The 96,214-nt window shown below is 71.4% G+C and carries 77 protein-coding genes and 8 pseudogenes; 45 read left to right on the top strand and 40 right to left on the bottom strand.

Features of this window, described 5'->3' with window-relative positions; translation table 11 throughout:
- The 3 genes from AB0N81_RS30480 to glgB form a co-directional block, all read left to right on the top strand.
- Window positions 1-402: alpha-glucosidase C-terminal domain-containing protein (locus tag AB0N81_RS30480; protein ID WP_365363923.1), on the top strand; the 402-nt coding region annotated here is incomplete at its 5' end.
- A gap of 13 nt (window positions 403-415) precedes the next feature.
- A complete protein-coding gene (locus tag AB0N81_RS30475) occupies window positions 416-1,759 on the top strand; it encodes a maltokinase (RefSeq protein ID WP_365363921.1) in 1,344 nt (447 codons plus the stop codon).
- A gap of 183 nt (window positions 1,760-1,942) precedes the next feature.
- Entirely contained in the window at window positions 1,943-4,117 is a 2,175-nt protein-coding gene (gene glgB, locus AB0N81_RS30470) for a 1,4-alpha-glucan branching enzyme (RefSeq protein ID WP_365363934.1), read from the top strand.
- 3 nt (window positions 4,118-4,120) lie between these two features.
- On the opposite strand, the gene AB0N81_RS30465 is transcribed toward glgB, so the two are convergent.
- The 3 genes from AB0N81_RS30465 to AB0N81_RS30455 all read right to left on the bottom strand — a co-directional run bounded on the left by AB0N81_RS30465 (window position 4,121) and on the right by AB0N81_RS30455 (window position 6,505).
- Window positions 4,121-4,846: a nucleotidyltransferase domain-containing protein gene (locus tag AB0N81_RS30465; RefSeq protein WP_365363920.1), complete on the bottom strand. Its 726-nt coding sequence runs from the start codon at window positions 4,844-4,846 to the stop codon at window positions 4,121-4,123.
- 250 nt (window positions 4,847-5,096) lie between these two features.
- Window positions 5,097-6,194: an ACR3 family arsenite efflux transporter gene (arsB, locus tag AB0N81_RS30460; protein ID WP_365363918.1), complete on the bottom strand. Its 1,098-nt coding sequence runs from the start codon at window positions 6,192-6,194 to the stop codon at window positions 5,097-5,099.
- Entirely contained in the window at window positions 6,194-6,505 is a 312-nt protein-coding gene (locus AB0N81_RS30455) for a metalloregulator ArsR/SmtB family transcription factor (protein WP_365363917.1), read from the bottom strand. The genes arsB and AB0N81_RS30455 overlap by 1 nt, the downstream gene beginning before the upstream one ends.
- Before the next feature lie 50 nt (window positions 6,506-6,555).
- Between AB0N81_RS30455 and AB0N81_RS30450 the strand changes: the two genes are divergently transcribed.
- Window positions 6,556-6,969: an arsenate reductase ArsC gene (locus tag AB0N81_RS30450; protein WP_365363915.1), complete on the top strand. Its 414-nt coding sequence runs from the start codon at window positions 6,556-6,558 to the stop codon at window positions 6,967-6,969.
- An 80-nt stretch (window positions 6,970-7,049) separates the two neighbouring features.
- On the opposite strand, the gene AB0N81_RS30445 is transcribed toward AB0N81_RS30450, so the two are convergent.
- The 3 genes from AB0N81_RS30445 to AB0N81_RS30435 all read right to left on the bottom strand — a co-directional run bounded on the left by AB0N81_RS30445 (window position 7,050) and on the right by AB0N81_RS30435 (window position 9,667).
- Window positions 7,050-8,087, bottom strand: coding sequence for an NAD(P)-dependent alcohol dehydrogenase (locus AB0N81_RS30445; RefSeq protein ID WP_365363933.1), 1,038 nt, complete (start codon window positions 8,085-8,087; stop codon window positions 7,050-7,052).
- Between the two features lie 99 nt (window positions 8,088-8,186).
- Window positions 8,187-9,014, bottom strand: coding sequence for an SDR family NAD(P)-dependent oxidoreductase (locus AB0N81_RS30440; protein ID WP_365363913.1), 828 nt, complete (start codon window positions 9,012-9,014; stop codon window positions 8,187-8,189).
- 32 nt (window positions 9,015-9,046) lie between these two features.
- A complete protein-coding gene (locus AB0N81_RS30435) occupies window positions 9,047-9,667 on the bottom strand; it encodes a TetR family transcriptional regulator (protein WP_365363911.1) in 621 nt (206 codons plus the stop codon).
- Between the two features lie 222 nt (window positions 9,668-9,889).
- Here AB0N81_RS30435 and AB0N81_RS30430 point away from each other — a divergent pair, with 222 nt between their 5' ends.
- The 3 genes and pseudogenes from AB0N81_RS30430 (at window position 9,890) to AB0N81_RS30420 (ending at window position 13,208) form a co-directional block, all read left to right on the top strand.
- The gene (locus AB0N81_RS30430; RefSeq protein ID WP_365363909.1) at window positions 9,890-10,867 is read left to right on the top strand and encodes an AraC family transcriptional regulator; all 978 of its coding nucleotides are present in this window, start codon (window positions 9,890-9,892) and stop codon (window positions 10,865-10,867) included.
- Window positions 10,868-11,041: 174 nt separating this feature from the next.
- A pseudogene (locus AB0N81_RS30425) lies at window positions 11,042-11,614 on the top strand (dioxygenase); the annotation flags it as partial.
- A gap of 79 nt (window positions 11,615-11,693) precedes the next feature.
- On the top strand, window positions 11,694-13,208 hold the full coding sequence (locus AB0N81_RS30420; protein WP_365363907.1) for a hypothetical protein: 1,515 nt from the start codon (window positions 11,694-11,696) through the stop codon (window positions 13,206-13,208).
- Between the two features lie 45 nt (window positions 13,209-13,253).
- On the opposite strand, the gene AB0N81_RS30415 is transcribed toward AB0N81_RS30420, so the two are convergent.
- Both AB0N81_RS30415 and AB0N81_RS30410 read right to left on the bottom strand, forming a co-directional pair.
- Window positions 13,254-14,207: a GNAT family N-acetyltransferase gene (locus AB0N81_RS30415; protein ID WP_365363906.1), complete on the bottom strand. Its 954-nt coding sequence runs from the start codon at window positions 14,205-14,207 to the stop codon at window positions 13,254-13,256.
- A 138-nt stretch (window positions 14,208-14,345) separates the two neighbouring features.
- A pseudogene (locus AB0N81_RS30410) lies at window positions 14,346-14,582 on the bottom strand (alcohol dehydrogenase catalytic domain-containing protein); the annotation flags it as partial.
- Here AB0N81_RS30410 and AB0N81_RS30405 point away from each other — a divergent pair.
- Window positions 14,554-15,156, top strand: a complete 603-nt coding sequence (locus AB0N81_RS30405; RefSeq protein WP_365363904.1) for a helix-turn-helix domain-containing protein — start codon at window positions 14,554-14,556, stop codon at window positions 15,154-15,156. The pseudogene AB0N81_RS30410 and the gene AB0N81_RS30405 overlap by 29 nt on opposite strands.
- 48 nt (window positions 15,157-15,204) lie before the next feature.
- Here the strand turns inward: AB0N81_RS30405 and AB0N81_RS30400 are convergent, their stop codons facing one another.
- Complete coding sequence (locus AB0N81_RS30400) at window positions 15,205-15,621, bottom strand: ATP-binding protein (protein WP_365363902.1); 417 nt, start codon at window positions 15,619-15,621, stop codon at window positions 15,205-15,207.
- A gap of 220 nt (window positions 15,622-15,841) precedes the next feature.
- On the opposite strand from AB0N81_RS30400, the gene AB0N81_RS30395 reads away from it, so the two are divergent.
- The 5 genes from AB0N81_RS30395 (at window position 15,842) to AB0N81_RS30375 (ending at window position 21,318) form a co-directional block, all read left to right on the top strand.
- Window positions 15,842-17,017 carry an alpha-hydroxy-acid oxidizing protein gene (locus AB0N81_RS30395; protein WP_365363900.1) on the top strand — a complete coding sequence of 392 codons (1,176 nt, stop codon included), beginning with the start codon at window positions 15,842-15,844 and terminating at the stop codon, window positions 17,015-17,017.
- Window positions 17,018-17,105: 88 nt separating this feature from the next.
- On the top strand, window positions 17,106-18,626 hold the full coding sequence (locus tag AB0N81_RS30390) for an MFS transporter (RefSeq protein ID WP_365363898.1): 1,521 nt from the start codon (window positions 17,106-17,108) through the stop codon (window positions 18,624-18,626).
- Window positions 18,627-18,734: 108 nt separating this feature from the next.
- Window positions 18,735-20,030 (top strand): ricin-type beta-trefoil lectin domain protein, encoded by a 1,296-nt coding sequence (locus tag AB0N81_RS30385; RefSeq protein ID WP_365363897.1) that lies wholly within the window; start codon window positions 18,735-18,737, stop codon window positions 20,028-20,030.
- A gap of 92 nt (window positions 20,031-20,122) precedes the next feature.
- Window positions 20,123-20,605, top strand: a complete 483-nt coding sequence (locus tag AB0N81_RS30380) for an Lrp/AsnC family transcriptional regulator (RefSeq protein ID WP_365363895.1) — start codon at window positions 20,123-20,125, stop codon at window positions 20,603-20,605.
- 26 nt (window positions 20,606-20,631) lie between these two features.
- On the top strand, window positions 20,632-21,318 hold the full coding sequence (locus tag AB0N81_RS30375; protein WP_365363893.1) for an HAD family phosphatase: 687 nt from the start codon (window positions 20,632-20,634) through the stop codon (window positions 21,316-21,318).
- Between the two features lie 106 nt (window positions 21,319-21,424).
- Here AB0N81_RS30375 and aspA read toward each other — a convergent pair whose 3' ends face one another.
- Complete coding sequence (gene aspA / locus AB0N81_RS30370) at window positions 21,425-22,828, bottom strand: aspartate ammonia-lyase (RefSeq protein WP_365363890.1); 1,404 nt, start codon at window positions 22,826-22,828, stop codon at window positions 21,425-21,427.
- Between the two features lie 106 nt (window positions 22,829-22,934).
- Entirely contained in the window at window positions 22,935-23,957 is a 1,023-nt protein-coding gene (locus AB0N81_RS30365; RefSeq protein WP_365363887.1) for an asparaginase, read from the bottom strand.
- 141 nt (window positions 23,958-24,098) lie between these two features.
- Between AB0N81_RS30365 and AB0N81_RS30360 the strand changes: the two genes are divergently transcribed.
- Together AB0N81_RS30360 and AB0N81_RS30355 are read left to right on the top strand one after the other, a co-directional pair.
- The gene (locus AB0N81_RS30360) at window positions 24,099-24,554 is read left to right on the top strand and encodes an Lrp/AsnC family transcriptional regulator (RefSeq protein ID WP_365363884.1); all 456 of its coding nucleotides are present in this window, start codon (window positions 24,099-24,101) and stop codon (window positions 24,552-24,554) included.
- Window positions 24,555-24,742: 188 nt separating this feature from the next.
- Window positions 24,743-25,744: a chitinase gene (locus AB0N81_RS30355; protein WP_365363931.1), complete on the top strand. Its 1,002-nt coding sequence runs from the start codon at window positions 24,743-24,745 to the stop codon at window positions 25,742-25,744.
- Here AB0N81_RS30355 and pulA read toward each other — a convergent pair.
- From pulA to AB0N81_RS30320, 7 genes and pseudogenes are all read right to left on the bottom strand, one after another.
- Window positions 25,731-28,460 (bottom strand): pullulanase-type alpha-1,6-glucosidase, encoded by a 2,730-nt coding sequence (gene pulA, locus AB0N81_RS30350; protein ID WP_365363881.1) that lies wholly within the window; start codon window positions 28,458-28,460, stop codon window positions 25,731-25,733. The two genes, AB0N81_RS30355 and pulA, sit on opposite strands and share 14 nt — an antisense overlap.
- Window positions 28,461-28,551: 91 nt before the next feature.
- A pseudogene (locus AB0N81_RS30345) lies at window positions 28,552-29,949 on the bottom strand (alpha-amylase family protein); the annotation flags it as partial.
- A gap of 99 nt (window positions 29,950-30,048) precedes the next feature.
- Entirely contained in the window at window positions 30,049-31,113 is a 1,065-nt protein-coding gene (locus AB0N81_RS30340; RefSeq protein ID WP_365363880.1) for a LacI family DNA-binding transcriptional regulator, read from the bottom strand.
- Window positions 31,101-32,750 (bottom strand): glycoside hydrolase family 13 protein, encoded by a 1,650-nt coding sequence (locus AB0N81_RS30335; RefSeq protein WP_365363878.1) that lies wholly within the window; start codon window positions 32,748-32,750, stop codon window positions 31,101-31,103. Before AB0N81_RS30335 ends, AB0N81_RS30340 begins: the two co-directional genes overlap by 13 nt.
- 55 nt (window positions 32,751-32,805) lie before the next feature.
- Window positions 32,806-33,681, bottom strand: a complete 876-nt coding sequence (locus tag AB0N81_RS30330; protein ID WP_365363876.1) for a carbohydrate ABC transporter permease — start codon at window positions 33,679-33,681, stop codon at window positions 32,806-32,808.
- On the bottom strand, window positions 33,678-34,688 hold the full coding sequence (locus AB0N81_RS30325) for a sugar ABC transporter permease (protein WP_365363874.1): 1,011 nt from the start codon (window positions 34,686-34,688) through the stop codon (window positions 33,678-33,680). The genes AB0N81_RS30330 and AB0N81_RS30325 overlap by 4 nt, the downstream gene beginning before the upstream one ends.
- Before the next feature lie 20 nt (window positions 34,689-34,708).
- Window positions 34,709-35,983 carry an extracellular solute-binding protein gene (locus tag AB0N81_RS30320; RefSeq protein ID WP_365363872.1) on the bottom strand — a complete coding sequence of 425 codons (1,275 nt, stop codon included), beginning with the start codon at window positions 35,981-35,983 and terminating at the stop codon, window positions 34,709-34,711.
- 305 nt (window positions 35,984-36,288) lie between these two features.
- Here AB0N81_RS30320 and AB0N81_RS30315 point away from each other — a divergent pair, with 305 nt between their 5' ends.
- Window positions 36,289-37,314 carry a LacI family DNA-binding transcriptional regulator gene (locus AB0N81_RS30315; protein WP_365363870.1) on the top strand — a complete coding sequence of 342 codons (1,026 nt, stop codon included), beginning with the start codon at window positions 36,289-36,291 and terminating at the stop codon, window positions 37,312-37,314.
- 12 nt (window positions 37,315-37,326) lie between these two features.
- Here AB0N81_RS30315 and rfbB read toward each other — a convergent pair whose 3' ends face one another.
- Both rfbB and AB0N81_RS30305 read right to left on the bottom strand, forming a co-directional pair.
- Entirely contained in the window at window positions 37,327-38,328 is a 1,002-nt protein-coding gene (rfbB, locus tag AB0N81_RS30310; RefSeq protein WP_365363868.1) for a dTDP-glucose 4,6-dehydratase, read from the bottom strand.
- Window positions 38,325-39,392 carry a glucose-1-phosphate thymidylyltransferase gene (locus AB0N81_RS30305; RefSeq protein WP_365363866.1) on the bottom strand — a complete coding sequence of 356 codons (1,068 nt, stop codon included), beginning with the start codon at window positions 39,390-39,392 and terminating at the stop codon, window positions 38,325-38,327. Before AB0N81_RS30305 ends, rfbB begins: the two co-directional genes overlap by 4 nt.
- Before the next feature lie 321 nt (window positions 39,393-39,713).
- Between AB0N81_RS30305 and AB0N81_RS30300 the strand changes: the two genes are divergently transcribed.
- From AB0N81_RS30300 to AB0N81_RS30235, 14 genes are read left to right on the top strand one after another with little or no spacing between them, the layout of a single operon-like run.
- Window positions 39,714-41,018 carry an aminotransferase class III-fold pyridoxal phosphate-dependent enzyme gene (locus AB0N81_RS30300; protein WP_365363864.1) on the top strand — a complete coding sequence of 435 codons (1,305 nt, stop codon included), beginning with the start codon at window positions 39,714-39,716 and terminating at the stop codon, window positions 41,016-41,018.
- The gene (locus tag AB0N81_RS30295; RefSeq protein WP_365363862.1) at window positions 41,015-42,046 is read left to right on the top strand and encodes an ATP-binding cassette domain-containing protein; all 1,032 of its coding nucleotides are present in this window, start codon (window positions 41,015-41,017) and stop codon (window positions 42,044-42,046) included. The genes AB0N81_RS30300 and AB0N81_RS30295 overlap by 4 nt, the downstream gene beginning before the upstream one ends.
- Window positions 42,043-42,879, top strand: coding sequence for an ABC-2 family transporter protein (locus AB0N81_RS30290; protein WP_365363861.1), 837 nt, complete (start codon window positions 42,043-42,045; stop codon window positions 42,877-42,879). Before AB0N81_RS30295 ends, AB0N81_RS30290 begins: the two co-directional genes overlap by 4 nt.
- Window positions 42,876-43,688: an ABC-2 family transporter protein gene (locus tag AB0N81_RS30285; RefSeq protein WP_365363860.1), complete on the top strand. Its 813-nt coding sequence runs from the start codon at window positions 42,876-42,878 to the stop codon at window positions 43,686-43,688. Before AB0N81_RS30290 ends, AB0N81_RS30285 begins: the two co-directional genes overlap by 4 nt.
- A gap of 1 nt (window position 43,689) precedes the next feature.
- Window positions 43,690-45,168, top strand: coding sequence for a phosphotransferase (locus AB0N81_RS30280; RefSeq protein WP_365363858.1), 1,479 nt, complete (start codon window positions 43,690-43,692; stop codon window positions 45,166-45,168).
- Window positions 45,165-47,315: a glycosyltransferase gene (locus AB0N81_RS30275; RefSeq protein ID WP_365363856.1), complete on the top strand. Its 2,151-nt coding sequence runs from the start codon at window positions 45,165-45,167 to the stop codon at window positions 47,313-47,315. The genes AB0N81_RS30280 and AB0N81_RS30275 overlap by 4 nt, the downstream gene beginning before the upstream one ends.
- A complete protein-coding gene (locus AB0N81_RS30270; RefSeq protein ID WP_365363854.1) occupies window positions 47,308-48,465 on the top strand; it encodes a sugar phosphate nucleotidyltransferase in 1,158 nt (385 codons plus the stop codon). The genes AB0N81_RS30275 and AB0N81_RS30270 overlap by 8 nt, the downstream gene beginning before the upstream one ends.
- Window positions 48,462-49,388, top strand: coding sequence for a PfkB family carbohydrate kinase (locus AB0N81_RS30265; RefSeq protein ID WP_365363852.1), 927 nt, complete (start codon window positions 48,462-48,464; stop codon window positions 49,386-49,388). The genes AB0N81_RS30270 and AB0N81_RS30265 overlap by 4 nt, the downstream gene beginning before the upstream one ends.
- Window positions 49,389-49,402: 14 nt before the next feature.
- A complete protein-coding gene (locus AB0N81_RS30260) occupies window positions 49,403-52,684 on the top strand; it encodes a Cof-type HAD-IIB family hydrolase (protein WP_365363850.1) in 3,282 nt (1,093 codons plus the stop codon).
- Complete coding sequence (gene malQ, locus AB0N81_RS30255) at window positions 52,681-54,939, top strand: 4-alpha-glucanotransferase (RefSeq protein WP_365363848.1); 2,259 nt, start codon at window positions 52,681-52,683, stop codon at window positions 54,937-54,939. The genes AB0N81_RS30260 and malQ overlap by 4 nt, the downstream gene beginning before the upstream one ends.
- Window positions 54,917-56,104 (top strand): sedoheptulose 7-phosphate cyclase, encoded by a 1,188-nt coding sequence (locus AB0N81_RS30250; RefSeq protein WP_365363846.1) that lies wholly within the window; start codon window positions 54,917-54,919, stop codon window positions 56,102-56,104. Before malQ ends, AB0N81_RS30250 begins: the two co-directional genes overlap by 23 nt.
- Window positions 56,097-56,573: a cupin domain-containing protein gene (locus tag AB0N81_RS30245; RefSeq protein ID WP_365363844.1), complete on the top strand. Its 477-nt coding sequence runs from the start codon at window positions 56,097-56,099 to the stop codon at window positions 56,571-56,573. Before AB0N81_RS30250 ends, AB0N81_RS30245 begins: the two co-directional genes overlap by 8 nt.
- The gene (locus AB0N81_RS30240; RefSeq protein WP_365363842.1) at window positions 56,554-57,621 is read left to right on the top strand and encodes an ROK family protein; all 1,068 of its coding nucleotides are present in this window, start codon (window positions 56,554-56,556) and stop codon (window positions 57,619-57,621) included. Before AB0N81_RS30245 ends, AB0N81_RS30240 begins: the two co-directional genes overlap by 20 nt.
- Window positions 57,618-58,580 carry a sugar nucleotide-binding protein gene (locus AB0N81_RS30235; RefSeq protein WP_365363841.1) on the top strand — a complete coding sequence of 321 codons (963 nt, stop codon included), beginning with the start codon at window positions 57,618-57,620 and terminating at the stop codon, window positions 58,578-58,580. Before AB0N81_RS30240 ends, AB0N81_RS30235 begins: the two co-directional genes overlap by 4 nt.
- A gap of 57 nt (window positions 58,581-58,637) precedes the next feature.
- On the opposite strand, the pseudogene AB0N81_RS30230 reads toward AB0N81_RS30235, so the two are convergent.
- The 4 genes and pseudogenes from AB0N81_RS30230 to AB0N81_RS30215 form a co-directional block, all read right to left on the bottom strand.
- Window positions 58,638-61,703 (bottom strand): annotated as a pseudogene (locus AB0N81_RS30230) (alpha-amylase family glycosyl hydrolase); the annotation flags it as partial.
- 205 nt (window positions 61,704-61,908) lie between these two features.
- Window positions 61,909-63,294: pseudogene (locus AB0N81_RS30225) on the bottom strand (alpha-amylase family protein); the annotation flags it as partial.
- Between the two features lie 137 nt (window positions 63,295-63,431).
- On the bottom strand, window positions 63,432-64,313 hold the full coding sequence (locus tag AB0N81_RS30220; RefSeq protein ID WP_365363840.1) for a lysophospholipid acyltransferase family protein: 882 nt from the start codon (window positions 64,311-64,313) through the stop codon (window positions 63,432-63,434).
- Window positions 64,310-65,083, bottom strand: coding sequence for a GNAT family N-acyltransferase (locus AB0N81_RS30215; RefSeq protein ID WP_365363838.1), 774 nt, complete (start codon window positions 65,081-65,083; stop codon window positions 64,310-64,312). Before AB0N81_RS30215 ends, AB0N81_RS30220 begins: the two co-directional genes overlap by 4 nt.
- Before the next feature lie 398 nt (window positions 65,084-65,481).
- On the opposite strand from AB0N81_RS30215, the gene AB0N81_RS30210 reads away from it, so the two are divergent.
- The gene (locus AB0N81_RS30210; RefSeq protein WP_365363836.1) at window positions 65,482-66,657 is read left to right on the top strand and encodes a CaiB/BaiF CoA-transferase family protein; all 1,176 of its coding nucleotides are present in this window, start codon (window positions 65,482-65,484) and stop codon (window positions 66,655-66,657) included.
- Window positions 66,641-67,171, top strand: a pseudogene (locus AB0N81_RS30205) (GntR family transcriptional regulator); the annotation flags it as partial. The gene AB0N81_RS30210 and the pseudogene AB0N81_RS30205, both read left to right, overlap by 17 nt.
- 14 nt (window positions 67,172-67,185) lie before the next feature.
- On the opposite strand, the gene AB0N81_RS30200 reads toward AB0N81_RS30205, so the two are convergent.
- The 3 genes from AB0N81_RS30200 to AB0N81_RS30190 all read right to left on the bottom strand — a co-directional run bounded on the left by AB0N81_RS30200 (window position 67,186) and on the right by AB0N81_RS30190 (window position 69,190).
- Entirely contained in the window at window positions 67,186-67,752 is a 567-nt protein-coding gene (locus AB0N81_RS30200; protein WP_365363834.1) for a YbaK/EbsC family protein, read from the bottom strand.
- A gap of 43 nt (window positions 67,753-67,795) precedes the next feature.
- Window positions 67,796-68,380 carry an XRE family transcriptional regulator gene (locus AB0N81_RS30195; protein WP_365363832.1) on the bottom strand — a complete coding sequence of 195 codons (585 nt, stop codon included), beginning with the start codon at window positions 68,378-68,380 and terminating at the stop codon, window positions 67,796-67,798.
- A 72-nt stretch (window positions 68,381-68,452) separates the two neighbouring features.
- Window positions 68,453-69,190 (bottom strand): acyltransferase, encoded by a 738-nt coding sequence (locus tag AB0N81_RS30190; protein ID WP_365363830.1) that lies wholly within the window; start codon window positions 69,188-69,190, stop codon window positions 68,453-68,455.
- A 143-nt stretch (window positions 69,191-69,333) separates the two neighbouring features.
- On the opposite strand from AB0N81_RS30190, the gene AB0N81_RS30185 reads away from it, so the two are divergent.
- A complete protein-coding gene (locus AB0N81_RS30185; RefSeq protein WP_365363829.1) occupies window positions 69,334-69,867 on the top strand; it encodes a gamma carbonic anhydrase family protein in 534 nt (177 codons plus the stop codon).
- A 1-nt stretch (window position 69,868) separates the two neighbouring features.
- Here the strand turns inward: AB0N81_RS30185 and AB0N81_RS30180 are convergent, their stop codons facing one another.
- The 5 genes from AB0N81_RS30180 to AB0N81_RS30160 all read right to left on the bottom strand — a co-directional run bounded on the left by AB0N81_RS30180 (window position 69,869) and on the right by AB0N81_RS30160 (window position 76,000).
- Window positions 69,869-70,540, bottom strand: coding sequence for a DedA family protein (locus AB0N81_RS30180; RefSeq protein WP_365363826.1), 672 nt, complete (start codon window positions 70,538-70,540; stop codon window positions 69,869-69,871).
- Between the two features lie 84 nt (window positions 70,541-70,624).
- On the bottom strand, window positions 70,625-72,244 hold the full coding sequence (locus tag AB0N81_RS30175; protein WP_365363823.1) for a carboxylesterase family protein: 1,620 nt from the start codon (window positions 72,242-72,244) through the stop codon (window positions 70,625-70,627).
- Window positions 72,241-74,727, bottom strand: a complete 2,487-nt coding sequence (locus AB0N81_RS30170; RefSeq protein WP_365363821.1) for a glycoside hydrolase family 3 N-terminal domain-containing protein — start codon at window positions 74,725-74,727, stop codon at window positions 72,241-72,243. Before AB0N81_RS30170 ends, AB0N81_RS30175 begins: the two co-directional genes overlap by 4 nt.
- A 243-nt stretch (window positions 74,728-74,970) precedes the next feature.
- A complete protein-coding gene (locus AB0N81_RS30165; protein WP_365363819.1) occupies window positions 74,971-75,471 on the bottom strand; it encodes a DinB family protein in 501 nt (166 codons plus the stop codon).
- A gap of 76 nt (window positions 75,472-75,547) precedes the next feature.
- Entirely contained in the window at window positions 75,548-76,000 is a 453-nt protein-coding gene (locus tag AB0N81_RS30160; protein WP_365363817.1) for a DUF4442 domain-containing protein, read from the bottom strand.
- An 82-nt stretch (window positions 76,001-76,082) separates the two neighbouring features.
- Here AB0N81_RS30160 and AB0N81_RS30155 point away from each other — a divergent pair, with 82 nt between their 5' ends.
- Window positions 76,083-77,126, top strand: coding sequence for a hypothetical protein (locus AB0N81_RS30155; protein WP_365363816.1), 1,044 nt, complete (start codon window positions 76,083-76,085; stop codon window positions 77,124-77,126).
- An 82-nt stretch (window positions 77,127-77,208) separates the two neighbouring features.
- Window positions 77,209-78,255, top strand: coding sequence for a hypothetical protein (locus tag AB0N81_RS30150; protein WP_365363814.1), 1,047 nt, complete (start codon window positions 77,209-77,211; stop codon window positions 78,253-78,255).
- Between the two features lie 119 nt (window positions 78,256-78,374).
- Here the strand turns inward: AB0N81_RS30150 and AB0N81_RS30145 are convergent, their stop codons facing one another.
- Window positions 78,375-78,611 carry a hypothetical protein gene (locus tag AB0N81_RS30145; protein ID WP_365363812.1) on the bottom strand — a complete coding sequence of 79 codons (237 nt, stop codon included), beginning with the start codon at window positions 78,609-78,611 and terminating at the stop codon, window positions 78,375-78,377.
- Window positions 78,612-78,802: 191 nt separating this feature from the next.
- On the opposite strand from AB0N81_RS30145, the gene AB0N81_RS30140 reads away from it, so the two are divergent.
- A complete protein-coding gene (locus AB0N81_RS30140; RefSeq protein WP_365363810.1) occupies window positions 78,803-79,915 on the top strand; it encodes a hypothetical protein in 1,113 nt (370 codons plus the stop codon).
- Window positions 79,916-80,030: 115 nt separating this feature from the next.
- Window positions 80,031-81,347 (top strand): MFS transporter, encoded by a 1,317-nt coding sequence (locus AB0N81_RS30135; protein WP_365363808.1) that lies wholly within the window; start codon window positions 80,031-80,033, stop codon window positions 81,345-81,347.
- Here AB0N81_RS30135 and AB0N81_RS30130 read toward each other — a convergent pair.
- The 3 genes from AB0N81_RS30130 to AB0N81_RS30120 all read right to left on the bottom strand — a co-directional run bounded on the left by AB0N81_RS30130 (window position 81,309) and on the right by AB0N81_RS30120 (window position 84,424).
- Complete coding sequence (locus AB0N81_RS30130) at window positions 81,309-82,154, bottom strand: fused MFS/spermidine synthase (RefSeq protein ID WP_365363930.1); 846 nt, start codon at window positions 82,152-82,154, stop codon at window positions 81,309-81,311. The genes AB0N81_RS30135 and AB0N81_RS30130 overlap by 39 nt on opposite strands.
- A 98-nt stretch (window positions 82,155-82,252) precedes the next feature.
- The gene (gene tuf, locus AB0N81_RS30125; RefSeq protein ID WP_365363806.1) at window positions 82,253-83,431 is read right to left on the bottom strand and encodes an elongation factor Tu; all 1,179 of its coding nucleotides are present in this window, start codon (window positions 83,429-83,431) and stop codon (window positions 82,253-82,255) included.
- 321 nt (window positions 83,432-83,752) lie between these two features.
- Window positions 83,753-84,424, bottom strand: coding sequence for a DNA alkylation repair protein (locus tag AB0N81_RS30120; RefSeq protein WP_365363805.1), 672 nt, complete (start codon window positions 84,422-84,424; stop codon window positions 83,753-83,755).
- A gap of 160 nt (window positions 84,425-84,584) precedes the next feature.
- Between AB0N81_RS30120 and AB0N81_RS30115 the strand changes: the two genes are divergently transcribed.
- Window positions 84,585-85,289 (top strand): TVP38/TMEM64 family protein, encoded by a 705-nt coding sequence (locus AB0N81_RS30115; RefSeq protein ID WP_365363803.1) that lies wholly within the window; start codon window positions 84,585-84,587, stop codon window positions 85,287-85,289.
- A 34-nt stretch (window positions 85,290-85,323) separates the two neighbouring features.
- Here the strand turns inward: AB0N81_RS30115 and AB0N81_RS30110 are convergent, their stop codons facing one another.
- Entirely contained in the window at window positions 85,324-86,493 is a 1,170-nt protein-coding gene (locus tag AB0N81_RS30110; RefSeq protein WP_365363801.1) for a thiolase family protein, read from the bottom strand.
- Window positions 86,494-86,643: 150 nt separating this feature from the next.
- On the opposite strand from AB0N81_RS30110, the gene AB0N81_RS30105 reads away from it, so the two are divergent.
- Both AB0N81_RS30105 and AB0N81_RS30100 read left to right on the top strand, forming a co-directional pair.
- A complete protein-coding gene (locus AB0N81_RS30105) occupies window positions 86,644-87,132 on the top strand; it encodes a helix-turn-helix domain-containing protein (protein ID WP_365363799.1) in 489 nt (162 codons plus the stop codon).
- A 167-nt stretch (window positions 87,133-87,299) separates the two neighbouring features.
- Window positions 87,300-88,172, top strand: a complete 873-nt coding sequence (locus AB0N81_RS30100; RefSeq protein ID WP_365363797.1) for an undecaprenyl-diphosphate phosphatase — start codon at window positions 87,300-87,302, stop codon at window positions 88,170-88,172.
- Window positions 88,173-88,318: 146 nt separating this feature from the next.
- Here the strand turns inward: AB0N81_RS30100 and AB0N81_RS30095 are convergent, their stop codons facing one another.
- Window positions 88,319-88,711, bottom strand: a complete 393-nt coding sequence (locus AB0N81_RS30095; RefSeq protein ID WP_365363795.1) for a hypothetical protein — start codon at window positions 88,709-88,711, stop codon at window positions 88,319-88,321.
- Between the two features lie 145 nt (window positions 88,712-88,856).
- Here AB0N81_RS30095 and AB0N81_RS30090 point away from each other — a divergent pair, with 145 nt between their 5' ends.
- The 3 genes and pseudogenes from AB0N81_RS30090 to AB0N81_RS30080 all read left to right on the top strand — a co-directional run bounded on the left by AB0N81_RS30090 (window position 88,857) and on the right by AB0N81_RS30080 (window position 91,072).
- Window positions 88,857-89,312: a hypothetical protein gene (locus tag AB0N81_RS30090; protein ID WP_365363793.1), complete on the top strand. Its 456-nt coding sequence runs from the start codon at window positions 88,857-88,859 to the stop codon at window positions 89,310-89,312.
- A gap of 114 nt (window positions 89,313-89,426) precedes the next feature.
- Window positions 89,427-89,999: a hypothetical protein gene (locus AB0N81_RS30085; protein WP_365363791.1), complete on the top strand. Its 573-nt coding sequence runs from the start codon at window positions 89,427-89,429 to the stop codon at window positions 89,997-89,999.
- An 89-nt stretch (window positions 90,000-90,088) separates the two neighbouring features.
- Window positions 90,089-91,072: pseudogene (locus AB0N81_RS30080) on the top strand (IS30 family transposase).
- A 558-nt stretch (window positions 91,073-91,630) separates the two neighbouring features.
- Here AB0N81_RS30080 and AB0N81_RS30075 read toward each other — a convergent pair.
- Both AB0N81_RS30075 and AB0N81_RS30070 read right to left on the bottom strand, forming a co-directional pair.
- Window positions 91,631-91,918 carry a hypothetical protein gene (locus tag AB0N81_RS30075; RefSeq protein WP_365363789.1) on the bottom strand — a complete coding sequence of 96 codons (288 nt, stop codon included), beginning with the start codon at window positions 91,916-91,918 and terminating at the stop codon, window positions 91,631-91,633.
- A 208-nt stretch (window positions 91,919-92,126) separates the two neighbouring features.
- Window positions 92,127-93,269, bottom strand: a complete 1,143-nt coding sequence (locus AB0N81_RS30070) for an FAD-dependent monooxygenase (protein ID WP_365363787.1) — start codon at window positions 93,267-93,269, stop codon at window positions 92,127-92,129.
- A 169-nt stretch (window positions 93,270-93,438) separates the two neighbouring features.
- Between AB0N81_RS30070 and AB0N81_RS30065 the strand changes: the two genes are divergently transcribed.
- Window positions 93,439-93,774 (top strand): winged helix-turn-helix domain-containing protein, encoded by a 336-nt coding sequence (locus AB0N81_RS30065; RefSeq protein WP_365363785.1) that lies wholly within the window; start codon window positions 93,439-93,441, stop codon window positions 93,772-93,774.
- Between the two features lie 316 nt (window positions 93,775-94,090).
- A pseudogene (locus AB0N81_RS30060) lies at window positions 94,091-94,678 on the top strand (transposase family protein); the annotation flags it as partial.
- Window positions 94,679-96,214: the final 1,536 nt, after the last annotated feature.

Below are 96,214 nucleotides of genomic sequence, written 5' to 3'. Positions count from 1 at the left end.
GGCTACCAGGTCACCAACGTCGAGGCCTCCATGTCCTCCCCGTCCTCCCTGCTCCACTGGACGCGGCGCATGATCGAGATCCGCAAGCAGAACCCCGCCCTGGGCATCGGCTCGTACGCCGAACTGCCGTCGTCCAACCCGGCGGTGCTCGCCTATCTGCGCGAGTACCAGGACGACCTCGTGCTGTGCGTCCACAACTTCTCCCGCTTCGCGCAGCCCACCGAACTCGACCTGCGCGCCTACGACGGACGCCATCCCGTGGAGCTGATCGGCGGGGTCCGCTTCCCCGCCATCGGTGAGCTGCCCTACCTGCTGACACTGGCGGGACACGGCTTCTACTGGTTCCGGCTGTGCAACGACCTCCACCCGCGCCGCCCGGCGGAACCCGCCGTGCGCCTTTGAAGGGACGTGTCGCATGCTCGAGACCGCAACGCAGTCGCGTGGCAGCAGCCTCAGCCCTCCGCTGCTGCTCACGTCGTTGGCAGGAGTACTTCAGGAGTGGCTGCCGCAACAGCGCTGGTTCGCGGGCAAGGGGCTGCCCGTCACGGACCTCGCCGTGGTGTCGATGACCGAGCTGCATCCGGGCTGCCTGCACCTGCTGATCCGTTCGAGGCACGCCGGGTCGCGCGACGACTGCTACCAACTGCTGCTCGGCGTGCGCGAGGACCTGCCGACCCGCCTCCACCACGCCGTCGTCGGGCGCCCCGACGAGGGCCCTCTCGCGGGGCTCACCGTGTACGACGCCCTCCACGACCCCCGCTCGGCCGCGCTCCTCCTGGAACGCCTGCGCACGCCGGGCACGGCAGGCCCCCTGCGCTTCGAACGTGACGCGCAGGCCGTGGTGCCCTCCGGGCTCACGCCGCGCGTCCTGGACGGGGAGCAGTCCAATACCTCACTCGTGTACGGCGATTCCTTCATCCTGAAGCTGTTCCGGCGCATCCAGTACGGCGTCAACCCCGACCTTGAGGTTCCGTGGGCGCTGGCCCGTGCCGGGTGCGCCCGTGTGCCCGCTCCCGTGGCCTGGTTCTGGACCGGCGAGCCGCGCAGGACGACACTCGGGGTGCTGCAGCCGTTCCTGCCCGAGGCGACGGACGGCTGGACTCTGGCGCTCCAGTCCCTCACGGCGGGCCGGGACTTCACCGACGAGTCGTACGAACTGGGGCGGGCCACCGCCGAGGTGCACCTGGCGCTCGCCCAGGTCTTCGCGCCCGGCCCCGCGGACCTGCACGGGGGCCGCCGCCTCGCCTCCGCGATGACGGAGCGCCTGGACACCACCGCGCGTCAGGTGCCCGCGCTCGTTCCGTACGTGTCCCGGCTGCGGGCCGCGTACGGCGCCGTCGCGGCGCGCGGCCCGGGCCGGCCGCCCCAGCGGATCCACGGGGATCTGCACCTCGGCCAGGTCCTGCGGGCGGGGCAGCGGTGGTTCGTCATCGACTTCGAGGGCGAGCCGGCCCGCCCGATCGCCGAACGCAGGCGCGCCCAGGCGCCCGTGCGCGACATCGCGGGCATGCTCCGCTCCTTCGATTACGCGGCCCACGCCAGGCACCCCTGGCAGCCCCGGTGGGCCCAGCGCTGCCGCGACGCGTACTGCGCGGGCTACGCCGCACAGGCGGCGTGGGACCCGCGGGGTCAGGCCGAACTCCTGCGGGCCTACGAGACGGACCGGGCGGTGTACGAGGCGCTGTACGAGGCCAGGCACCGGCCGGACTGGCTGCCCGTGCCCATGGCGGCGATCGCCCGTCTGGCCGAGGGCCGTTGACTTCCACGGCGGCGACGCCGCCCCCGCCGCTCTTCACCCGCCCAGAGGAGATCTGAACCCGTGGTCATCGCCGATACGTCCGTAACCGACCCCGCGGTCACCCTCCGCACTCCTCCGCTCGATGTCCGGCCCGTCCCCGATGAGGGCCCCGGGCAGGACTGGCGCGTGTCCGAGGCGCCGCCGATGGACGACGAGACCCGGGGCCGCCTGCTGGCGGGCGCCCACCACGATCCGCACGCCGTGCTCGGCGCGCACCAGGTGCCCGGTGGTGTGGCCTTCACCGTTCTGCGCCCGTACGCCCAGGCGGTGGCCCTCGTCGTCGAGGGGCGGGCCGTGCGGCTGAACGACGTGGGGGACGGTCTGTTCTCGGGTGTGCTGCCGCTCGCGTCGGTGCCCGCGTACGAGCTGCGGGTGACGTACGACGGCCGGGACACCGAGATGCAGGACCCCTACCGCTTCCTGCCCGCGCTGGGCGAGCTCGATCTGCACCTGATCGGCGAGGGGCGTCACGAGGAGCTGTGGAAGGCGCTGGGCGCGCATCCGATGACCCACCAGGGCGTCGTCGGCACACGGTTCACGGTGTGGGCGCCCAATGCCAGGGGGGTGCGGGTGTGCGGGGACTTCTGTCACTGGGACGGCGCCGCGCAGCCCATGCGTTCGCTGGGTTCGTCCGGTGTGTGGGAGCTGTTCCTCCCCGGTATCGGTGAGGGAGACCGCTACAAGTTCGACATCACGCGCCCCGACGGCACGCACACCCTGCGCGCGGACCCGATGGCCCGCCGCGCGGAGACGCCGCCGGCGACCGCCTCCGTGGTTACCCGGTCGACCCATGTGTGGGCGGACGAGGAGTGGATGGCGCACCGCGGTGACCGCCCGGTGCACCAGGCGCCCCTCTCGGTGTACGAGGTCCATCTGCCGTCCTGGCGGGCGGGACTGACTTACCGTCAGTTGGCGGTGGAGCTGACGGAGTACGTGGCCGACGCGGGCTTCACTCATGTGGAGTTCATGCCGGTGGCCGAGCATCCGTTCGGCGGCTCGTGGGGCTATCAGGTCACCGGGTTCTACGCGCCGACCGCCCGCCTCGGCACGCCCGACGACTTCAAGTTTCTCGTCGACGCGCTGCACAGGGCGGGCATCGGCGTGATCATGGACTGGGTGCCGGCGCACTTCCCCAAGGACGACTGGGCGCTCGCGGCGTTCGACGGGGAGCCGCTGTACGAGCCGAGTGACCCCCGGCGGGCCGAACACCCCGACTGGGGCACCCTCACCTTCGACTACGGCCGCCGCGAAGTGCGGAACTTCCTCGTGGCCAACGCGGTCTACTGGTGCGAGGAGTTCCACATCGACGGGCTGCGGGTGGACGCCGTGGCCTCGATGCTCTACCTCGACTACTCCCGCGAGGACGGCCAGTGGTCCGCCAACGAGCACGGCGGCCGGGAGAACCTGGACGCGGTGTCGTTCCTCCAGGAGATGAACGCGACGGTCTACCGCCGCTGTCCCGGCGTGGTCACCATCGCCGAGGAGTCGACGGCGTGGGACGGCGTCACGCGCGCCACCCACGACATGGGCCACGGCGGCTTCGGCGGGCTCGGCTTCGGCCTGAAGTGGAACATGGGGTGGATGCACGACTCGCTGGAGTACATCCAGCACGAACCCGTCCACCGCCAGTACCACCACAACGAGTTGACCTTCGCCATGGTCTACGCGTACAGCGAGAACTACCTCCTGCCCATCTCGCACGACGAGGTCGTCCACGGCAAGCAGGCGCTGGTGTCGAAGATGCCGGGCGACTGGTGGCAGCAGCGCGCGAACCACCGCGCCTACCTGGCCTACATGTGGGCCCACCCCGGCAAGCAACTCCTGTACATGGGACAGGAGTTCGCGCAGGGAGCCGAGTGGACGCCGGAGCACGGGCCGGACTGGGGGCTGCTGGACCCCGCGTACCCCGCCGAGCCGGACCACAACGGGGTGCGGCGGCTGGTGCGGGACCTCAACCATCAGTACCGGGCGGCCCCCGCGCTGTGGGAGCAGGACACGGTGCCCGCCGGATTCGCCTGGGTCGACGCGGACGCCGCCCAGGACAACGTGGTGGCGTTCCTGCGCTTCGCCGCCGACGGGACACCGCTCCTGGCCGTCAGCAACTTCTCCCCCGTGATCCGCCACGACTACGCGCTCGGCGTGCCGCAGTCGCCCGGCACCTGGCGGGAGGCGCTCAACACGGACGCGGCCGATTACGGCGGCGGCGACGTGCGCAACGCGGACCCGCTGCGGACGGAGCCGGAGCCCGCGGGTGCCTTCCCCGCCCGCCTGCGCGTCACCCTTCCCCCGCTGGCCACGCTGTGGCTGCGGCCCGAGTGAGGTTCAGGGACGCCAGCGTTGCGCGTACCCCTCCCGCAGCGGCCCGCCGAACAGGTCGAGCACCTCTTCGGCGGCGGCCGTCAGCGGTGCGGGGTCGGCGTGCTCGGCCACGGTCCGGTGGCCGTCCAGCAGGGCCTTGCCGCGCGCCGGGTCCGCGCTCAGCAGCCTGCGCGGCAGCCATTTGCCGATGCCCGTCCAGGCGTTGTGGTGCGCGGTGAGGAGGTGCGCCGCCTTGCCCAGGGTGAGGTCGGCGAGGGCGAGCTGTTCGTAGCGCTGGTCCGGTGCGGTGTCGGCGAGGTCGTCCATGAAGCAGGTGAGGCCGTAGCGGTCCCTTTCGCGCTCCTCGGGGGTGAGGGGTGGCGGCCCGTCGGCGAGCACGGCGCGGGCCTGTGCGCACGTGCGGGCGAGATGGCCGTGGGGGTCGAGCAGGGGCAGGCCTTCGGCGTGGACGAACAGGAGAGTGGCGCGGCGGCGGGCCCTGTCCCACGCGAAGTACTCCGGCACGTCCGCGAGCGTGGTGAGGAACAGCTCGGCGGGACGCCCTTCGTGGCGTATCACTTCGCGGCGGCTGGTGTCGGAGTCCGGGAGGAGGATGGCGACGTCGAGGTCGCTCGTCGCCGCGGCGCGCCCCTGGGCGGCCGAGCCTCCCAGCACGGCGCCGAGAGCGTCGGGAAAGAGCTCCGCGACGAGGCGTGAGGCCTGGGCGGTGGGGCTGTCGTGACTGTTCATGGGCGACCATGGTGCCGGTTCGGATGCGTGCTCCCGGTAAAGGGACTGTGCCGGTCCGGCCTTGCCCGGCACTGGTTGCGCCACCCTGCCCGGCCCCGGCCCGGCGACCCGGGAGGCGGCGCTCCGGCCGGCCCGCACCGGCCCGCCCGCCGAGACGGTCGGCCTCCTGCCTTTCCCCAGGTCCTCCAGGTCCCTCAGGTCCCCCGGCTCCGAGAGGAGACTTTCCGCTCCCGGGGCGTCCCGGCCCACGTCAGGCCGGAGCGGAGAACCTCCTCCGCCAGGCCAGTGCGACGTGCACGAGTCCGATCAGGACCGGGACCTCGATGAGCGGGCCCACGACGCCCGACAGGGCCTGGCCGCTGGTCACCCCGAAGGTGGCGATGGCGACGGCGATGGCGAGCTCGAAGTTGTTGCCGGCCGCGGTGAAGGCGAGCGTGGCCGTGCGGTCGTACGCGAGACCGAGGGCCTTGCCCAGCAGGAACGTGCCGAAGAACATCACGGCGAAGTAGACGAGCAGCGGCAGCGCGATCCGGGCCACGTCGAGCGGCTGCGAGGTGATCGTCCTGCCCTGCAACGCGAAGAGGACGACGATCGTGAAGAGCAGTCCGTAGAGCGCCCACGGGCCGATCCTGGGCAGGAAGCCCGACTCGTACCTCTCGCGCCCCAGCCTCTTCTCGCCCACACGGCGCGTGAGGAACCCGGCGAGCAGCGGGACGCCGAGGAAGACGACGACGTTCAGGGCGATCTTGCCCATGGAGATGTCGAGCTGCTCGCCGTCGCCGAGACCCAGCCAGTCCGGCAGCAGGTCGAGGTAGAACCAGCCCAGGAGGCCGAACGCGACGACCTGGAAGACCGAGTTGAGCGCGACGAGGACGGCGGCCGCCTCGCGGTCGCCGCAGGCCAGGTCGTTCCAGATGATGACCATGGCGATGCAGCGGGCCAGGCCGACAATGATCAGCCCGGTGCGGTACTCGGGCAGGTCGGGCAGGAAGATCCACGCGAGCGCGAACATGACGGCAGGACCGACGATCCAGTTGACGACCAGCGAGGAGACCATCAGCCGGCGGTCGCCGGTGACGGCGTCGAGCCTGTCGTAGCGGACCTTCGCCAGGACCGGGTACATCATGACCAGCAGGCCGAGGGCGATCGGCAGGGAGATGCCGCCGGTCTCGACCTCGGCGAGGGCGTCACCCAGGCCGGGGACGAGACGGCCGAGACCGATTCCCGCGGCCATCGCCGCCAGGATCCACACGGCGAGGTACCGGTCGAGCGTGGAGAGCTTCGCGACGACCGAGTCGTCCGCGCCGTCCCGGGGCGGGGCGGCCGTGCCGGGGTCCGCCGCGCTCATCAGCAGGCCCGCTTGCGGTCGGTCGCGATCGTCGTACGCGCGGTCTCGGCGAGCTCGCCGAACAGTTCGGCCAGCGACTCCAGGGCCTCCGGGCGGAGCCTGTAGTACGTGAAGCGGCCGCACGGCTCGGTCTCCACGACGCCCGCCTCCCGCAGGACGCGCAGATGGTTGGAGAGGTTCGTCTGCCGGGCGCCCGTCTCCGCCACGAGGTGGGTGGTGCAGAGCGTCTCGTGGGCGAGCAGGGTCACGATCCGCAACCGGAGCGGGTCGGCGACGATCCGGATCAGATCAGTCTTGGCTGACGTCATCATGGGCTGATACTTTCACATCCACCCCCTCGTACGACAGGAGAGACCTTCCGATGCCTGACAAGCCCTCTGTCCTGTTCGTGTGCGTCCACAACGCCGGGCGCTCCCAGATGGCCGCCGCCTGGCTGTCCCACCTGGCGGGCGACCGCGTCGAGGTCCGCTCGGCGGGCTCCGCCCCGGGCAACGAGGTGAACCCGGCCGCGGTCGAGGCGATGCGCGAGGTGGGCATCGACATCTCCGCCGAGACCCCGAAGATCCTGACCGTGGCCGCGGTCGAGGAGTCGGACGTCTGCGTCACGATGGGCTGCGGCGACACCTGCCCGGTCTTCCCCGGGAAGCGCTACCTCGACTGGCGGTTGGCGGACCCCGCGGGCCGGGGCGTCGCGGCGGTCCGTCCCATCCGCGACGAGATCAGGGTCCTGGTCGAGGGCCTGATCGCCGAGATCGCACCGGAGCCGGCCGCCTGAGCGACGGCGCCGTCAGCCTCGCCCGCGCGCGTTGAGCCGGGCGGCGCGGCGCGTCAGGTGGTCGCGCTCGGCGAGGTCGGTCAGCCGTTGGGGAGGATGACCGCCCGGCCGTTGACGCGGCCCTCGTGCAGGTTCTCGTACGCCTTCGGGGCGTCGTCCAGCGCGTACGTTTTCACGTGGACGTCGATCGCTCCGGACCTGGCCAGGTCGAGGACCTCGATCAGCTCGGCCCTGCTGCCCCAGTACGGGGCGCGGAACGCGGCGTCGAAGGGGGTCGTGCCGAAGCCGACGGACGCGGCCCCGCCACCGATGCCGACGATCGTGACGTCGGCCTCCACCGCCGCGCAGGCGGCCGCCGTCGCCGCGGTGGGCGGCGCGCCGACGAAGTCGAACACCGCCTGGGCGCCCAGGCCGCCGGTCAGCTCGCGGACCCGGCCCGCCGCCCCGTCCGACAGGACGGCCTCGTGGGCGCCGACCTTCCTGGCCAGGGCCAGCTTCTCCTCGGTGACGTCGAGGGCGATCACCCGTGCCGGGGTCAGTGCGCGCAGCAGCTGGATGGCGACGTGCCCCAGACCGCCGGTGCCGATGACCACGGCCGTGCTGCCGGGGGTCAGCTTGGGCAGCGAGGTCTTGATGGCGTGGTACGGGGTCAGGCCCGCGTCGGTGAGCGGCACGGCGGTCACCGGGTCGAGGCCGCCGAGCGGGACCAGGTGGCGGGGGTCGTCGACGATCATGTACTCGGCGATGGCGCCGGGCGCCCCGAGTCCCGGCGGGCGGATGCCGAGCTCGGCGGCGCGCGTGCAGAGGTTCTCCTTGCCCTGTGCGCACATCAGACAGCTGCCGCAGCCCCACGGGCCGTACACGGCGACGGACTCACCGAGCGCGAGCCCGGTGACACCGTCGCCCAGCGCGGCCACGGTCCCGGCGCCCTCGTGGCCGAGGGTGAGCGGCAGCGGGAAGCCCAGGGACTCCGCCGGCCGGCTCATCACGGCGATGTCGGAGTGGCAGACGCCCGCGGCGGTGACCTTCAGGAGCACCTGGCCAGGGCCGGGTTCGGGGCGCGGGACGGTGACGACCTCGGGGGCGGTGCCGACGCTGCGGTACTGGACGGCCTTCATCTCGGCGGGCAGGTCCGGGCCCGGCAGTTCTCGGTCTGACATCTCGGGTACCTCTTCTTTCTCTCTTTTCTTTCCCCGGTGCGGCTCCGGCGCGGCCGGTCAGCGGGCCGCGTAGCCGCCGTCGACCAAGTGGTAGCTGCCGTTGATGAACGAGGCGCGGTCCGAGAGCAGGAACAGCGTGAGGTCCGCGACCTCGTCGGCGGTGCCGAGGCGGCCCTGCGGGTGGAGCGCGATCAGCTGCCGGCGCTGCGCCTCGTCGCCCTTGAGCAGCGGGGTGTCGATGAAGCCGGGGGCGACGGCGTTCACGCGGACGCCCGAAGCCGCGTACTCCACGGCCGCGCTCTTGGTCAGGCCGACGACCGCGTGCTTGGCGGCGGCGTACGCGGGAGAGCCCGCGAAGCCGTTCGTGCCGAGGATCGAGGACATGTTGACGACCGCGCCGCCGCCCGCGGCGATGAGCTGCGGCAGCTCGTGACGGAGGGAGTAGAAGACTCCGTTGAGGTTGGTGTCGATGACGCGCCGCCAGTCCTCGACCGTGTACTCGCCGGTCGGGGCGGAGGCGCCGGCGATCCCGGCGTTGTTGACGGCGAGCCGCAGGCCGCCGAAGGTCTCGACGGTGAACTCGACGGCGCGGCGCACCGATTCGGGGTCGGTGACGTCGACGCGGACGGCGGCGGCGCGGCCGCCGGCCTCGGTGAGCGACCGGGCGACGTCGTGCGCGCCCTGTTCGTTGTGGTCCGCGACAACGACGGCGGCTCCCGCCGCGGCGAGCCGGCGGGCGACCTCGAGTCCGATGCCGGAGGCGGCGCCGGTGACGAGGGCGGGCTTCCCGGCGAACTCTCCCGCAACGGCGGCGGTCGCGTCAGTGGGGCGGGTGGGGCGGGTGGCGCTGGTGGCGCTGGTGGCGCTGGTGGCGCTAGTGCTCATGGGGGCGCTGGTGCTCATGGTGGTGCCTGGTTTCACGTGGTGGTGGTTCGGGGTGCGGGCTCGTCGGCCAGGGCCGCGAACGCCGCTTCGATGAGCTGCGGCAGGGGGGTCTTCGCGCCGGGCGCGATCCAGAACCGCACGGCGGTGCCGAACGCGCCGACCGCCAGCGAGACGGCCAGTGCCGGGCGCAGGTCGCGCTCGGCGTCCAGGCCGAGCCTGCGCGCGACGATCGCCACCGACTCGGTCTCGGCCTCGTCCCGCACCCGCAGATAGGCGGAGAGCAGCGACGGCTCCTCGTGGAGCAGCCGGAGCAGGTCGCCCGAGCGGGGCAGCCGGTGCCAGGCCGTCGGTTCGTCGTCGAGCCAGCCGCGCAGGGCCCTGTAGTAGGCCGTGAGCGGGCTCTCCTTCGGGGGGCGGGCGGCGAGCGCGGCGTTGATCCGCGCGTAGTCGGCGCGCAGGGCGTCGACCACGGCGTCCTCCTTCCCGGCGAAGTACCGGGAGAAGGTGCGGCGGGAGACGTCGGCGCGTTCGCTGATCGTCTCGACGGTGACCTGGTCGAGGCCTTGGGCGAGGACGAGGTCCACGGCGGCGTTCGCCATGGTCGCCCGGCTCTCCCGGACCTTGCGGGTCCTGCGGCCCTGTGTGCTGCTCATGCTTCGACTGTACTCCTCAAAGTGTCCCAGTGAGACAGTTGCCCCTTCGGGGCAGTTGCCTCTACGGGACACTTGTCCCGCTGGGACAGCACGCCGTTTCGGCGGATTCACCCCTGCCGGGCCCCGGCCCGGCGTGCCATCGTGGGGAGGCCGCTGGTCCGGACCAGCGGGCGGGGGCCGAGAAGATCCATGCCGAGCCGGATGCCGATGAGGAGCGTGCGCATGCGCGGCACCACCGTCCTGCCGGGTGAGGGGAACAACGGAGAACCGGGCGAGGAGGGCATGCCGACCCATCGGCTGCAGGTGCCGAAGCCCAACGCCCTGCCCTTCGCCATCGGCACGTTCGACACCATCGGACCCATGTCGCGCGCGCCCTTCCCGCACCGGCACACCTTCTACGAGATCGTCCACGTCACCGGCGGCACCGGCGGGCACGTCGTCGACCTGAGCCGCTTCCCGCTGCGGCCGCCGAACCTGTGCGTCATCGCGCCCGGGCAGGTCCACCAGTGGGACGGCGTCACCGGCCTGGAGGGCCAGGTCATCCTCTTCACCGACGACTTCCTCGTGGACCACCCGGCCGACCGGTACGTCCTGCGCACGCTCGCCCGGCGCTCCTGGCTCGACCTGCCCGAGGGGGCGGCGGAGGCGACCGCGCGCCTGGTCGCCGATCTGGACTGCGAGTACCGGTCGGGGGCCCACGGATTCGAGAGCGTCCTGCGGGCCCTGCTGCACGTCCTGGTGGTGCGGGCGGCGCGGCTGCCCGCACCCCGGCCGCCGGTGACGGCGTCCGCACCGCCGCCGCACGAGGGCGCGCCGCACTCACGGCCGGGCTCGGTGGCCGCGGAGTTCGTGACGCTCCTGGGCACACCCGAGGGCGCCCTTCAGTCGGTGCGGTCGTGCGCGGACCGGCTGGGCGTCTCGGTGAGCTACCTCAGCGAGGTGGTGAAGGCGTCCACCGGCCGCACGCCCGGCGAACTGATCCGGCAGACCCGGGTGCACGAGGCCAAACGCCTGCTGCTGCGCACCGAGTTGTCGGTCCGTCAGGTGGCGGGCCGGGTCGGGTTCGGCGACCCGGCGTACTTCTGCCGCTTCTTCCGCCGCGAGACCGGCGCGAGTCCCGGGGACTTCCGGCGCGGCGGTGGCGATATTCACCACGACCACCGGCTCGAGTCCATCGCCGGGCCCTCCTCCCCCGCATAGCTTCATAGCCGATCCGGAACCCACCCATCCCGTACGGCTCAGGAGGAGCGAGCGATGGACAACGAGATCGGCACCCCCACCGGCGACGGCACCCCCGAACCCGGCGAAGCCTCCACCGACGTGAACGGCAGCAAGGGCCCGAGCCGCAAGACCGTCCTGCGGGCCGCCGCGGCGATGGGCATATCCGTGCCCATGGCCCTCTGGGGAGCACCCGCGCTGGCGCGGACCGCCGGCGAGCGCGGCGAGGCCGTCGAGCCGACACCGACCTGCGACGACGGTGACGACCCGACCGTTCCGCAGATGGAGGGGCCGTACTTCAAGCGCAACTCGCCGCAGCGCACCTCGCTCGTCCAGCCCGGCACACCGGGCGTGCGCCTCACCGTCACCGGCTACGTCTTCGGGCTGGCCTGCAAGCCGATCCCCCGGGCGCTGCTGGACTTCTGGCAGGCCGACACGTACGGAGCGTACGACAACGTCGGATACCGCTTCCGGGGGCACCAGTTCACCGACGCCAACGGCGCGTTCAAGCTCTCCACGATCGTGCCGGGCCTCTACCCGGGACGCACTCGCCACCTGCACGTCAAGGTGCAGGCCCCCGGGCGCCCGATCCTCACGACGCAGCTGTACTTCCCGGGCGAGCCGCGCAACAACACGGACTCGCTCTTCGACCCCCGGCTGCTCATGAACGTCCGCACCGTCGGCAACGCGAAGGAGGCGGATTTCGACTTCGTCCTCAACGTGCCGCAGTAGCGGCGCCGTACAACCTTTGGTGGGCACGGCAGGTCAACCGACCGGCCAAGAACACCTGAGGAACAGAGGAAGACGTATGCCGCTCGCCGACCGCAGAGTCCGTCGCACCATGCCCCTGATCGCCGCGTCCCTGCTGGTCGGCAGCGGCCTCACAGCCTGGACGCTGGGGCAGGGCACCGCCCACGCGGCCGCGCGGGACGCCGGGGCCGGCCGCGCGGGCGTCGCCGCGAAGCCGACGGACGACTTCAACGGCGACGGCTACGCCGACCTGGTCGTCGGCGCCCCGGGCGGCACGGTCTCCGGCAAGGCCAAGGCCGGGTACGTGGTGGTGACGTACGGCTCCAAGGACGGGCTCGACCCCGCCCGCAAGAAGATCGTCAGCCGTTCCACCAGCGGCGTCCCGGGTGCGGCCACCGCCAAGCAGGCGTTCGGCAGCGGCTTCACCAAGGGCGACCTGGACCACGACGGCTTCGCCGATCTCATCATCGGCAACGACAGCCGGAGCTCCGCCGCGGGCGCTGTGGTCCTGTGGGGCTCCGCGTCCGGCCTCACCGGCGGCACGAAGATCGCCGCGTACGGGTTCGCGCCCCAGGCCGGGGACTTCGACGGTGACGGCACCACGGACCTCGCGCTGTTCGCCCAGGCCGGTTTGCACGGCGACGATCCGGTCGGCCAGGGCGCCCGCCTCTGGAAGGGGCCCCTCAAGCGCACCGGGACCCCGGCCGCGACCCTCGACTTCATGGACAAGTCCGAGTGGTGGAGCTACGACGACGAGCGCCCCGACTCCGCGTGCGGTGAGAGGCCCGAGACCTGCATCGACGGACCGCAGTCCGTGAAGGGCCCGGTGATCCCCCAGGCCGTCGGCGACATCAACGGCGACGGCCGCGCCGACATCGCGATGAACGACTACTCCGGTGACGGCGAGTGGGGCAACAGCGTCTTGTACGGCAGCGCCACCGGCTTCGTGCGGAGTGACGCGCCGGGCGCCGGCGGTGTCATGGGAGTCGGCGACATCAACGGCGACCAGTACGACGACCTGGTCGTGGGCAACAGCGACTACGAGAGCAGGGCCATGGTCGCCTACGGCTCGGCGGAAGGACTGAAGGACGACGTACAGAAGTTCGATCAGAATCTGCCGGGCGTTCCGGGTGCCGAGGAGAGCGGTGACGGCTTCGGCAGTTCGGTCGCGGTCGGCGATGTGACCGGCGACGGCTACGCCGACGTCGCGCTCGGCGTGGTCGGCGAGGACGTGCGGGACATCGCCGACGCGGGCGCGGTCGTCCTCGTGCGCGGCAGCGCCGCCGGCGTGACCGGCACCGGCGCCCAGGCCTTCCACCAGGACACGGCGGGCGTCCCCGGAGTCGCGGAGAAGAACGACGTGTTCGGGGCGGCCGTGTCGCTGCTCGATGTCACGGGCGACGGGCACGGCGACCTCACCGCGTCCTCCACGGCGGAGAACGCCCAGGCCGGCGCGGTGTGGTCGCTGCGCGGCACGAGTACGGGACTGACGGCGACGAAGTCCGTGGCCTTCGGCCCCAAGGACGTCGGCGCCCCCGCCACCGCGGCGCTCTTCGGCAGCAGGCTCCGCTAGGGCAGGACCTGTGGCCCGGTCTGAGGCCTCCCCCCGTCGGAGGCCTCAGACCGGGCGGATCATTTCCCAGGTGTCGACCGCGTAGTCGAGCGTCATGCCGTGCCGTTCGTACAGGGCGAGCGCGCCGCTGCTGTTGTCGGTGTCCACGCCGAGGCCGATGCGGTCGCGGCCCAGCGCCGCGTAGTGCCCGAAGGCGTGGCGCAGGAGGTGGCTGCCGAGACCGCGCCCGCGGGCCTCGGCCAGGACGCCGAGGTTGCCTATCCAGCCCATCGACACCCGGTCGTTGTGGGTACGCAGCACGGCGGCGTCGCCGACGCCTTCGACGTGGGCGACCCAGATCAGTGACCAGTCGGCTCGCCCGGCGTCGATGTCGTCCAGCCACTGCGCGTAGGTGCGCGGCTGGTGGTCGAAGTGCTCCGTGAAGCACTTCTGGAGCAGGTCGTGCGCGCGCCTGCGGTCCTCTTCGGCCAGGCAGGGGCGCAGCGTCACGCCGGGCGGCGCGGCGGTCAACAGATCGGCGGCGGGGTCCAGTTGACGCTCCATCACGTTGTAGCGGCGCACGGTGCGCCAGCCCCGTGCGCGCAGCGCGTCCGGGTCCGTGGTGGGTGCGGTGTTGAGGTGCAGATGCACCACCGCACGGGCCGCGCCGTTGGCCGCGGCCCGTTCCACGGCGCGGCGCTCCATCAGGTCGAACAGGTGCAGGGAGCCTTCGGGGCGGCCGGGCAGGACGTAGTGGTCGACGTCGATCCGCTCACCGCCGGAGTCGTCCCACAGCAGCGCGTACCCCACGAGCAGGTCGCCGTCGAACAGCAGCCAGGAGTCCCGCTCCAGGTCCACCTCGGGGTGCTTCAAGTCGGCCTGGATCTCGTCCTGTTCGGTGTCGGCTCGGCCGATCTCCAACAGGTCGACCGCATTGAGCAGCTCGCACACGGCCGCCGCGTCATTCAGCGTCGCCGGGCGCACGGTCAGGCCGGGAGGCGGCTCGAGGGACGTCGTCATGCGTCCACTGTCCGGGGGCGGGTGCCCGGACCACAACGGATTTTTTACCCGGGGGGGCGGGCGCCATCCATCTCGTACGAGTACCTGACGCCGCGTGTGCACCCCGGCGTTGCTCGGCACGGGGTCTGCCATTACTCACACCCGCCGCCCGGCCCACGAGGCGTCCACCCCCTCTCCCACCGCGGTGACCGTCCCCGCGACCTCGCTGCCGAGGAGATGGCCCTCCCGAAAGCCGTGGCCGGCAAGCGCTCCCCGGCGGATCACGGCGTCCACGCCGCCCACCCCGACCGCCTCCGTGGCGATCCGCACCTGCCCCGGGGCGGGAACGGGCGGGGGAACATCGACCGTGCGCTCCGACGCCCGCGACAACCGGATCCGCGTCCTGGACGCCGCCCGCGCGGTCTTCGGCGAGAAGGGTCTGAGCGCGCCCGTGCGCGAGGTCGCCCGGCACGCGGGCGTCGGCCCCGCCACGCTGTACCGGCACTTCCCCACCAAGCAGGCACTGATCGTGGAGACCTTCGCCGAGCAGCGGCGGGAGTGCCATGCCGCCGTCCGCGACGCCCTCGCGGACTCGGACGCGTGGCACGGCTTCCAGCGCCTGGTCGAGCAGATCTGCGAACTCCACGCGCACAGCAGGGGGTTCGCCGACGCCTTCATGACGGCCTTCCCCGAGGCCATGGACTTCACCGCCGACCGGGAGCAGACGCTGCGCGCGGTCGGTGAACTGGCGCGCCGCGCCCAGCAGACCGGCCGGCTCCGCCCCGGCTTCGTCGTCGACGACCTGATCCTCATGCTCACGGCCCATCGGGGCCTCCAGGACGCCCCGCGCGCCGCCCGGCTCACGGCCTCCCGACGCTTCGCCGCCTACATGATCGAGGCATTCCGCGCCACCCCGGAGACGAAAGCCCCCGCCCCACTGCCCCCGGCACCACACCCCGGCACGCCGTAGGCCCCGCAACTGAAGGTTCGTAAGCCTGGGATTGCGGCGGTGCGAGGTTCAGGCCAGTACTGCTCGTACCGTCTTGCCGCCGCGGTGGGTGCCCACGACCTCCAGGCGGTGGGCGAGCAGCCGGACCATCGCGAGGCCGCGTCCGCTCTCCCTGTCGGTGCTGTGCCCGCGGACCCGTGGCCGCTCGGGGCTGGCGTCGGTGACCTCGACGGTCACCCGGCCGCCGGACACCTGCACCCGCAGACGGCAGCCGCCGTCCGTGTGCCGCAGCGCGTTGGACACGAGCTCGGAGACGACCAGCGTCGCGTCGTCCACCCGCTCGGCGTCCACCTCGCTCTTGCGGCGCCGGGACCCGGCGAGGAACCCGGAGGTCAGTCTCCGTGCCCGGCCCGCCGACGCGGGCTCCTGCGGCAGCGCGTACTCCACCCGTTCCGTGGACCGCTGGGCGCGCTGGTGCGCACGCATGACAGCTCACTCCCCTCCCTGTAACAAACCGGCGTCCACCCGCGATCGACGTCGCCACCGGGGTCGCGACGCGTGGTGCGCGACCGGTCCTGCCCCTCGGTGATGCCCCCGCCCGCTGATCCCCAATCCGCCCGTGACCGCTTCCCTCGTCACACATTGACGTTGACATCAGCTTCGAACCAGACTGAACGGCCGTCCTCCGTACCGGGAAAGGCCGCCCATGAACCCGACTCCCCGCCCCTACAAGGACTACCAGGACGAGATCTACCTCGACGGTCTGCGCGGGATCGTGCCCAAGTACCCGATGACATACGCGGAGTTGGAGGCACGCGCCCATGCCGCGATGCCGCCTTCGGTCGTGTCGTACGTCGCAGGGGGCGCGGGTGACGAGCACACGCAGAACGCCAACGTCACCGCCTTCGAGTGCTTGGGGCTGATACCGCGCATGTTCGTCGGCGCCGCACAGCGCGACCTGTCCGTCGACCTGTTCGGCATGCGGCTGCCCTCGCCCCTGTTCATGGCGCCCGTCGGGGTCCTCGGCATCTGCACGCAGGACGGGCACGGGGATCTCGCGACGGCGCGGGCGGCCGCGCGGACCGGTGTCCCGATGATCGCCTCCACGCTGTCCGAGGACCCGATGGAGGCGGTGGCGGCCGAGCTCGGCGAGACGCCCGGCTTCTTCCAGCTGTACACGCCGACCGACCGCGCACTCGCCGAGAGCCTGGTGCACCGGGCGGAGAAGGCCGGCTTCAAGGGGATCGTCGTGACCATGGACACCTGGATCAGCGGATGGCGCCCGCGCGACCTGAGCACCTCCAACTTCCCCCAGCTGCGCGGCCACTGTCTGGCCAACTACACGAGCGACCCGGTCTTCCGCGCCCAGCTGCCCGCCGATCCCGAGCAGGACATGCAGTCGGCGGTGTTCCAGTGGGTGCGGGTCTTCGGTAATCCGCTGACCTGGGACGACCTGCCGTGGCTGCGCTCCCTGACCTCCCTGCCGCTGATCGTGAAGGGCCTGTGCCACCCCGAGGACGTGCGCCGCGCCAGGGACGGCGGGGTGGACGGCGTCTACTGCTCCAACCACGGCGGCCGCCAGGCCAACGGCGGGCTTCCCGCCCTCGACGTGCTGCCCGGGGTCGTCGAGGCGGCCGACGGGCTGCCCGTTCTCTTCGACTCGGGGGTGCGCAGCGGCGCGGACATCGTCAAGGCCGTCGCGCTCGGCGCCACCGCCGTCGGCGTGGGCCGCCCCTACGCGTACGGCCTCGGCATCGGCGGGGCCGACGGTGTCACGCACGTGCTGCGCTCGCTCCTCGCGGAGGCCGATCTGCTCATGGCCGTGGACGGCTACCCGACCCTGGCCGATCTCACGCCGGAGGCGCTCCAGCACGTGAGGTGACCGTCGGGGTCACAGGGTGACTCAATGGACACTTGTACGTTCCGTGTGAGACATTGATGTCTCATTCGGAACTGAGGTGTTACCCCACATGACCCCGCAACGTGATCCACGGCGCTGGGCCGTCCTCGCGATCCTCTCCGGCAGCCTCCTGCTGATCGCCATGGACACCACGATCCTGAACGTCGCCTTCCCGTCCCTGGTCGCCGATCTGCGGCCCAGCTCCGTGCAGCAGCTGTGGATCATCGACATCTACGCCCTCGTGCTCTCCGGGCTCCTCGTGACCGCGGGCGCCCTCGGTGACCGCTGGGGCCGCAAGCGGCTGCTCCTGATCGGCTTCGGCGTCTTCGCGCTCGCCTCGCTGCTCGCCGTCTTCGCGACCGCCGCCTGGCAAGTCATCGCGGCCCGCGCGCTGCTCGGCGCGGGCGGCGCGGCGATCATGCCGGCCACCCTGTCGATCCTGCGGAAGGTCTTCACCGACGCCCGCGAACGCGCTCTCGCCTACGCGGTCTGGTCGGCCGTCTTCGGTGGCGGCATGGCGCTCGGCCCGGTCATCGGCGGCCTGCTGGTCGAGCACGACGGCTGGCAGTCCGCGTTCCTGGTCAACATCCCCGTCGCACTGGTCGTCATCGCGCTCGGCCTGTGGATCCTGCCCGAGTCGCGTCAGCCCAGGGACGGCCGCTGGGACTGGTGGGGCGTCGGCCAGTCCGTCGTCGGCATGCTCGCCCTCGCGGGCGGCGTCAAGCAGCTCGGCAAGGGCGGCCCGGCCGATCCGATGGCCTGGGCACTGCTCGCCCTGGCCGCGGTGACGCTCACCGTCTTCGTCCGCCGCCAGCTGCGCCTGGACCACCCGCTGCTGCGGGTACGCCTCTTCACCTCCCGGCCCTTCGCCATCGCCGCGGCCGCGATCTTCCTCGGCATGATCGCGCTGGGCTCGGCGCTCTTCCTCATCACCCAGTGGTTCCAGTACGGGCAGGGGTACACGCCCCCGGAGGCGGGCGTCCGGCTGCTGCCGGCCCCGCTGGGCCTGGTCCTGACGTCGCTGGTCACCCCGGCACTGATGCACCGGCTGCCGATCCGGCACGTCATGGGCGGCGGTCTGCTGGTGATGACGGCCGGGCTCGCCCTGCCGTGGCTGCTCCAGCTGTCGGGGCCGCTCGGCTACGGCGAGATCGCCGTCGCGCTCGCGGTGCTCGGCTGCGGCGTCGGCATCGCGACGACCGCCGCCTCCGTGACGCTGATGGCCGCCACCCCGGCCAAGGACGTCAGTGGCGCCGCGGCCGTCGAGGAGACCTGCTACGAACTCGGTGCCGCGATGGGCGTGGCCGTCCTCGGCAGTGTCGCCACCGCCCTGTACCGCGTGAACCTGCCCGAACTGGGCCTGCCCGCCGACACCTCGGCGGCCGTGAGCGACTCGATCGGCGAGGCGGCGCGAGTGGCCTCCGACCTCACGGGTCCGGCCGGCGCCACCCTGCTGACGCGGGCCGCCGACGCGTTCACCTCCGGAATGACGCCGACGTTCCTGATGGCGGCCGCGCTGCCGCTCGCCGCCGCGGCGCTCACCTGGGCGAAGATCCCCAAGGGCCTGCGTCCGACGGAGGACGCGCACTGACGCCCAACTGGCCACTCGCGTCCCTCACTTCACCCCTATCATCTCTTCAGCCCGGTGGGCCAGGTCCGGCTCACCGGGCCGGTGAGTCACTGAGAGGACAACGGGGACTTGAGTTCCGTACGGAAGCGCGGCGCGCGCAGGCGCCGCATGACGATGGCCGTCGTGGGTGCCGCGGCGGCCGTCGTGGCGGGCGTCCAGCTGTCGCCCGCGGCGTTCGGCACGGGCGGCGACGAGAAGCCTGCGGCCGGGCGCCCGGCCGCCGCGACGAACGACTTCGGCGTGTCCCGCACGGACGGGACGTCCTTCGAGGACGGCGTCATGTCACTGGGCCCGGCGCCACGGGCGGCCGCGGCGCCCTCGAAGCGCGCGGCGGCCCCGCACGGCGTCGGCTGGAAGTCGGGCGGCGCGTCCAAGTACCTCGGCACCGGCTACACCATCAAGTTCTACGACAAGAGGGCCGCGGACTGGCTCGCCCCTTATGTGAAGAAGTCCGCCGCGGACCTCCAGCGGGTCACCACGCTGCCCGTGTCCGTCGACACGCGGCCGGTCGGCTGGGACTACGTCCGGCCGAGGGGCGAGATCGTCGTCGGCCTCCTGCGGCGTCCCTGCGTCCCGCCGGCCGACGGCGGCCCGTCGGGCTGGAAGGTGGTCCGTGACGGCTCGGGCAGCAAGAACCTGAGCTGCGGCTTCTACGTCTCGTCCGTCGCCGACACGGTGACCAGCGGGCACGCGTACATCGACGACGAGTTCTTCACCGCCGACGGGAAGCCCGCCCCGTCCATGGGCGCGACCTATCTGCGCAACCACATCAGCCACGAGCTCGGGCACACCATGGGCCTCGCGCACGCCAACCGCAGCGCGGCGCGCGGCGACTGCGTCAAGGGCACCGACTCCGGCCAGTTCCCGGTGATGTGCACGCCCACCAACGCCTACCAGGACAAGCGCGCGGGCACCTACGTCCAGCAGTTCGACATGCAGGGCCTGCGCCACCTGGCGCGCGGCGGCGGCGCGGCGCCGCCCCCGCAGGGCAAGGTGACCGGCATCGGCCGCAAGTGCCTCGACGTCAAGGGCGGCAAGGCCGCCAACGGCACACAGATCCAGATCTACACCTGCAACAACGGCGTGGCGCAGTCGTGGATACTCCAGAAGGACGGCACGTTCCGCGCGCTGGGCAAGTGCCTGGACAACCACCGCAACGCGAGCACCAACGGCAACAAGATCACCCTCTCCGACTGTCACGGCGGCGCTTCGCAGCGGTGGTCGGTGAATGCCAAGGGCCAGATCGTGCACGTCGCGTCCGGCAAGGTCCTCGACGTGAAGGGCGGCTCCACCGCCAACGGCACGAAGGTGCAGCTGTACGCGGCGAACACGTACAAGCGGCAGATCTGGGTCACGCCCAAGTAGCACGCCGGGGCGGGCGGGCGCGTCCGCGGGGGCGGCCGAAGCGGCTACAGTCACCAGCGATCAGCCCCGCCCACCTGGGAGAACCTCGCACCATGGCCGTCGACGAACTCGACACCCGCATCCTGCGGCTGCTCCTCGAACAGCCCCGCACCAGCCTGCGCGAGTACGCGCGCGTCCTCGGGATCGCCCGCGGCACCCTGCAAGCCAGGCTCGACCGCATGGAGCGGGACGGCGTGATCACCGGCACCGGCCCGTTCCTCTCCCCCGCGGCGCTCGGCCACCCCGTCCTCGCCTTCGTCCACATCGAGGTCACCCAGGGGCATCTGGACGAGGTGGGGGACGCGCTCGCCGCCGTGCCCGAGATCATCGAGGCGCACTCGATCACGGGCGGCGGCGACCTGCTGACGCGGGTCGCGGCGCGGGACAACGGGCACCTGGAGGACGTCATCCAGCAGCTGATCAACCTGCCTGGCGTGGTGCGCACGCGTACGGAGATGGCGCTGCGGGAGCGGGTGCCGCACCGCCTGCTCCCGCTCGTCGAGTCGGTCGGCAGATCGACCACCGGACAGGGGTGACCTGGCCGTTTGGCATGCTGGAGGTCATGAGTACCTTCGGCAGGACCTCGGTCGTCTTCGACCTCGACGGCACCCTCGTGGACAGCGAGCCCAACTACTACGAAGCCTCGCGGGCGCTGCTCGCCGACTTCACGGGCCGGGAGTACACCTGGGCCGACAACGAGCAGTACGTCGGCATCAGCTCCGTCGAGACGCTCGCGCTGTGGCGTACGGAGTACGGGATCGACGCGTCGGTGGCGGAACTGCTCGCCGACCTCGACCGCCGCTATCTGGCGCTGGCCCGCGCCAGTACGCCCGTGTACCCGGAGATGCGCAAGCTCGTCGAACGGCTCCACGAGGCGGGCGTGCCGATGGCGGTGGCGTCCGGGTCCTCCCGCGCGGCCATCGAGGCCATCCTGGCGGGCACGGGCCTGGACGCCTGGCTGACGACGCTCGTCTCCGCCGAGGAGGTCCCGCGCGGCAAGCCCGCGCCGGACGTGTTCCTCGCGGCGGCCGAGCTGCTGGGCGCGGACCCCTCGGACTGTGTGGTCTTCGAGGACGCGGCGCCGGGCGCGCTGGCGGCGCGGGCGGCCGGGATGCGGTGTGTGGCGATCCCGTACGTCGCCGCGCACGCCACCGGTGACGCCTTCACCGAGGCGGACTTCTTGTTCCCCGGCGGCCACGCAGAGTTCACCGCTCAGGCGGCCCTGGACGTTCTGACATCTGGTCGCTGAGCCGTCTCTCTGCGGCTCGACGTGGCCTGGTCGCGCAGTTCCCCGCGCCCCTTAGGGGCGCGCCCAGCCGCACGCGGCCCCGCAGCAGAGAACCGGCCCCCTTCGTTCAGGCCGCGCCGGCCACCCGCTCGGGGGTGAGCAGTTCCGCCAGCCGCTCCGGCGGCAACAGGCCCTTCTCCAGGACCAGTTCGGCGACGCCCCGCCCCGTGGCGAGGGCCTCCCGCGCGATCTCCGTGGCGGCGGTGTAGCCGATGTGGGGATTGAGCGCGGTGACCAGCCCGATGGACGTCTCCACGGAGTGCCGCAGCACGTCCGTGTTGGCGGTGATGCCTTCCACGCACCGCTCGGCGAGCGTCAGGCAGGCCTGGCGCAGCGAGGTGATGCTCTTCGCGAGCGAGTGCAGGATGACCGGCTCGAAGGCGTTGAGCTGGAGCTGGCCCGCCTCGGCCGCCATGGTGATGGTGACGTCGTTGCCGATCACCTCGAAGGCGACCTGGTTGACGACCTCGGGAATGACGGGGTTGACCTTGCCCGGCATGATGCTCGAACCGGCCTGTACCGGCGGCAGGTTGATCTCGTTGAGGCCCGCGCGCGGGCCCGACGAGAGGAGCCGCAGGTCGTTGCAGCTCTTGGAGAGCTTCACCGCGATCCGCTTCAGGACGCCGGACAGATGCACGAAGGCACCGCAGTCCTGCGTGGCCTCGACCAGGTTGGCGGCCGTCACCAGCGGCATGCCGGTGATCTCGGCGAGGTGGCGGCGGGCCGTCTCGGCGTAACCGGCGGGGGCGTTGAGGCCCGTGCCGATGGCGGTGGCGCCGAGGTTGATCTCGTGGATCAGCTCGACCGCCTCGGCGAGCCGCATGCGGTCCTCGTCGATCATCACGGCGTACGCGGAGAACTCCTGGCCGAGCGTCATCGGCACGGCGTCCTGGAGCTGCGTGCGCCCCATCTTCAGGACGTCCCGGAACTCCAGGGCCTTCGCCGCGAACGCGTCCTGCGCCACCGACATCGCGCGCAGCAGTCCGTGGACCGCGCTGACCGTCGCGACCTTCACGGCGGTCGGGTAGACGTCGTTGGTGGACTGGCTGAGGTTGACGTCCTCGTTGGGGTGCAGGTGCTCGTACGCGCCCTTGGGGTGCCCGAGGAGTTCAAGCGCGCGGTTGGCGACGACCTCGTTGGCGTTCATGTTGGTGGAGGTGCCCGCGCCGCCCTGGATGACGTCGACGACGAACTGGTCGTGCAGACGCCCCGCCCGGATCTCCCGGCAGGCGGCGGCGATCGCGTCGGCCTTGGCCTTCGGGAGCAGCCCCAGCTCTTCGTTGGCGCGCGCGGCGGCCTCCTTGACTGCGGCGAGGGCGTCGATCAGCTGCGGGTACACGGAGATCGGGATGCCCGTGATGGGGAAGTTCTCCGTGGCGCGCAGGGAGTGGATGCCCCAGTAGGCGTCGGCGGGCACGTCCCGGTCACCGAGCAGATCGTGCTCGCGGCGGAGGGCGGGGGCGGGGGTCATGATGGTTCTCTTCCGGGGCGAGGCGGCCCCGTAAGGGGCGCGGGGAACTGCGCGACCAGCCACATGCGGCCCGCAGAATTGTCATCGGTCTGCCGAGGCGGACGCCTCAGGCGGCCTGGTCGGCGACGGTCGCCGGCTCACCGACGATGCGGCGCAGCTGAGCCGTCCGCTCGGCCGGGCCGGAGGCCGAGAGCAGCGCGGCGAGGAGCGCGGTACGGGCCTGACCCGCACGCAACGTGCCGGTCAGCACCGCACCGGCGGCCGAGAGGTCGACCGCGCCGCCGTGCGTGTAGATCTCGGTGACGGGACCGGCGGGGACGCGGGTGGTGAGGGCGATGACGACGCCCCGCTCGATGGCGGCGGTGACAGCGGCGACGAACTCGGGTGTCGCGTTGCCCGCCCCGGTGGCGACGAGCACGATGCCCTCGGCGCCCGCCTCGACAGCCGTCTCCAGGAACAGCGGGTCGGCGTCGACGTGGTGCATGACCATGTCGATGCGCGGCAGGGACCCGGTGGGCAGCTCCGCCGGCATCGGCAGCGGCTCGGGGCGCGCCGGGCGGTTGAGGACCGAGACCTTGCCGAAGCCCACCTTGCCGACGGGCGGCCGGGACGGGTCGGCGAAGGCGTCGGCGGCGAGGGTCTGCGTCTTCACCGTGCCGCGTGCGGCGTGCACCTTGCCGTCGAAGACGACCAGCACGCCGAGGTCGCGCACGGTCGCGGCGGTGAGCAGCGCGTCGTACAGATTGCCGGGTCCGTCGCCGTCCTCGGCGCCGAGGGGCTTCTGCGCGCCGGTGAAGACCACCGGGCGGGGGTCGTCGTGGTGCAGGTCGAGGAGGTAGGCGGACTCCTCCAGGGTGTCCGTGCCGTGGGTGACGACGATGCCGTCGACGCCGGGATCGGCGAACACCTCGCGCACGGTGCGCAGCAGGGTGAGCTGCTGGGCGGAGGTCAGGCGGGGGCTGTTCACGTTGAACAGGTCGATGACCTCGGAGCGTATGCCGTGGGGTATCGCGGCCGTGGCGAGCACCTCCCGGCCGGGGGCGTCGGCGGCGAAGCCGGTGCCCTGCCAGCGGCTCGCGATGGTCCCGCCGGTGCTGATGACGACGATCCGTCGCGCCTGTGCTTCCACGTCTGCTTACCTCCCAGGGATGCTGAGGACCGTCAGCCCCCTGAGTGGTGGGCAGCCTCGGCGCAAGGATAGTTCGAACATCACGCAATGTGTTTGCCGACATCCGGGCTGTTTGCAATATGAGTGGTGGATAATTGCGCCATGGATGACATCGACCGCAATATCTTGCGCGAGCTGCAGAGCGACGGGCGGCTAACCAATCAGGAGCTGGCCGCGCGGGTCGGCCTCAGCGCGTCACCGTGCATGCGGCGGGTGCGCCAGCTGGAGCTGGACGGCGTGATCCAGGGGTACCGCGCCGTGGTCGACCCGGAGGCGGTCGGGCGGGGGTTCGAGGTGCTCGTCTCCATCGAGGTGCGGCGCGACCGCGAGACGGTCGAGGCGTTCGAGGCGGCACTCCGGGACATCCCGGACGTGATCGAGGCGTACCGCCTGTTCGGGAGCCCCGGCTGCCTGCTGCGCATCGCCGTCGCGGACCTGGCCGCGTACGAGCGCCTCTGGATCGAGCGGCTGACGGCACTGGCGGGAGTCACCGAGGTCAACTCCCAGATCATCATGAAGCGAATCAAGGAACCGCAGGGCCTGCCGGTGAACGCCTGAGCGCAGCCGGTCCCGCTCCGCACCCCCGCTTTGGTACAGACCTATTGACGACTGGTCTGGTCCAGCCTAGGTTGACGCACCGCACGAGGCACGTCTCCCAGCCCCCCACCGCACCCAGGGAGCACAGCGTGATCGGTCGGACGTTACGCCTGCTGGGGTCCGCCCTGGCACTGGTCTGTGTCGCACAGCTGCCGGCCGCCGCGGCCGCCCCGGACCCGGCCTCCCCCCGGGCCGACACCTGCGCCGTCAAGCCGAAGCCCACGGGCAAGGTCCTCCAGGGGTACTGGGAGAACTGGGACGGCGCGGCCAACGGCGTGCACCCGCCCTTCGGCTGGACCCCGATCACCGACTCCCGCATCCGCGAGCACGGCTACAACGTGATCAACGCGGCCTTCCCTGTGATCCGCTCCGACGGCACCGTCCTGTGGGAGGACGGCATGGACTCGACGGTGAAGGTCGCGACGCCGGCGGAGATGTGCCGGGCGAAGGCGGAAGGCGCCACGATCCTGATGTCCATCGGCGGTGCGACGGCCGGAATCGACCTGAACTCCAGCAACGTCGCCGACCGCTTCGTCGAGACGATCGTGCCGATCCTGAAGAAGTACAACTTCGACGGCATCGACATCGACATCGAGACCGGCCTGGTGGGCAGCGGCAACATCAACCAGCTCTCCGCCTCGCAGTCCAACCTCGTCCGCATCATCGACGGCGTGCTCGCCAGGATGCCCGCGGGCTTCGGCCTGACGATGGCCCCGGAGACGGCGTACGTCACCGGGGGCAGCGTCGTCTACGGCTCGATCTGGGGCGCGTACCTGCCGATCATCAAGAAGTACGCGGACAACGGCCGCCTGTGGTGGCTGAACATGCAGTACTACAACGGCAGCATGTACGGGTGCTCCGGCGACTCCTACTCCGCGGGCACCGTCCAGGGCTTCACCGCCCAGACCGACTGTCTCAACAAGGGCCTGACCATCCAGGGCACGACCATCAAGGTCCCCTACGACAAGCAGGTCCCGGGCCTCCCCGCTCAGCCGGGCGCCGGCGGCGGCTACATGTCCCCGAGCCTCGTCGCCCAGGCCTGGAACCACTACAACGGCGCCCTGAAGGGCCTGATGACCTGGTCGATCAACTGGGACGGGTCGAAGGGCTGGACCTTCGGGGACAACTTCAAGCGGCTCACCCGCGCTTGAAGACCGCGACCGACCGCGCCGGGACGGTGAAGGCCCCCGAACTCCTCTCGTGCGTCGACGACTTGACGGTCCGGTCGGCACCGGTGGCCTGTATCGGGTGCAGGGAGTACCGGATACCCTCGGTCGCCTTCACGCGCTGCCGCTGCGTCTCGGGGCTCGCGTTGAACACGAGCACGAGGTCGCCGAGCTTCATGGTGATGACGCCCGGTGTCTCGGCCGGGGTGCCTGAGAGCGGGAAGGACAGCGCCGACTGGACCTGGCCGGCCGTGGCGAGGGAGAAGGCGGGTTCGGTGGTGCGGATCCTCAGGAGGTCGCGGTACGCGGCCGACGTGTCGTTGATCTCCGAGCAGCCGGGGGTCAGCGTGGCCGCGGACGACAACAAGGGCTTCGCGTAGGGCCACTTCGCCTTGTTGTCGGCGGCCGGGGGAAGACCGCGGCCGAAGCCGTTGCCCGCGCGGCAGTTCCAGTGGATCGCGTTGAACCAGTCGCCGCTGTCGAAGGAGTTGCGGTCCAGGGACTTCGAGCGCAGCAAGTCCGTGCCTGCCTGGGAGAGCGCCGGGCCCTGGGAGAGCGAGGCCGTGGCCATCGCGAGAAGCTGCATGCGGGCGCGCGCGGCCGTCGGCGTGTTCTTGGGCAGCTTGAAGGCGAGCGTGTCGTAGAGCGATTCGTTGTCGTGCGCGTCGGCGTAGGAGAGGGCGTCGCCGGGGGCCGCCGCGTATCCGGCCGGGGCGCCGTTGTAGTCGACGTCCGCACCCTTGACCGTGCGGCCCGCCGAGTCGGTGAAGGTGAAGTCGGCGAGGTTTCCGGAGAGGCCGACCTTGATGAGGTCCTGGTAGTGCAGGAGGCGGGCCTTCTGCTCGGCCGGAGTGCCGTTCGCCTTAGAGGAGTTGGGGTCGGTGTACAGGCCGCTGGCGAAGCCCTGCACTCCCGGGTCCTCGTCGAAGGGGCCGCCGCCGCGCAGCGCGTCGCGTGAGCGGTCGGAGAAGGTGGCGACGCCGGTTCCCGCCATGTTCTCCTGGGTGGCCTGGACGAAGCGGGCGTCGCCTGCGACCTCGCCGAAGTTCCAGCCCTCGCCGTACAGCACTATGCCCTTCCCGTCGACGCCGTCCTCCGCCACGGTCAGCGCGTCGAGGGCCTTGCGGACGGCCAGGATGTTCGCCTTCGGATGGTGCCCCATCAGGTCGAAGCGGAAGCCGTCGACCTTGTACTCCCTGGCCCAGGTGACCATCGAGTCGACGACCAGCTTGCCCATCATGGCGTTCTCGGGCGCCGTGTTGGCGCAGCAGGTGGAGGTGGCGACCGTGCCGTCGGCCTCCAGACGCTGGTAGTAGCCGGGCACGATCTTGTCGAGGACGGACTTGTCGGCCTGGCCGCTCGCGACGGTGTGGTTGTAGACGACGTCCATGACCGTGCGCAGGCCGGAGCCGTTCAGTGCCTGCACCATCCTGCGGAACTCGACCGTGCGCCGGGTGCCGTCGGGGTCGCTCGCGTACGAGCCCTCCGGGACGGTGTAGTGCAGCGGGTCGTAGCCCCAGTTGTACGCGTCCTTGGCGGCGCTCTTGGTGACGCACGCCTGCTGCTCGTCGGAGTCGGGGGCGAGGGCCGGGAGGTCGCAGTCGGGAGTGGTCCGTCCGGCCTCGCGCTCGGGGACGGTGCCGAAGTCGAAGGCGGGCAGCAGATGCACGTACGACGTTCCGGAGCGGGCGAGGCGGCGCAGGTGCCGCATGCCGTCGGACTTCTCGTCGGTGAACGCGAGGTACTCGCCGGGGTGGTTCGATGTGCGGTCCTCGACGGAGAAGTCCCGGATGTGCAGCTCCTGGATCTGCGCGTCGCGCAGCGGCGTCGCCTTCGGTTTGCGGAGCGTGGCCCAGCCCTTGGGGGCGAGCTCCGGGGCGCGGAGGTCGACGGCGAGGCTCCGCTCGGAGTCGGCCGTGAGGGCGGTCGAGTAGGGGTCGGTGACCTTGTTGGTGACGATCTTCCGGACGCTCGGCGCCCACACCTTGACGACGTACCGGTAGGACTTGCCCGACCAGCTCCCGGGACCGGTCGCCGACCAGACCCCGGAGGCGCGGTCGCGGTGCATGCGTACGGTGCGGCCGCCGATGTCGAGGGAGACACTCCGCGCGGTGGGGGCCCAGGCGGCGAGGGTGACGCGGCCGTGCGCGAACCGGGGGCCGAGGGTGGCCCTGGTGGCGGCCTCGCTGTACAGGTCGTCGAGGACGCCCTGGGTCTGGACTCCGGTGGCGGTGCGCAGGGTGCCGTCGGCGGCCCGTCCTGTGGCGACGAGCTGGCCGGTGAGGGCCGCGCGGATCCGGTCGCGGTCGCGCGGGTCGACGGTGAAGGCGGCGTAGCCCTTGAGGTGCGGGTACTTGGCCTTCTGAGCCGCGGTGAGGCCGCCCTCGACCGGGGCGAGGCGCAGTCGGTGGGCCGCGCCACCAGTGTCACCGGCGATGTCGCCGTCCTCGACCGTGAGGCCGCCGTGGGGCGCGTACAGAAGTTCGTGCACGGTGCCCGTTCCGGTGTCCCAGGCGAGGGTCGACCGGTCGATCCACTGGGCCCGCGACTTCGACAAGTCGATGGCGTCGGCCCGCGCGTCCGCGGCGGCCGGCGCCGAGGGGGCGAGCGGCACAGCCGTGGCCGTCGCGGTCAGGGGCACGGCGGCGGCGAGCAGGGCGAGGGCCACGGTGACGGCGGTGCGGCACGGGGAGCCGGTCACGAAAGTCTCTCCTTGAGGCAGGGGAAGAAGGTGCGGCCGCCCGGCAGCGGGGACAAGGATGGGCCGGGCGGCCGGTCTGAGGGGCTGCTCAGCAGCTCTTGGACCCGGTGTGCAGCGCGAGCGCGGTGTTCGGCGCCACGGACGCGGTGAACCGGCCCGAGCTGTTCACGCCGACCTTCCTGCCGCTCTGCACGTCGCAGTACGTGCCGGCCGCCAGGGAGGTCTGGAAGGTGCGGTTGACGGTCGTGCCCTCGTGGTTGATGACCACGTACGCCTTGTCGCCGCGGCCGAAGGCGATGGCGTCGTTGCCGTTGTCCCACCAGTTGGTGACGGACGTGCCGCGGGCGGTGTTGCGGAACGTGACCATGCCGCGGATCTCCGGCCAGGCGTGCTGGCACTTCCAGCCGTCGCTGTAACAGGCCTTCACCTGTCCGCCGTTGGGCGATCCGGCGTCGTTGTTGCTGAACTCGTAGCCGGAGTGGACGTCGGGCGAGCCGTAGGGCCAGGCCAGCATGAAGGCGTGCGCGAGGGTGTAGTTGGCGCCGTCCTTGTAGTTGAGGGTCTGGCCGTGGCGCTCGGTGTCGTGGTTGGCGACGAAGACCGCGGAGGAGCCGCTCGGCATGTAGCCCCAGCCCTCGCCGTAGTTCTTGAGGTAGGCGAGCTTCTCGTCGTTGAAGACCCGCTTCAGGTCCTTGGCGTAGCGGAACTCCTGGGCGTCGCCGGTGGCGGCGTACTCGCCGGGGTCGACCGCCTCGCCCGCGCCGTGCAGCGTCTCCTGCTTCCAGTAGACACCCGGGTTGCTCAGCCGCGACTTGATGTTCTTCAGGTCGCCGACGGGGATGTGCTTGGCCGCGTCGATGCGGAAGCCGTCGACGCCGAGCGAGAGGAGGTCGTTCAGGTAGGCGGCGATGCGGCCGCGCACGTACTCCTCGCCCGTGTCCAGGTCGGCCAGGCCGCCCAGTTCGCAGTGCTGGACGTTCCAGCGGTCCTGGTAGTTGCTGATGTCGGCCTTGCAGTCGTCCAGGTCGTAGGCCGAGTACGTGCCGGGGTAGTCGTACTTGGTGAAGCGCGATCCCGCCGAGCCGGTGCCGGAGGCGTTGGTCATGTGGTTGATCACCGCGTCGGCGACGACCTTGACCCCGGCGGAGTGGCAGGTGTCGACCATGTTCTTGAAGTCGGCGCGGTCGCCGAGGCGAGTGCCGATCTTGTAGCTGACCGGCTGGTACGCGGCCCACCACGCCTCGCCCTGGAGACGCTCCTGCGGCGGCGACACCTGCACGTAGCCGTAGCCGTCCGGCCCGAGGCGGTCCGTACACGCCTTGGCGACCGACTTGAAGTTCCACTCGAAGAGGACGGCGGTGACGTCCTTGCCGCCGGGCGGGGCGGCCTGGGCCGAGGGAGCTCCGGCGACGACGCTGCCCGCGAGGCCCGCCGCCAGGGCGAACGCGGTCGCGACGGGTCTGCGGCTCTTCAGAGTGCGGCCGGACATGGGGAACCTCCTGCGCGTTGGGGGAACCGTCAGCAAGTGTTTGCAGCAAGTCGTCACAACTTGTTGCGGGTTGGAACGTATGGCGCCCCCACCACTTGGTCAACCCTCTGGACACACTCCGGTTGATCCCCGTACCACCAGCTCGGGCTGGAACACGAACTCCGTGCGCTGCACGGGGTTTCCGTCGATCTCCTCCAGGAGGGCGCCCACCGCGGCGCTCGCCATCGCCTGCACCGGCTGGCGCACCGTGGTCAGCGGCGGGTCCGTGAAGGCGATGAGCTGGGAGTCGTCGAAGCCGACCACGGAGACGTCGCCGGGCACGGTCAGGCCGCGCTCGCGCACGGTTCTGACCGCGCCGAGCGCCATCAGGTCACTGCCGCAGACCATCGCCGTGCAGCCCAGGTCGAGGAGGGCGCCGGCCGCCGCCTGGCCGCCCTCGACGGTGAACAGGGTGCGCTGTACGAGGCGTTCGGCCTCCCCCTGTGCCAGGCCGAGCATGTCGTGCAGCGCCGCCGTGAACCCCTCCGCCTTGCGGCGTGAGGGGACGTACCGCGTCGGGCCGATGGCCAGGCCGATCCGTTCGTGACCGAGGTCGACGAGGTGGCGTACGGCCATGCGCACCGCCGAGCGGTCGTCCGGCGAGACGAAGGAGACCGGGATGTCCTCGTTGTAGCCGTTGACGAGCACGAACGGCACTTTGCGGTGGGCCAGTTCGCGGTAGCGCGCGGTGTCGGCCGTCATGTCGGCGTGCAGGCCCGACAGGAAGATGATGCCGCTGACCCCGCGGTCCTCCAGCTGCTCGACCAGCTCGTCCTCGGTGGCGCCGCCCGGCATCTGCGTACAGAGCATCGGGGTGTAGCCGTGCCCGGCGAGCACCTGCTCGATGACCTGCGCGAAGGCGGGGAAGATCGGGTTGGTCAGCTCGGGGATGACCAGGCCGACCAGGCCGGCGCTGCGCCGCTTCAGCCGCGTGGGCCGTTCGTAGCCGAGGACGTCGAGGGCGGCGAGGACCCGGCGCCTGGTGCCGGTCGCCACCCCCGCCTTGCCGTTGAGGACCCGGCTGGCGGTGGCCTCGCTGACGCCGGCCTGGGCCGCGATGTCCAGGAGCCGCGGGGCGCCCCGATGGGCGTCCCGCGGTGCGGAGGGCAGCGTCACACCGCCCACCAGACGGTGGTGTCGGCGGGCAGGTGCACGGCTCCGTCCTCGACCTCCGCCTCCTCGCTGGCGAGCAGGACCCGGCCCGGGGCCGGGACGCGCACCGTCTCGGCGGTGGTGTTCACGGTGCACACGAAGCCCTCACGGGCGAAGGCGAGCACGCCTTCGGGGGCGTCCAGCCACTGGATCGCGCCGCCCGCGCCGAGCCCCGGCTCCGCGCGGCGCACGGCGAGCGCGCTGCGGTAGAGCTCCAGGGTCGAGCCGGGGTCGCCGCTCTGTGCCTGCACGCTCAGCTCGCCCCAGTTCGCGGGCTGCGGGAGCCAGCTGCCGCCCGTCCCGAAGCCGTACGACGTGCCTTCGGTGGTCCACGGGATGGGCACCCGGCAGCCGTCCCGGAAGCCGTCCTGTCCGTCGGCCCTGATGAACGACGGGTCCTGGCGCACCTCGTCGGGCAGATCGGTGACGTCGGGCAGGCCGAGCTCCTCGCCCTGGTAGAGGTAGGCGGAGCCGGGCAGCGCCAGCATCAGCAGGGTCGCGGCGCGGGCGCGGCGCAGGCCGAGCTCGCGGTCGCCCGCGGTGCGCAGCTGCGTGCCCATCCCCGGCGGGTTCGCGAGGCGCGTGGCGTGCCGGGTCACGTCGTGGTTCGACAGCACCCAGGTGGCGGGCGCGCCCACGGGACGCATCGCGTCGAGCGACACGTCGATGACGTCGCGCAGCTCGGCGGCGTTCCAGGAGGTGCCCAGGTACTGGAAGTTGAAGGCCTGGTGCATCTCGTCGGGTCGCACGTACTGGGCGGAGCGCTCGACGGTGGGGGTCCACGCCTCGGCGACGAGGATGCGGGCCCCCTCGTACTCCTCCAGGACCTGCCGCCAGCTGCGGTAGATCTCGTGCACGCCGTCCTGGTCGAAGAACGGCATGACGTCGTTGCCGAGCAGCTTGAGCTGGTCGTGGCTGCCGATGTCGGGCAGTCCGGCCTCCTTGACCAGGCCGTGGGCGACGTCGACGCGGAAGCCGTCGACGCCCATGTCGAGCCAGAAGCGCAGGATCGAGCGGAACTCGTCCTGGACCGCGGGGTGTTCCCAGTTGAAGTCGGGCTGCTCGGGGGCGAAGAGGTGCAGATACCACTCGCCGTCGGGCACCCGGGTCCAGGCGGGCCCGCCGAAGATGGACTCCCAGTCGTTGGGCGGGAGTTCGCCGTCCACGCCCTTGCCGGGGCGGAAGTGGTAGCGCTCCCTGAGCGGGGAGCCGGGCCCCTCGCTCAGCGCGCGACGGAACCAGTCGTGCCGGTCGGACGAATGGTTCGGCACCAGGTCCACGATGACGCGCAGGCCGAGCTCGTGGGCGTCGCGGATGAGCGCGTCGGCGTCCAGGAGGCTGCCGAACATGGGGTCGATGGCGCGGTAGTCGGCGACGTCGTAACCGGCGTCGGCCTGCGGCGAGGCGTAGAAGGGGCTGAGCCAGACGGCGTCGACGCCGAGGTCCCTGAGGTACGGCAGCCGGCTGCGGATGCCCTCCAGGTCGCCCATGCCGTCACCGTTGCCGTCGGCGAAGCTGCGCGGATACACCTGGTAGATCACCGCGCCGCGCCACCAGTCCGGGTGCGTCTCGGTGGTGGGGGCGGCAGGGGCAGCGAGATGCTGGGTCATGTCTTCCCTGGGGATCGAGTGTGGTGGGGGCGGCGGGATGTCCCGGAACGGGACATCAGGACTTCGTCGCGCCCGCCGTCAGGCCGGAGACCAGGTGGCGCTGGGCGAAGCCGAAGATGATCGCGGCGGGCACCGCGACGATCACGGCGGACGCCGTGAGCGACCCCCAGTCGCTGGTGTACTGGTTGACGAAGGTCTGGAGACCGCCGGCGAGCGTGAGGTTCTCCTCGCCGGTCATGAAGGCCGAGGCGTAGGCGACTTCGGCCCAGCCGGTGATGAAGCTGTAGAACCCGGTGACGGCCAGGCCCGGCTTGGCGAGCGGCACGATGAGCCGCCAGAAGGTGCCGAACGGGTTGAGCCCGTCCACCCGCCCGGCCTCGTCGATCTCGACCGGGATGGTGTCGAAGTAGCCCTTCATCATCCAGGCGCAGAACGGCACGGCGATCGTCAGATACGTGACGACGAGTCCGACCGGCTGGTTGAGCAGGCCGAGGGTGGCCAGGAGGTTGTACAGCGGCACGATGAGCACCGCGACCGGGAACATCTGGGTGATCAGGAGCAGCCACATCAGCGGCCGCATGCCGGGGAACCTGAAGCGGCTCACCGCGTACCCGGTCGTCGCCGAGATGAAGACGCCGATCACCGTGGTCAGGCCCACCACGATGAGGGAGTTGAGGAGCCAGTTCGGGAACTCGGTGTCGTTCAGGACGTGGTCGTAGTTGCCGAGGGTGAAGTCCTTGACCAGGTCGGTGGAGAAGGCCTCGCTCTCCGGCTTGAACGAGGTGACCAGGAGCCACAGCGGCGGCATGACCGCGATGGCGGCGGCGAGCAGCAGGGTCGCGTGCAGGGCGACGGAGGCCAGCGGCCCGCGTTCGTCGCGCCCCCTGGGCTTGCGCTGCTTCACCTTCGGTTCGGTCGGCACGGTGGTCACCACACCTCTCCCTGCTTGCGGAGCGCGCGGCGGTAGGCGACCGCGATGATCGACAGGAGGGCCAGGATGAGCACACCCCAGGCCGCGGAGCCCGCGAAGTCGCGGGGGCTGACGACGAACGAGAGCCGATAGGCGTACGTCACCAGGATCTCGGTGGCGTCTCCCGGGCCGCCTCTGGTCAGCAGGAAGATCACCGGGAACATGTTGAAGGTCCAGATGCCGCTGATGAGGATCACCGTGCTGGCGACGGAGCGCAGCCCCGGCAGGGTGATGTGGCGGAAGCGCTGCCAGGCGCCCGCGCCGTCCATCTCGGCCGCCTCGTACAGCTCGACCGGTATGGACTGCAGGCCGCCGAGCATGGCGACCAGCATGAACGGCACGCCGAGCCAGACGTTGACCGTGATCACCGAGAGCTTCGCCCACATCGGGTCGTTGAGCCACGGGACCGCGTCGATGCCGCCGCCTTCGAGGATCTTGTTGAGGAGGCCCTTCTTCTCGTTGAAGAGGAGCCGCCAGGTGAAGACGGAGACGAAGGCAGGCACCGCCCAGGGCAGGATGAGCGCCATCCGGTAGAAGGAGCGTCCCGCCAGCTTGCGGTTGAGCATCGTGGCGAGCGCGAGACCGAGCACGAAGGACAGCGCGACGCAGGACACGGTCCACACGACGGTCCAGGTGAGCCGGTCCCAGAAGACGCCGTCGGACAGGATCGACTGGTAGTTGTCGAGGCCGACGGACTCGTACGTGGCGGGGATGTCGTTGACACCGATGTGCCGCTCGACGTTCGCCTCGTTGGCGTTGGTCGTCGACAGGTACAGGCCGCGCACCAGCGGGTAGCCGACGATCACGCCGATCACGATCACCACGGGGGCGACCATGGCCCACGCGTACCAGTAGGTGGCGATGGCCCGACGCAGCCGTCCTGGGTTCTTGCCTGGCCGGTGGCCGCGGCCGCGGATGCTCTTCACATCCGCGGCCGGCACCACCGACCGGCCGGTCTCGACAGCCATGGGTCGGTCAGCCCTCCCTGTTACTTGTAGTCCTTGAGGAGCTTGCGGTAGGCGTCACCGATGCCCTGGGCGCCCTTCTCGGGCGAGGACTTGCCGCTGAGGACCTTCTCCAGCTGCAGCCGGATCGGCTCGAAGAGCGCATTGGCCTCCGGGATCCACGGCCGCTGCACGGACTTCTCCACTGCGGGCTTGAAGAACTGCACCATCTGGTTGTCCTTGACGGACTTCACGTCGTAGACGGAGGTGCGGGTCGGCAGCAGGCTGAGCTGCTCGGTGGTCTGCTGCTGCACCTTGGCGGAGCTCATGTACTTGATGAACTCGTAGGACGCGTCGAGGTTCTCGGAGCCGGCGTACGCGGCGAGGTTCCAGCCGCCCTGCGGGGCGCCCTGGCGCGCGCTGCCGGCCGGGGCCGGGGCGACACCGAGGTTGCCCTTGTCGGCCTTGAACTCCTTGCCCTTCAGGGCTCCTTCGATGGACCAGGGGCCGTCGAGCGCCATCGCGACGTCGCCGTCCTTGAAGGCGTTCAGCTGGTTGTTGTAACCGTCGCTCGCGTCGGTTACCGCCGCCTTGGAGTCGACGAGGTCCTTCATCACCGAGAAGGCCTTGGCGCCCTCGGGGTCGTCGACGGTGACCTTCTTGTTCTTGGTGTCCAGGAGGTCGCCGCCCTCTCCGTAGAGGTACGGGAGGTAGTAGTACGGGTCGTCGCCGCGGAGGTAGAGGCCGGTCTTGCCGGACTTGGAGTTGATCTTCTTCGCGGCGCTCTTGACCTCGTCGAAGGACGTGGGCACGTCGACGCCGGCGGCCTTGAGCATCTTCTTGTTGTAGAAGAGCGCCAGGGTGTCGATGGTCTGCGGCGCGGCGTAGGTCTTGCCCTTGAACTTCGTGCTCGCGGCGGCCTGCGGGAGGTAGTCGTCGGCCTTGTCGAGCGCGACCGTGTCGTCGAGCGGGGCGAGGTAGCCGAGCGAGGCGAAGTCCTGGGTCCAGGCGACCTCGGTGCGCATGACGTCCGGGGCGCCGGAGTTGCCGCCGGCGGCGTTCTTGAACTTGGCGTTGGCCTCGCCGAACGGCACGTTCACATAGTCGACCTCGACGTCGGGGTGCAGCTTCTCGAAGCCCTTGGCGATCTTCTCGTACGCGCCCTTCTCGGCGTCGTTCGAGGTGTCCCAGAAGGTGACGGTCCCGGAGAGCTCGCCCGAGCCCTTCTTGCCGCCGCTGCCCTCGTCGTCGCCCCCGCAGGCTGCCGCTGTCATGGCCAGGGCAGCAATCAGCCCGGTGGCCGCTATGCCACGCCGCATGTGAACTCCTTCAACTGATCCCGGAATCACGGGGAGACGAAGAGGTGCCTCCTGCTGGCCGCTCTCGACGCGGCGCCGGGTTGCCAGGAACGTAACAGCGTTGGAATGCCACCGAAAGACCTTGCGGTAAATTTCTGCAAGCACCGGTGATCGTTACTTCTGTGTGTCCTTACCGTTGCCGGCACCGCGCTTGACAGTGCGGCCGGGGCGTTGAATACGCCTGCAAGGTTCTTGCAGGAAGGCTCTTTCCGCAAGCCTTTACAGGCGGTGTGCAATCCCGTCGACGACAGGTACAGTCCAGTGCCATGACCGCACGGCTTGTCGACATCGCAGCCCACGCGGGGGTCAGCGAAGCCACCGTGAGCCGTGTCCTCAACGGCAAGCCCGGAGTGGCCGTCGGCACTCGTGAGGCGGTGCTCGCCGCCCTCGACGTGCTCGGGTACGAGCGCCCGGTGCGGCTTCGCCGGCGCAGCGCGGGGCTCATCGGCCTCATCACGCCCGAGCTGGACAACCCCATCTTCCCCGCGTTCGCCCAGGTCATCGCGCAGGCCCTGACCCGCCAGGGCTATACGCCGGTCCTCGCGACGCAGACGCCGGGCGGCTCCACCGAGGACGAGCTCACCGAGATGCTGGTGGACCGCGGGGTCAGCGGCATCATCTTCGTCTCGGGACTGCACGCCGACACCACCGCCGACATGGGGCGCTACGACACGTTGCGCGCCCAGGACGTCCCCTATGTGCTCGTCAACGGCTTCTCGCCGGACGTGAAGGCCCCTTTCGTCTCCACGGACGACCGCGCCGCCGTGCGCCTCGCCGTCACGCATCTGACGTCGCTCGGCCACACGCGCATCGGGCTCGCCGTCGGCCCCAAGCGGTTCGTCCCCGTGGTGCGCAAGATCGAGGGGTTCCAGCTGGGCCTGCTCGAACGCCTCGGCCTCGACCCCGAGGAGTCGGCCGAGCTGGTCCAGCACTCCCTCTACACCTTGGAGGGCGGGCAGGCCGCGGCCACCACCCTCATCAACCACGGTTGCACGGCCGTCGTGTGCGCCAGCGACATGATGGCGCTCGGCGCCATCCGGGCCGCCCGCGACCTGGGCCTGAGCGTGCCCCGGGACATCTCGGTGGTCGGCTTCGACGACTCCCCGCTCATAGCGTTCACCGACCCGCCCCTCACCACGATCCGCCAGCCCGTGCAGGCCATGGGCCAGGCGGCGGTCCGCGCGCTGCTGGAGGAGATCGGCGGCACACCCGCGCCGCACGGGGAGTTCGTCTTCATGCCGGAACTGGTGGTGCGGGGCTCCACGGGGTCGGGGCGGCGGGGGCCGCGGTGAGGCCGGGCCGGCTCACGCCGCGATGAGCGGCTGCCACCACGAGCGGTGGCGGTGGTACCAGCGGGCCGTCTCGGCGAGCGCCGCGTCGAAGTCGGTGGCGGGCCGGTAGCCCAGCTCGGTGCTGATCTTCGTGTGGTCGACGGCGTACCGGCGGTCGTGGCCCTTGCGGTCGGCGACGTGGGTGATGCGCGTGGCGTCGGCGCCGCACAGCGCGAGCAGCCGTTCGGTCAGTGCCAGGTTGGTGAGCGAGGTGCCGCCGCCGATGTTGTAGATCTCCCCCGCCCGGCCCCCGGTGCGGACCAGTTCGAGGCCGCGGACGTGGTCGTCCAGGTGCAGCCAGTCCCGCACCTGCAGCCCGTCGCCGTACACCGGGACGCTGCCCCCGTCCAGCAAGGACGTCAGAAAGCGCGGGATGAGCTTCTCCGGGTGCTGGTGCGGGCCGAAGTTGTTGGAGCAGCGGGTGACGCGGACGTCCAGGCCGTGGGTGCGGTGGTGGGCGAGGGCGATCAGGTCGGCGGCCGCCTTCGACGCCGCGTAGGGGGAGTTGGGCCGCAGTGGGTCCTCCTCGGTGGCCGCGCCCCGCGGGATCGATCCGTACACCTCGTCGGTGGAGACGTGGATGAAGGTGGTGACGCCGTGGCGGAGCGCGGCGTCGAGCAGTGTCTGGGTGCCGAGCACGTTGGTGCGGGTGAAGGCCGAGCCGTCCACGATCGAGCGGTCCACGTGTGACTCCGCCGCGAAGTGCACCACCTGTCCGTGGTCGGCGGCCAGCTCGCCGGCCAGGCGGGCGTCGCAGACGTCGCCGCGCACGAAGGTGAGGCCCGGGTGGGCGCGCACCTCGTCGAGGCGGCGGAGGTCGCCCGCGTAGGTGAGGCTGTCCAGGACGGTCACCTCGACGCCGGGCGGTCCGCCGGGGCCGAGGAGTGCGCGGACGTACGCGGAGCCGATGAAACCGGCGCCGCCGGTGACGAGTATGCGACGGTCGCGGCGGCCCGTGCGGTCGAAGTGGTTCATGAGGTCAATTGCACCTTGCTGTGGTCGCCGATGACGAGTCGGTGGGCCTGGGGCAGCCGCGGGGCCGGTGCCACGACGGCGCCGCGGCCGATGAGCGAGGCTTCGATGCGGGACGCGCCCTCCACATCGGCGCCGCGCAGCAGGACGGAGTGGGCGATGGCGCTGTCCTCGACGCGGCAGTCCTCGCCGATGGCGGTGTACGGGCCGATGCTGGAGTTGCTGATGACGGTGCCCGCGCCGATCACCGCGGGTCCGACGATGCGTGAGCCGCGCACGACGGCGCCCTCTGCGAGGCTGACCCGGCCAAGGACGGTGCTGTCCGGGTCGACCTTGCCGTCGACGCGGCCCTCGATGCCGTCGAGGACCTGCCGGTTGACCTCCAGGAGGTCGTCGACGCTGCCGGTGTCACGCCAGGGGCGGGTGGTGGTCTCGGCCCGCACCCGCAGGCCCCGGTCGAGCATCCACTGCACGGCGTCGGTGATCTCCAGTTCGCCGCGCATGGAGGGACTTATCGCCCGGACCGCTTCGTGGATGTCCGTGCCGAAGGCGTACACGCCGATGAGCGCGAGGTCGCTGCGGGGCCTGTCGGGTTTCTCCTCCAGGCTCACCACGTCGCCGTGCGCGTCGAGCTCGGCGACGCCGAAGGCCGTCGGGTCGGCGACCGGGGTGAGGAGGAGGCGGGCGGCGCCGGGCTGGGCGGCCGCGCGTTCGGTGAAGCCGGTGAGGCCGTCCTGGAGGTAGTTGTCGCCGAGGTAGAGCAGGAAGTCGTCGTCGCCGAGGAACTCCCGTGCGATCAGCACCGCGTGGGCGAGGCCGAGCGGCCGCTCCTGGTGGAGGTAGCTGACGCGCAGGCCGAAGGCGCTGCCGTCGCCGACGGCGTCGCGGACCTCGCCGCCGCGCCGGCCGACGACGATCCCGGCCTCCCGGATGCCCGCCGCGGCGATGGCCTCCAGGCCGTAGAAGAGCACCGGTTTGTTGGCGATGGGCAGCAGCTGCTTGGCGCCGGTGTCGGTGAAGGGGCGCAGCCTGCTGCCCGTTCCGCCGGCCAGGATCAGGGCCTTCAAGGAAGCCGCCCGCGGGGTGGGGCGGCCTGGGGATGCGTTCTCAACGGTCCCTCCTCGCTTGCGGAGCCTCGTGGGCCCCGGACTTGAAGCGGCGCCTCGGCGGCAGTGTCTCGACGGCGGTCCTCCGAGCGTGGCGCCTCGACTCAAGCAGAGCCCGGCACACCGCCGCAAGAGCCGCCTGAAAGTTTCAGCAATCTCTTGCCAATCTTGGGGCGGCTTTGTTTGACTCGGTGCGCATCACCGGCCCGCCGCTCAACTTCGGTGCCGGACCGCGCAGTTCGCCAGCGCCACGCATCACACGCACTTCGACTGGGGGCAGCAGTGACAGGTCACCGGCAACGCGCCCGGCTCGACCGGGAGGCCCGGCACCTCGCGCCCGGCGCGTCGGAGGAGACCACCGCCGGGCAGCGCGTGTTCGCCGAGGGCCGGGGCGCGCTCCTCACCGACCTCGACGGCGCGCAGTACCTGGACTTCGCGGCCGGCACCCTCACGCAGTCGCTCGGCCACTGCCACCCGGAGGTCGTCGAGGCGCTCACCGAGCAGGCGGGGCGGCTGTGGAACGTGCACGACGCCGCGACACCCGGCCGGGCCGACCTCCTCGACCTGCTCGCGCGCCTCCTGCCCGGCCATCTCGATACGTTCGCGTTCTTCTCCACCGGCGCCGAGGCCGTCGAGGCGGCCCTGCGCGTGGTGCAGGCGACCGCCCCCGCCGGGCGCAACCGGGTCGGGGCGCTGCGCCACGGGTTCCACGGCAAGACGATGGGCGCCCGGATGCTGGTCCACTGGGACATCGGCCACCAGGCCTTCGCCGGGAACAGCGTCCTCGGCTACGCCCCCAACTGCTACCGCTGCCCCCTGGAGTTGACCTACCCGAGCTGCGAGCTGCGGTGCGCCTCGCTGGTGCGCAAGCACATCGCCGAGAAGCCGAACGTCGCCGCGCTGGTCTTCGAACCGGTGCAGGGCGCGGCGGGCGTCGTGGTCCCGCCGCCCGGGTACTGGGAGCGGATCGCCGAGGCCTGCCGCGCGAACGGCGTGCTGCTCGTGGCGGACGAGGTGCTGACCGGGGGCGGCCGCACCGGCGCGTTCCTCGCCTGCGAACTCCTCGGCATCGAACCGGACCTGGTGCTGCTCTCCAAAGGCATGGCGAACGGCTTTCCGTTCGCCGTCCTCGCCGGGCGCGCGGAGCTGCTGCGCTCCCCGGAGGCCGCCACGGCCGGTTCGTACGCGTCGACGTACGCGAGCAACCCCCTCGGCATCGCCGCGGCGCACGCCACGCTCCGCGTCATCGACCGGGACGGCCTGACCGAACGGGCCGCCAGGCTGGGCGAGTTGCTCGGCGAACGGCTCGCGGCGCTGCACGCGCGGTTCGACCGGCTCGGTGACGTACGCGGACTCGGGCTGCTGTACGGCCTGGAGTTCGTCACGGACCGGGAGAGCCGTACGCCCGCCCCCGAGCTGGCCCGCGCGGTCCACTCGGCCGCGCTCGACCTGGGTCTTCGCACGGCCCTCGGCGGCCACATCATCCGGCTCGCACCGCCGTTCACGCTCGACGAGGCACAACTCGACGAGGGCATGGCTTTGTTGGAGCTGGCCGTCGAGCGGGCGGTCGAGCAGGTGATGGCGTGATCGTCGCGGAAAACCTCACCAAGGAGTTCCGCATCGCCGAGCGCGGGCCCGGCCTGCTCGGCAGCCTCGCCACGCTCCTGACCCGCGAGTACCGCACCGTGCGCGCCGTGGACGGCGTCTCCTTCGAGATCCCCGCCGGGACGAAGACCGCGTACATCGGTGCCAACGGAGCCGGGAAGTCCACCACGATCAAGATGCTCACCGGCATCATGACGCCGACGGCCGGGCGCTGCCTGGTCGCCGGCATCGAGCCGTACCGCGAGCGGCGGCGCAACGCCCGCTCCATCGGCGTCGTCTTCGGCCAGCGCAGCCAGCTGTGGTGGGACCTGTCGGTGCCGGACTCGTTCCGCATCCTGCGCCGCGTCTACGACATCCCCGAGCCGGTCTACCGCCGCAATCTCGCGCTCTACCGCGAGCTGCTCGACATCGACGCCCTCGGCACCACGCCCGTACGGCAGCTGAGTCTCGGCCAGCGGATGCGCGCGGAGATCGCGGCGAGCCTGCTGCACGACCCGGCGGTGGTGTTCTGGGACGAGCCGACCATCGGCCTCGACATGGTCCTCAAGGAGGCCGTGCGGGAGCTGGTCAACCGCGCCCACCGGGAGCTCGGCACCACCGTGGTGCTCACCAGCCACGACATCGCCGACATCGCCGCGATCTGCGACAGCGCGCTGGTCGTCGACCACGGCCGGGTCGTCCACCAGGGCACCATCCAGGAGCTGCTGCGCACGGCCGACCGGCGGTCGGTCACCTTCGACCACCGGGACGGCGTCCCGCCGCGCGACGCCGTCGACCGGATCGAGCGGGGCCTGCCCGGGGTGCGCTCGTCCGTCGGGGACGGCGGCCGCATCCGGGTCGACTATCCGGCGGGCCTCTTCACCTCGCGCCGGGTGCTCGCCTTCCTCCTGGAGCACTTCGACCTCACCGACTGCTACGCCCCCGAGCCGGACCTGGAAGAGGTGCTGCGGCAGATCTACGGCCGGACACCCGCGCCCTCGCCCGTCGGCGTCGACGGCGGCCCCTCATGAACACACGCGTGCGGCCCCTCATGAACACACGCGTGCGGCGGTACGTCCCCTTCGCTACCGGCGGCCTCCAGTCGCTGCTCCAGTACCGCTCGATGTTCCTCATCACAGGTGTCACCGCCGCCGCGGGCGCCGCGGTGACCGTCTTCCTGTGGCGGGCGGTGTACGCGGACTCCCCGGGCGGCACGGGCCCCGGCGGCTTCACCCCGGCGAGCATCACCACGTATCTGCTGGTCGCCCAGGTGCTACAGGTCCTGCACGCCAACCGGGTCGACGACGAGGTGGCCGCGGAGGTGTACCGCGGGGACGTCGCCGTGATGCTGGTGCGCCCGGTCAGCTATCCGCTGGTGCGGCTCTTCGCGTGCCTGCCGGTGGTCGCGGCCAACGCCGTCCTGGTCGGGGTGCCGGTGCTGCTGTTCTTCTCGTTCCTGGTGCCGTTGACCGCGCCCCGCCCCGGTGACGCCCTGCTGTTCGCCGTGTCGACCGCCCTGTCGGTGCTCATCGCATTCTGCGTGAACCTGCTGACCGGCATGACCGGCTTCATCACCACGAACACGTGGGGTGTGCGGATGGTGAAGCAGAGTGTCGTGGCCTTCTTCGCCGGGCAGCTGGTGCCGATCGCGCTGATGCCAGGACCGCTGGCGGCCGTCGCGCACGCGCTGCCCTTCAGGGGCATGGTCGACGGGCCGCTGACGCTGCTCCTCGGCCGGTACGAGGGGGTCGGCGGCGCCGTCTCCGTGCTCGCCCAGCAGGTGGGCTGGGTCATCGGCCTCACCGTCCTGTGCGCCGTGCTGTGGCGGGCGGCGCTGGGCCGTCTGGAGGTGCTCGGCGGATGACGCGCACACGCCTCGGCACGGCCCTGTGGTACGTCCGGCTCTCCTGGTTCCTCGGCGGCGTCGGCCTGCACCGGCTCGCCGCCTACCGCCTCGACTTCGCGCTCGGCGCCGGGGCGTTCCTGGTGCGGGTCGGCATCCAGACGGCGGTGGTGGGCCTGGTCTTCCGGCAGGTGCCCGCGGTGGGCGGCTGGTCGTACCACGAGGTGCTGTTCCTGCTCGGCTTCTCGCTGCTGCCGCGCGGCCTCGACCACCTCTTCACCGACCAGCTGTGGGAGCTCGGCCGCAAACTGGTGCAGCGCGGCGAGTTCTACCGCTATCTGATCCGCCCGGTGAACCCGCTGTTCTCGCTGCTCTCCGAGCGCTTCTTCCACCCGGACGCGCTCGGCGAACTGGTGGTGGGCGCGTTTCTGGTGACGTACGCGGGCGCCTCGCTCGATCTGGACCTGACGGCCACGCAGTGGGCGCTCGCCCCGCTGCTCGTGCTCTGCGGGGCGCTGATCCACACGGCCGTCAAGCTGTTCTTCGCGTCCCTGTCGTTCTGGACGGTGACGAGCCTGCCCGCTATGTACGCGGCGAGCCAGGTGTCCGAGTTCGCCGCGTACCCCCTCGACATCTACCACGCGTCGCTGCGCGCGCTGCTGACGTGGGTCCTGCCGTTCGCCTTCACCTCGTACGTCCCGTGCGTCTATCTGCTCTCCGGCGGGACGGGACTGCTCGGGTGGCTGCCCGTGGTGACGGCCCTGTCGCTGCTGCTCGCCCTCGCCGTGTGGCGGCGCGGCATCAACACGTACGAGATGACCGGGAGTTGAGGTGACGGACATCGTGATCCGCGACGAGGAGCTCGACGCGCTGCTGCGGGCGGCGCCCTGGATGCCCGAGGACGGACGGAAGGCCGACCGGTACGCGCGCGTCGACCACGCCGTGCTCGGCTCCGCCGCGCTGCTGCTCGTCGTGGCGGCGGTCGGCGGGCCCGCGTCGGGCCGCCGGTTCTTCGTGCCGGTGGACGTGCGGGGCGGGCGCGGCGAGCTCCAGGAGGCCCACGCCACCGAGGAGTTCAACAGGGCGGCGGTGCTCAGGACGCTGACGGGTGGCCGGCTGCACACGGCGCGCGGCGGCACGGTGGAGTTCCGCGGCGCGGTCGGCGGGCCCGGGGGCGCGCACCAGGTGCGTCGTCTCTCCTTCGACCAGGGCTGGTCGTCCAACGCCCTTTCGCTGATGGAGATCGGGGGCGTCGAGCACATCCACAAGACGTACCGCTGTCTCGACGAGGGCGTGCGGGAGCCCGACCTGTTGCGGCTGATGAACGGCACCGGGCGCACACCCGAGTGGGCGGGCGACTACACGTACACCGACCCCGCGTCCGGGACCCGCCATCCGCTGGGGGTCGTCTACCGGTACGCGCCGGGCGAGGGCATCGACGTACCGCTGCGGCAGAACCTCCGCTCCCTGTGGCCCGCGCTGACCCGGCTCCTGGAGAAGGGGTCGCCGCGGGAGGTGGCCCGGTCCCATCTGCGGCCGCTGGAGGGGAGGTTGCGGGAGGCGGGGCGGTTCCTGCGCGGTTTCCACGAGGATCTGGCCGACCGGCTCGGCGACGGCTCGCCGCAGCCCGACTACCCGGCCGGCGAGCGGCTCGCGCAGGCCGAGGAGCGGCTCGCCGAGCTGTACGGCCGCACCACCGCCGATCCGGTACTGCCCGCCCGGTCCGTCCGGGACGCGTTCCACGCCATGGACGGTGAAGTGGCCGCGCTGCGCGCCGTGCTGACGCGTCCGGGCGTGTCCTGGAAGGGCGGGCCCTGCCACGGCGACCTGCACCTGTCCCACCTGCTGTGGCGGCCCCTCGCGCTGATCGACCTCTCCACCCCGAGCGTGGCTCCCACCGCGCCGGGCTGGGCCGCGCAGTCCCCGCTGGAGGACGTCGTGGCCCTGCAGCGGGGGCTGGAGTACTTCGCGGCGGACGAGGCCGCGTTCGAGGCCGCCGGGCGCCTCGGCGCCGACTCGCTGGAGACCATGCTCGGTTCGCTGGACGGCGCGGCGGGCTTCACCGGCACCGGGCGGGCCGAGCTGCTGCGGGTGTTCGCGGTGGCCGACAGCTGGCGGGAGCGCGTGCGGGACCTGCTCCTCGGCCCCGCCACCGACAGCTCCAGCCCGCTGCGGCGGCTCCTCTACCTGCGCAGGCTGCTCCACGAACTCGCCTACAACCACGCCCATGCGCGCCCCTACCACGCCGCGATCGACCTGCGCCACGCCCTGCGCCTGGCCAGCCCCTACTCCGAGGACGTGAGGCCGTGACCACCCACCGGACCGGCGAACCGGTCGAGCCCGACACGCACAACCCGCGCATGCACATCATCGAGACCTACTTCGAGTGCTGCGGCTTCGACCACACCTTCTTGCAGGGCGGCACCTCGGTGTACCTGTGGAACCTCTCCCGGGCCTTCGCCGCGCGCGGGCACCGGGTCTCCATCGTGACGCCCGCGCACGGCAGGCTCGACGACCTGCGCTCGCGCTACGACGTGGAGGACCTGCCGTACGAGGACACGTACACCCTGCCCCTCGTGCTTGACCCGCAGGTGTGGCGGGGCTTCCCCGCCGAGACCGCGATCGAGCTGCGCACCACCGCGCACCGCATCCGTCTCGACGGCGTCGACTTGTACTTCCTCTCCAACGACTACCTCGACCGGCTCCCCGTCACGTTCTACCCGCCGTACTCCGCCAAGGGCCGCGACCTGGTCTTCTTCAAGCCGCTCGTCTTCCAGGTCGACAGTGTGCGGTTCCTGCGCGGCTGGTTCGGCGAGGAGCGTGCCGTGGTGCACGCGCACGAGCCGTACTACCACTACCTGCTGCCCGCCGCGCTGCGCGACGACCCGACGAAGATGGTCGTCAGCACCGTGCAGAGCAACATGCCCATCGCGAAGAAGGTGTACGGGCCCAAGGTGCGGCGACTGCTCGAACTCCTCGACGCGAAGGTCGAGTTGCCGGATACGGAGGCGCGGCAGTCGGGCCCGGGGCCGGCGGAGGCGGTCGTGCAGTACCAGCAGCTGACCCACCTCCACTACACCTATCCGCCCGGCCACGTCGCGCTCTACGAACTCACCGCCGAACACGCCGACCTGATCGACTTCCTCTCCCCCGGGCAGCTGGACTTCTACGCGTCGTTCCGCGACACCCCGTTCGCGGAGCTCTTCGAGCGGCTTCCGATGGCGGAGGTCGTGCGGCGCAACGCGCACAAGATGTTCGTGGGCGGCTGCGCGATCTCCGACGAGTGGCTCGCCATGGACCCCGCCGACGTCGACCGGGCGGACGTGCTCGGCGGCCTCGGCCTCGATCCGGCCCTGCCCACCTTCTTCCACAACGCCCGCTACGCGGTCCACCACAAGGGCCAGGTGGAGCTGGTGCGGGCGGTGGACCGGGTGCTGGGCGAAGGGCTCGACGCCAACTTCGTGGTGCGCTGCATCGCCGGTGAGGGCATCGACGACCCGTACTTCCACGAAGTGGCGCGGCGGCACGCGGGCCGGCTGCACCTGGAGTGGGAGCGGGTCGACGAGCGGCGGGTGTTCGCGTACGCGGCGAGCTCGGACTTCTGCCTCTTCCCCTCCAAGTTCGAAATGGACACCTTTTTGATCGCCCAGGGCGAGGCGATGGCGTGCGGCGCCGTGCCCATCGCCACGGCCCAGGAGGGCATGGCGCACTTCCGGCACGCCGAGGGGCCCGCGACGGGCACCGGTTTCGCCGTGAACCGGTCGTTCGCCGAGGACGACGAGCTGCTCACGCAGGCGCTCGCCGACCGCATCCGGGAGGCCGCGGCGCTCTGGTCCGACGACCCCGACCGCTACCGGGAACTGTCGGCGCGGGCGTCCGCCGTCGCACGCGGATTCACCTGGGAGCACTGCGCCGACCTGCACCTGGCAGCGTTCGGCCGTCTGTGGCGGGGCGAACCCGACGACCCGCCGACTCAACTGGCCCTGCGCCACGGCTGGTTCGACAGGACGAGAGAGGCACGGGCCGCTGAGGTGAAGGACGCCGCCGTCGCGCATGGCGCCGTGGACGTCTACGAGCGCCATGCCCCCGTGGACGCCGACGCCGCGCGCCGCCTCTTCGACGCCGCCTGGCGGCGCGCCGACTTCGCCGCCTGCGAGCGGGTTCTGGGGCGGGCGCCGAGCGGTGCGGTGGACCGGGTGGACGTGGACCGGCTGCGCGGCCGCCGCACCGTCACCGCCGACGGCCGGGTCGGCTACCGGCTCCCGCACGCCGAGCGCGTCGAGCTGGTCATCCCGTCCGACCCCGACGGGCAGGGCCGCGCCCTCCCCCGCGTACAGCTCCTGGAGCGCACCGCGCCCGGCGAGTTCACCGGCCCGGCACCCGGCCGGCCCGGCGCGCGGCTGCTCCTGACCCTCTCCTCCGGGTGCGTCACCTGGGACGAGGTGCGCGATGACTGACCGGAGCCTGACGGACGGGGTCCGCACCGTGCTGCTCGCGGGCGGCGAAGGCAGACGCATGGGCCCGCTCGGGACGGGGCGGCTCAAGCCCCTGGTGCCGTACGGCGGGGCCTGCCGCCTCATCGACTTCAGCCTGGCCAACGCCCGGGCCTCGGGTCTCGGGGAGGTGCTGCTGCTCTCGCAGTACGAGGAGCGGCAGCTCATGGACGACCTGCACCGGGTGTGGAACCAGGGGCCGGACTTCCGGGTGCACTTCGGCCCGTACGACAGCGCGTACGCATCGGCAGGCACCACCCGGTTGCCGGCCGAACTGCCCGCGCGTACATGGCCGTTGGAGCGCGGCACGGCGGACGCGCTGATCCGCAAGAGCGGCTACATCTTCGAGGGCGGCGGCGGCCGGCGTGACGCCGAGCATGTGCTCGTCCTGCACGCCGACCACGTCTACCGCTTCGACCACCGGCCGCTCATCGGTGCCCACCGGGCGTCGGGGGCGGCGCTGACCGTCGCGTACCAGCGCATCGACCCGCGCTGGGTGCACCTCTTCGGGATGGTCGAGTTCGATCCGCGGGGCAGGCTGACCGCGTTCGTCGAGAAGCCCGAAGTACCCACCAGTGACCTGGTGTTCGCGGCCTTCTGCGTCTTCGACGCGAAGATTCTGCGCCGGTATCTGGAGCTGCTGGACGGCACCGACTGGCAGCACGACATCAGCCGTGACGTGATTCCGGCGATGCTCGCGGCCGGGGAGCACATCCGCGGTCACGAGGTGGCGGGGCACTGGGAGGACATCGGCACCGTCGAGCGCTACCACCGCGCGCATCTCGCCCTCGCCGCCTCTCCCGCGGCCGGGCTGCCCGTCGGCCGGATGCCGTGGACCCTCGCCCCCGACGTGCGGCGCGGCTGGGTGGCGGAAGACTTCGGGGTGCGCTCGTCGGTCGTCGCGTCGGACCTGGTCAACGACGGCCGGGTGGAGGACAGCGTGCTCTTTCCCGGCGTGCGAATCGGGGCGGGCGCCAGGGTGCGGCGCAGTGTGGTGCTGCCTGGCGCCCGGGTTCCCGCGGGCGCCGACGTCGACGGGGCGGTGGTCCTCGAGGACGGGCGGATCCAGCAGGTGACGCCGGCACGGGCTCTGACAGAAGGAGTGAGCGTATGAGCGGGCCGCGGTACGACGTCCTGGTGGTCGGCGGCGCCGGCGTGGACACCATCGTGCGCGTGGAGGAACTCCGGCTGCCGCCGGGGGACTCCGTCTTCGTGCCTCCCGTGTACGACTACGTGGCGCACACCGGCAACGGCGTCGCGCTCGGCTGGCACGCGCTCGGCCTGGCCACCAAGTTCATCGACTTCCTCGGGGACGACGCGCAGGGCCGCTCCGTCCTCGACGCGTACGCCACCCGCGGCCTGGACTTCAGCCATGTGGTCTCGCCGCACGGCACCCCGCGCGGCGTCAACCTGGTCGACCCCGAGGGCCGCCGGTTCTCCTTCTACGACGGCCGCCACCCCGCCGACCTGCGACTCCCCCGCGACTTCTACCTGCCCCACCTGGAAGCCGCCCGGCACGTCCACCTCTCCATCACCGGCACCAACCGGGACATGTACGACGACATCCGGCGGCTCGGCGTGCCCTGTTCGACGGATCTGCACGACTGGGACGGCCACAACCCGCACCACCGGCTGTACGCGCTCGCCTCCGACCAGGTCTTCCTCAGCGCGGCCGCCATCCACGGCCGCGTCGACGAGGTACTGCACTCGATCGTCGACGAGGGCAGGGCGCGCCTCGTCGTCGCCACGGACGGCGCGGAAGGCTGCCACGTCCTGGTGCGCGGCGACACGGAGGTGCGGCACTTTCCCGCGGTGCGCCCGGAGCGGCCCGTGGTCGACAGCAACGGCGCGGGAGACGCCTTCGTCACCGCGTTCCTGTACGCCCACTTCGAAGGGCGCCCGGTGGAGGAGTGCGTGCTCGCCGGGTCCGTTTCGGGGGCGTTCGCCTGCGGCAGCGCCGGCACCCACACCGAGTTCATCGACCTGCCGGGGCTGCGCGGCGCGTGTGCGCGCGCGAGCGCCGCGGCAGCCGGCTGAGGGGCGGCACGCACGTGCACATCATCAACTTCTCGTTCGAGTGCGGCGGTTTCGACAACCGCCTGATGCGGGGCGGGCTCTCGCCGCTCGTCTGGAACCTGTCCCGGGAGTACGCCGCACGCGGCCACCGCGTGTCGGTGATCACCCCGGCCCACGGGCACCTCGACCGGCTCCGCGAGACGTACCCGATCGAGGAACTCGACTACCGCGCGGACCACGTCGTGCCGCTCGTCCTCGACCCCAAGGTGTGGCCGGGCCACCCCGCCGAGACCACCGTCGAACTGACCACGCGCGCCCACAGGCTCCGGCTGGACGGCGTGGACGTGTACTTCCTGTCCAACACCTACCTGGACCTGCTGCCCGACCGGCTCTACCCGCCCCCCGGCATGGAGGGCAGGGACCTGGCGCACTTCAAGCCGCTGGTGTTCCAGGTGGACGGGCTGCGCTTCCTGGAGTCGGACGTGATCGGCGGTGGCCCCGCGGTCGTCCACGGCTTCGAGCCGTACTACCACTACCTGCTGCCGCCGGTGCTCGCCGCCGACCCCCTGCGCCGGACGGTCAGCACGGTCGCCGCCAACGCGCCGGTCGGGCAGCAGATCTACCGGCCGCAGGTGGAGCGGCTGCTGGCGCTCTTCGGGGCGGAGGCGGACGTGGACCTCGACGCGCTCGACGGCCCGCTGCCCCCGGAGGACAGCGCGGTGGCGACGATGGCGCGGGCCCTCGCCGGGACGCGCATGCACCAGGAGAGCCGGCCCGACCACGTCGGCGTGTTCCCCCTGGTGGCCGCCCACGTGGACCTCGTCGACTTCGTGTCACCAGGACAGCGCGCCTACTACAGCACGTTCGAAGGCACCCCCTTCGAAGCGCTCTTCGCCACCCTGCCCGTCGCCCGCGAGCTCCGCTCGAACCCGCACAAGCTCCTGATGGGCGGCTGCGGTGTCGCGGACAGCTGGCTGCGGCGGGACCCGGCGGCGGTGGACCGTGCCGCGGTCCTGGGCGGCCTCGGCCTCGACCCCGCGCGTCCCGTCTTCTTCCACGCGGCGCGCTACGCGGTGCACCACAAAGGCCAGCTGGAGCTGGTACGCGCGATGGAGGACGTCCTCACCGACGACCCGGACGTCAGCTTCGTCATCCGCTGCTCGACGGGCGGAGGCGGCGAGTCGGCGTCGACCGTCGCGAACGCGTACTTCCAGGGCGTCGCCGACCGCCACCCCCACCAGGTGTACCTGGACTGGCGACTCGCCGGCGAGGACACCCTCTTCGAGCAGACCGCCTGCGCCGACTTCTGCGTCTACCCGTCCAAGTACGAACTGGACGGCTTCCTCATCGCCCAGGCCGAAGCCATGGCGTGCGGGGCGGTGCCGATCGCGACCGCCCAGCGCGTCACCAGCCACTTCGGGCACGCACGGCCGCTCTCCGACCCCGACGCCACCGGGTTCTCCGTGCGCGGTTCGTTCCGCGACGACGATCCGCTGCTCGCGCGCGAGCTGGCCGCGCGCATACGGGAGGCCGCGGCGCTCTTCCGGGACGACCCGGCGACGTACGCCCGCCTGTCCGCCAACTCCCGTCGGCTCGCCCGTCGTTTCACCTGGTCACGGAGTGCCGAGCTGCGCCTCGCGGCGTTCGGCGCGCTGCTGCGGGGCGAACGGGTCGCCTTCCCGCCCTCGGAGGCCATCACCTACGGCTGGTTCGACGCGCTGGACGACGCGGATGTCGCACGGCACGCCGAGCAGATCGCGCGCGCGGCGGCCGAACGGGGTGACGCGGCGGCCTACGCCCGGTGCGCCCCTCTGGACGGCCCCGCCCACGAACAGCTCTTCGAGGCCGCCCACGCCCGCGCGGACTTCGCACGCTGCGCGGAACTCGCCGCTCTCGCGGACCGCGCCGACTGGTCGGCACGCCTCGCCTCACGCTGCCGCCTCACCCCGCACCCCGGTGGCCCCGGTCGGCGAGTGGAATACACCCACGCCGGGGCGGAACGCGTGGACGTCGTCGTGGAGTCGACGGGCACGACGCGGCCCGACGCCCCACTGGAGTCCACCGCCGAGGCCGTCGCCTCGGACGAGGCGATACCCGTCGGGAACGGGGCCGAATTCCTGCCGCTGGAGCGCGGCCAGGACGGCGTGTTCCGCGGAGACCTGCCCGGACCGCCCGTCGGCGGTCGCGAACTGGTGGCCATGGTGACGTTGGGGTCGGGGCGGGTGGCTTGGGACGTGGTGGGGGGCGCTGGGGTGGTTTCGGTTTCGACCCCCCTCCCCCTCGCCGGGACGCCGACGACTCTCCCCTACCGGGTCGTCGCCACCGATCTCGACGGCACGCTGCTGCGCGGCGACCTGTCCGTGTCCGAGCGCACCCGCCGGGCCCTCGCCCTGGCCACCGGTGCGGGCGCGCACCATCTGGTCGTCACCGGGCGGCCCGCCGCCGCCTGTCGGGAGTTTCTCGCCGCGCTCGGGTACCGGGGCATCGCGGTGTGCGGGCAGGGCGCGCAGCTGTACGACGCGGGCGCGGACCGGCTCCTCGACTCCGCGCAGCTGGACCTGGAGCTGGCCCGTTCGGTGGTCGCACGGGTGGAGGACGCGCTCGGCACGGTGGAGCTCGGGGTCGTCACGGCGCCGCCCGAGAGCCGCTTCAAGGTGACGCCACGGTTCGGGGAGCGGGTCCGGCACGGGTGGGACGTGACGGCCGACCGTACGCGGCTGTGGTCCGGCCCCATCGACAAGCTGGTCCTGCACCACCCGGCGGTACCGGAGGACGAACTGGCCACGGTCGCGCGCACGTTGTGCGGCGACGAAGTGACCGTCGTGCACTCCGTGAAGGGCATGGTGGAGGTGCTGCCGCCCGGCGTCACGAAGGGCACCGGGGTCGCGCGGGCGGCACGGCTCCTGGGGTTCACCGGCGCGGACACGGTCGCCTTCGGCGACATGCCCAACGACGTTCCCCTCCTCGCCTGGGCGGGGCACGGCGTGGCCGTCGCCAACGCGCACCCGGAGCTGCGTGCCATGGCCGACGAGATCGCCCCGAGCAACGACGAGGACGGGGTCGCCACGGTCCTGGAACGTCTCTTCGCCCCGGCCCCGACCCCGACCCCGGCCCCGACCCCGACCTCAGCCCCGGCTCCGGTCCCGGTTCCGACCTCAGCCCCGGCTCCGGTCCCGACGCCGACCTCAGCCCCGACCCCGACCCCGACCCCGGCTCCGGCAACGGCCCCGGCTCCGGACACGGCTCCGGACACGGCTCCGGCCCCGGCAACGGCCCCAGCACCGGCCGCCCCGTCACGACAAGAGGCCCTCTCATGACGGGCGCAGCACTCGCCGAGCTGGCCCGCGCCCACGGAGTGGCCACCTCCTACGCCACCGACCGTGGCCACCGCGTCGACGTCGCCCCGGACACGCTCGTCGCCGTACTCGCGGCCTGCGGTGTGGACGCGGGCACGGAGCGGGCGGCGCGGGAAGCGCTGGAGACCCACCGGCACGAGCGGGCGGCGAGGCTGCTGCCGCCGTGCGTGGTGGTGCGGGTGGCGGGGGGCGCCGGGCCGGGCGGGCGGACCGCCGACCCGATCGGGCTCCGCCACCCCCGCTCCTCCGCCACCCCGCCCCTTGCCTTCCCCGAAGGCGCCTATGCCACGGTGCAGTTGGAGGACGGCGGCACCACACCCCTCCCCGACCTCCCTCCCGGCCACCACACCCTCCACATCCGCACGCCCGACGGACGACGGGCGGCCGCGCCGCTGCTCGCCGTGCCCGAGCGGCTGCCCGCCCCGGCGCAGCGCACCTGGGGCTTCCTCGTGCAGCTCTACTCCGTGCTCTCGCGCCGGTCCTGGGGCATGGGTGACCTCGGTGACCTGGCGGAGCTGGCCGCCTGGTCGGGGCGGGCGCTCGGGGCGGGGTTCGTGCAGCTCGGGCCGTTGCACGCCGTGGAACCGGGGCCGCTGCCCGACCCCTCCCCGTACCGGCCGAGCTCGCGCCGTTTCCCCGACCCGATGCACGTCCGCGTGGAGGCGGTGCCCGAGTACGCGTATCTCGACGCGACGGCACGCCCCGCCGTGGACCGTCTCGTCGCACGAGCCAGGCACCTCAACCGGCGGGCGCTGGACGGGAGTTCGCTCATCGACCGCGAGGCCGTGCGCGCGCTCAAGCGGGAGGCGCTGCGTGCCGTGTACGACGTCCCGCTGTCGCCGGGACGCGCCGCCGCCTTCGCCGCGTACACCGAGCGTGAGGGCCGGGGCCTCACCGACCACGCCACCTGGTGCGCGCTCGCGGACGTGCACGGCGGGGCCTGGCGTTCCTGGCCCGCCGAGCTGCGCGACCCCCGCTCCCCAGCCGTGGCGCGGGCCCGGGAGGAGCTCGCGGAGGCCGTGCGTCACCACCGGTGGCTCGCCTGGATCACGGATGAGCAGCTTGCGGCCGCTCAGGCGGCGGCGGTCGGCGCCGGGATGCCGGTGGGGCTCGTCCACGACCTGGCCGTCGGTGTCGCACCGGAGGGCGCCGACGCCTGGGCCCTGCGGCACTGTCTGGCCGCCGGCATGAGCGTGGGCGCGCCGCCGGACGACTTCAACCCGCGGGGCCAGGACTGGGGCCAGCCGCCCTGGCGGCCGGACGCGCTGGCCGCTGAGGGCTACCGGCCCTTCGCCGAGCTGGTCCGCGCGAACCTGCGGCACGCGGGAGCGCTCCGGGTCGACCACGTGATGGGGCTTTCCCGGCTGTGGTGGGTGCCCGAGGGGCGCCCGCCGACGGAGGGCACGTACGTCGGGTACGACCGGGAGGCCATGCTCGGGGTCCTCGCCCTGGAGGCGTACCGGGCGGGTGCGGGCGTGATCGGCGAGGATCTCGGCACCGTCGAGGACGGCATGCACGAGGAGCTCGCCGCGCGCGGCATGCTCGGCACCTCCGTGCAGCGCTTCGAATACCTGGGCGGCTCCACGGGACGGCGCGGGCCGCTGCCGCCCGACCAGTGGCGGGCAGACTGTCTGGCCACGCTCACGACCCACGATCTGCCCACGACGGCGGCCTGGCTCTCCGGCGAGCACGTGGACCTGCGGGCGCGGCTGGGTCTGCTGACCCGGCCGGGGGCCGAGGAGAAGGCCGCGGCGGCCGTCGAGCGCGACGGCTGGCTCGCCGAGCTGGCCCGGCTGGGGCTGCTGCCCGACCCGGACGGCGAGGTCGCCGCCCTGCACCGGTTCCTGCGGCTCACGCCGGCCCGGATGCTCGGCGTGTGGCTGCCGGACGCGACGGGTGACCGTCGTCCGCAGAATCTGCCGGGCACCGCGACGGTGCACCCCAACTGGCGGTTGCCGGTGGCGGACGGGCAGGGCCGTCCGGTCCCGCTGGAGGAGCTGCCCGACTCCGCGCTGCTGCGGACGCTCGCGGGCGTCTTCGCGGACCTGGCGGACCCGCACGATCCGGGACCGCACCCAGGCCCACACCCGGCACGCCCAGGCCCGCACCCGGCACACCCGGGCACCCACCCGGCACGCCCGGGGCCACCCCCCACACCGCACGACACCACAGAGAACGAGACCGAGGAGAGACATGGCAGGCCAGGTTCTTGCTGAGGCCGAGGGGGTCCGCGAGGACTCCGGGGGCTTCGACCTGCTCGCACCGGACGGCACCGGCTACCGCGTCGACGTCACAGGCGGGGTCTTCTCCCCGGACAATCCGCTGCTCGCCGAGTACGTGGCGGGCCGCCGCGTGGTGGCCTTCCTCGGCCCCACGGTGGACCGGATCTACGGGGAACAGCTGCGCGCATACCTCAAGGCCCGACTTGAACCGGGCAGTTGGAGCGTGCACACCATCGCGACCGGCGAACGCAACAAGTCGCTCACATCGGTCGAGGAGGTCTGCGCGACGGCCAAGGCGGCGGGCCTCGACCGGCACGGCGTGATGCTCGCGGTGGGCGGCGGCATCGTCGCGGACATCGTGGGCTTCGCCGCGTCCATGTACGCCCGCGGCATCCGCTACATCAAGGTCAACACCAGCCTGGTGGGCCAGGTCGACGTCGGCGTCGGCGTCAAGACCGGCGTCAACGCCCTGCACACGAAGAACATGTTCGGCGCCTACCACCCCGCCCACGCCTCCCTCAACGACCCGGCGCTCCTCGACACCCTGCCCGCGCGCGAGATCCGCTGCGGCCTCGCCGAGATCGTGAAGATGGCGGTGATCCTGGACGGCGAGCTGTTCCGCACCCTGGAGCGGCACCCGGACGCCTTCCTGCGCGCCGGAGCGGGCGGCGGCGATGTGGAGACGTACATCATCCGCACCTCCATGCGGCTCATGATGGAGGAGCTGTGCCCGAACCTGCGCGAGCACGACCTCGCCCGGCTCGTCGACTTCGGCCACACCTTCAGCCCGGTGATCGAGACGGCGGGCGGTCACCGGCTGGCCCACGGCGAGGCCGTCGCCGTCGACATGGCCCTCTCCGCGCACCTCGCACGCCTCCTCGGCCTCACCGACGCGGAGACCTGCGAGCGGATCGTGACCCTGCTCGAACGGATCGGCCTTCCGGTGTACGACGCCGCGACCTGCACGCCCGAGCTGATGACGCAGGCCCTGCGCGCGTCCTGGCAGCGCCGGGGCCGCAAGCTGCACCTGGTCGTGCCGACGGCGCTCGGCAAGGCGGCCTTCGTCGACGAGCTGGAGCACCTTCCGGCGGACACACTGCGGGCGGCCCTGGACGCCCTGGCGGCGCGTGCCGTACGGACGGGGCGCCACGATGACTGAGGACACCCGGGAGGGGGTCGAGGACACCGTGACGGCGAAGGCACCGGCCGACGTCGTCAACGTACGCGATCTGCTGAGCGCCAAAGCGCACGACCACGGCGGCCTCGGCACGATCCTCGCCCACCGCGCCTTCGCCCGCGAAGTGGGCTCGTCCGGCGCCGAGTTCATCGACCTGGCCGTCCTGCCGCCCGGCACGTCCATCGGCCGGCACCGGCACGGCGCGGACCGTGAGACGTACATCGTCCTCTCCGGGAGCGGGCTGATGTTCCGCGACGGCGAGGAGTTCCGGGTGGGGCCGGGGGACGTCGTCGTCAACCGCCCGTACGGCGAGCACGGTCTGCTCAACGACTCCGACGCCACCGATCTGCACCTGCTGGTCTTCGAGCACGTTCTGCGCGACCTGCGGGTGCCGCGGGGCGAGGAGACCCCGCCCGACGAGGAGACAGCGCGTGACCACGACGGCTGCTGATCACGACCGCCCCTTCACCGTCCTCGACGTGGGCGGAACCACCCTGCGGGTGGGGAGTTACGCACCCGCCTCCGGCCTGCTCTCGCGGGTGCGGCGCGTCCCCGTCGAGGGCAAGGCCCTCCACCCCGGCGACGCCGTGCCCGTACTGCAGGAACGGGTGGTCGAGCAGATCGTGCGCGAGGTCGACCGGCACGGGGCCGGTGCGGTGCCGCGCGCGGTCGGGGTCGCGTTCGCCGGTCCGGTCACCGCGGATGGGCTCGTCGTGGCCGCGCCGACGGTGTGGGGACGGCGCGGCGAACCGCTGCCCCTGGGCGCGCTGTTGAGCGAGCGGATCAGCGCGCCCGTCACCGTCGTCAACGACCTGACGGCGGCCGCCTGGCGGTACGCGGCCACGGAGACCGAGCCGTTCTGCCTCCTCACCGTCAGTTCCGGCATCGGCAACAAGGTCTTCCGCGGCGGCGACGTGCTCGTGGACGCCGGGGGCCATGGCGGTGAACTCGGCCACTGGGTCTGCGATCCGGCGCCCGACGCGCCGCTGTGCGACTGCGGCGGGCGCGGGCACCTCGGTGCCGTCGCGTCCGGGCGCGGGGTGCTCGCGGCGGCCCGGCGAGCGGCGGCCGCCGACCCGGCCGGCTTCGCCGCGTCCCGGCTCGCCGCGCTCTGCGGGGGCCACCCCGACGCGATCGGCAACCCTGCCCTGGCCAAGGCGGTCGGCGAGGGCGATCCGTTCGCCACCGGGGTGCTCCGTGGCACGCTCGTCCCGCTCGCGCAGGCGGTCTCGGCGGTCTTCACCTCGATCGGTGTCTGCCGCTTCATCCTCATGGGAGGCTTCGCGCTGGCGGTCGGCGAGCGCTATCGGGCGCTGCTGGTCGAGGAGCTGGTGCGCCAGGGCTGCTTCGGACTCACCGCGGACCGCGTCGACGCCCTGGTGTCCCTCGGTGCCCCCGACGACGACCACGGCCTGCTCGGCGTCGGCCGCCTCCTGACGACCCGGACCACCGCCACGGACGAGCGGCGCACGGCCACGTACGGGAGGGCCGCCCGATGAACCCGACGAACCCGAAGAACCTCATGAGCCCCATGAGCCCCGTGACAGGAGACCGCACCCTCATCGTCGGCAGCGGCTTCGTCGGGACGGGTGTCGCCCGTCGGCTCGCGCGGGCCGGTGACGCCGTCACCCTCGTCTCGCGCAGTCGTCCCGACCGGCCTCCCGAGGAGTTCGGCGCGCGCTGGTGCGCGCTCGACGCCACCGACGGCGAGGCGTGCGGACGTCTCGTGGCGCGGCTGCGGCCGGAGCGGATCGTCCTGGTGCACGGCCCCTCCGATGTCACCTGGTGCGAGGAGCACCCCGAGGAGGCGGGCGCGGCGCACGCCGCCGTCGCTGCCAACTTCGCCTCGCTGAGCGGAACTTCACGCCTCGTCATGATCTCCACGGACAATGTCTTCGACGGTCACGCGCGGCACAACACGGAACACACCCCCGCCTCCCCCGCCAACGCCTACGGCCGTGCCAAGCTGCACGCCGAACAGCTGCTCCTGGACCGGGCCGCGCGGGCGGTCTGCCTGCGGGTCAGCCTGGTCTACGGCCATGAGCCCGCCGACGCGGGCAAGTGGCTCAACTTCTTCGCCGCCTGCGCCCACCGGCTGACCGCCGGAGAACACGTCGAGGCGCCCGACGACCACTGGACCACCCCGGTCCACGTGGACGACGTGGCCGAGGTCGTGGCCGCGCTCCTCGCCGGTGCCGACCCGCTCCCGCCGGTCCTGCACCTGGGCGGCCCGGACCGTGTGACGCGCGCCGAGTGGGCCACGGTGATCGCCGGGGCCCTGGACGCCCGGCCCGGCCTGGTCCTGCCGGTGCCGAAGGCCCGCAGCCGTTACGCGTCGCGTCCCGACAACGCCTGCCTGGTCAGCGAGTTGCTGCCGGACCTCCCGGCCACACGCGCCGTCTCCGTACGCGGGGTACGGGACGGCGCGCGCGACCTGGCCGCCGCGTTCCGACGCTAGGGCCTAGCGGCCCCTCGGGGCCGGCGAAACCTCCCGGCCCCTCCCAGGAGCCTCGGCCCGCACGCTCGTGGCCCCCAGCAGCGCACCGTCCGTGGCGCGCTGGGTGGCCAGGAGCTGTCGGGCGCGCCGGGCCTCGGGGATGCGGTGACGGTCGCGGGGGTCGACGGTGAAGACCGCCGTCCCGTCCCCGGCCGCCCCGTTCTTCACGGGGTCGAGCCGCAGCCAGTGCCCCTCGTCCGACAGCGCGCCGTCCTTCAGGGTGATGCCGCCCTCGGGCGCGTAGACCAGCTGCCGGCCGGCGACGCCCGCGCCACCCGACGGCCAGGCGACGGTGTCCTCGTCCACCCAGCGGGCCCTGGCCGCGGACAGGTCGAGGCCGAGCGAGCCGCCGACCGCGGGCGTCAGGTACGACGGCTCGCCCGCCACCCGCCAGATCTCGTGCCCGTACAGCTTGACGTCGAGCGACTCGTCGCCCGCCACGTCCTTCTCCTCCTTCTTGTGCAGGACGTAACTCAGGCTCCCCGCGCCCGGGTTCAGCTCCACCTCGAAGACGGCGCCGAAGGCGTCGGTCCGTACCGGCCGCACCGGCACGTCCCAGTCCGACTGCCGTGCGGCACCGTCCCACACGTGCAGGCCCCAGCCGGTGTAGTCGCCGTCGGGACGGTGGTAGTGGATGACCGCCCTGGCGCCGTCCCGGGGCGGTTCGGTGACCGCGTCCTCGGGCCGCTGCTCGCTCTGGTCCTGCTCCCCCGTCCTGACCCAGACCTCGCCGGTGCGGCTCAGGTCGACGGTGCGTTCGGGGCCGTCGGCGGTGCCGTTCTTCTCGACGGTGTACGCGACCTTGCCGGCGCTCCCGTCCGTCTTCACCCACGCGAAGGCACCGAAGGCGTCGCGCCCGGCGAAGGCGGCCTCCCGGCCGTTCCCGGTCTTCAGCCGCCAGCCGTCGTAGTCGCCGTCGGGCCGCTGATAGTGGACTACGGCGTAGGGCCGCCGGACGGTGGGCGCGGCGGGCGGCGGGGTGCGGCCCGCGCGGCCGGCGGCGAGAGCGCTCGCGGTACGCCCCGCACTGTCCACGACCACCGCCTTGTAGCGCAGCCGAGTACCCTCGGGCACCTCGGGGCCGAGTTCCTGCGTGACCTTGTAGGGGGCGTGGTCGGCGGAACCGAGCACCTTCCAGGGGCGGTTGCCCACCTGGGCGGCGAAGACGACTCGGTCGAGTCTGCCACCGCCGCCGTCGACGTCGGCGGAGAGTTCCACGGTGCCGGTGGCGCCGTCCCCGGGCGCGTGCAGCTCGACGGTGGGGCGCGAACTCGGCGCGGGGAGCGGCGTGTTGGCCTTCAGCACCAGGGAGGACAGCGGCGGCACGGTCACGGTGGCTCTGCTGTCGGCGCCGCTGCGCACCACGTGGCCACCCGCGCCTCCGTACAGGCGGGTGTAGGCCTTCCGTGCCGCTCCCGTCGGGATCTCCACGGTCTCCGGCCGGGACGTGTTGTTGTGGGCGACGACGTACTCGACGCGCGTACGCGGGTCGGTGCGCGAGTAGGCGTAGACCCCCGGTCCTTCCGCCGGGCCCGCGAGGCGCTCGGTGAAGACTCCGTCGCGCAGCGCCGGATGCTTCTTGGTGAGTTTCGAGAGGCGGGCGACGGCACGGTAGAGGGGGTGGCGGGTGTCGTACGCGTCGTCGGCGTGGGTGCGGTCCGTGCCGAGCTGGTCGTCCTCCAGGTACGCCTTCGCGCCGGTGGCGAACATCGGCTGGCGGGCGTCGTTGTCGCCGCCCTCGCCGGTGAAGCCCTGCTCGTCGCCCGCGTACACGACGGGGTTGCCGCGGCCGAGGAACATCAGCTCGTGGGCGAGCCGGTCGCGCCGCAGCAGCTCCGCCTCCTCCGCGCCGGGGTTGTCGCGGGTGAGGAAACCGCCGATGCGCCCCATGTCGTGGCTGCCGAGGAAGGTGACCTGCTCGTAGGCGTTGGCGGTGCCGGTGGTGTAGCGGTAGTCCTGGGCGAGGACCTTCGACAGGTCGCGGGGCGAGCCGTCGCGCGATGCGTAGTTGCGGGTGACGGCCTGGAGGGGGAAGTCGAGGGTGGAGTCGAGGCCGCCCTTCGTGACGTACGGGGCGGTGATGGCCGCGTCCGCCGAGTACGCCTCGGCGAAGATGAGGAAGTCCTTCTTGCCGCGTTCGGCCGCGTAGGCGTCGAGCGCGCCCGCCCACCGGGTCCAGAAGTCCATGTCGACGTTCTTGGCCGTGTCGACGCGGAAACCGTCGACGCCGTAGTCCCGCACCCACCGTTCGTAGATGCGCTTCATGCCCTCGACGACCTCCGGCCGCTCGGTCCACAGGTCGTCGTTGCCCATGAAGTCGCCGTTCAGGCCGCTCTCCCCGGCGAAGGTGGACTCGCCGCGGTTGTGATACATCGTCGGGTCGTTGAGCCAGGCCGGTGTCTTGGCGTCGCGATCGGCGGCGGCCGTGCGCGGGGTGTACGGGAAGCTGTCGGCGTTCACGGGGCGCGGGCCCGCGGCGTCGTCGAAGGGGCGCCCCTCGGTGTCCAGGTAGGGGTGTGAGCCCTTGGACCGGTAGCCGTACTCGTTCTCCGCGTAGTGCACGGTGTCGGCGGTGTGGTTGGTGAGGACGTCGAAGAAGACCTTCATGCCCTTGCGGTGGGCCCGGTCGATGAAGGCGGCCAGTTCCTTGTCGGTGCCGAAGTGCGGGTCGACGCGCGTGAAGTCGGTGATGGCGTAGCCGTGGTAGTTGGCGACTCCGCGGCCGCCGCGCTCCTGAACCGGTTTGTTCTTGAACACCGGCGTCAGCCAGATCGCGGTGGTGCCGAGGCCCTTGATGTAGTCGAGCCGGTCGCTGAGCCCCTTGAGGTCGCCGCCCGAGAAGAAGGCCGGGTCCGAGGGGTCGAAGCCGGTGGTGTCACGGCCTCCGGTGAGCCCGCCGCGGTCGTTGCCCCGGTCGCCGTTGGCGAACCGGTCGGGCATCACGAGGTAGAACTGCTCGCGGGTCAGGTCGTGCCGGGCGGGCTCCGCGGCGAGCGCGGCATCGGAGGGCGGCGGGGGTGCGGCGGTGGCCGCCGCCCGGTGCTGGCTCGCGGGCAGGAGCCCGGCGAGCAGCGCGATGGGCAGGACGCCGACCGTTCTTAAGCGGCCGAAGCGGCCCGAGCAGCCGGGTCGTGCGGGACGGGACACAGTTCCTCACTCCTTCGTCGTCGGGGCATTCGTCGTGTTGGCATTCGCCCTCCGGACGTTCGTCGTCCGGACAGCACGGCGGCCCGGCGTGTGCGCACACGCCGGGCCGCCGGATTCGGGTTACGGGTAATCAGTTGGCGGCACCCGCACAGCTCTTGGCGCCGACGTGGACGGCGACCGCGCTCTTGGCGGCGACGGTGACAGCGAGCCGGCCGCCGTCGTCGACGGTCACGGGCTTGCCGGACTGCACGTCGCAGTACTCGCCCGCGGGCAGCGACGTCTTGAAGGTCTCCTTCAGTTCGCCGTCGCCCGCGTTGATAGCGACGAAGGCCTTGTCGCCGCGGCCGAAGGCGATGCCGCTGCCGCCGTTGTCCCACCAGTCGGTGAGCGCGGCGTCCCCGGCGGAGTTGCGGAACGCGACCATGCTCGCGATCTGCCGCTGCGCGTGCTGGCACACCCACGCCTCGCCTGAGCAGTCGGCCTTGCTGTTGTCGGGCGGGCCGTCGTCCTTGCTGTTGAACGCGTACCCGGAGTGGACGTCCGGGGAGCCGTACGGGAAGGCCAGCATGAAGACGTGCGCCAGGGTGGAGGTGGCGCCCTGCTTGTAGGTGAGGACGTTGCCCTGCCGCTCGGTGTCGTGGTTCGCGACGAAGACGCCCACGGACTCCGACGGCAGCTTGCCGTCGGCGATGTTCTTCAGACCGGCCAGGCCGCCGCTCTCGAAGGCTCCCTTGAGCCCGTACGCGTAGGTGAACTCCTGGACGTCACCGGTGCCGGTGTACTCGCCGGGCTGGACCTCCTCGCCGGGCCCGGGCAGCGTCTCCTGCTTCCAGTACACGTCCGGGTCGGTCAGCTGCGACTTGATCGCCTTCAGGTCGTTCTCGGGCATGTGCTTGGCCGCGTCGACGCGGAAGCCGTCGACTCCGAGGTGGAGGAGGTCGTTCATGTACCCGGCGATGGTCTTGCGGACGTGTTCCTCGCCGGTGTCCAGGTCGGCGAGGCCGCCGAGTTCACAGTTCTGGCTCTCCTCCCGCTTGGTGTAGTCCTGGATCTCCTTCTTGCAGCTGTCCATGTCGGCGTCCCCGTAGGTGCCGGGGTAGTCGTACTTGGTGAACCGCGTGCCGCCCGAGCCTGTGCCCTGGGCGTTGGTCATGTGGTTGATGACCGTGTCGGCGATCACCTTGACGCCCGCGTCGTGACAGGTGTCCACCATGCTCTTGAACGACGCGCGGTCGCCGAGCCGGGAGGCGATCTTGTAGCTGACCGGCTGGTAGGCGGTCCACCACGACGGTCCGTCCAGACGCTCCTGTGGGGGTGAGGTCTGGACGTATCCGTACCCGGCCGGGCCGAGCGTGTCCGTGCACGCCTTCGCGACGGAGTCGAAGCTCCACTCGAACATCACGGCGGTGACGTCCTTGGTGGCGCCCTCCGCGGTGGCGGCCGTCGCGCAGAGACTGCCTGCCGCGCCTGCCGCGAGTGCGGCACCCATGACGGCGATCCTGCGGGGTCTCGATATACGGCCGTGCATCGAAAGCCTCCTACGTGGGGGGATGTTGGCGGCGATGTTGGCGGCAATGAAAAGGTTTCCGCTTGCTTGCAGAAACTTGTTGCAGACGGGACCCTAGGAGCCGCCTGTTGAAGGGTCAACCCCCCGTGCACCACGGTTCACACGGCCCGGCGAGGTCCGGACTCCGGTGCCGAGGTCAAGACCTCGGCCCCGAGGACGGCCCGCCGCGCCGCCGCGGCCAGCTCGCGCCGGTCGGCGCCCCACAGCGGGGCGTACGCCACGACCCGCACGCCGAGGTCACGGGCGCTCGCGACCCGCCGCAGCGAAGTGGTGAAGTCCTCCGCTCCGAGGAAGGCGGCAGCGGTGCTGGGCACACCGCCCTGGCGGTACTCGACCGTCACGGGCCGGACGGGAGCGCCCGCGTCGGCCGCGGCCTGGAACGCGGCCCTGCGGAAACGGCCGCCCGACACCGAGCACCAGGTGGTCGCCTGGGGAAAGACGAGGACCGACACGCCACCCCGGAGCACCTCCGCCAACTCCCCCACCACGCCCGGCAGTTCCCGAGGGCTGCCATCCCGGTCGATGAACCGCGTACCGGCGCGCCGGGCCAGCGCTCCGATCACCGGCCACTGGCCCACCTCCCGCTTGGCGAGTACGCGCACCGGCTCGACGGCGAGCAGGGCGATGACGTCGAGCCACGAGATGTGATTGGCGACGACCAGAGTTCCGGGGCCGCCGACACCTCCGGCGCCCCCGACGCCTTCGCCGCCCCCGGCGCCTCCGGTGCACCCGGCGCCTCCGGACACGCTCAGCCCCTCGCCGCCCGCCACCTCCAGACGCACCCCGAGCGCGCCGAGCACCGCGCGTGCCTCGGCCCGCAGGATCGGAGGAACGGCGAGCCGGTCGCCGCGGGCCACGGCCCGGGTCAGGGCGTACGTCAACGCGGCGTACCTGCGCGCCAGTTCACCCAGAGGCACGCGCGGGTCCGGGTCGGCGGCGCAGCTCGCCGGGCAGCCGCGGTCGACCGTCCACGGGGTCATTGCGCGTCCTCGCCGAGGAAGTAGCGGCGATGGCGCGAGCTGAGCCGCTCCATGTCGAGCAGCACGAAGAAGTCCGCGACGTCGAACTCCGGATCGTGGGCGGGCGCTCCGCACACCCACGCCCCGAGGCGGAGGTAGCCGCGCAGCAGGGGCGGCAGGTCGGCGTGGACCGGGCGGCCCGGGACTGGTCCTTCGGGATTCCAGGGGCGCCGGGGGTGCACCCGCAGCTCGGGCGGCGCCGCGTGCTTGGCCGTCCCCAGCAGCCAGGCGCTGGACGCCGCCCGGCCGCCGTCCGCCAGCGGCACGGAGGCGCAGCCCGCCAGGTACCGGCACCCGGAGAGCAGGACGTAGCGGGCGAGAGCGGACCACATCAGGTTGATCACGGCACCGGTGCGGTGGCCGGGGTCGACGCAGGAGCGGCCCGCCTCGACGGTGGACGACCGCAGACCGTCGAGCGCGCGGAGGTCGAACTCCCCGTCGGAGTAGGACCGTTCGGCACGCCCCGGCGGCAGCAGCCGGTACGTCCCGACCACCTCGCCGGTCGAGGTGTCGGTGACGATCAGGTGGTCGGCGAGGTCGTCGAATGCGTCGATGTCGTGGTTGGGCAGAGGCGTGTCGAGAACCGCGCCCATCTCCTCGGCGAAGACCCGGTGACGCAGCCGCTGGGCGGCCCTGATCTGTTCGGTGGTGTCCGCGACGGAGGTGACGTACGAGGTGGCCGGGGTGAGCGGTGCGGAGGGAGTGAGCGGTGTCAGTGGTGTCGAGGGCATGACAGTTCCGTTTCTCGGGCGAGGGGACGAGAGGGGGACGAGACGGGATGCCGGGCACAGGAGGGCCGAAGGGAGAGGGGAAGGGAGCGGGGGGAAGGGGGCGGGGGAGGAGAGGGGCGGGGAGGAATGGAGAGGGAGATGGGGAGGGAGGGGGGGAAGAACACGGCGCCGCGCCGAACCGCACGCCACCGCCCCCACCCAGCACGGTGACGCCGCCGGCTGAACTGCGCCCTTCAGCCGCGCATCGGCCCGCCGTCCGGCGCGCGTCGGGAACGGGACCGGCCCCTCACGAAACACACGGCACGCGTTCCGGGAGCCCCGCCCGGCGCGCTCCACCCCGCCCCGCCCCGCCTCATCCCATCGTTGACGCCCTCACCATTTGGCCGTACAAACTCCGCATGCCCCCTCCCCACACCCCTCCCCTCCCCCTCGAAGGCATCACCGTCGTCAGCCTGGAGCAGGCCGTCGCCGCGCCGTTCGCCACCCGCCAGCTCGCCGATCTCGGGGCCCGGGTCATCAAGGTCGAACGCCCCGACGGCGGTGACTTCGCGCGGCGCTACGACACCACCGTGCGCGGCCAGGCCAGCTACTTCGTGTGGCTCAACCGGTCCAAGGAGTCGCTCACCCTCGACCTCAAGTCGGAGCAGGGCCGCGAGATCCTGGAGGAGCTGCTCGCGGGGGCCGACGTGTTCGTGCAGAACCTCGCGCCGGGCGCCGCCGCCCGCATGGGCCTCGGCGCGAAGGAGCTGCAGGACCGCCATCCGGGACTGATCCCGTGCACGGTCAGCGGCTACGGCATGGACGGGCCGTGGGCCGACCGCAAGGCGTACGACCTGCTCGTGCAGTGCCAGACCGGGCTGCTCCAGCTCACCGGCACACCGGACGAGACCGCCCGCGTGGGCATTTCCGTCGCCGACATCGCGGGCGGCATGTACGCGTACAGCGGCATCCTGTCGGCGCTGTACACGCGGGCGACCACGGGGCGCGCGCCGACCGTCGAGGTGTCCCTCTTCGACGCGCTCGCCGAGTGGATGAGCCAGCCCGCGTACTACACACGCTATGGCGGCACCCAGCCTCCCCGCGTCGGGGCCCGCCACGCGACGGTCGCTCCGTACGGCCCGTTCACCGCGTCCGACGGCAAGGACGTGCTGCTCTCGGTGCAGAACGAGCGCGAGTGGGCCGCCCTGTGCCGCGAGTTTCTCGGGCGGCCCGAGCTGACCGACGATCCACGCTTCGCCACCGGGTCCGCCCGCGTGGCGCACCGCGACGCCCTCGACGCGATCATCTCCGTACGCTTCTCGGAGCTCGGCAGCGACGAGGCGATGGAGCTGCTCGGCCGTACGGGCATCGCCCATGCCGGGGTCAACTCGGTCCATGAGTTCCTCGCCCACCCGGTGCTCGCCGAGCGCGACCGCTGGCGGGACATCCAGGTGCCGGGCACGTCCGAGCCCGTACAGGCCCTGCTGCCGCCTGCCACCCTCTCCGGGGTCGTCCCGCGCATGGACCCGGTGCCGGAGGCGGGCGAGCACACCGCCGCGATCCTCGCCGAGCTGGGCCGTGGTCCGCGGGAGTGACAGTGCCTACGCACGGCTCGCCCGCGGGCTGCGCGAGGCGGTTCCGCGGGGCGACTTCCCCGAAGGGGTGCGGCTGCCCACGGAGGCCGAGTTGGCCGTGGCGCACGGGGTCGGCCGGCAGACCGTGCGGCACGCATTCCAGGAACTCGTGGCGGACGGTCCGGTGGTCCGGACGCCGGGGCGCGGCACGTTCACCGCGCCCCGACTCGGCGCTCGCTCACGGCAGTTCGGCTCGGCCGAGGATCTGTTGGCTCTGCCGCGCGACGTCGGTGAACTACTCGTCGGTGTCCCGGAGTTGACGGCAGCGGACGCCGACTTCGGGTCGACGGTCATCGCTCTGCTCGACGGGCGGCTCCCGCGGCCCGTCGCGGAGGCCCGGCAGAGCGTCACCGTCGCCGTCGCGGACCCCGGCACGGCCGCGCGTCTCGGCTGCCGGCCGTCACATCCGCTGCTGCGGGTCGACCGGCTGTACGCGACGGCGGGCGGTCGTCCCGCCGAGCTCGCGGTCAGCGACTTCCGCGCTGACGGTCAGCCGTCGACAGCGACGCCGAGCCCTTCGAGCACGACCGCGCCCGGCAGCCCGGCGAACACCTTGCCCGGCACGATGAGCTTGCCGCGCCGGCTGCCGCTGCCCACCAGGACGTACGGCAGGTCGGCGACGGCGGCGTCGACCAGCACCGGCCACCCGGCGGGCAACCCGATCGGCGTGATGCCGCCGTACTCCATGCCGGTCTCCCCCGTGGCCGTGTCCATCGGCGCGAACGAGGCCTTGCGTGCGCCGAGTTGGCGGCGCACGGCTCCGTTCACGTCGACGCGCGTCCCCGACAGGACGACGCACGCGGCGAGCGTCGTCTCGCCCCCGCGCTTGCCCGCCACGACAACACAGTTGGCGGACTGGGCGAGCAGTTCGGGGCCGTAGTGCTCCAGGAACGTGGCGGTGTCGGCCCAGCGCGGGTCGGTGTCGACATGGATCAGCTCATCGGCCGGAACGGGGCCGCTCCAGTCGCGTACGGCGTCCGCGACGGGCGGCACGAGCAGGTCGAGGGCTTCGGGTGCGGGGCTGACGACATCGAATTCACCAAGAGGAGCGCGCATGGACGCACGCTAACAGCGCCGACGCGCGGCGGCCCAACAGCCCCTAGTAGGAACCGGCGTGGGCCGGCGGCACCGACACCGACATGGTCATCTCCACGGGTTCGTCGCCCTTGTTGCGGTAGCCGTGCGGCACGTTGGCCTCGAAGGTGGCGGCCGTTCCCGCCGGCACGGTGTGCTCGGCGCCGTCCACGAGGAGGGTCAGTTCGCCCCGTGAGACGTGCAGCAGCTCGACGGTGCCCGGCGGGTGCGCGTCGGAGTCGTTGCCTTCACCCGGCATCAGGCGCCAGGACCACAGTTCGAAGGGCCCGCGCGCCTCGGCCCCCACGAGGAGCGTGGTGCTGCTGCCGGCTTCCGTGGACCACATGCGCACCGCCTGTTCCGGCGGCACGAGGCGGACGTGGGAACCCTGCTCGTAGTCGAGGAGGGTGGTGATGCTGACGCCGAGCGCGTCGGCCAGCTTCACCGTGATGCCGACACTGGGGTTGGTCCTGGCCTGCTCGATCTGGATGATCATGCCGCGGCTCACGCCCGCGCGGGCCGCCAGGGCGTCGAGGGTGAAGCCCCTCTCGTTGCGCCAACGCCTGAGATTGCGCGCGAGCGACTGGGTCAGCTGGTCGAGGTCCGCCACGTTCCCGTCCAATATGGTGAATGAGAGAGTTCACGATACTGGGCCCGGCGGACCTGGTGCCGCCGGGCGGGCTCAGGCCTCGCCCAGCTCCCCCAGGGCGATGAGCTGCTCGGGTGTGACCCCGTCGGGGATCGGCACCGGCGCGGGCGTGCGAAGGGGCGGCTGCCATCCGGCCTCCGCGCTCCACGTCCGCACGACCCGCGCGGGCGCCCCGGCGACCACGGCGTGGTCGGGCACCTCGCCCCGGACGACGGCACCGGCGGCGACCACGACGTTGCGCCCGATCCGGGCCCCCGGCAGGATCACCGCGCCCGTGCCGATCCAGCAGCCAGGCCCGATCTCCACCGGGTCCATGCGGGGCCACTGCTTGCCTATCGGCGTATGCGGGTCGTCGTAGGAGTGGTTGGTGGACGTCACGTACACATAGGGGCCGAAGTAGCAGTCGTCGCCGATCGACACCGTCGTGTCCGCGATGACGTGACTGCCCCGCCCGAGCACGACGCCGTTGCCGATGCGCAGGATCGGGTCGGGCCCGAGGTCGAGGTCCGGCATCATCCCCGCGGTGAGCGTGACGTGCTGGCCCACGATGCAGTGGTCGCCGATCCTGATCCACGGCTCCCCGAAGACCGTGCCCTGCGGGAAGGCGAGTTTCGTGCCCTCGCCGATCGCGCCGAACCGCAGCCGTCCCGGGTGCGCGGCCGTCACCGCGCCCGTGCGCTGCACCCAGTCCCAGCCGGCGTGGACGGCGCGCTGCGCGAGACGGCGCGGCACGGCGGCGAGGGGTGAGAACGTGTTCCTGTTCTTCGGCACGCGCTCACGTTACTCAGTGCCACGGGGGCCCGCAGGCCCCCGGCCTGTGATCTTCACCCCACGCGGGGGCCCCGGCTGCCCCGTCCCGTACGGTGCCGTCAGGCGCGACACCACACAGACGTACGGAAGCAGGGAGCGAGTCGATGGGCCACGAGGCACTCATCACCGGCATCGGCGGCAAGGACCCGAAGATCGATCAGGACGCCTTCACCGCGCCGACGTCCGTCGTGCTCGGCGAGGTGACGCTGCACGCCGGGGCGAGCACCTGGTACGGCGCGGTGCTGCGGGCCGACTGCGGGCCCATCGTCGTGGGCACCGACAGCAACATCCAGGACAACTGCAGCCTCCACGTCGACCCTGGCTTCCCCATCACGATCGGCGAGCGCGTCTCGGTCGGCCACAACGCCGTCCTGCACGGCTGCACCGTCGAGGACGACTGCCTGATCGGCATGGGCGCCACCGTCCTGAACGGCGCGGTGATCGGTGCGGGTTCCCTGGTCGCCGCGCAGGCCCTGGTGCCGCAGGGCATGCGCGTGCCCCCGGGCTCGCTCGTCGCGGGCGTGCCCGCCAAGGTGCGCAGGCCGCTCACCGACGAGGAGCGCGAGGGCATCTCGCTCAACGGCACGATGTACGTCGAGCTGGCCGGGGCCCACCGCGACGCGCACGCCGCGAAGTGAGTCAGTCGCCGACCGGGACCGGCTGAGGCTCGGCCGCGGGCGCCGCGGCGGCCTCCGCCTCGGCCTCGGCCGCCGCCTTCTTCGCCCGGCGCTTGACGAACAGCATCGAGCTGATGCCGATCAGCACGGCGATGCCGAGTCCCACGTATGAGAACCGCTTGAGCCAGTCCTCGGCGACCACGCCGATGTAGTAGATGACGGCGGTGGTGCCGCCCGCCCAGACGATGCCGCCGAGGACGTTGGCGATCAGGAACTTCCAGTACGGCATGCGCAGGACGCCCGCGAGCGGCCCGGCGAAGATGCGGAGCAGGGCGATGAAGCGGCCGAAGAAGACCGCCCACATGCCCCACTTCTGGAAGGACCGCTCGGCGGTCGCCACGTTGGCGGCACCGAAGTGCTTGGGGAACTTCCGTTCGAGCCAGGCGAGGAGCGGCCTGCCGCCCTTGCGCCCGATGGCGTACCCGATGGAGTCGCCGATGATGGCGCCCGCGGTGGCGCACGCCCCGAGGATCACCGGGTTGATGTCGCCGTGCTGGGAGGAGAGGAGCGCCGCGGAGACCAGGACGATCTCACCGGGCAGCGGGATGCCCAGGCTCTCCAGACCGATGACAAGGCCCACCAGCGCGTAGATGCTGACGGCTGGTACGTGCTCCAGCCACTCCTGGACGTGCAACGCCGGTTCCTCCCGTGGTCAAGTGTGTGTGCCCGGCGTGCGCGCCGCTCGGCCGCGCACGCCGGGCAGCCTACCCGCAGGAGATCACCCGGCCGGAACGGCGTCCCAGAGGCCGCACCGGTGTTCGTCGTGCACCGTCGTGCTGATCGTGGTCCCGCCCGCCGACGCGGTGCGCAGGGAGAGCACCTGCCCCGGCCGGGTGCGCTGGTCGGGGACGGCGGGCCCGCCGTCGGCGCGCGGCACGCCGGTGCGGATGAAGGAGCCCCAGTACTGGACCATCTGCCGGGCGAGCGCCCGCTGCTCGGCGTCGAGCGGCGAGGCCAGGCCGAAGTGCTTGAAGAGGTACTGGACTTCGTTGACGTGTGTCGCGCCGAAGTCGAAGTCGGTGTCCAGCTCGCGCAGCGACGCGAAGGGCGGTGAGGTGCGGTCCGCGAACTCGTAGGCGTACACGGGCCCGCGGCGCGCCAGTGCCGTGTTCATGCGCAGTGCCGTGCAGGCGAACATCCGGTCGCCGACCGCCGCGCCGTACGCGTGCGTCGGCGAGGCGTGCTCCGCGAGCGGATACGCCTGAAGGACCCGGCCGCCCAGCTCCGGCCCGTACGCGTCGGTGAGCGCGTCGGGGTACTGCTCGGCGGTGAGCGGCCTGCCCTGGCCGTCGAACCGGGCGAAGGCGAAGAGGTTGCCTTCGTCGCTGTTCGCGCCGTTCAGCACCGGTACGCGGGCCGCGCTCCCCTTCTCGTACGCCTCCTCGGGCTGCACGGGCAGGAAGGCGCCGCCGACGACCGGGCCCCAGTCGAAGCCGGCCTGCGCGGCGAGGATCTCCTCGGCGGGCTTGGCCCGCAGGCAGGCCGGGGCGGTCCGCGGATCGGGGCAGCCCGCCTTCTTCGCGAACGCCGCGCCGTCACGGGCCGCCCGTGCGCGTTCGCGGCCCGCGCAGTCGCCGTACGCGCCGCTCTCCACGATGCCCGCGCGGTACAGGCCGCGGGCCGTGGGCGAGGCGAGCAGGGTGCACACGGAGCGGCCGCCCGCGGACTCGCCCGCGATGGTGACGCGGCGCGGGTCGCCGCCGAACCGGCCGATCTCGGCGCGCACCCAGCGCAGCGCGGCCTGCTGGTCGAGCAGTCCGTAGTTGCCGGACACGCCGTCGGACGCCTCGCCGTCGAGACCTTCACCGGCGAGGAACCCCATCGCTCCGAGGCGGTAGTTGACAGTCACGACGACGGTGCCGGTGCGGCGGGCGAAGGTGTCGGGCACGATGTCCTCGCCCGCGCCCGCGGTCAGCCCGCCGCCGTGCAGCCACACCATGACGGGGCGTTGCTTCGCCGACTGCCCCTTCGGCGTGTAGACGTTGAGGTCGAGGCAGTCCTCGGTGTGGCTGGGGTTCTCGTAGCCGGGGTCCCAACTGGCGTTCTGTACGCACCGGTTGCCGAACGTGGTCGCTCCGCGCACTCCGGTCCAGGGCTTCGCGGGGCGCGGCTCCTTCCAGCGGAGGCCGCCGACGGGCTGCTGCGCGTAGGGGATGCCGAGGAACTGCCGTCCCTCGCCCGTGACGTCGCCGCGCAGCCAGCCGGCGGCGGTGCGCACCAGCGCACCGTCCGACGCGGCGGGTCTGCCCGAGGCCTGGGCCGGAAGCGGCGCCAGAGAGGCCGCGGCGGCGGCCGCCAGGGCGGCGACGACCGACGCGACGCGGGGTATCTTCATCATGAACCGGCTCCCTTGATGACGGTGGTCGAGGAGAGGATCAAGTCACGTGCTGATGTACCCACTTGGATGGTCCGCCGGCCGGTGCCGAGCACCCAGCCGTGGCGTTCGGCGTCCCACGCCGACAGGGTCCGCCGGTCGATCCGGACGGTGACGCGCCGCCGTTCCCCCGCTGTCAGCCCGATCCGCCGGTAGCCGCCGAGCACCCGCTCGGCCTGGGTCAGCCCCAGGTCGGGGGACGGGCCGACGTAGACCTGGGCGACGGTGACGCCGTCGCGCCGACCGGTGTTGCGCACGGTGAAGCCGACGTCCACGCTCCGCCCCGCCCCGCGCACCTCCAGGTCCTGATAGTCGAAGGTGGTGTACGACAGGCCGTGCCCGAAGGGGAAGAGCGGCCGCACCCCTTCCGCGTCGTACCAGCGGTAGCCGACGTGGATGCCTTCCGAGTACTCCTCGACGCCGTCGGTTCCCGGGTAGCGGCGCGGATTCCCGGCCATCGGATGGCGGTCGTCGTCGACCGGGAACGTCTGGGTGAGCCGGCCGCCGGGGTCGCAGTCGCCGAACAGGACGGCGGCGGTGGCGGCCGCGCCCTCCTGGCCGGGGTAGTACATCTGCAGCACGGCCGCGGTCCGCCGCAGCCACGGCATCGAGGTGGCCGACGACGTGTTCAGGACCACGGTGGTGCGCGGGTTCACGGCGGTCACCGCCTTGATCAGCGCCTCCTGGTGGCCGGGCAGCGCGACGGTCGTGCGGTCCTGGCCCTCCGTGGCGTCCTCGTACGCGAAGAGGACGACGCTGTGCGCGTCGCGCGCCGCCCGCACCGCTCCGGCGACATCGGCCGCGCGGGTGGCACCGGTGACACGGCGGAGCCGGAACGTCTGCCCCTGGTCGCCGCCCTCGGCGCTGATCCTCAGGCGGTGCCCGCCGCGGCCGAGGGTCAGTGTCGCGCGGCGCACGTTCATTCCGTCGGGCGCGGTGGAGACGAGGCCGCCGGAGAAGAACTCGGCGACGCCCGGCTGTTTCGGATAGAGCTCCTTGCCGTCCAGCTCCACCTTCGGCCGCTCGCCCGAGTAGTGGATGACGAGCGTCCACTCGTCGGCCTCGTCGGGCGTCAGCTTCCCGTCGTACGTCCACTTCTTCCCGGCGGCGACCCGCTGGCCCTCCGCGTCGAAGCCGCGAGTGAGCGCGCGGCGCGGGATCGCCTTGCCGTACAGGTCCTCGCCCAGCGCGTACGTGACGTCGGCGTCGCGTCCGGCCCGTGCGGTGATGGCGTCGAGCGGACCGGCCGCCCGGTCGGGGACGACGTGCGCGCTGCCGCCGCCGCTGACGAACGGGTGGCGGCCCGTGGGTCCGATGACGGCGATGTCGCGGGCGGCGCGGCCCGTCAGCGGGAGGGTGCCGCGCGCGTTGCGCAGCAGGGTGGCGCCCGCCTTGGCGACGTCGAGGGCGACCGCCGCCCCCGCCCCGGGGTCCCGCCCCGGCCTGGGCGGCACGCTCTCGTCGAGCAGCCCGAACCGCTCCATGACGCCGAGGACACGGCGTACCGAGCGGTCGACCTGCGCCTCGGGCACGCCGCCGTTCCGCACGGCCTTCTTCAGCGCGGCGCCGAAGTAGGAGCCGTCGGGCATCTCCATGTCGAGGCCGGCGGCGAGGGCGGCGGCGGTGCTGTGCTGCGCGAACCAGTCGGTCATCACCCACCCCTCGAAACCCCACCGCTCGCGCAGGATGCCGGTGAGCAGCGTCTTGTTCTCGCAGGCGAAGACGCCGTTGACCTTGTTGTACGCGCCCATGACGGAGCCGGTGCCGGCGGCGACCGCCGCCTCGAACCCGCGCAGCTCCGTCTCGTGCATGGTCCGCTCGTCGGCACGCACGTCGACGGACTCGCGGTTCTTCTCCTGGTTGTTGAGGGCGAAGTGCTTGACGGTGGCGACGAGGCCCTCGCCCTGGATGCCCTTGATCTCCTCGGCCACCATGTCGGCGGCGAGCAACGGGTCCTCGCCGAAGGTCTCGAAGTTGCGGCCCGCGTACGGGGTGCGGATGAGGTTGACCATCGGCGAGAGCAGCACGTCCTGCCCGAGGGCGCGCCCCTCGCGGCCGATGACCTGGCCGTAGCGGCGGGCGAGTGCGGGGTCGAAGGCGGAGGCGAGCAGGACGGGGGCGGGCAGGGCGGTGGCGCGGGCCGCGACGCGGACGCCCGCGGGGCCGTCGGCGAGCCGCAGCGGCGGGATCCCGAGGCGCGGCACGCCGGGAACGTATCCCGCCTGGCCGAGGCCCTTCGGGTCGGTCGCCCCGTGCAGCAGGGAGATCTTCTCGTCGAGGGTGAGTCTGCCGATGAGGGACTCGACGCGGGGACCGGCGCCGGGGCCCTGTCCGGCGCGGGCCGCCGCGTGCGAGGGCACCGCCACACCGGCGGTGGCCGCGGCGGCCACGGTGATCGCACCGCCGACCAGTCCGAGGACGGAACGCCGGGACACGGAGTCGGACATGAGCCGTCACTTCCTTCTGTGCCTTGTGTGCGCGAACACGACTGTGCGAAGCGAAGCGTGTACACGTGCCAATGGCGGGTCGTCGTTCGCCCCTTGAACGCACTATGCGACAACAGGGACTTGACACGCCGTTAGGCACCACGTGTGGCGGCGGGAAAACTATGGCCGCGCATGACGCGTGTCAACAAGTTGAACAGAAAAGCGTGATCCGGCTCCTGTATGTGCCGGCCTTCGCGGGTCCGCTCAGTACCCGGGGGCGGTGCCGGTGGAGCCGTCGATCTGCTCACGGAGGATGTCGGCGTGACCGGCGTGCCGACCGGTCTCGGTGAGCATGTGGACCATGACGTTGAACAGCGTCACGTCGGGTCGCGGCCACCACGGGACATGGCCGGAGGAGTCGATGGCGAGGGCGGTGATCGTCGCGTCCGCGTGCCGCCACACCCTGCGGTAGCGGTCGGTTATCTCCTCGCGCGTCTCGTGCTCGGCCGCCCACATCTCCGCGCCGCGCTCGGCGACGTCGTCCCAGCGGGGCAGGGGCTCGGGGAACGGCCGGCCGAAGACCTCGCCGAAGTACCTGGACTCCCAGAGCGCCAGGTGCTTGACCAGGCCGAGAAGGTTGGTGCCGGTGGCCGTCATGGGGCGGCGGACATCGCTCTCGGACAGCCCGTCGAGCTTCCACAGCATCGTCTCGCGGATCTGCCGCAGGTCACCGTGCAGGTACTCTTTCGCGAACTCGCCCCTCATGGGCCCCGATCCTGCCATGCGCCACCGCGGGCCCGGCCCCCTGGGTACCCGCGTCAGGGGGCCGATCGGGGAGCCGTCAGCCGTTGGGCCGCAGGGTCCACACCACCGTCATCTCGCCGGTGACGGCGCCGTCCTCGCGCCGGATCTCGACGGCGACCGGGAACTCGGGGCGCTCGCCCGCGTCGAGTTCGGCGATCACGTCGGCGGCCGGGCGGCCGAGGGTCGCCGTGGCGGTCACCGGTCCCATGGCCAGCTTCTTGTACGCGATCTCGGCGCTGACGGCGAGCGGCACGGCCCGCGACAGCTCCGCGCCGAACGCGGCGAGGACGATGGCCCCGCTCGCGGACTCGCCCAGCGTGAACATGGCGCCGGCGTGCGGGCCGCCGACGTGGTTGTGGTACTCGCTCTGGTCGGGCAGAGCCACCACGGCCCTGTCCGGCGCGGTCTCCCGGAATTCGAGATTCAGGGTGCGGGCCATCGGAACCGTGGCGGCGAGCATCTCGCCGATCGTCATCTGTTCTGCGCTCATGGCACGGGATGTTACCCACGAGTAGCGACCCTTGACCAGGACCTGCCTCCCCGTAGATCACCGTCACCTATCGTGGACGCCCATGTGGCAAGGACAGCGGCCGCCCGGGGGCGAGCAGAACCAGCGGAACCAGGGGCAGGGCCAGGGGAGCCCGGGGAACCCCGGGCAGAATCCCTACCAGCAGCCGGGGTACCAGCAACCCAACCCGTACGGGCAGCAAGCCCCGTGGAACGCCCCGACCATGCCCGCCGGCCCGCACGGCCAGGCCCCCGAACCTCCGCGCGACGGCAACGGCGGAAACAGCGGCAATGGCGGCAATGGCGGCAACAGCAACCGGACCAAGGTGATCGCCCTCGTCGCGGCCGGCGCCGTCGTGGTCGCCGCGGGCGTCACCGGACTCCTGCTCCTCGGCGGCGACAAGGACGACACCGCGAAGCCCGGCCCCGCACGGTCCTCCGCCGCACCCGGCCCGGCCGCCTCCGAGGAATCCAATCCCCGCACCGGCGACGGCATGCCCGGGCCGACCGTGCCCGGCTGGAAGGTCGTCGTCAACCCCAAGCTCCGCATCGCGTTCGACGTGCCGGCCGACTGGTCCCTGGAGTCGCGGGACTGGGCCGGCGGAGTCGTGGAGAACGAGGACGCCGAGGACGACTCGGCGGAGTTCCTCGCCGCGTACGCCGCCCCCGCCTACTTCAAGGAGAAGTGGTGCGCGAGCGACGAGGACAGGGACGGCAGTCAGGACTACACGTCGCTGGCGGCCGCGGGCACCCGGGGCAACCGCGGCGCCAAGAGCACCGAGGAGGTCGCCCGGCACGACGCCACGAACTGGGTCTACGGCGTGTACACGCAGCCGGACAGGAAGAAGGTCACCACCGGCCCGACCGAGGCGTACACCACCAAGTCCGGCATCAAGGGCAGCGTGGTGAGCGCCAGTTCGACCGGCGTCGCGAAGCAGGGCAAGTGCGACTCGGACGGCGAGGCGACCGTGTTCGCCTTCAGGGACACCGGGGGCAAGTACGTCTCCTGGTCCTTCCACGGCGCCAAGAACGTCGAGGGCGAACTCCCGGACGCGACAGTGAAGAAGATCCTCGCGACGGTGCGCGAGTACAAGGTCTCCGAGAACTGAGCAGTCCCTGGGGGCCGGGCACCCCACGCGCCTCCGGGGCGGGTGTGATCTTGCCCGGCGGCTCCCCGTATCGTGTCCGGCCATGTGGTCAGGACAGCAGCCGCCCGGGGGCGAGCAGAACCCGCAGGACCGGAGTCAGAACCCGTACCAGCAGCCGGGGTACCAGCAGCCGAACCCGTATCAGCAGCCGGGATACCAGGCGCCGAACCCCTACCAGCAGCCGGTGGGCGGGCAGGCGGGCGGGCAACAGGGGCAGTGGAGCGCTCCGACCGCCCCGGGGGGCGTGCCGCAGGCGGCCGGCACAGGCGGTGGCGGTGGCGGCCGGGGCGGTCGCAACAAGGTCAAGATCATCTCGATCGTGACGGCGGCCGCCGTGGTCGTGGCCGCCGGCGTGACCGGATTCCTGGTGCTCGGCGACGGGGACGACAAGGACACCAAGGCCGACGCCCCCGCGCGGACCGACTCCAAGAAGCCGGCTCCGACCGCGGACGACGGCGACGACAGCGAGCGCGGCACGGACAGCGGCCCGAAGCCGACGATCAAGGGCTGGAAGGTCGTGGTGAACCCGAAGTGGGGCACCGCCTTCGACGTACCGCCGGAGTGGGAGATCCAGAATCCCGGCTCGGCGATCGCCTTCGAGGACAACAAGACCGGCAAGCCGATGATGACGATGTCGGCGCCCGCGTACCTGCGGTCCAAGTGGTGCGTCACCGACGACAACAAGGACGGCAGGACCGAGGACCACGAGCTCGCCGCCGTGGGCACCAAGGGCGCGAAGGGCGCGAAGAACACCGCCGAGGTCGCGGTCAACCAGGTCGGGTGGTGGGTCTACGCCGCCTACACCCAGCCGGACGAGAAGAGCCTCACCACCGACAAGAAGGCACAGCCGTACACCACCAAGTCCGGCATCAAGGGCAGCATCGCCCACTCCAAGTCCACGGGCACGCCCCAGAAGGGCAAGTGCGCGACGGACGGCAAAGCCATCACCTTCGGCTTCAAGAACGCCGCGGGCGACTATGTCGCCTGGAGCCTCTACGGGGCCACGGGCGTGAAGGACGAGATACCCGAGAAGACGGTGATGAAGATCCTCAGCACGGTGCGCACACACGGAGAACCGACGGAGTCCTGAATTCACCTGAACTAACCTCAATTCAAGCGAGCGGGCAGCCGACGGCGACCGGACGCAGAAACCAGGGCAGCGGGGCGGGGCCGTGGCGTCATCGCCGGCCCCGCCCCGCTGCCCACACGTCACTTGGTGACGTACCAGCCCGACTTCATGCCCGAGGCCTCACTGCCCTGCACACGAACACATTCGTACGGGAAGCCGCCCATTTCATTGAGCACGTACCTGCTGCAGATCGACTCGCTCTTGAAAGGACCCGCGTAGTACTTGAAAGGCTTGGCCGATGCCACGCCCGAGAAGGCGGCGGCGGTGACCACCGCTGCTCCGAGCACACCGAAGACCTTCATTTTGATTCCGGACACAAATATCTCCCCTGTGCAAATCTGAAATCTGTTTACCGGTCGCAAGCAGTTGATCACTGTATGGCATCAATGATCACGTCGCCACCCGCGCACCATTTGACCCACTTACCCCTGTGTGGCCATCGCCCGAGGGGCTCCGCGCACGGGCAGCCGTGGCACGGCCTCCCCACGCCCCTCTATGGTTACTGGCCATGTGGCCAGAACAGCAGCCGCCCGGGGGCGAGCAGAACCCGCAGGACCAGAGTCAGAACCCGTACCAGCAGCCGGGGTACCAGCAGCCGAACCCGTATCAGCAGCCGGGATACCAGCAACAGCCCGCGGGCGGCTACCAGCAGCCGGTGGGCGGCCACCAGCCGCACGCGGGCGGGTACTCGCAGCCCGAGCAGTCGCACTGGGCGGCCCCGACGCCGCCGCCCGCGCCGCCGCAGCCGGTCGGCGGCGGTCAGGGCAGCGGCGGTCAGGGCGGTGGCGGTCAGGGCGGTGGCGGCGGCGACAAGACGAAGATCACCGCCATCGTCGCCTCGCTCGCCGTGGTCGTGGCGGCCGGAGTCACCGGTTTCCTGGTTCTCGGCGGTGAGGACGACAAGAACGACGAGGCCGGCCCCGCGAAGCCCTCGAAGTCCGTTTCGAAGAAGCCCGATCCGACGGCGAGCGACGACGGGAACTCGCGCGGCGAGGGCGGCGAGGACAAGCCGACCGTCGACGGCTGGCAGGTCGTGGTGAACCCGAAGTGGGGCACCGCCTTCGACGTCCCCCCTGACTGGGAGGTCAAGACGCCGGACACCTTCATCGCCTTCGACGACCGCAAGGACGAGGGCGCGAAGACCATCATCGGCATGTCCGCGCCCGCGGTCCTCAAGGACAAGTGGTGCACGTCCGACGACGACAAGGACGGCGAGCCCGACGACACCTCGCTCGCCGCGGTCGGCACGAAGGGCCAGAACGGCGCCAAGAACACCGAGGACATCGCGCGCAACGACTCGGCCTGGTGGGTCTTCGGCGGCTACACCGAGCAGACGAAGGCCGATCGCAAGAAGATCGAGATCAGCAAGATCGAGGACTACACCACCAAGTCCGGCATCAAGGGCAGCATCGCGACGTCGACGACGTCCGGCGCCGCCACCTCGGCCAAGTGCGACTCGGAGGGCAAGGCCACCACGTTCGGCTTCAAGAACGAGGCCGGCGAGTACGTGGCCTGGACTCTCTACGGCGCCAAGGGCGTCAAGGACGAGGTGCCCGACGCCACGGTGAAGAAGATCCTCAGCACCGTCCGGTGGAGCGAGGCGGCGTCCGAGGAGTCCTGAGCCACGGGCCCCGAGGGGCCGGGGAACCGAGGCACCGAGGCACCGAGGCACCGAGGCATCAAGGCACTGCCAAAACGGTTTGCCAGGTCGGTGACTTGCCGGGGACAGTCCCGGGGTGACGAATCCCGCCCCCGCACGACGCTCCCGCCCCTCCTGGGCGGGCCGCAACTACACACTGCTGACCGCCGCCGCGATCGTGACGAACCTCGGAAGCCACGGGGCGTTGATCGCGGCGGCGTTCGCGGTTCTCGACGCGGGCGGCGACGGCGGCGACGTAGGGCTCGTGGCCGCCGCGCGGACGCTGCCGCTCGTCCTGTTCCTGCTCATCGGCGGGGCGGTCGCCGACCGGCTGCCGCGGCACCACGTCATGGTCGCGGCCAACGCCCTCAACTGCGTGTCGCAGGCGGCCTTCGCCGTCCTCGTCGTCGCGGGCGAGCCACAGCTGTGGCAGATGATGCTGCTCACCGGGCTCGGCGGCGTCGGCCAGGCCTTCTTCGGGCCCGCCGCCGAGGGCATGCTGATGTCCTCCGTCAGCGGCGAGCAGGCCGGCCGGGCGTTCGCGATGTACCGCATGGCGATGCAGGGCGCGGGGCTCGGCGGGGCCGCGCTCGGCGGCCTGCTGGTCGCGGCGATCGGCCCCGGCTGGGTGCTGGCCGTGGACGCCGCGGCGTTCGCGGTCGCGGGGGCGCTGCGGTCGTTCCTCGACGTCAGCCACATACCGGCGCGCGAGCCCGGCGAGGGGCTCGTCGCCGATCTGCGGGACGGCTGGCGCGAGTTCACGGGACGGCCCTGGCTGTGGTCGATCGTGGCGCAGTTCTCGGTGGTGGTGGCGGTGGTCGGCGCCGCCGAGTCGGTGTTCGGGCCGCTGGTGGCACGCGACGAGCTGGGCGGCGCGGGGCCGTGGGGCCTGGCGCTCGGCGCGTTCGGGGCGGGCACGGTCGGCGGGGCGTTCCTGATGACGCGGTGGAAGCCGCGGCGGCTGCTGTTCGCGGGCACCCTCTGCGTCTTCCCGCTGGCCGCCCCGTCGGCGGCGCTCGCCGTGCCGCTGCCGGTCGCCGGTCTCGCCGCGGTGATGTTCGTCAGCGGTGTGGCGGTCGAGGTGTTCGGCGTCTCATGGATGACCGCGATGCACCAGGAGATTCCCGAGGAGAAGCTGTCGCGCGTCGCCGCCTACGACTGGTTCGGCTCGATCGCGATGGTGCCGCTGGCCACGGCTCTCGCCGGTCCCGCGGAGTCCGCTTTCGGCCGCACCGCGTCGCTGTGGGGTTGTGCCGTGCTGGTGGTGCTCGTGACGGCGGCTGTCCTGTTCGTCCCCGATGTACGCAATTTGACGCGGCGCACGACGGAGGTGGTCGCCTCGGCGAAGCCCGTGTCGCGCGGGGCCGCCGATCCGTCAGCCGATGGAGAAGGCGCCGTCGGGCGGCTCGGGTGAGGGGACCGCGTCCTCGTCGCGCACCGGCCGCGCGTCCCCGATGAAGCGGCGCAGCGCGTCGCCGTGCTCGACCCGGGCGGGAAAGACGTCGGACGCGGTGCGGCGGGCCAGGGCCGCGATGTCGATGGGCCGGTGCGCGGCGATCAGCACCGCGTTCCCGAAGCGGCGCCCGCGCAGCACGGACGGCTCCGCGATCAGCGCGAGCTCCTCGAACACCTCGGCGAACGTGGCCAGTTGGGAGCGGAGGAACGCGAAGGGCGCCCCGTCGGCGAGGTTCGCGGTGTAGTGGCCGTCCGGGCGCAGCACCCTGTCCGCGGTCCGTGCGTACGCGACCGTGGTGAGGTGCGCGGGTACGCGTGAGCCGCCGAAGACATCCGCGACGACGACGTCGGCGCTGTCGTCCGGCGCCGCGTCGAGCCACTCCCTCGCGTCCGCGCCGTGCACGCCGACCATGCTCCCCTCGCCCAACGGCAGCCGCTCGGCGACCAGTCGGAGCAGTGCCCGGTCGGCCTCGACGACGTGCTGCCGGGAGCCGGGGCGGGTGGCGGCGAGATAGCGGGGCAGGGTGAGGGCGCCGCCGCCGAGGTGGGTGACGTCGAGGGGGGTGCCCGGCTCGGACGCGGTGTCCAGGACGTGGGCGAGACGGCGCGCGTACTCGAACTCCAGGTGGGTGGGCTCGTCCAGGTCGACGTAAGACTGGGGTGCCCCGTCGACCGTGAGCAGCCAGGCCCGCGGCCGGTCGATGTCGGGCATGAGCTTGGCGGTCCCGTGGTCGACTTCCCGGATCACCGGAACCGCCTCGTCCACACTTTCGCCCTCGAACTCGTGCTCGTCCACGTCGTCCATTGTGCCTGCCCGTCCCGGGGACCGGTGCCCCCGGGACGGGACCGACGGGGTGCGGCCCGTCAGGCGACCCCCGTGACCGTGCCCGCGCCGACGGTGCGGCCGCCCTCGCGGATCGCGAAGCCGAGGCCCGTCTCCAGCGGTACGTCACGGCCGAGTTCGACCGTCATCGTGACCGTGTCGCCGGGGCGGGCGACGGCGGCCTCGCCGAGGTCGACGTCGCCGACCACGTCCGCGGTGCGGATGTAGAACTGCGGCCGGTACCCGGTGGCGACGGGCGTCGTCCGGCCGCCCTCCCGCGCCGAGAGGACGTACACCTGCGCGGTGAAGCGGCGCCGTGGAGTCACGCTGCCGGGCGCCGCGACGACATGGCCGCGTCGTACGGCGTCGCGTGGCAGACCGCGCAGCAGCAGCGCCACGTTGTCGCCCGCCTGCGCCTCCTCCATCGGTTTGCCGAAGGTCTCCAGGCCGGTGACGACCGTCTCCGTGTCCGCGCCGAGGACCTCCACGCGGTCCCCGAGGCGGATGGTGCCGCGCTCCACGGCGCCGGTGACGACGGTGCCGCGCCCGGTGATGGTGAGCACGTTCTCGACGGACAGCAGGAACGGCGCGTCGAGATAGCGCTCGGGCATCGGGACGTACGTGTCCACGGCGTCGAGCAGCGCCTCGATCGAGGACGCCCACCGCGGGTCGCCCTCCAGCGCCTTGAGCCCCGATACCCGTACGACGGGCACGGAGTCCCCTCCGTATCCGTGCTCGGTGAGCAGGTCGCGGACCTCCAGCTCGACGAGGTCCGTCAGTTCCTCGTCACCCGCGTCGGCTTTGTTGAGGGCGACGACGATGTGGTCCACACCGACCTGCCGGGCCAGCAGCACGTGCTCGGCGGTCTGCGGCATGATCCCGTCGAGCGCCGATACGACGAGGATCGCCCCGTCCAGCTGCGCCGCGCCGGTGACCATGTTCTTGATGTAGTCCGCGTGGCCCGGCATGTCCACGTGCGCGTAGTGCCGGGTGTCCGTCTCGTACTCGACGTGCGCGATGTTGATGGTGATGCCGCGCTGCGCCTCCTCCGGCGCGCGGTCGATGCGGTCGAAGGACACGTACTGGGTGCCGCCGCCGGTGCCGCGCTCGCTGAGGACCTTGGTGATGGCGGCGGTCAGCGTGGTCTTGCCGTGGTCGACGTGGCCCATGGTGCCGATGTTCAGGTGCGGCTTCGTACGGACGTAGGCGGTCTTGGACATGGTGGTTCCTTCTCCGGAACTCGAAGCTGTTGTCCCGGACCGGCGGTGCGCTCGGTCGGGACGGGGACCCCGGGGGCCGGACCGACCCTCCCCCTGCGGGGTCCGCCGGAATGTCCGGGGAGGGTCAGCTTCGGGCGCCGTCGAAGGCGGCGGGTGTGGGGGCGGCGGCCTTCGCAGCGCCCGCGACTGCGGGCGTGGCTGCGAGGAAGGCGTACCGGAACATGTGGCTGATCCTCACCGAAGGAGGCGCCCACGTCGAATGGTTTTCCCGTGAACGGCATGCCCTGGGGTGCGAGTTGCCCCAGTGGCGCTCTGGTGCGTTCAGAGGTTCTTCAGGGCCTCCCGCACGGACAGGGGCGCGAGACTCCCCCGTTCCCGCTCCACGAAGGCGCGGACGGCCTCCGGGTCGGTCTTGGCGTACTCCCGCAGGCACCAGCCGATCGCCTTGCGGATGAAGAAGTCGGTGTGCCCGGACTGACACGCGCAGTACGCGAAGAGGCGCTCCGCGTCGGTGGCCGACTTGTACCGGAGCTGGTGGAGGAGCGCCGTGCGGGCCACCCAGAGGTTCTCGTCCCCGATCCACTCGTCCATGGTGGTCCGCAGCCCGGGGTCGGCCGCGACCAGACCGCCGACGACGTGCGCGGCGAGCAGGTCGACCGTGTCCCACCAGGAGTGCGTCGTGACGAGGTGCCGGGCGACGGGCAGGAAGCCGGACGAGCAGCGCTTCACGTGGCGCCGCAGGTAGTCGACGGCGAAGTAGGCGTACTCGCGTTCGGGAAGTTCCCAGCAGCGCAGCGCGATCGCCGCGCAGTCGTTCTCATCGGGGCGCGGAGTGCCGGCGAGGACGGCGCGGGACAGGTCGCGGCGCACCGGTGAGGTGAGTCCGAGGAAGGGGGCGACGTCCTTCATGTACGCCCTCATCTGCGCGGCCCGCTCCGGATCGGCCGCCGCCCGGTAGGCCGGGACGAGCCGTTCGAGGACCGTGTCGGCCAACTCACTGCTCGGAACAGTTCTCGGAACAGTTCTCGGAACAGTTCTCGGAACAGTTCTCGGAACAGTTCTCGGAACAGTTCTCGGAACAGTTCTCGGGACTGTGACGCTCATGAGACGCACCATACGGCGATCAGACACATGTGCCGGTTAGTCTTCCGAGATGTCCCAGACCGTCACCGCCCGCCCGCAGGGCCTCGCCGTGCGCTGCGCCAGAGTGCTGCTCTCGCCGTGGTCGCGGCTGTCCCTGCTGGTGGCGCTGCTGGCCGCGGCGGCCACGTGCGTGCTCGTCTTCGAGCCGCAGCGGCTCCTCTCCGACGGGTGGCCGGCGCAGTTGGGCGGCGCCACGGCGGTGGCCCTGTTCGCGGTGGCGTACGGGGCGTGCACCGCCGCTTTCGTGCCGCGGCCGCTGCTCAATCTGGCGGCGGGCGCGCTCTTCGGCTCACAGGCGGGGCTCGGCGCGGCGATCGCCGGCACGGTCCTCGGTGCCGGGATCGCCTTCGGTCTCGGCCGGATGCTGGGTCAGGACGCGCTGCGGCCGCTGCTGCGGGGCCGCTGGCTGAAGGCGGCCGACGGCCAGCTCAGCCGGCACGGGTTCCGGTCGATGCTGGCCGTGCGGCTCTTCCCCGGTGTGCCGTTCGCCGCGGCCAACTACTGCGCCGCGGTGTCCCGCATGGGCTGGCTGCCGTTCCTGATCGCCACGGGCCTGGGATCGATCCCCAACACGGCCGCGTACGTCATCGCGGGCGCCCGCGCGTCCACGCCGACGTCGCCCGTCTTCCTGATCGCGATGGGGTTCATCGCGGTGACGGGTCTGGGCGGGGCGGCGGTGGCGTGGTTCAAGCGCCACCACTTCCGCGACCGCTGAGTCGCCGCATCTCTCCGACGGCCGAGAGCACCCCTTACAACGCCTCCAGGACCGTCGCGTTGGCGAGTCCGCCCGCCTCGCACATCGTCTGCAGGGCGTACCGGGCGCCGCGTACGCGCATCGCGTGGACGAGCGTGGTCATCAGCCGGGTGCCGCTGGCGCCGAGCGGGTGGCCGAGGGCGATGGCGCCGCCGTGCACGTTGACCTTCGCCGGGTCGGCGCCGGTCTCCTGCAGCCAGGCGAGGACGACGCTCGCGAAGGCCTCGTTGACTTCGAACAGGTCGATGTCGTCCAGGGTCAGTGATGCCCTGCGGAGCACCTTCTCGGTGGCGGGCAGGACGCCGGTGAGCATGAGGAGCGGGTCGGAGCCGGTGACGGCGAAGCTGTGCAGCCTGGCGAGCGGCCGCAGGCCGAGCCGGGCGGCGTTCTCGCTGGTGGTGATGAGGACGGCGGACGCTCCGTCGTTGACGGGGCTGGCGTTGCCCGCCGTGACGGACCAGTCGATCTGGGGGAAGCGCTCGCCGAAGTGCGGGTCGTAGTAGGCGGGCCTGAGGCCGGCGAGGATCTCGGGGGTGGTGGTGGGGCGCACGGACTCGTCGCGGGTGAGGCCCGCGATCGGCGCGGTCTCGGCGTCGAACAGACCGCCGTCCCAGGCGCGTGCGGCCCGCTGGTGCGAGGCCGTCGCGAACTCGTCCATCCGCTCGCGCCCGATGGACCACTTGGCGGCGATGAGTTCGGCGCTGATGCCCTGCGGGACCAGGCCCTCCGGGTAGCGCTCGGCGACGCCGGGCCCGAACGGGTCGGTCCCCTCGGGCACGTTCGACCACATCGGTACGCGGCTCATCGACTCCGCACCGCAGGCGACGGCCATGTCGTACGCGCCCGATATGACGCCCTGCGCCGCGAAGTGCACGGCCTGCTGGGAGGAGCCGCACTGCCGGTCGACGGTGGTCGCGGGGACGGACTCGGGGAAGCCGGCCGACAGGACGGCGTAGCGGGTGGTGTTCATGGCCTGCTCGGCGACCTGGTCGACGGTGCCGCCGATCACGTCGTCGACCAGGGCCGGGTCGATGCCGGTGCGTTCGACGAGGGTGCGCAGGGTGTGGGCGAGGAGTTCGACGGGGTGGACGGCGGCGAGGGCGCCCTGCGGCTTGCCCTTGCCGACAGGGGTGCGTACGGCTTCGACGATGACGGCGTCACGCATGGTCCGGCCTCTTTCGACTACCGGTGCACCTCGGGTGCACCACTGATGCTCTACCAGCGAGCAGGAGAAGTAAGTAGGAAATCCAAACTCACCATAGCCATGCGAGTTGGAAAAACAAACCCTCCCCCGCTGCCGCCCTAGACTGCCCGCATGAAGGATCCGCGCCCCTGCTCCATCGCCGACGCCCTCGCTCTCGTCGGCGAGAAGTACTCCCTGCTCGTCCTGCGCGAGGTGTGCCTCGGAAACGAGCGCTTCGACCAGCTGGTGCGCAACATCGGCGCGCCCCGCGACGTCCTCGCGACACGCCTGCGCCGTCTGGTGGAGGCGGGCGTCCTGGAGAAGGTGTCCTACAGCGAACGCCCGCAGCGCTTCCTCTACCGGCCCACCCGTGCGGGTCTCGAACTGGAGCCGGTCCTGATGACCCTGATGGCGTGGGGCGACCGCCACCTGCGCGGGGACGCCGATCGGCCGATGGTCCTCGAACACTCCTGCGGCCACGAACTCGTCCCGGTGGTGACCTGCTCGGCCTGCGGCGACACGGTCCGCCACGACGACCTCACCGCCCATCCACAGGCCCCGGGCTGGACGACGGCGGGCCCGGCGGCACAGTCCCCGGTCGGCCCTCCCACTGTCCCGTAACCCAGGACCGCTACGCTGCCCCACGAGGGGGACGTGATCACCCCCGCATTCCGGCTTCCCCCCTCTACACACTTCAGCTACGCCCTACGCACTTCAGCTACGCCCCTCTATGACCGCTACGACCGCACCCGCGGCCTGATGATCAGCACTTGGACGGCGCAGTTCTCATGTCTTGGCTTGAATCCTTCATCCTCGGACTCGTCCAGGGGCTGACCGAGTTCCTCCCGATCTCCTCCAGCGCGCATCTGCGGCTGACCGCGGCGTTCGCCGGCTGGCACGATCCCGGGGCCGCGTTCACGGCGATCACGCAGATCGGCACCGAGACCGCCGTGCTGATCTACTTCCGCAAGGACATCGCACGCATCCTGTCGGCATGGTTCGGCTCACTCGTCGGCAAGGTGCCGCGCTCGGACCACGACGCGCAGATGGGCTGGCTGGTCATCGTCGGCTCGATCCCGATCGGCGTCCTCGGCGTGACCTTCAAGGACCAGATCGAGGGCCCTTTCCGCGATCTGCGCCTGATCGCCACCACGCTGATCGTGATGGGCATCGTCCTCGGCATCGCCGACCGCCTCGCGGCCCGCGACGAGACGGGCGGCAAGCACCGTGCCGTACGGGAGCGCAAAGGCCTCAAGGAACTCGGCGTCAAGGACGGCCTGATCTTCGGCGTCTGCCAGGCGATGGCGCTGATCCCCGGCGTCTCACGCTCGGGCGCCACCATCAGCGGCGGCCTCCTCATGGGCTACACCCGCGAGGCGGCGGCCCGCTACTCCTTCCTCCTCGCCATCCCCGCGGTCCTCGCGTCCGGTGTCTTCGAACTGAAGGACGCGGGTGAGGGCCACGTCTCCTGGGGCCCGACGATCTTCGCCACGATCATCGCCTTCGTGGTCGGCTACGCGGTCATCGCCTGGTTCATGAAGTTCATCACCACGAAGAGCTTCATGCCGTTCGTCTACTACCGGATCCTGCTCGGCATCGTCCTGGTGGTGCTGGTCAGCATGGGCGCGCTGAGCCCGCATGCGGGGGAATCGGCGGGGTGAGGGGCCGGCTGCTCCCAGGAGGAACAGACACGGCCCCCGCGGAGGTCATCCTCCGCGGGGGCCATACGTCCGTTCTGAGCTGAAGGAGTACCCCAGCGGTCGTGTCACGACGACCGTTGTCGCGTGGGAGAGAGCCGTCCGCCCCCCTACTGGGGTGCCGACAGACGGACGGCGTTTGCAGGGCTGGGTGCCGTTTCACCCCCAGCCGGGATCGCCTGCTCGTCCACGAGGCGAAGCCCGATGGTGTGCTCACCCGACGTCGTGAGCTGTCCGGTACGTGGATTCGAGAGCGGCGACAGCTCGCTGGACGGATTGCGGTACGCCGCGGTCGTCAGTTCAGCGATCAGTACAGGCAGCTGTTGCGCGGCCTTGTTGAGGTGTGTCGCCCGAACCAGTTCGCACAGACTGTCCGCCGCGGCCACCAGCTGGGGGGTCTCGCGCGTCGCGATGTCGGGATCGGCGCCGAGGTCATACAGGTCGAGTGATTCGCGGATGGGGCGGATCAGCTCGGCGAGGCGACCCTGCTGAAGCTCGGTCATACGGCTGTCCTGTCAGGGCGGTGACGTCGACACGCAAGGCCCGAGCACACGCAGCAGTGAAGGCCGGGCTCGCCGCCTTGTAACCGCTTAGACCTGGTGGAGCAGGCTGTACGAGTAGCCGAACTCCAGTGCTAGGCCGCTCTGGATGTATCCAGCCAACTTCCGGTACTTCGCGATCCGGGCCCGGGATGGTCGTCTCTGGGCATACTGGAACTCCGTTCCTGGGCTGACGGCTGGACGTCTGCCTCGGCTTGACCTCGACCCCGACGTCTGGCCGAAGGCCGACGTGATCCTCTTCGCGCCGGCCACGTTCAACAGTCTCAACTCTTGGGCTCTCGGACTCACTCAGAACTTCGTGGTCGGCGTCGTCGCCGAGGGCATCGGCAAGGGCATCCCCACCGTGACGATGCCGTGCGTGAACGCCGCCTACGCCGCCCACCGCCAGCTGGACCGCAGCATCACAGAGCTGCGCGAGCAGGGCGTCACGGTCCTGTACGGCGAGGGCGGGTTCACGCCCAACCCGCCGGGATCTGGGACGCCGAAGGCGTATCCGTGGGACGCCGCCCTCGCCTCCGCGAAGCAGTTGGTCGACCGGACATGACGAATGAGCCCTTCCCGCCCGAGGGCGGGAAGGGGGAATCTCCTTCATTCGCTCCGCAGGCAGGCAGGGAGTTCGGCATGGTGGAACTCTGCACCGCCAAGAGAAGGGGCCTCCATGTGGACGACGGAGCAGTTCGGCACCGCCCACGAGGGCTACGTAGGCGCCGTCCTCGACGACGGCACTGAGCCTGACCCCGCATACCTGGATCCCGGCAGCGGGGCCAATTTCCACAAGACGCGGGAGTGGTGGGCCTACAACGGCAGCCTCAACCGCCCGCAGGCCGCACGAGGGCGCGCCGCATGCTCCTGCGGCTGGCGAGGAGAGAACGAGTACGCCATCGACTGGCACGCCGTCGACATCTTCACCGAGACGTTCCCCGCACCCGAACCGCTCGACGACTGGCGCCGGCACATCGACGACGTCGAGGCCCGCACCGTCCCGCTGCCCACCGGGCTGGTCGCGCTCCTGGACCAGCTCGACTCCCAGCTCACCAACCTCGCAGAAGAAGCACCGCTCGCGGCACTCAAAGGCGTAGCCGCACTGGAGAGCATGGTCAAAAGGGTCGCCGCCAGCGCTGCCATGAACGCGGAGGCCGACGCGCACACAGGCGAGGAGCTCGCGCAGGCGCTCGGAGTGTCACCTTCGGACGCCGAGTCACGCCTCCTGCGGTACCTGCTCACGCGGTAGTCGTCCGCAGCCGACACGACGAAAGGGCCCCCTCCCGCCCAAAGCTTCCGTTCTAGTGGTCGTTGCAACACCCCAGCTCAGGGGGCGCATTGGACTTCGAGATCCGGCCCGCCAAGCAGCACTCCCGGGGCAAGCTGAGCCGGGAGCGGGAGGAATACTTCCGGCTCATGAAGCTGGGCTACGGCAACAAAGAGGCGAGCAAGCTCGTCGGCATCAACCCCCGGACCGGCCGTGAGTGGCGCCACGGCCGGCCTGCACGTAGCCGACCGCCTCTGCGAGAAGGCAACCATCCGCACCATCGCTGCCGAGCTGGGCCGTAGCCCGTCGACTATCAGCAGGGAGATCCGCCGCAACAGCACCGCACGATGCACGTGGTCCACGAGACGATCTACCAGGCCCTTTACGTCCAAGGCCGCGGTGAACTGCGCCGGGAGCTGGCCCATGCACTGCACACAGGACGGACCATGCGCAAGCCGCACCGGCAGTCCCACAGGCGCAAGCCCCGCTGCACCACACCCATGGTGATGATCAGCGACCGTCCAGCCGAAGCCGCCGATCGTACCGTCCCACGACACTGGAAGGGCGACTGCATCGTCGGCACCGGCCACCGCTCCGCCGTCGGCACCCTCGTCGAACGGACGACCCGCTTCACCATGCTGGTGCATCTGCCCGATGGGCACCGGGCAGAGCACTTCCACCTGGCGCTCGCCGAAACCCTCGGACACTTGCCGCCCCACCTGCGTCGATCTCTTAACCTGGGACCAGGGCAACGAGATGGTCGGCCACCACCTCTTCTCCACAGCCGCGAACATGCCGGTCTACTTCTGCAACCCTGGCAGTCCCTGGCAGTCCCTGGCAGCGAGGCTCGAACGAGAACACCAACGGGCTGCTGCGACAGTACTTCCCGAAGGGGCACCGACCTCTCCCGGCACAGCCGCACCGACCTGGAGACGGTCGCGGCAGAGCTGAACAGCCGAGCGCCTCGCAAAGCTCCTGGAGACAGCCAGTTGATCACTGTGACGCGAAGACCGCCGGAATGCGCCTCTCGGCGGTGGGAGGTGTCACGCGGGTAGCGTCATCCCCAACAAGCTGACGCGCTATAGCCCGAGTAGTTGGCGGTGTAGACGTAGAACCAACCGTTGCCGTTCGATGTCCCGCAAGCGGTATACCGGCCGCCCAGGAAGGGGCTACTTGAGCCACAGGCCCACGTCTGCCCCTTCAGGGCAGTGGTCACCACAGCGGCACTGGTACTGGTACTGGTGCGGATGACCACGTTTTCGAATGTTGTCGCCTTGCCGTCGTTACAGGCCGTGTCGGTCCTGGGCTGGGGCGAGCCATCCGCCGCACCCGCAACTCCCGGAAGGGCAAGGCCGACGACGGCGGCTACCGCCAGCGTGACAGTCAGCCTCGATCGCATGATCTTTCCCATTGAGTCCCCTTTGATCAGCATTTATGCTGTGAGCACCGACAAGTAGCGCCCGATTTCCGCACCCCGTCAAGCGCCGTGTATGAGGTGACCTGTTTTCAACGTGAGCTCGTGGTTGAGGAACTGGGGACTCGTCGGCCGGGTTCAGCCGCCAGGAGCTGGACGCTGCTGCTGCCAAACTCAACAACGGCGAAGGGGGCCTGTGTCACGGGTCCTGGCGGCGGGCCAGATCAAGGGTGTCCGGGTCTTGCGCCTCCACCAGCGTGCCGTCGCGGCGCAGGTGCGGGCGGGTCCGGTCGAGGTACTGCTTCCTCAACCAGTGGTTCGGGCCTTCGGGGTTGGTCGTGGCGTACCACTGCGCTCCGTGGACGGAGAGGCGGGTCTCCAGCATCTGGAAGAACGTCTCGGGGTACGTCGTCAGCTCATCGCAGTACGCGCCCGCGAGGGTCAGGCCCTTGATTTTGTCGACGGCCTTGTGCGCCCAGCACTTCACCTCCGCGTCGGGGGGGCGTAGTCACCGGCAAGTCCCCATGTCGTGGCGAGCGCCGGGAACGGTGGGTGAGGCCCACTGCAGCCGACCTGCCGCATAGGTGATGACCTGCCACGCCGAGCCGGGCTCGTCGGACATGGCGGCGCCGACCCGGCTGAGAGCTACCGCGGAGCTGCGGCACCGACCGGTGACCGGTCGGTGCGGATCCGGTCTACCGGTTCGCGGCTTCGCGAGAGGCGATCCGGTTCGTGCGACCGACCGCGCGGCCCACCGCGTTGCGCACCTCGAGGCCCGGCCGGGTGCGGGGCACCATGAGCCTGGAGAGCAGACCGACGCGTCGCTGCCGCGGACCTACCTCACGGCGGAGCCGCGACTCGTAGGCGGCGAAGGCGCGGGCGTGATCACCGGGATGGGCGGCGAGCTCTTCTGCGAGGGCGTACGCGCCCGCCATCGCCATGCTGGACCCGTCACCCAGCAGGGCCGTCGCCGCCGCCGCGTCCCCGAGCAGTACGACCCGTCCGCGGGACCACGAGGGCATCCGGAGGGTGGTCAGGGGGTCGAAGAACGGAGCCGGGTGGTCGAGGAAGGCTGCCACGAGTTCCGGTGCCCGCCACCGCACGTCGGCGTAGGCGTCGGCCACGGTCTGCTTGTGAAGGGCGATGTTCTTGCGGTCGTGGGGCGCCGGCTGTGCGGCCCGGAAGGTGAAGATCGCAAGCGGGGTGGTCCGCGAGGGGTGGAGGACCAGCATCCGGTTCGGCACGGTCAGCATCGTCATCTCGGTCGGGTCCTCGATGGCGTCGGGTTCCAGCGGGACGGTCGCGCCGTACAGGCCCAGGTCGCTCGCGAACTGCCGCTCGGGCCCGAATACCAGGCGCCGTACGGTGGAGTGCATCCCGTCGGCACCGACTACCAAGTCGAAGCGCCGTGGCGCGGACCGCCGGAAGGTGACGTCCACCCCGCCTTCATCCTGGTCGAGAGCGGTGACCGTGTCGTCGAACAAGAACTCGGCCTCGGCCTGCGCCGACCGGTGGAGCACCTCGGACAGGTCGGCTCGGGTCACCTCGACCGTCGGCGCCTTGTCCGAGGTGAGCGGAAGTTGCAGGATTCGCCTGCCGCCGGGGTCGAGCAGGGTCAGCGACCGATTGCGGGTGGCGAGCTCGCGGAGCTGCGGGAGGATGCGCATGCGCTCGGCGACCGGGATCGCGGGCCCCTTCACGACGATCGCGCTACCACCGGAGCGCAGCTGCCGGGCGTGTTCGACGACCGTCGGCCGGTATCCATTCCGGGAGAGCCAGTACGCGAGTGCGGGCCCTGCGATTCCGGCACCGACTATCAGCACCTCGGGCTTCTTCATGACGATGACCTCTCGGAGTGTCGATGACCAGGTCCCCGGCGAGTGCCGCGCCGGGTCTGCGGGAGCGGCGGCACGGGCGGTGCAACCGGGCTCAGGTACGATCAAATTCGTACCTCAGGGAAGCACGCCCTTCAGGTACGATGCAAGTCGTACTTGAAGGAGGTGCCGCATGGCCGGGAGGAACCTGGACGGCCCGGAGGCCGATGCACTCGATCTGGGTGCGGTGTTTCGTGCCCTCGCCGACGAGCACCGTCGTTCGGTGATGACGGAGTTGGCCACCGACCGCAGCGACAGCGAGCGGGGTTGCAACTCGTTCGATCTTCCGATCTCGAAGCAGACCCAGACCCACCACTTCCGGGTCCTGCGCAAGGCAGGTCTCATTGACGAGATCGACTACGGCAACCGCAAGGGCATCCGACTACGACGTGCGGACATCGAGAAGAGATTCCCCGGGCTCCTCGCGCTCCTGGGAGCAGGGCCCCCGGCCGATACCGCTCCTCGCTGAGCACAGCCGAGCACAGCTGAGCACACCGGAGGGGAGTCCGATTCGGCCCTGAGCCGCGAGCTCGACCGAATCCAGCTCGTACCCGGCTCGCAGGTAGCCGGGCACGAAGGGGATCGGTGTCGCTTCGACCACCGTCCCGCGCTCGTGATCGGCGCCGAGCACTTCCGTGCGCGCTCCTTCACGCCACCACCCACTGAGGTTTCCTCAACCTGCGTGCGGAGCGGGGCCACTGGGGTGAGGGCGGGGTCCGGGCGGAGAGAAGCTCCTGGTAGACGGGTGCGTGTCGAGTCCAAGCGATCCTGCCAGGAGCTTCCGCATGCTCGTCTACCCAGCCGGGGTCGATCTGTCCACCTCCGCTCTGCGCTTCCTCACCCGTGAGCTGACCGCACGTCGACTTGCGCAAGGGACACGATGGCGCCGGCTGGCCGCCGGACGGCAGGCGCTGCTCGTGCTGGCCCATCTACGATGCGGCCATACCTACGCCCAGCTCGACCCTCGCCGAGGCGGTGAGGACAGCCTCCGGCAAGGCGTTCGCGATCCTGGACGGTACGTTGCCGCCGATCGACCGGATCGCCGCCGACCGACCCTTCTACTCCGGGAAACATAAGAAGCACGGCATGAACGTGCAGGTGATCGCGGACCCGGCGGGACGGTTGCTGTGGGCGTCGCCCGCGCTGCCCGGATCTGTCCACGACATCAAGGTCCGCGCGAACTCACGGCATCATCGGTGCCCTGGCGGGGGCCGGGGTGGAATGCTGGGCCGACAAGGGGCTACCGGGGCGCCTCCGGCACCGTACGAGTTCCCTACCGGGGGCGCTGGGAGACTCTCTCCTCTGGTCAGAGGGCCGTCAACTGCTCACACGCGAAGATCCGTGCACTCGTCGAACAGGCCATGGCCACCCTTTGGATCTGCCCGCCTTGACCCGAGCCTTCGATGGCTTCACGAGAGGAACGACGAAGACCCACTCGACGGTGGGCCTCATTGTTTCCGGGCATGCCGGATCTGCGGCACAGCGTGGGCCATGATCGGCCGGAATGCAACTGCCGCGACGCCGAGCCCGCCGAACACCACCAGCGTCGCCACGTTGCGATCAGTTCGCCAGGAGACGGAGAGATGAAAGGGGGGCCCTATTGCCGTATCGGACTTTTCTAATTTATCTAGCCCGAAAAGCCGAGTAACGTCCGGTCATGACTTGACGAACTGGATCGATCTCATTCCGGTCCACACTTCACCCTGTGTCTGAAATTGAGACTCACTGTGATTTCCGGGCCAGCCTTTGCTGCTGATCACACACAGGAATCGAGCGCATCAAAACTTGCACTCACGGTTCAGGTCAAGAATGGCAAGAAGGTGGCGAAGGCTGTTTGGGCATACCTGAAGCACAAGAAGTACCCTGGTCACATCGATGAGGACATCGCCAACCTGATAGTCAAATCTACGGGCCTTCCCGCACTGGCGGAGGCATGCCTGTAGTCAGGTGGGAGGATAAGGCGGCAGTGAAACGTGACTCTGGCGAGCAGGTTGCTGACTCGGGTGACGACCTTGGGGCTATAGCGTCAGCCGCTGTCTATATGGGCATGTTCCTGCTTCCGGCGTACATCCCTGCGACCTTGATTGGTGAATTCTTCGGCAATCGCGGTATGCCCGCATCCCCATGGCTGCTGGCGCCCGTCACAACGCTGGCGCTTTCCATAATGATGCGGTTCGAACCGTATCTGCAGGGGAAATCTTGGTGGTCTCGGGTTGACGACGTGTGGGGGGCACTTCTGCTCGGCCTCAGTGTCGTGCTCCCCATCGTTGTCGCTGTAGTGTGGCCGTTGCCCTTTTGGCTTTGGCTGCCGCCGGCAGTCCCCACCATTTTGTCCTTTGCGCCGATCGCATTTGCTGTGTGGTGCGTTAGGCGGTGGCATCGCCATCTCTGGAAGAATCAGCGGCCGAAGTTGGGTCCATATCGACCTGTTCCACGGATCAGCAGTCAGGGCGCTGAGGATCCCCAAGAGCCGTCCCCATGACTGCCATAGCGGAGTTCGTAAAAGCTGGCTGACTAGGTCCAGGGCCCTGCCGGGACGGGGGCCGGGACGGGGGTGCGGCAGGGCCCTGGGCTCAGCGTCTTGTACTTCGGCTTACCAGGAATTGGCTTTGTCCCGTCCTTGACCCATTCGCCTTGTGAGCTGCGGCATTCGGTGGCGTGCCGTCGGAGGCGGGAATGGCGAAGTCCCCGCCCCCGACGGCGGGGACCGGTAGCGCGGTCAGTCCTCCCAGGACATTTCTGGTACCGGCGGTAGTCCGGCCGCGATCCGGCGGTCCATCTCGGCGCGGACGGTGTCGGCGGTCTCCTCGGACATGCCGGTCATGGTGGGGCGCAGCATTGGATCGTCTGCGGGATCGTCGTACTCGGCGCATTGATGTCGTCGCTCGTCATGCAGTCGAATCGGTTCA

The organism is Streptomyces sp. NPDC093510, assembly GCF_040683555.1.
In the GTDB taxonomy this organism is placed as follows: domain Bacteria; phylum Actinomycetota; class Actinomycetes; order Streptomycetales; family Streptomycetaceae; genus Streptomyces.
This window is presented reverse-complemented; position numbering and strand designations above follow the sequence as displayed.

Coding starts and splice junctions, on each gene's coding strand:
- AB0N81_RS30270 (WP_365363854.1), top strand. CDS start 47,308: ATGACTGACCGGAGCCTGACGGACGGGGTCCGCACCGTGCTGCTCGCG.
- AB0N81_RS30430 (WP_365363909.1), top strand. CDS start 9,890: ATGCGCGGCACCACCGTCCTGCCGGGTGAGGGGAACAACGGAGAACCG.
- aspA (WP_365363890.1), bottom strand. CDS start 22,828: ATGACCCCCGCCCCCGCCCTCCGCCGCGAGCACGATCTGCTCGGTGAC.
- AB0N81_RS30235 (WP_365363841.1), top strand. CDS start 57,618: ATGAACCCGACGAACCCGAAGAACCTCATGAGCCCCATGAGCCCCGTG.
- AB0N81_RS30465 (WP_365363920.1), bottom strand. CDS start 4,846: ATGAACAGTCACGACAGCCCCACCGCCCAGGCCTCACGCCTCGTCGCG.
- AB0N81_RS30450 (WP_365363915.1), top strand. CDS start 6,556: ATGCCTGACAAGCCCTCTGTCCTGTTCGTGTGCGTCCACAACGCCGGG.
- AB0N81_RS30105 (WP_365363799.1), top strand. CDS start 86,644: ATGAAGGATCCGCGCCCCTGCTCCATCGCCGACGCCCTCGCTCTCGTC.
- AB0N81_RS30455 (WP_365363917.1), bottom strand. CDS start 6,505: ATGATGACGTCAGCCAAGACTGATCTGATCCGGATCGTCGCCGACCCG.
- AB0N81_RS30285 (WP_365363860.1), top strand. CDS start 42,876: ATGACGCGCACACGCCTCGGCACGGCCCTGTGGTACGTCCGGCTCTCC.
- AB0N81_RS30325 (WP_365363874.1), bottom strand. CDS start 34,688: ATGGCTGTCGAGACCGGCCGGTCGGTGGTGCCGGCCGCGGATGTGAAG.
- AB0N81_RS30210 (WP_365363836.1), top strand. CDS start 65,482: ATGCCCCCTCCCCACACCCCTCCCCTCCCCCTCGAAGGCATCACCGTC.
- AB0N81_RS30375 (WP_365363893.1), top strand. CDS start 20,632: ATGAGTACCTTCGGCAGGACCTCGGTCGTCTTCGACCTCGACGGCACC.
- AB0N81_RS30115 (WP_365363803.1), top strand. CDS start 84,585: ATGTCCCAGACCGTCACCGCCCGCCCGCAGGGCCTCGCCGTGCGCTGC.
- AB0N81_RS30215 (WP_365363838.1), bottom strand. CDS start 65,083: ATGCCCTCGACACCACTGACACCGCTCACTCCCTCCGCACCGCTCACC.
- AB0N81_RS30390 (WP_365363898.1), top strand. CDS start 17,106: ATGACCCCGCAACGTGATCCACGGCGCTGGGCCGTCCTCGCGATCCTC.
- AB0N81_RS30090 (WP_365363793.1), top strand. CDS start 88,857: ATGTATCCAGCCAACTTCCGGTACTTCGCGATCCGGGCCCGGGATGGT.
- arsB (WP_365363918.1), bottom strand. CDS start 6,194: ATGAGCGCGGCGGACCCCGGCACGGCCGCCCCGCCCCGGGACGGCGCG.
- AB0N81_RS30360 (WP_365363884.1), top strand. CDS start 24,099: ATGGATGACATCGACCGCAATATCTTGCGCGAGCTGCAGAGCGACGGG.
- AB0N81_RS30095 (WP_365363795.1), bottom strand. CDS start 88,711: ATGACCGAGCTTCAGCAGGGTCGCCTCGCCGAGCTGATCCGCCCCATC.
- AB0N81_RS30315 (WP_365363870.1), top strand. CDS start 36,289: ATGACCGCACGGCTTGTCGACATCGCAGCCCACGCGGGGGTCAGCGAA.
- AB0N81_RS30220 (WP_365363840.1), bottom strand. CDS start 64,313: ATGACCCCGTGGACGGTCGACCGCGGCTGCCCGGCGAGCTGCGCCGCC.
- AB0N81_RS30185 (WP_365363829.1), top strand. CDS start 69,334: ATGGGCCACGAGGCACTCATCACCGGCATCGGCGGCAAGGACCCGAAG.
- AB0N81_RS30170 (WP_365363821.1), bottom strand. CDS start 74,727: ATGTCCGACTCCGTGTCCCGGCGTTCCGTCCTCGGACTGGTCGGCGGT.
- AB0N81_RS30420 (WP_365363907.1), top strand. CDS start 11,694: ATGCCGCTCGCCGACCGCAGAGTCCGTCGCACCATGCCCCTGATCGCC.
- AB0N81_RS30110 (WP_365363801.1), bottom strand. CDS start 86,493: ATGCGTGACGCCGTCATCGTCGAAGCCGTACGCACCCCTGTCGGCAAG.
- AB0N81_RS30445 (WP_365363933.1), bottom strand. CDS start 8,087: ATGAAGGCCGTCCAGTACCGCAGCGTCGGCACCGCCCCCGAGGTCGTC.
- AB0N81_RS30335 (WP_365363878.1), bottom strand. CDS start 32,750: ATGACCCAGCATCTCGCTGCCCCTGCCGCCCCCACCACCGAGACGCAC.
- AB0N81_RS30160 (WP_365363817.1), bottom strand. CDS start 76,000: ATGAGCGCAGAACAGATGACGATCGGCGAGATGCTCGCCGCCACGGTT.
- AB0N81_RS30475 (WP_365363921.1), top strand. CDS start 416: ATGCTCGAGACCGCAACGCAGTCGCGTGGCAGCAGCCTCAGCCCTCCG.
- AB0N81_RS30400 (WP_365363902.1), bottom strand. CDS start 15,621: ATGCGTGCGCACCAGCGCGCCCAGCGGTCCACGGAACGGGTGGAGTAC.
- AB0N81_RS30435 (WP_365363911.1), bottom strand. CDS start 9,667: ATGAGCAGCACACAGGGCCGCAGGACCCGCAAGGTCCGGGAGAGCCGG.
- AB0N81_RS30140 (WP_365363810.1), top strand. CDS start 78,803: ATGTGGCCAGAACAGCAGCCGCCCGGGGGCGAGCAGAACCCGCAGGAC.
- AB0N81_RS30250 (WP_365363846.1), top strand. CDS start 54,917: ATGGCAGGCCAGGTTCTTGCTGAGGCCGAGGGGGTCCGCGAGGACTCC.
- AB0N81_RS30175 (WP_365363823.1), bottom strand. CDS start 72,244: ATGATGAAGATACCCCGCGTCGCGTCGGTCGTCGCCGCCCTGGCGGCC.
- rfbB (WP_365363868.1), bottom strand. CDS start 38,328: ATGAACCACTTCGACCGCACGGGCCGCCGCGACCGTCGCATACTCGTC.
- AB0N81_RS30155 (WP_365363816.1), top strand. CDS start 76,083: ATGTGGCAAGGACAGCGGCCGCCCGGGGGCGAGCAGAACCAGCGGAAC.
- AB0N81_RS30265 (WP_365363852.1), top strand. CDS start 48,462: ATGAGCGGGCCGCGGTACGACGTCCTGGTGGTCGGCGGCGCCGGCGTG.
- malQ (WP_365363848.1), top strand. CDS start 52,681: ATGACGGGCGCAGCACTCGCCGAGCTGGCCCGCGCCCACGGAGTGGCC.
- AB0N81_RS30415 (WP_365363906.1), bottom strand. CDS start 14,207: ATGACGACGTCCCTCGAGCCGCCTCCCGGCCTGACCGTGCGCCCGGCG.
- AB0N81_RS30290 (WP_365363861.1), top strand. CDS start 42,043: ATGAACACACGCGTGCGGCCCCTCATGAACACACGCGTGCGGCGGTAC.
- AB0N81_RS30395 (WP_365363900.1), top strand. CDS start 15,842: ATGAACCCGACTCCCCGCCCCTACAAGGACTACCAGGACGAGATCTAC.
- AB0N81_RS30165 (WP_365363819.1), bottom strand. CDS start 75,471: ATGAGGGGCGAGTTCGCGAAAGAGTACCTGCACGGTGACCTGCGGCAG.
- AB0N81_RS30100 (WP_365363797.1), top strand. CDS start 87,300: ATGTCTTGGCTTGAATCCTTCATCCTCGGACTCGTCCAGGGGCTGACC.
- tuf (WP_365363806.1), bottom strand. CDS start 83,431: ATGTCCAAGACCGCCTACGTCCGTACGAAGCCGCACCTGAACATCGGC.
- AB0N81_RS30085 (WP_365363791.1), top strand. CDS start 89,427: ATGTGGACGACGGAGCAGTTCGGCACCGCCCACGAGGGCTACGTAGGC.
- AB0N81_RS30245 (WP_365363844.1), top strand. CDS start 56,097: ATGACTGAGGACACCCGGGAGGGGGTCGAGGACACCGTGACGGCGAAG.
- AB0N81_RS30065 (WP_365363785.1), top strand. CDS start 93,439: ATGGCCGGGAGGAACCTGGACGGCCCGGAGGCCGATGCACTCGATCTG.
- AB0N81_RS30440 (WP_365363913.1), bottom strand. CDS start 9,014: ATGAGCACTAGCGCCACCAGCGCCACCAGCGCCACCAGCGCCACCCGC.
- AB0N81_RS30070 (WP_365363787.1), bottom strand. CDS start 93,269: ATGAAGAAGCCCGAGGTGCTGATAGTCGGTGCCGGAATCGCAGGGCCC.
- AB0N81_RS30150 (WP_365363814.1), top strand. CDS start 77,209: ATGTGGTCAGGACAGCAGCCGCCCGGGGGCGAGCAGAACCCGCAGGAC.
- AB0N81_RS30380 (WP_365363895.1), top strand. CDS start 20,123: ATGGCCGTCGACGAACTCGACACCCGCATCCTGCGGCTGCTCCTCGAA.
- AB0N81_RS30320 (WP_365363872.1), bottom strand. CDS start 35,983: ATGCGGCGTGGCATAGCGGCCACCGGGCTGATTGCTGCCCTGGCCATG.
- glgB (WP_365363934.1), top strand. CDS start 1,943: ATGGACGACGAGACCCGGGGCCGCCTGCTGGCGGGCGCCCACCACGAT.
- AB0N81_RS30200 (WP_365363834.1), bottom strand. CDS start 67,752: ATGCGCGCTCCTCTTGGTGAATTCGATGTCGTCAGCCCCGCACCCGAA.